General features: G+C 61.5%; 101 protein-coding genes, 1 tRNA gene and 1 pseudogene (1 of these 103 running past the window's edge). 38 read left to right on the top strand and 65 right to left on the bottom strand.

The window, feature by feature from the left end:
* Together EIC84_RS11380 and EIC84_RS11375 are read left to right on the top strand one after the other, a co-directional pair.
* Positions 1-251 (top strand): annotated as a pseudogene (locus tag EIC84_RS11380) (4-hydroxy-2-oxovalerate aldolase); the annotation flags it as partial.
* Positions 252-269: 18 nt separating this feature from the next.
* The gene (locus EIC84_RS11375; RefSeq protein ID WP_003071317.1) at positions 270-1,133 is read left to right on the top strand and encodes an alpha/beta fold hydrolase; all 864 of its coding nucleotides are present in this window, start codon (positions 270-272) and stop codon (positions 1,131-1,133) included.
* Between the two features lie 311 nt (positions 1,134-1,444).
* Here the strand turns inward: EIC84_RS11375 and EIC84_RS11370 are convergent, their stop codons facing one another.
* Positions 1,445-2,410, bottom strand: a complete 966-nt coding sequence (locus EIC84_RS11370) for a LysR family transcriptional regulator (protein WP_003071315.1) — start codon at positions 2,408-2,410, stop codon at positions 1,445-1,447.
* 127 nt (positions 2,411-2,537) lie between these two features.
* On the opposite strand from EIC84_RS11370, the gene EIC84_RS11365 reads away from it, so the two are divergent.
* The 3 genes from EIC84_RS11365 to EIC84_RS11355 all read left to right on the top strand — a co-directional run bounded on the left by EIC84_RS11365 (position 2,538) and on the right by EIC84_RS11355 (position 6,465).
* Positions 2,538-4,112 carry an MFS transporter gene (locus tag EIC84_RS11365; protein ID WP_003071314.1) on the top strand — a complete coding sequence of 525 codons (1,575 nt, stop codon included), beginning with the start codon at positions 2,538-2,540 and terminating at the stop codon, positions 4,110-4,112.
* 538 nt (positions 4,113-4,650) lie between these two features.
* Positions 4,651-5,637, top strand: a complete 987-nt coding sequence (locus tag EIC84_RS11360) for a 3-hydroxyacyl-CoA dehydrogenase family protein (protein ID WP_050789022.1) — start codon at positions 4,651-4,653, stop codon at positions 5,635-5,637.
* 12 nt (positions 5,638-5,649) lie between these two features.
* Positions 5,650-6,465: a 3-keto-5-aminohexanoate cleavage protein gene (locus tag EIC84_RS11355; RefSeq protein WP_003071309.1), complete on the top strand. Its 816-nt coding sequence runs from the start codon at positions 5,650-5,652 to the stop codon at positions 6,463-6,465.
* An 8-nt stretch (positions 6,466-6,473) separates the two neighbouring features.
* Here EIC84_RS11355 and EIC84_RS11350 read toward each other — a convergent pair whose 3' ends face one another.
* A complete protein-coding gene (locus EIC84_RS11350; protein ID WP_237704526.1) occupies positions 6,474-7,106 on the bottom strand; it encodes a GntR family transcriptional regulator in 633 nt (210 codons plus the stop codon).
* A gap of 60 nt (positions 7,107-7,166) precedes the next feature.
* Positions 7,167-8,924 carry an IlvD/Edd family dehydratase gene (locus EIC84_RS11345; protein WP_003071307.1) on the bottom strand — a complete coding sequence of 586 codons (1,758 nt, stop codon included), beginning with the start codon at positions 8,922-8,924 and terminating at the stop codon, positions 7,167-7,169.
* Positions 8,925-9,035: 111 nt separating this feature from the next.
* Between EIC84_RS11345 and EIC84_RS11340 the strand changes: the two genes are divergently transcribed.
* From EIC84_RS11340 to EIC84_RS11290, 11 genes are all read left to right on the top strand, one after another.
* Complete coding sequence (locus EIC84_RS11340) at positions 9,036-10,049, top strand: tripartite tricarboxylate transporter substrate binding protein (RefSeq protein ID WP_003071306.1); 1,014 nt, start codon at positions 9,036-9,038, stop codon at positions 10,047-10,049.
* Positions 10,050-10,099: 50 nt separating this feature from the next.
* Entirely contained in the window at positions 10,100-11,020 is a 921-nt protein-coding gene (locus EIC84_RS11335) for a LysR family transcriptional regulator (RefSeq protein WP_034363581.1), read from the top strand.
* Positions 11,021-11,196: 176 nt separating this feature from the next.
* Entirely contained in the window at positions 11,197-12,141 is a 945-nt protein-coding gene (gene rpoH / locus EIC84_RS11330; protein WP_003071304.1) for an RNA polymerase sigma factor RpoH, read from the top strand.
* Positions 12,142-12,283: 142 nt separating this feature from the next.
* Positions 12,284-13,282 (top strand): tripartite tricarboxylate transporter substrate binding protein, encoded by a 999-nt coding sequence (locus EIC84_RS11325; protein WP_003071303.1) that lies wholly within the window; start codon positions 12,284-12,286, stop codon positions 13,280-13,282.
* A 249-nt stretch (positions 13,283-13,531) separates the two neighbouring features.
* Complete coding sequence (locus EIC84_RS11320; RefSeq protein WP_003071302.1) at positions 13,532-14,275, top strand: sterol desaturase family protein; 744 nt, start codon at positions 13,532-13,534, stop codon at positions 14,273-14,275.
* Positions 14,276-15,208: a fatty acid desaturase gene (locus EIC84_RS11315; RefSeq protein WP_034363578.1), complete on the top strand. Its 933-nt coding sequence runs from the start codon at positions 14,276-14,278 to the stop codon at positions 15,206-15,208.
* A gap of 17 nt (positions 15,209-15,225) precedes the next feature.
* Positions 15,226-17,160, top strand: a complete 1,935-nt coding sequence (locus EIC84_RS11310) for a StlD/DarB family beta-ketosynthase (protein ID WP_003071300.1) — start codon at positions 15,226-15,228, stop codon at positions 17,158-17,160.
* Between the two features lie 31 nt (positions 17,161-17,191).
* A complete protein-coding gene (locus EIC84_RS11305) occupies positions 17,192-18,130 on the top strand; it encodes a hypothetical protein (protein WP_003071299.1) in 939 nt (312 codons plus the stop codon).
* Positions 18,131-18,133: 3 nt separating this feature from the next.
* Complete coding sequence (locus EIC84_RS11300) at positions 18,134-18,775, top strand: DUF4375 domain-containing protein (RefSeq protein ID WP_003071298.1); 642 nt, start codon at positions 18,134-18,136, stop codon at positions 18,773-18,775.
* On the top strand, positions 18,772-19,362 hold the full coding sequence (locus EIC84_RS11295) for an immunity 22 family protein (protein WP_003071297.1): 591 nt from the start codon (positions 18,772-18,774) through the stop codon (positions 19,360-19,362). Before EIC84_RS11300 ends, EIC84_RS11295 begins: the two co-directional genes overlap by 4 nt.
* A gap of 29 nt (positions 19,363-19,391) precedes the next feature.
* Entirely contained in the window at positions 19,392-20,555 is a 1,164-nt protein-coding gene (locus tag EIC84_RS11290; protein ID WP_003071296.1) for a hypothetical protein, read from the top strand.
* A gap of 5 nt (positions 20,556-20,560) precedes the next feature.
* Here EIC84_RS11290 and EIC84_RS11285 read toward each other — a convergent pair whose 3' ends face one another.
* The 5 genes from EIC84_RS11285 to EIC84_RS11265 form a co-directional block, all read right to left on the bottom strand.
* The gene (locus EIC84_RS11285; RefSeq protein WP_003071294.1) at positions 20,561-22,336 is read right to left on the bottom strand and encodes a bifunctional diguanylate cyclase/phosphodiesterase; all 1,776 of its coding nucleotides are present in this window, start codon (positions 22,334-22,336) and stop codon (positions 20,561-20,563) included.
* 226 nt (positions 22,337-22,562) lie between these two features.
* Positions 22,563-23,177 (bottom strand): SCO family protein, encoded by a 615-nt coding sequence (locus tag EIC84_RS11280; protein ID WP_034363575.1) that lies wholly within the window; start codon positions 23,175-23,177, stop codon positions 22,563-22,565.
* Between the two features lie 6 nt (positions 23,178-23,183).
* On the bottom strand, positions 23,184-24,107 hold the full coding sequence (gene cyoE / locus EIC84_RS11275) for a heme o synthase (protein ID WP_003071289.1): 924 nt from the start codon (positions 24,105-24,107) through the stop codon (positions 23,184-23,186).
* 75 nt (positions 24,108-24,182) lie between these two features.
* Entirely contained in the window at positions 24,183-24,932 is a 750-nt protein-coding gene (locus EIC84_RS11270; protein ID WP_003071287.1) for a hypothetical protein, read from the bottom strand.
* Positions 24,868-25,680 carry an SURF1 family protein gene (locus tag EIC84_RS11265; RefSeq protein WP_003071285.1) on the bottom strand — a complete coding sequence of 271 codons (813 nt, stop codon included), beginning with the start codon at positions 25,678-25,680 and terminating at the stop codon, positions 24,868-24,870. The genes EIC84_RS11270 and EIC84_RS11265 overlap by 65 nt, the downstream gene beginning before the upstream one ends.
* A 14-nt stretch (positions 25,681-25,694) precedes the next feature.
* On the opposite strand from EIC84_RS11265, the gene EIC84_RS11260 reads away from it, so the two are divergent.
* Positions 25,695-25,937 (top strand): twin transmembrane helix small protein, encoded by a 243-nt coding sequence (locus tag EIC84_RS11260; protein WP_003071283.1) that lies wholly within the window; start codon positions 25,695-25,697, stop codon positions 25,935-25,937.
* Between the two features lie 131 nt (positions 25,938-26,068).
* On the opposite strand, the gene EIC84_RS11255 is transcribed toward EIC84_RS11260, so the two are convergent.
* The 7 genes from EIC84_RS11255 to EIC84_RS11230 form a co-directional block, all read right to left on the bottom strand.
* Positions 26,069-26,950 (bottom strand): cytochrome c oxidase subunit 3, encoded by an 882-nt coding sequence (locus EIC84_RS11255; RefSeq protein ID WP_003071278.1) that lies wholly within the window; start codon positions 26,948-26,950, stop codon positions 26,069-26,071.
* An 88-nt stretch (positions 26,951-27,038) separates the two neighbouring features.
* The gene (locus EIC84_RS11250) at positions 27,039-27,236 is read right to left on the bottom strand and encodes a DUF2970 domain-containing protein (protein ID WP_003071276.1); all 198 of its coding nucleotides are present in this window, start codon (positions 27,234-27,236) and stop codon (positions 27,039-27,041) included.
* Positions 27,233-27,847, bottom strand: a complete 615-nt coding sequence (locus EIC84_RS11245; RefSeq protein WP_034353987.1) for a cytochrome c oxidase assembly protein — start codon at positions 27,845-27,847, stop codon at positions 27,233-27,235. The genes EIC84_RS11250 and EIC84_RS11245 overlap by 4 nt, the downstream gene beginning before the upstream one ends.
* A 34-nt stretch (positions 27,848-27,881) precedes the next feature.
* Positions 27,882-27,992 carry a cytochrome oxidase small assembly protein gene (locus tag EIC84_RS26325; protein ID WP_003071272.1) on the bottom strand — a complete coding sequence of 37 codons (111 nt, stop codon included), beginning with the start codon at positions 27,990-27,992 and terminating at the stop codon, positions 27,882-27,884.
* A 10-nt stretch (positions 27,993-28,002) separates the two neighbouring features.
* Positions 28,003-29,646: a cytochrome c oxidase subunit I gene (gene ctaD / locus EIC84_RS11240; protein ID WP_003071270.1), complete on the bottom strand. Its 1,644-nt coding sequence runs from the start codon at positions 29,644-29,646 to the stop codon at positions 28,003-28,005.
* A 34-nt stretch (positions 29,647-29,680) separates the two neighbouring features.
* Positions 29,681-31,255, bottom strand: a complete 1,575-nt coding sequence (gene coxB / locus EIC84_RS11235; RefSeq protein ID WP_034363573.1) for a cytochrome c oxidase subunit II — start codon at positions 31,253-31,255, stop codon at positions 29,681-29,683.
* A 580-nt stretch (positions 31,256-31,835) separates the two neighbouring features.
* A complete protein-coding gene (locus EIC84_RS11230) occupies positions 31,836-32,744 on the bottom strand; it encodes a class I SAM-dependent methyltransferase (protein WP_041744309.1) in 909 nt (302 codons plus the stop codon).
* 86 nt (positions 32,745-32,830) lie between these two features.
* Here EIC84_RS11230 and EIC84_RS11225 point away from each other — a divergent pair, with 86 nt between their 5' ends.
* From EIC84_RS11225 to EIC84_RS11215, 3 genes are all read left to right on the top strand, one after another.
* Entirely contained in the window at positions 32,831-33,571 is a 741-nt protein-coding gene (locus EIC84_RS11225; protein ID WP_034363610.1) for a ComF family protein, read from the top strand.
* Positions 33,572-33,641: 70 nt separating this feature from the next.
* Positions 33,642-34,136, top strand: coding sequence for a tRNA (uridine(34)/cytosine(34)/5-carboxymethylaminomethyluridine(34)-2'-O)-methyltransferase TrmL (gene trmL / locus EIC84_RS11220; RefSeq protein WP_003071265.1), 495 nt, complete (start codon positions 33,642-33,644; stop codon positions 34,134-34,136).
* A gap of 87 nt (positions 34,137-34,223) precedes the next feature.
* Positions 34,224-34,598: a DUF4148 domain-containing protein gene (locus tag EIC84_RS11215; protein ID WP_003071263.1), complete on the top strand. Its 375-nt coding sequence runs from the start codon at positions 34,224-34,226 to the stop codon at positions 34,596-34,598.
* A 103-nt stretch (positions 34,599-34,701) separates the two neighbouring features.
* Here the strand turns inward: EIC84_RS11215 and EIC84_RS11210 are convergent, their stop codons facing one another.
* Positions 34,702-35,166, bottom strand: coding sequence for a MaoC family dehydratase (locus tag EIC84_RS11210; RefSeq protein WP_003071260.1), 465 nt, complete (start codon positions 35,164-35,166; stop codon positions 34,702-34,704).
* 132 nt (positions 35,167-35,298) lie between these two features.
* Entirely contained in the window at positions 35,299-35,931 is a 633-nt protein-coding gene (locus tag EIC84_RS11205; protein ID WP_003071257.1) for a LysE family transporter, read from the bottom strand.
* Positions 35,932-36,135: 204 nt separating this feature from the next.
* Here EIC84_RS11205 and kefC point away from each other — a divergent pair, with 204 nt between their 5' ends.
* Together kefC and EIC84_RS11195 are read left to right on the top strand one after the other, a co-directional pair.
* On the top strand, positions 36,136-38,028 hold the full coding sequence (gene kefC / locus EIC84_RS11200) for a glutathione-regulated potassium-efflux system protein KefC (protein WP_003071254.1): 1,893 nt from the start codon (positions 36,136-36,138) through the stop codon (positions 38,026-38,028).
* 16 nt (positions 38,029-38,044) lie between these two features.
* On the top strand, positions 38,045-38,497 hold the full coding sequence (locus EIC84_RS11195; protein WP_034353992.1) for a DUF1841 family protein: 453 nt from the start codon (positions 38,045-38,047) through the stop codon (positions 38,495-38,497).
* A gap of 155 nt (positions 38,498-38,652) precedes the next feature.
* On the opposite strand, the gene EIC84_RS11190 is transcribed toward EIC84_RS11195, so the two are convergent.
* Positions 38,653-39,315, bottom strand: coding sequence for a cytochrome c (locus tag EIC84_RS11190; RefSeq protein WP_034363567.1), 663 nt, complete (start codon positions 39,313-39,315; stop codon positions 38,653-38,655).
* A gap of 116 nt (positions 39,316-39,431) precedes the next feature.
* Here EIC84_RS11190 and EIC84_RS11185 point away from each other — a divergent pair, with 116 nt between their 5' ends.
* The 7 genes from EIC84_RS11185 (at position 39,432) to EIC84_RS11155 (ending at position 48,829) form a co-directional block, all read left to right on the top strand.
* Positions 39,432-40,274, top strand: coding sequence for a MoxR family ATPase (locus EIC84_RS11185; RefSeq protein ID WP_003071243.1), 843 nt, complete (start codon positions 39,432-39,434; stop codon positions 40,272-40,274).
* 30 nt (positions 40,275-40,304) lie between these two features.
* Entirely contained in the window at positions 40,305-40,526 is a 222-nt protein-coding gene (locus EIC84_RS11180; protein WP_003071240.1) for a hypothetical protein, read from the top strand.
* Between the two features lie 11 nt (positions 40,527-40,537).
* Complete coding sequence (locus EIC84_RS11175) at positions 40,538-41,140, top strand: GNAT family N-acetyltransferase (RefSeq protein ID WP_003071238.1); 603 nt, start codon at positions 40,538-40,540, stop codon at positions 41,138-41,140.
* A gap of 18 nt (positions 41,141-41,158) precedes the next feature.
* On the top strand, positions 41,159-42,346 hold the full coding sequence (locus tag EIC84_RS11170; protein ID WP_003071236.1) for a VWA domain-containing protein: 1,188 nt from the start codon (positions 41,159-41,161) through the stop codon (positions 42,344-42,346).
* 121 nt (positions 42,347-42,467) lie between these two features.
* Entirely contained in the window at positions 42,468-44,258 is a 1,791-nt protein-coding gene (locus EIC84_RS11165; protein WP_003071232.1) for an autotransporter assembly complex family protein, read from the top strand.
* 2 nt (positions 44,259-44,260) lie between these two features.
* The gene (locus tag EIC84_RS11160) at positions 44,261-48,496 is read left to right on the top strand and encodes a translocation/assembly module TamB domain-containing protein (RefSeq protein ID WP_003071230.1); all 4,236 of its coding nucleotides are present in this window, start codon (positions 44,261-44,263) and stop codon (positions 48,494-48,496) included.
* A 57-nt stretch (positions 48,497-48,553) separates the two neighbouring features.
* Entirely contained in the window at positions 48,554-48,829 is a 276-nt protein-coding gene (locus EIC84_RS11155; protein ID WP_003071227.1) for a hypothetical protein, read from the top strand.
* Positions 48,830-48,874: 45 nt separating this feature from the next.
* On the opposite strand, the gene EIC84_RS11150 is transcribed toward EIC84_RS11155, so the two are convergent.
* The gene (locus tag EIC84_RS11150) at positions 48,875-49,150 is read right to left on the bottom strand and encodes a metal/formaldehyde-sensitive transcriptional repressor (protein WP_003071225.1); all 276 of its coding nucleotides are present in this window, start codon (positions 49,148-49,150) and stop codon (positions 48,875-48,877) included.
* A 71-nt stretch (positions 49,151-49,221) separates the two neighbouring features.
* Here EIC84_RS11150 and dmeF point away from each other — a divergent pair, with 71 nt between their 5' ends.
* Positions 49,222-50,175 (top strand): CDF family Co(II)/Ni(II) efflux transporter DmeF, encoded by a 954-nt coding sequence (gene dmeF / locus EIC84_RS11145; RefSeq protein WP_134737312.1) that lies wholly within the window; start codon positions 49,222-49,224, stop codon positions 50,173-50,175.
* Positions 50,176-50,226: 51 nt separating this feature from the next.
* A tRNA-Arg gene (locus EIC84_RS11140) sits at positions 50,227-50,301 on the top strand.
* Positions 50,302-50,652: 351 nt separating this feature from the next.
* On the opposite strand, the gene EIC84_RS11135 is transcribed toward EIC84_RS11140, so the two are convergent.
* From EIC84_RS11135 to EIC84_RS11120, 4 genes are all read right to left on the bottom strand, one after another.
* On the bottom strand, positions 50,653-51,273 hold the full coding sequence (locus EIC84_RS11135) for a YdeI family protein (protein ID WP_003071219.1): 621 nt from the start codon (positions 51,271-51,273) through the stop codon (positions 50,653-50,655).
* A gap of 152 nt (positions 51,274-51,425) precedes the next feature.
* Positions 51,426-52,781, bottom strand: coding sequence for a chromate efflux transporter (gene chrA / locus EIC84_RS11130; RefSeq protein WP_034363559.1), 1,356 nt, complete (start codon positions 52,779-52,781; stop codon positions 51,426-51,428).
* A 339-nt stretch (positions 52,782-53,120) separates the two neighbouring features.
* Complete coding sequence (locus tag EIC84_RS11125) at positions 53,121-54,404, bottom strand: hypothetical protein (RefSeq protein WP_003071211.1); 1,284 nt, start codon at positions 54,402-54,404, stop codon at positions 53,121-53,123.
* 77 nt (positions 54,405-54,481) lie between these two features.
* Positions 54,482-55,480, bottom strand: a complete 999-nt coding sequence (locus EIC84_RS11120; RefSeq protein WP_003071208.1) for a tripartite tricarboxylate transporter substrate binding protein — start codon at positions 55,478-55,480, stop codon at positions 54,482-54,484.
* A gap of 169 nt (positions 55,481-55,649) precedes the next feature.
* Here EIC84_RS11120 and EIC84_RS11115 point away from each other — a divergent pair, with 169 nt between their 5' ends.
* Positions 55,650-56,540, top strand: coding sequence for a LysR family transcriptional regulator (locus EIC84_RS11115; RefSeq protein WP_034363555.1), 891 nt, complete (start codon positions 55,650-55,652; stop codon positions 56,538-56,540).
* Between the two features lie 140 nt (positions 56,541-56,680).
* On the opposite strand, the gene EIC84_RS11110 is transcribed toward EIC84_RS11115, so the two are convergent.
* From EIC84_RS11110 to arsC, 9 genes are all read right to left on the bottom strand, one after another.
* A complete protein-coding gene (locus EIC84_RS11110; RefSeq protein WP_003071202.1) occupies positions 56,681-56,986 on the bottom strand; it encodes an MliC family protein in 306 nt (101 codons plus the stop codon).
* Positions 56,987-57,178: 192 nt separating this feature from the next.
* A complete protein-coding gene (locus tag EIC84_RS11105; protein ID WP_034363607.1) occupies positions 57,179-58,648 on the bottom strand; it encodes a GGDEF domain-containing protein in 1,470 nt (489 codons plus the stop codon).
* Between the two features lie 120 nt (positions 58,649-58,768).
* Positions 58,769-59,791, bottom strand: coding sequence for a sensor domain-containing diguanylate cyclase (locus tag EIC84_RS11100; protein WP_012839715.1), 1,023 nt, complete (start codon positions 59,789-59,791; stop codon positions 58,769-58,771).
* A gap of 156 nt (positions 59,792-59,947) precedes the next feature.
* A complete protein-coding gene (locus EIC84_RS11095; protein WP_003071194.1) occupies positions 59,948-61,315 on the bottom strand; it encodes an ATP-binding protein in 1,368 nt (455 codons plus the stop codon).
* Positions 61,312-61,971 carry a response regulator transcription factor gene (locus EIC84_RS11090; protein WP_034363552.1) on the bottom strand — a complete coding sequence of 220 codons (660 nt, stop codon included), beginning with the start codon at positions 61,969-61,971 and terminating at the stop codon, positions 61,312-61,314. Before EIC84_RS11090 ends, EIC84_RS11095 begins: the two co-directional genes overlap by 4 nt.
* Positions 61,972-62,117: 146 nt before the next feature.
* Positions 62,118-62,522 (bottom strand): hypothetical protein, encoded by a 405-nt coding sequence (locus EIC84_RS11085; protein WP_012839717.1) that lies wholly within the window; start codon positions 62,520-62,522, stop codon positions 62,118-62,120.
* Positions 62,523-62,607: 85 nt separating this feature from the next.
* Positions 62,608-64,161: an ATP-binding cassette domain-containing protein gene (locus EIC84_RS11080; protein ID WP_003071189.1), complete on the bottom strand. Its 1,554-nt coding sequence runs from the start codon at positions 64,159-64,161 to the stop codon at positions 62,608-62,610.
* A gap of 282 nt (positions 64,162-64,443) precedes the next feature.
* Entirely contained in the window at positions 64,444-65,985 is a 1,542-nt protein-coding gene (locus tag EIC84_RS11075; protein ID WP_034363604.1) for a Do family serine endopeptidase, read from the bottom strand.
* A 171-nt stretch (positions 65,986-66,156) separates the two neighbouring features.
* On the bottom strand, positions 66,157-66,537 hold the full coding sequence (gene arsC / locus EIC84_RS11070; RefSeq protein WP_046461788.1) for an arsenate reductase (glutaredoxin): 381 nt from the start codon (positions 66,535-66,537) through the stop codon (positions 66,157-66,159).
* A 133-nt stretch (positions 66,538-66,670) separates the two neighbouring features.
* Between arsC and EIC84_RS11065 the strand changes: the two genes are divergently transcribed.
* Positions 66,671-67,681 (top strand): tripartite tricarboxylate transporter substrate binding protein, encoded by a 1,011-nt coding sequence (locus EIC84_RS11065; RefSeq protein WP_003071183.1) that lies wholly within the window; start codon positions 66,671-66,673, stop codon positions 67,679-67,681.
* Between the two features lie 18 nt (positions 67,682-67,699).
* Here EIC84_RS11065 and EIC84_RS11060 read toward each other — a convergent pair whose 3' ends face one another.
* The 9 genes from EIC84_RS11060 to EIC84_RS11015 form a co-directional block, all read right to left on the bottom strand.
* Positions 67,700-69,055: a uracil-xanthine permease family protein gene (locus tag EIC84_RS11060; protein ID WP_003071182.1), complete on the bottom strand. Its 1,356-nt coding sequence runs from the start codon at positions 69,053-69,055 to the stop codon at positions 67,700-67,702.
* A 286-nt stretch (positions 69,056-69,341) separates the two neighbouring features.
* Positions 69,342-70,730, bottom strand: a complete 1,389-nt coding sequence (locus tag EIC84_RS11055) for an 8-oxoguanine deaminase (protein ID WP_003071180.1) — start codon at positions 70,728-70,730, stop codon at positions 69,342-69,344.
* 103 nt (positions 70,731-70,833) lie between these two features.
* The gene (locus tag EIC84_RS11050) at positions 70,834-71,742 is read right to left on the bottom strand and encodes a LysR family transcriptional regulator (protein ID WP_034363549.1); all 909 of its coding nucleotides are present in this window, start codon (positions 71,740-71,742) and stop codon (positions 70,834-70,836) included.
* Between the two features lie 50 nt (positions 71,743-71,792).
* Positions 71,793-72,554, bottom strand: coding sequence for a 1-acyl-sn-glycerol-3-phosphate acyltransferase (locus EIC84_RS11045; protein WP_003071175.1), 762 nt, complete (start codon positions 72,552-72,554; stop codon positions 71,793-71,795).
* Positions 72,555-72,755: 201 nt separating this feature from the next.
* Complete coding sequence (locus EIC84_RS11040; protein ID WP_003071174.1) at positions 72,756-74,048, bottom strand: dihydroorotase; 1,293 nt, start codon at positions 74,046-74,048, stop codon at positions 72,756-72,758.
* Between the two features lie 207 nt (positions 74,049-74,255).
* Positions 74,256-75,218: an aspartate carbamoyltransferase catalytic subunit gene (locus EIC84_RS11030; RefSeq protein WP_003051536.1), complete on the bottom strand. Its 963-nt coding sequence runs from the start codon at positions 75,216-75,218 to the stop codon at positions 74,256-74,258.
* A gap of 2 nt (positions 75,219-75,220) precedes the next feature.
* Positions 75,221-75,751: a bifunctional pyr operon transcriptional regulator/uracil phosphoribosyltransferase PyrR gene (gene pyrR, locus EIC84_RS11025; protein WP_003071172.1), complete on the bottom strand. Its 531-nt coding sequence runs from the start codon at positions 75,749-75,751 to the stop codon at positions 75,221-75,223.
* Positions 75,748-76,260, bottom strand: coding sequence for a Holliday junction resolvase RuvX (ruvX, locus tag EIC84_RS11020; protein ID WP_003071170.1), 513 nt, complete (start codon positions 76,258-76,260; stop codon positions 75,748-75,750). Before ruvX ends, pyrR begins: the two co-directional genes overlap by 4 nt.
* Positions 76,257-76,856 carry a YqgE/AlgH family protein gene (locus EIC84_RS11015; RefSeq protein ID WP_003071169.1) on the bottom strand — a complete coding sequence of 200 codons (600 nt, stop codon included), beginning with the start codon at positions 76,854-76,856 and terminating at the stop codon, positions 76,257-76,259. Before EIC84_RS11015 ends, ruvX begins: the two co-directional genes overlap by 4 nt.
* 22 nt (positions 76,857-76,878) lie before the next feature.
* Here EIC84_RS11015 and EIC84_RS11010 point away from each other — a divergent pair, with 22 nt between their 5' ends.
* The gene (locus tag EIC84_RS11010) at positions 76,879-78,369 is read left to right on the top strand and encodes a deoxyribodipyrimidine photo-lyase (protein ID WP_034363547.1); all 1,491 of its coding nucleotides are present in this window, start codon (positions 76,879-76,881) and stop codon (positions 78,367-78,369) included.
* 181 nt (positions 78,370-78,550) lie between these two features.
* On the opposite strand, the gene EIC84_RS11005 is transcribed toward EIC84_RS11010, so the two are convergent.
* From EIC84_RS11005 to EIC84_RS10980, 6 genes are read right to left on the bottom strand one after another with little or no spacing between them, the layout of a single operon-like run.
* Positions 78,551-85,147 carry an Hpt domain-containing protein gene (locus EIC84_RS11005; protein WP_034363544.1) on the bottom strand — a complete coding sequence of 2,199 codons (6,597 nt, stop codon included), beginning with the start codon at positions 85,145-85,147 and terminating at the stop codon, positions 78,551-78,553.
* 59 nt (positions 85,148-85,206) lie between these two features.
* On the bottom strand, positions 85,207-87,450 hold the full coding sequence (locus tag EIC84_RS11000; protein WP_003071163.1) for a methyl-accepting chemotaxis protein: 2,244 nt from the start codon (positions 87,448-87,450) through the stop codon (positions 85,207-85,209).
* A 19-nt stretch (positions 87,451-87,469) separates the two neighbouring features.
* Positions 87,470-87,997 carry a chemotaxis protein CheW gene (locus EIC84_RS10995; protein WP_003071161.1) on the bottom strand — a complete coding sequence of 176 codons (528 nt, stop codon included), beginning with the start codon at positions 87,995-87,997 and terminating at the stop codon, positions 87,470-87,472.
* 15 nt (positions 87,998-88,012) lie between these two features.
* A complete protein-coding gene (locus EIC84_RS10990) occupies positions 88,013-88,375 on the bottom strand; it encodes a PleD family two-component system response regulator (protein ID WP_003071159.1) in 363 nt (120 codons plus the stop codon).
* Entirely contained in the window at positions 88,375-88,779 is a 405-nt protein-coding gene (locus tag EIC84_RS10985; protein ID WP_003071158.1) for a PleD family two-component system response regulator, read from the bottom strand. Before EIC84_RS10985 ends, EIC84_RS10990 begins: the two co-directional genes overlap by 1 nt.
* Before the next feature lie 50 nt (positions 88,780-88,829).
* Entirely contained in the window at positions 88,830-88,982 is a 153-nt protein-coding gene (locus EIC84_RS10980; protein WP_034399566.1) for a rubredoxin, read from the bottom strand.
* A 115-nt stretch (positions 88,983-89,097) separates the two neighbouring features.
* Here EIC84_RS10980 and EIC84_RS10975 point away from each other — a divergent pair, with 115 nt between their 5' ends.
* The 3 genes from EIC84_RS10975 to EIC84_RS10965 all read left to right on the top strand — a co-directional run bounded on the left by EIC84_RS10975 (position 89,098) and on the right by EIC84_RS10965 (position 93,289).
* Entirely contained in the window at positions 89,098-90,066 is a 969-nt protein-coding gene (locus tag EIC84_RS10975; protein WP_003071153.1) for a bifunctional hydroxymethylpyrimidine kinase/phosphomethylpyrimidine kinase, read from the top strand.
* Complete coding sequence (hemL, locus tag EIC84_RS10970; RefSeq protein ID WP_003071150.1) at positions 90,050-91,354, top strand: glutamate-1-semialdehyde 2,1-aminomutase; 1,305 nt, start codon at positions 90,050-90,052, stop codon at positions 91,352-91,354. Before EIC84_RS10975 ends, hemL begins: the two co-directional genes overlap by 17 nt.
* Before the next feature lie 162 nt (positions 91,355-91,516).
* Positions 91,517-93,289, top strand: a complete 1,773-nt coding sequence (locus EIC84_RS10965) for an alkaline phosphatase (protein ID WP_034363598.1) — start codon at positions 91,517-91,519, stop codon at positions 93,287-93,289.
* Positions 93,290-93,323: 34 nt separating this feature from the next.
* Here EIC84_RS10965 and EIC84_RS10960 read toward each other — a convergent pair whose 3' ends face one another.
* The 8 genes from EIC84_RS10960 to EIC84_RS10925 all read right to left on the bottom strand — a co-directional run bounded on the left by EIC84_RS10960 (position 93,324) and on the right by EIC84_RS10925 (position 101,367).
* Complete coding sequence (locus EIC84_RS10960) at positions 93,324-93,959, bottom strand: DNA-3-methyladenine glycosylase I (RefSeq protein ID WP_003071146.1); 636 nt, start codon at positions 93,957-93,959, stop codon at positions 93,324-93,326.
* A 136-nt stretch (positions 93,960-94,095) separates the two neighbouring features.
* Positions 94,096-95,580, bottom strand: a complete 1,485-nt coding sequence (locus EIC84_RS10955; RefSeq protein ID WP_003071145.1) for an amino acid permease — start codon at positions 95,578-95,580, stop codon at positions 94,096-94,098.
* A 560-nt stretch (positions 95,581-96,140) separates the two neighbouring features.
* Positions 96,141-96,836 carry a hypothetical protein gene (locus EIC84_RS10950; RefSeq protein WP_237704525.1) on the bottom strand — a complete coding sequence of 232 codons (696 nt, stop codon included), beginning with the start codon at positions 96,834-96,836 and terminating at the stop codon, positions 96,141-96,143.
* Positions 96,837-96,949: 113 nt separating this feature from the next.
* Positions 96,950-97,402: a c-type cytochrome gene (locus tag EIC84_RS10945; protein WP_003071141.1), complete on the bottom strand. Its 453-nt coding sequence runs from the start codon at positions 97,400-97,402 to the stop codon at positions 96,950-96,952.
* Positions 97,403-97,578: 176 nt separating this feature from the next.
* Entirely contained in the window at positions 97,579-99,177 is a 1,599-nt protein-coding gene (gene purH, locus EIC84_RS10940) for a bifunctional phosphoribosylaminoimidazolecarboxamide formyltransferase/IMP cyclohydrolase (protein ID WP_003071138.1), read from the bottom strand.
* Between the two features lie 87 nt (positions 99,178-99,264).
* Positions 99,265-99,498 (bottom strand): Fis family transcriptional regulator, encoded by a 234-nt coding sequence (locus EIC84_RS10935; RefSeq protein WP_003071135.1) that lies wholly within the window; start codon positions 99,496-99,498, stop codon positions 99,265-99,267.
* Positions 99,495-100,559, bottom strand: coding sequence for a tRNA dihydrouridine synthase DusB (gene dusB / locus EIC84_RS10930; protein ID WP_003071134.1), 1,065 nt, complete (start codon positions 100,557-100,559; stop codon positions 99,495-99,497). The genes EIC84_RS10935 and dusB overlap by 4 nt, the downstream gene beginning before the upstream one ends.
* 154 nt (positions 100,560-100,713) lie before the next feature.
* Positions 100,714-101,367: a M15 family metallopeptidase gene (locus EIC84_RS10925; protein WP_003071132.1), complete on the bottom strand. Its 654-nt coding sequence runs from the start codon at positions 101,365-101,367 to the stop codon at positions 100,714-100,716.
* A gap of 290 nt (positions 101,368-101,657) precedes the next feature.
* Here EIC84_RS10925 and EIC84_RS10920 point away from each other — a divergent pair, with 290 nt between their 5' ends.
* The gene (locus EIC84_RS10920) at positions 101,658-102,179 is read left to right on the top strand and encodes a YqaA family protein (RefSeq protein ID WP_042437679.1); all 522 of its coding nucleotides are present in this window, start codon (positions 101,658-101,660) and stop codon (positions 102,177-102,179) included.
* Position 102,180: 1 nt separating this feature from the next.
* Here the strand turns inward: EIC84_RS10920 and EIC84_RS10915 are convergent, their stop codons facing one another.
* From EIC84_RS10915 to EIC84_RS10870, 10 genes are all read right to left on the bottom strand, one after another.
* Complete coding sequence (locus EIC84_RS10915) at positions 102,181-103,548, bottom strand: carbohydrate porin (protein WP_237704524.1); 1,368 nt, start codon at positions 103,546-103,548, stop codon at positions 102,181-102,183.
* Positions 103,549-103,791: 243 nt separating this feature from the next.
* Positions 103,792-104,412, bottom strand: coding sequence for a response regulator transcription factor (locus EIC84_RS10910; protein ID WP_003071126.1), 621 nt, complete (start codon positions 104,410-104,412; stop codon positions 103,792-103,794).
* The gene (locus EIC84_RS10905; RefSeq protein WP_003071124.1) at positions 104,405-105,505 is read right to left on the bottom strand and encodes a sensor histidine kinase; all 1,101 of its coding nucleotides are present in this window, start codon (positions 105,503-105,505) and stop codon (positions 104,405-104,407) included. The genes EIC84_RS10910 and EIC84_RS10905 overlap by 8 nt, the downstream gene beginning before the upstream one ends.
* Positions 105,506-105,594: 89 nt before the next feature.
* A complete protein-coding gene (locus EIC84_RS10900) occupies positions 105,595-106,920 on the bottom strand; it encodes a TolC family protein (protein ID WP_003071121.1) in 1,326 nt (441 codons plus the stop codon).
* A gap of 38 nt (positions 106,921-106,958) precedes the next feature.
* Positions 106,959-110,129 (bottom strand): efflux RND transporter permease subunit, encoded by a 3,171-nt coding sequence (locus EIC84_RS10895; RefSeq protein ID WP_003071119.1) that lies wholly within the window; start codon positions 110,127-110,129, stop codon positions 106,959-106,961.
* Positions 110,126-111,271, bottom strand: a complete 1,146-nt coding sequence (locus EIC84_RS10890) for an efflux RND transporter periplasmic adaptor subunit (RefSeq protein ID WP_003071117.1) — start codon at positions 111,269-111,271, stop codon at positions 110,126-110,128. Before EIC84_RS10890 ends, EIC84_RS10895 begins: the two co-directional genes overlap by 4 nt.
* 424 nt (positions 111,272-111,695) lie before the next feature.
* The gene (locus EIC84_RS10885) at positions 111,696-112,700 is read right to left on the bottom strand and encodes a tripartite tricarboxylate transporter substrate binding protein (RefSeq protein WP_003071115.1); all 1,005 of its coding nucleotides are present in this window, start codon (positions 112,698-112,700) and stop codon (positions 111,696-111,698) included.
* 141 nt (positions 112,701-112,841) lie between these two features.
* Positions 112,842-113,711, bottom strand: coding sequence for a carboxylating nicotinate-nucleotide diphosphorylase (nadC, locus tag EIC84_RS10880; protein ID WP_034363541.1), 870 nt, complete (start codon positions 113,709-113,711; stop codon positions 112,842-112,844).
* A 150-nt stretch (positions 113,712-113,861) separates the two neighbouring features.
* Positions 113,862-114,800, bottom strand: coding sequence for a hypothetical protein (locus tag EIC84_RS10875; protein ID WP_003071111.1), 939 nt, complete (start codon positions 114,798-114,800; stop codon positions 113,862-113,864).
* 46 nt (positions 114,801-114,846) lie between these two features.
* Positions 114,847-115,225, bottom strand: the final stretch of a protein-coding gene (locus EIC84_RS10870; RefSeq protein WP_003071107.1) for a GGDEF domain-containing protein. It continues 1,010 nt past the right edge of the window; the window shows 379 of its 1,389 coding nt (coding positions 1,011-1,389); its start codon lies beyond the right edge, outside the window; the stop codon is at positions 114,847-114,849.

The raw sequence follows: 115,225 nt of genomic DNA, 5'->3' as shown, positions 1-115,225 counted from the left end.
ACCGTCCGGTGCGCGTGGACCGCGAGACGCTGGCACTGGGTTACGCAGGCGTTTACAGCTCGTTCCTGCGTCACGCTGAAGTGGCTGCCGCCAAATACGGACTCAAGGCCGTGGATATCTTGGTGGAACTGGGCAAGCGCCGCATGGTCGGGGGGCAGGAAGACATGATTGTTGACGTAGCGCTGGACCTGCTCAAGCGACAGGAGCACGAGCTTACACATCAACCCCCCACTGTGAGCGAAGCTGCTTAAGCGCTAAGGAGATATGAGATGTCCGCTATATCCATTACTGAAGAATCCACAAGCCGTTTCATCACCATCACCGAGAACGGCCAACCCCTGCAACTGCACTACAACGACGTCGGCCAGAGCGGGCAAGTCGTAGTCATGCTGCACGGCTCGGGCCCAGGCGCCAGCGGCTGGGCCAACTTCCACCGCAATATCGAACCGCTGGTGGATGCGGGATACCGTGTCATTTTGCTGGACTGCCCCGGCTGGAGCAAAAGCGACACCATTGTCAGCACAGGCTCGCGTTCCGATCTGAACGCACGCTGTCTTAAGGCGGTGCTGGACGCGCTGAACATCGCCAAGGTTCACATCATCGGCAACTCCATGGGCGGTCATAGCGCCGTGGGCTTTGCGCTGGCCAATCCCGAAATGGTGGACAAGCTCATCCTCATGGGCGGCGGCACCGGCGGACCCAGCGCCATCGTGCCAATGCCCGCAGAAGGCATCAAGCTCATCGGTGCGCTGTACCGCGACCCCACGGTGGAGAACCTCAAGCGCATGATGAATGTGTTTGTGTACGACAGCAGCAGCCTGACCGAAGAGCTGTATCAGCAGCGTCTGGCCAATATCCTGGCCCGCCGCGATCACCTCGAAAACTTCGTCAAGAGCGCCCAGATCAACCCGAAGCAGTTCAGCGACTACGGCGCACGCCTGCATGAAATCAAGGCCAGGACCTTGATCATCTGGGGCCGTGACGACCGCTTTGTGCCATTGGACATCGGCCTGCGCCTGCTATGGGGCATTCCCAACTCGGAATTCCACGTGTTCAGTCAGTGCGGCCATTGGGCACAGTGGGAGCACGCCGAAGTCTTCAACAATATGGTTCAAGACTTTCTCGCTCGCTGACCGGTCAGTGAGCCAGCAAGAAGTGGAAGCAAGCCATTGAGATGAATGCCATGCATGGACAACATGCTCAATGGCTTTTTTGGGATGCAGAGCAGGCAGCGGCCCAACCATCCCTGCCTCCAGCAGACTCCGCCGCCGATTGAGCGCAGCTGGATGCGACAGCCTGGTTGTCAAACGGATATTGGCATCAATCAAGCGAAATTCCGCGTCTCGTCGCGAGGACCATTTCGAAGCATTTCACTCACTGTGATCCTTCTGCAACTCAAACATATCCGCCCGGGTCATGCTCCGCTAGTGGGAAAATTCAGCCCTTACCGAGAGCGGATTGAATTGTCATTTTTTGCCACCGCATCCTCAGGATTCAGCAAAGCCGGAATCTCGGCCACCAGCGCGTCAATGGCCACCCGCAACTTGCAACGCAATTGCCGTGCCTGTGGCCAGAGTGCATGGATCTCGTAAGAGCGGGCTCGATAAGCGGGCAAGATGTGTACCAGCTCGCCACGCTTAGCATAGCTGCTCAGCAGCCAGCAGGGGACCCAGGCAATGCCATAGCCCGCCACAGCAGCAGCGGCAATGGCCTGTATATCGTCCATGCTGATCTGGGTGCGCACCTGCAGGCGGTAGTCCAAGCTGCCGTCTCGCCCAGCAACTGGCGAAACATTCCACGGAGCGACAACACCCGAGTGCGAGTAACTGATGACCGCATGACCATCGAGCTCTTCCAGTTTGCCGGGCGTGCCGTGGCGTGCCAGATAGGCCGGGGAAGCTCCGATGCTGATGTGCTGTGTGCCCAGCAGGCGCGCAGACAAAGTGCCGCTGTCTTGCATCGGGCCTATGCGTATGGCCAGGTCAAACCCCTCCTCGATCAGATCGACTGTACGGTCGCCAAACGACAGATCGATGCTCAGCTGCGGATACAGACGCGTCAGATTCAGCAGTATTGGCGCCACGCACAGCTGCCCAAAGCCTTCTGGCACGCTGACCCGCAGGCGCCCGATGGGCTCCATGCGGCCACTGTCCAGATCCGCCTCGGCTGCATCCAGCTCCTTGAGTGCACGGGTGCAGCGCTCGTAGTAGATCTGTCCTTCCGCAGTCAGGGTCTGGGTACGCGTATTGCGCTGCAGTAGCCGCGAGCCCAGACGTGCCTCCAGCCTGGCAACGGCCTTTCCCACGGCAGAGCGCGTCACGCCAAGCCGCTTGGCAGCAGCAGTGAAGCCGCCCGCTTCCACCACCAGCACAAAGGTGGAGACTCCTTCCAGAGGGTCTTGCACAGTCATGTCAATTGGATCCTTCAACTCCCCAATGATGGGAAATAAGTGCGTAAATTTAAGAATTTTATTCCCATAGACTCGCGTTGAACGTTCTGCGCCAGAACGCCGTTTCCCTTTTCTGGAGTGCGCAACCATGTCCTCGAATGATGTTGATCTCTTGAACACCAGCAGCCTGGAGCCTGCACCGACCCGGCGCAATCGCATTGCGCTGCTATCGGTCTGTCTGGCCGCACTGATGTTCAGCCTTGAAATATCCAGCGTGCCTGTCATCTTGCCCACGCTGGAGTCCGTTCTGCACAGTGACTTCAAAGACATTCAGTGGATCATGAATGCCTACACCATCGCCTGCGTCTCGGTGCTCATGGCCACCGGGACACTGGCGGACCGGTTTGGCCGCAAGCGGATCTTTCTGATCTCCATAGCCCTCTTTGCGTTTTCATCGCTGCTGTGCGGCCTGGCATGGAACACACCGATGCTGATTGCCAGCCGCGTGTTCCAGGGGGCCAGCGGCGGCGCCATGCTGATCTGCCTGGTAGCCGTCCTCTCGCATCAATTTCCGCAAGGCGCCGAGCGCAGCCGCGCCTTCAGCACCTGGGGAGTCATGCTCGGCATAGGCTTGGGCTTCGGCCCGCTGATTGGCGGCATGATCGTCGCCCTATCGGACTGGCGCTGGGTATTCTGGGTACACGTGCTGATTGCCACGCTGACCTTCTTTCTGGCCGCCATCGCCGTGCAGGAATCGCATGACCCAAAGGCCGGCGCGCTGGATCTTGCGGGCATCGTCACTCTGTCCCTCGCGGTGTTCGGCCTGGCCTTCTTTGTGACGCAGGGCTCCGATACCGGTTTTGGCAGCATGTCTGCGCTGGCCGCCATGGCTGTGGGTCTGCTGAGTTTTGCAACCTTTGTGTGGGTGGAACTGCGTGCCCAGAATCCCATGTTCGACTTCTCCGTCTTTCGGGTGCGCAATTTCTCCGGTGCGCTGATGGGCTCCATGGGCATGAACTTCAGCTTCTGGGCGTTCATCATCTACTTGCCCATCTATTTTCAAAGTGCGTTAGGTCAGGATGTCACGGCCGCCGGCGTCTCGCTGCTAGCCTACACCCTTCCCACGCTGGTGTTCCCGGTGGTTGGAGAACGCATCGCCATGCGCTATGGCCCGCGTATCGCCATTCCGCTGGGGTTATTCGCCATCGGCCTTGGATTCATGCTGATGCTCGCTGGCAGCCAGCTCGCCCACAGCCACTGGCTTTACGTGCTGCCGGGCTGCATGATTGCCGGTGCAGGGCTGGGTATCACCAACACCCCGGTGACAAATACCACCACGGCAGCGGTCTCCAGCACACGCGCCGGCATGGCGTCCGGCATCGACATGAGTGCCCGCATGATTACGCTGTCGATCAATATCGCGCTGATGGGTTTCCTGCTGGTGCATGGCGTACAGCAGCACCTGCAAACCGCATTGCGCGACCCTGTCGATGCTGCAGCGCTGCGCGAGATGGCCAACGGCATTGCCTCTGGCAACCTGCAAGCCCTGTACGCCCAACAGGCAGGCGCTGGCGCCGTCACTTCGCCACAGGCACTGACAGACATTGCCCGCGAGGCATTGGTGCACAGCTTTGGCGGCGTAATGCTCTATGCGGCCATCGCCGTGTGGCTGCTGGCACTGGGCAGCTTTGTGATCTTTTCGGGTCGCAGGGCAGCCCGCTGACTTTGATGGCGCTCCATGCACATGGGCAAGAATCGGCTCGCTGATCTGCAACTTGGCAGCCTGCATTTCCATGGGCATCGATTTCCTTCCTGCATAGCAAGCTGCTGGCCTCGACAAGCTCGCCGACATTGGCGGCCGTGTCACGTACTGTGTGCACCAGGCCAGTATCAGCACCCATGCGGAAGTACCACTGCTTGCCTCTCCAGCTCTGGTGCATCTCTCTACCATGCACCTTGTTTCTAATTTTGGTGAATGTCAGTGCAGCACTCCAGGTAGCGTCCACGCTGGTGCCAGTGAGCGGAATAGCGGCCCAATGCGTTGCCGTGGCAAATTCATAGCACGCTCCAAGTCGATCAAAGACTGCCGTACTTTTGCACCGCCTGCGATTTGCTGAATCGTGTCGACGGTTCCTCACGGATAGAAGAGGCACATCGCAATATATTTAAAAATCAGGATATTTATCCCAATAAATTTGTTTAACAAATTTATCGAAACCATCCAGACTCCCTTCAAGACTCATAGAACTTGGAGATATCTGTTGGAGCAAAAGACTTTCAGTGCGCCTGGGCACTTTTTCCGCCCCTCGCGGTCACATGTTGTTGTTATTGGCGGCGGGACTATGGGAGCCGATGTCGCGGTCGTCCTTTGCCGAGGAGCTTGCAAAACGACTGTTGTCGAGCCCGATGCCGACCGGGCTGCCAAAGTCCCTGGGCTGGTCCATCACGGCTTGACCCAACTGGATGCGGCGCAGCAGCTTGCCCACCTGTCCGTCGTCTCGTCATTGGACGACCTCGACTGGAGCTCTGTGGATCTTGTGATCGAATGCATCCCGGAGCGCCTGGACATCAAGCAAGCGCTTTTCAAGCAACTCGAGCAGCGCGCCCGCAAGAATGCATTGCTGGCCAGCAATAGCTCTAGCTTCCCCATTACAGCCATTGCACAAGGCCTGGCAACGCAGGAACGCATGCTGGGTCTGCATTTCTTCATGCCTGCGCACCTGACGCCTCTTGTCGAAGTGGTGTGCGGCGAGGCATCCCGCATGGAATGCGCAGAGAACCTTCATGCCTTCATGCGCCAGTGCGGCATGGTGCCGGTGCTGGTCAAGAAAGATTTGCCAGGATTTTTGGCGAACCGCCTTCAGCACGCGCTGGCTCGCGAGGCTTTTGCACTGATTGAAGCGGGCATTGCATCGGCCGAGGATGTGGATGCAGCCGTGCGCTTTGGCTTCGGCTTTCGCTTTCTTGCAGCGGGCCCCGTGCTTCAGCGCGACCATGCAGGTCTGGAAGTCCACTGCGCCGCTGGAGCGACTATGTATCCGTCTCTGGCGGACAACAAGGAGCCAAGCCCATGCCTTTCGCGAAGAGTGGCTGAAGGCAAGTTCGGCATGAAGTCCGGTGAAGGATTTTTCAAGTGGACCCCGGAGAGCATCGCGCAAGAGAAACAGCGCTACCAGAAGACGCTGCTGGCAGGTCTCGAACTTCTCAAGAGCGAATTGCCTTCCGTGGGCGACGCTGCCGAGCAATAAGAGGAGCGCATGATGAATACACCTCTGATCATCACCGTTGCCCCCAACGGAGCCTACAAGACCAGGGAGCAGCACCCTGAGGTTCCTCTGACTGCCGCCGATCTGGCAAAGACCGCCAAGGAATGCCTGGACTCCGGGGCGTCCATGATTCATATGCATGTACGCAAGCCTGACGGCAAGCATTTACTCGATGCCCGCGCCTACATTGAAGCCACTGCTGCAGTGCGCAAAGCAGTGGGCCGGGAACTGGTGGTTCAGGTCACCACTGAAGCGGCACAGGTCTACCAGCCATACGAGCAGATGCGGGTCGCCCGCGAAACGGCTCCGGAAGCGATCTCTGTCGGCTTGCGCGAAATACTCAAACCTGAAGTTCCCGAAGCGGATATCCGGTCCTTCTTCACATGGCTCAAGCAGAGCAATGTGATGACCCAGGTCATCCTGTATGACGTGGCGGACGTGCAGGCCTGGCAGCGCCTGCTTGCAAGCGGCGTCATCCCGGCAAACAAATGGTTTCTGCTTTTTGTACTGGGCCGCTACTCCGCCGGTCAGACCTCTTCGCCCATCGATCTGCTGCCGTTCCTGAATGCCCACGACGATGCCCATCCATGGGCGATGTGTGCCTTCGGCCCTCAGGAAAATGCATGCGCGATGGCTGCTGCAAGTCTCGGAGGCCATGCGCGCGTCGGCTTCGAGAACAACCTGTTCCTGAAGAGCGGCGAGCCGGCAGCAAGCAATGCAGCCTTGGTCGCCCAGGTTTGCGAGGGAGCCGCAGCGCTGGGCCGTCCTCTGGCCACGGCTCACGATATTCGAGGCATGTTCCAGAACTGATCAGCACTTCAAGGCAGCAGCGCCTCTTGTGTCTTCAAGTAGTGATCTCTTGGAGGCACAAGATGCTCTGCCGTCAGGCGGATCAGGCGCTCCCTCGACCCCTCCCCCTGCGCCAGCACCGCCAGCAGCTCGTGATGCTCCTTTTGGGATTGCAGCTGACGCTCTCTGGACATCAGCGTTCCAAATCGAATCGCATGCGTTTGGCGCGCGAAGTCTTCGATGGACTGCGACAGAAAAACATTGCCGCATTGAGCAAACAAAAGCCGATGAAACTCCTGGTTGGTTCGAAAAATGCCGCGCGGGTCCTGTTGCTGGATAGCTGCGTCGTGCCCGGCCTGAATGCGCCTGAGCTGCTCCAGGGCATCATGGTCCAGAGGCAGCGCAATTCTGCGCATCGCCTCCAGCTCAAGCAGCTCTCTCATTTCATAGAGATGAATGACTTCCTCCCTGCTGAAAGCCTTCACCATGGAGCCAATGTTGCGCCTGCGCTCAAGCAGGCCAGCACTTTCCAGCTGAGCCAATGCGTCTCGCACCACATGGCGTTTGGCTGCGAACCTTTCCATCAGATCATCTTCGACAAGACGCACTCTGGGAGCCAAGAGGCCCAGAACAATGTCTTCCTCCAATGTCGCGGCAATCACGGATGCACCGTCCTCGGATGGACGGCGCTCCTTGGCAAAAGCGCCCGTCGGCATATGAACTTAACTCCTTGGAATCGAACCCTTGCGCTGCGTCGCGGTCAAGAAATCAAAGTCTGCGCCACGATCGGCCTGCAAAACAGTTTTCTTGAACAGATGCGCGTAACCACGCTCTGCCACAGGAACTTGAACAGGCTTGGCATTCTGACGCATAGCCAGCTCTTCATCGCTGACCAGCCATTCAATACTGCGCTCGCGCACCGACAGGCGAATTCTGTCCCCGGTTTGCACCCAGGCCAATGGTCCGCCAATCGCCGCCTCTGGCGTCACATGCAGGACGATGGTGCCGAAAGCGGTACCGCTCATACGGCCATCGGAAACACGCACCATGTCTTTCACGCCTTGGGCGGCGAGTTTCTTGGGAATGGGCAGGTAACCCGCTTCCGGCATCGCCGCTGCTTTGGGACCGATATTCTTGAGCACCAGCACATCCTCGGCCTGAACATCAAGCTCGGGCGAGTCGATACGAGCGGCCAGATCCTCTGCATTCTCGAAAACAACGGCACGGCCCTCATGCTCCATCAGCTCGGGGTTCGCTGCGGACTGCTTGATGATGGCGCCTGCCGGGGCAAGATTGCCGTGCAGCACAGCAATGCCTCCCTGTGGATACAAGGGGGCATCCAAAGTCTTGACCACATGCTGCTTGAAGCCGGGGCCGGCCGCCTCCAGCTCCTCGCCCAGGGTGCGCCCCGTCACGGTCAGAGCATCCAGGTGCAGCAGGGGCTTGAGCTCTCGAAGCAGGGTATGCATGCCGCCGGCTGCATGAAAGTCCTCCATGTAGTGGTCGCCGGAAGGCTTGAGATCGAGCAACACGGGAGTATTGCGGCTCATGGCGTCCAAAGCCTTGAGATCCAGCTCGTAGCCCAGGCGACCCGCAATCGCGGCCAGATGCACGATGGCATTGGTCGAGCCTCCCATGGCCAACAACACCCGCATGGCATTTTCGAAGGCAGCAGGCGTGAGAATCTTGTCAATGCTCAGTCCAGCACGCGCCATGTACACGGCCACCTCACCGGATCGCTCCGCAATTCGAATGCGGTCGGCAGTAACCGCTGGAGGAGTTGCACTGCCAGGAATGCCAATCCCCAGAGCCTCTGCAATGCAGGCCATCGTGCTGGCAGTGCCCGCCACCGAGCAGGTACCCACGCTGGCGACGAGCTGATTGTTGACGTCGGAAATTTCCTCAGCATCAATTTCTTCGGCACGAAATTTTCCCCAGTAGCGCCGGCAATCGGTGCACGCACCCACTCTTTCGCTTCGATGCGATCCCGTGAGCATGGAGCCAGTAACCAGTTGCACTGCCGGCAGTCCGACCGAAGCAGCTCCCATCAGCTGAGCCGGCACCGTCTTGTCACACCCCCCGATCAACACGACCGCATCCATGGGTTGCGCTCGCAGCATCTCCTCCGTGTCCATGGACATGAGGTTGCGCAGATACATGCTGGTCGGCTGGGAAAAGCTCTCGTGCAGCGAGATGGTCGGGAAGTCCATGGGCAGACCACCGGCCATCAGGATGCCGCGCTTCACTGCCTCAATCAATTGCGGCATGTTTCCGTGACAAGGGTTGTAGGAGCTGCCTGTGTTCGAGATACCGATCACAGGCCTGTCCAGCGCCTTGTCGGTATAGCCCGCTCCCTTGATAAAGGCCTTGCGCAAAAAGAGAGAGAAACCGCGATCACCGTAGTTGGTGAGTCCTTTGGAAATGCCGCTCGAAGCGGCTTCCGGATGAATCGTGGCTTGCTGGCCTGGCTTGTTCGTCATGGGAGGGTTAACCATTGTTGATGCACTGATTATTAATAATATTATTGATTAAAAGAAAAATCGAGCGCTCAAACAAGAAAGCGCATACCTGAAAACCCTAAAGGAGACTTCATGAAACCCACAGAACTCGTTAATCCGGGCATGCGCCGCCGCAAGCTCATTAACCTGGTTGCAACCGCCCTCGTCGCATCTGGTGCATCGGGAGCAGCCTGTGCGCAAACTGACTACCCCACCAAACCCGTGAGGCTGGTAGTTCCCTATGCGCCGGGTGGAGCGACCGATGTCATTGGCCGCGTTCTTGCCAAGCAGCTTTCAGACGCACTCGGGCAGCAGTTCGTCGTCGACAATCGCGCCGGAGCTGGCGGTAGCCTTGGTGCAGGTCAAGTCGCCAAATCACCTGCCGATGGCTACACCTTGCTGATGGGTGCATTCACAAGCCACACCATCAATGCAGCGCTGACGCCTGCTGCGACTCCTTTTGACATCCATAAGAGCTTCTCTCACATCTCGGTCGTAGGTACCGTTCCGCTAGTATTTGTGGTCAACCCCAATGTTCAGGCGAAGTCCGTCAAGGAACTGGTAGTGCTTGCCAAGGCCAGCCCCGGCAGCGTCACGTTTGCATCCGCAGGCAATGGCTCGCCTCAGCATCTCTCGATCGAGATGTTCAAGCGTCAGACACAGGTTGAAGTCGTTCATGTGCCCTACAAAGGCAGCGGACCCGCTCTTTCCGATCTGCTCGGCGGTCAGGTCAATGCCATGATTGACACCGTTCCTGCCGCACAAAGCCAGATCAAGGCAGGCAAGCTCCGGGCCCTGGCCACCACGACCAAAGAACGCGTTGCCTCGATTCCAGACATCGCTACTGTCGTGGAAGCTGGATTTCCAGACATGCAGGTCAGCTCCATGTTTGCACTTTCGGCTCCTGCAGGAACTCCAGGTGCAGTCATTCAGAAGATCAATTCAGCGCTGAAAGTGATTCTGTCCAAGCAGGATGTCAAGGACTCCATGCTCGCCCAGGGCACTATTGCTACCTACAGCACGCCGGACGAGTCGGCCAAGATCATCAACGCCGAATACGCCAAGTGGGCCCGATTGATCAAAGACAGCGACATCAAGGCTGAATAAGCGAAGATAACGGAGCTCCAGGACGCTGCAGCTCCGCTACCTATACTCTGGTGGTGGAAGCCAACCTATCAACCAAAGACCTGAGAGCGGTAGTAGCCCTGAGCCAGACCAAGAGCTTTGGTCAAGCCGCCCTCCTGGTTCACCTCTCCCAATCTGCGCTGTCGGCCCTGATTGCGCGTGTAGAAGCCCAGATCGGAGCAAGACTGTTTGAGCGCACCACTCGCGCTGTCGAGCTGACCGATGCGGGGCATGTTTTTATTGCCCATGCCCAGGAGATCTTGCGAGATACGCAGCGAGCTCTACAGGCCGTGACGGACACCGTCCAGCTCAGAACGGGATCGGTGACGGTTGCCGCACTCCCCTCTTTGGCCGCCTCGCTGCTGCCAAAGGTCTTTGCCGAATTCACGCGGATTCATCCCGGGGTACGCTTGTCCTTGCTTGATACCTTATCTGGCCCTGCGTTTGATCTCGTTCGTGATGGCAAGGTCGACTTTGCACTCACTGCAGCAGATCCCAAGCAAGAAGACCTCGCCTATGAGCAATTGATGGAGGACCAGTTCTTTCTCATCTGTCCCGATGACCACCCTCTATCCAAGCAGGCAGGTCCCGTCGCGATCGAGAACACCTTGGACTATCCGCATGTCTCCATGCCCAGTTCTGCCAGCGTCCGGCAGTACATTGATGCGGATCTGCACTCAAAAGGGCTTTATTTCGCTCCTGTCTTTGAAGTTGACCATATTGCAACCATCGGAGCCCTGGTCAGTGCTGGTCTGGGCATCAGCGCACTGCCTGAAACAGCCGTATCGCTGTTGCAAGCTGGCCACCTTGTGCAGATTCCTTTGTCGCCCCCTGGAATTCAACGCCCCTTGGGCATGGTGATGCGCCGCCACGCACCTCGAAGCTCGGCGGCCAAGGCATTGGAGGCGTTAATCAGAGCGAGCCTGCACAACCTGGCCTCTCATTCAAGCTAGAGCACTGCTGCAGATTCCGCAAAAGAGAGAGGTCGAAGGGAATGTAAAAAATTCTCCACGAATCGACACGAGCCGCCTGAACCGTCAAAAACCAACAAAAGCTGTGGGAACTTTGTCTTTAGCACTCTCTCTAACGGAGTGCTAATATGAAGATCATGGAAGAAAGGAAACCTGCAATGAAAACTGCCTCCGGCTCCATTGCTACTGCCTTGGCGCCCGCGAACCCCTGGGCGCTGGTACCTCCGCTGGGCAACCTGGATGCCTATATCTCGGCGGTCAATCGTATGCCAATGCTCACCCTTGAGGAAGAGCAGGACTACGCTCGCAAGCTCAAAGAACACAATGATCTGGACGCCGCCGGGCGTCTGGTGATGTCCCACCTGCGTCTGGTCGTCTCCATCTCGCGCCAGTACCTGGGCTATGGTCTGCCTCACGGCGACCTGATTCAGGAAGGCAATGTGGGCCTGATGAAGGCTGTCAAACGATTCGACCCCGATCAGGGCGTGCGTCTGGTCAGCTACGCCATGCACTGGATCAAGGCGGAAATCCACGAGTACATTCTGAAGAACTGGCGCATGGTCAAGGTCGCCACGACCAAGGCCCAACGCAAGCTGTTCTTCAATCTGCGCTCGATGAAGCATGACCTGAAGTCCGATGCTGCCATGGCGGACGAAGAGCTGGCCCTGCGCGAGACGCTGACCTCGAACGAAATTGACGCGGTTGCTGCCAAGCTCAACGTCAAGCGCGAGGAAGTCATCGAGATGGAAACCCGTCTGGCCGGCGGCGATGTGCTGCTGGATCCTTCTCCCAGCGACGACGGAGAGCAGGCCTTCGGCCCCATCGCCTACCTGGCTGATGCCAGCCACGAGCCTACCGCCATGCTTGAATCGCGTCAGCGCGATCATCTGGCGACCGATGGTCTGGTCATGGCCCTGGAGGGACTGGATGACCGCAGCCGCCGCATCGTTGAAGAGCGCTGGCTCAAGGTCAATGACGACGGCTCTGGCGGCATGACGCTGCATGAGCTGGCTGCCGAATACGGTGTGAGCGCCGAGCGCATTCGCCAAATTGAGGTAGCTGCCATGAAAAAGATGAAAAAAGCGCTGGCCGAGTTTGCGTAAACGCCAACTTGCGCTCCAAGCCTTTAAAAGGCTGAAATGCTGAACCTCAAACCCGGATAATTTCCGGGTTTTTTATTTTTCGGCATTGATGCATGTTCTCATGCACACCGATCGCCTATCAAGAATTCAAAAGAGACCTGCCATGCCTATTCGCACTTCGCACATCTTGAAGAACCTGTCCCGCCGCAACCTGGTTGCGGCAGGAGTCGCCATGGTGGCGACAGCAATGGCTCCGGCCGTCCTGGCAGCCGACAACTGGCCCGACAAGCCCCTTCATCTGATCGTGGGCTTCCCCGCAGGCTCCTCGCCCGACCTGACAGCCCGTGCATTGGCCGAGCCATTGGAGAAGAAGCTGGGTCAGACCATCATCGTGGAAAACCGCGTGGGAGCCGGCGGCAATATCGCCGGCGAATATGTCGCCAAGGCTGATGGCTACACCTTCAGCGTGATGATCAACGGCAATATGACCATTGCCAAGATGCTCAACCCTGCCGTGCGCTATGACCCCATCAAGGACCTGCAGCCCGTGAGCCTGATCGGCGTGGCTCCGCTGGTACTGGTGGCCCCTGCGTCGGCCCCACAAGGCAAGGCCTTTATGGAAGCGGCCGCCAAGGCTGGCGACAAATGGAGCTATGGCTCGCCCGGTGTCGGTACCGTGGGCCATCTGGGCATGGAACTGCTCAAGAGCCGCTCGGCCATCAAGGCCGTGCACGTGCCCTATACCGGCTATCCTCAAGTGTTCAACGGCATTCAGGGCGGCGATTTGAAGCTGTCCATGCTCCCTCCGGCACTGGCCATGGCACAGATTCAGGCCGGCAAGCTGCACGGCATTGGCGTAACCTCTGCAGCACGCAGCCCGCTGGCTCCCGGCCTTCCCAGCCTCAAAGAGCTCGGCGTCAACAACTTTGATCTGGAAATCTGGAACGCCGTGGCTGCGCCCAGGTCCATGCCCAAGGCCCATGTGGACAAACTGGCGGCTGCCGTCAGCGAGATCGTGCGTACGCCCGAGATGCGCCAGAAGCTGTCCATGCAAGGCTGGCAAGCCGTGGGCAGCTCGCCCGAAGGCCTGAGCAACCGCATCCAGCAGGATGTGAAGGCGCTGGGCACCATCATTCGCGAGCAGGGCATCACGGCGCAGTAAACACGCCCCCTGAGCCGCTTTGCGGCTTCCCCCGAGGGGGGACGACAGCCTCACTGCGCGGCGGCGCTTGCTCGCTGTCACGCAGATGACGTGCGCCAGTTTTCCTCCATCCCACACGCTGAAGCGACTGCGGGTATCAACGAGAGCTACTGCGGCGTCCTTTATCATGCGCCCGACAGGCATGGGTTTACGCTATGCCGTCGGGCGCATTGTTGTATCTGGGGCAGCGCCACCGCTTTTGGAGCCTTCATGGACGCTGGTACCTGGTTCACGCAGCTCAATGCCTGGCAAGTCATGGCATTGGGCCTGGTTTTTTTCGGGCTTATTTATCTTCTGGGCGGCCTGCTCATGGGCGCTCTGACGGCATCTCTTGCCCGTGCCGGTATTGGTAGGCCACTGGATATACGTCCGCTCAAGCCCGACCAGTTGCAACGTGAATGGCGCCAGTCCTTTCATTCCATACTGATCTTCGGCATAGGCATGATCGTCCCCTGGGGCTTTCTGCAACTGGGCTGGGCCCAGCTCTCGCCCACAGCCAGTGCTGGACGCATCGTTGTGGAGATCTTTGCGCTGCTGATCTGGAACGATGTGCACTTCTGGATCAACCACCGCCTGCTGCACACGCGCCGCCTGGTGCGCTATCACGGCGACCATCATCGCTCCGTGGTGACCACGCCCTGGTCCACCTACAGCTTTCACCCCATCGAGGCGCTGATGCTGGGCAACATCATCTTGCTGCCCATGCTGGTGCATGACTTCTACTTCTGGTCGCTGGCCTCGGTGCCGGTGCTGAGTCTGATCCTGAATCTGATCGGCCACTCCAACTACGATTTTTTCCCCTCAGTCTCAGATACCCATCCACTGGCCGCCAGCCGCCGTCACCATCTGCACCACGCGCGCCCGGCAGGCAACTATGGCTTTGCGCTGGCCTTCATGGACCAGATCATGCGCACGCGGGTCGCAGACAACACCCCCAAAAGCTCCAGTCACTGAATGAGCAGGCACCCAGGCCAGCGCCGGTATCCAGTCCTGCGCCACTGGCGGGACTGGCAATCCGTCTTCTACATGATTCTGCTGCCGCTGCTCGTGTGGTGGCAGTGGAGGCATGGCTTCAGCTTCATTCTCTACAGCATCGAGCTGTTTCTGACATTGGGAGTAGGCGTGATTCATCACAACCACACCCATGTGCGCATGTGGTGGGGGCGCTGGACCAACCGCTTCACCGATTACTGGCTGACCCTGCTTCAAGGCCACCCCACCTTTGTGTTCTGGCCCGCCCATGTGGCCAATCACCACCGCTTTCGCCACGGACCGCGCGATCTGGCACGCACCTACCGGCCAGAATGGGGCGGCGATACCAATCATCTGTGGGGCTATCTGATGCACCCGGTGCAGGCGGCTTTCGTGCTGTATCCGCTGTTCTTTCGCTGGCTGAACAATCTGCACCGTCACTGGCCTGGCGCCTTTCGCTACTGCATGGGGCAATACACGCTGTGGCTGGGAAGCTGGAGCTTCTTTCTCTGGCTGGACTGGCAAAAGGCGTTGATCTTCATCATTCTTCCCCAGTTGCACGGCCTGCACTGGCTGCTGGCTACCAACTATCTGCAGCATGCCCACGCCGATGGAAGGCCGATGACCAGAGCGCAGCGCAATACTCCAGGTATCGAGCTGAACTACGCGCGCAACTTTGAAGGCCTGGTCAACCCCCTGCTTTTTAATATTGGCCTGCACACCGCGCACCATGAATGCCCGCATGCCCACTGGTCCGAACTGAGCGGGCTGCATGAGCACATTTACCGCCAACGGGTCACACCTGCATTGAACGAAGGTGGCCTGCTGCCTTATATGGGACGCGTGTTTGTATTGGGTCTGGTCTGGCCCGCGGCAAGAACCCAGCCGCAGATGCCGCCCGACGCTGTGAAGTAAAAACCTGTTGAGGATCTATGCCTGTTGCCTATTCCAAGGTCTATCTGCAATCTGCCGGCATGTTTCTGCCTGGTGCCCCGGTGGACAACGCTGGCATGGATGCGTTTGTAGCACCGCTGAACCGCATCTCCGAGCGCATCAAGCGCCGCATCCTGGCCGAAAACGGCATCCAGACCCGCCACTACGCCATTGATGGCGAAGGCCAGACGGTGTTCAGCAACGCCCGCATGGCTGCCGGCGCCATCGAGGAGACCCTGGCCCTGGCCGGCAAAAAGCTCGGCGATGTCGGCTTTCTGTCCAGTGGCTCCTCGGGGGGCGATGCGCTGATGCCCGGCTTTGCCAGCATGATTCAGGGCGAAATGGCCGCCCCGCCCATGGAAACGCTTTCCGTGCATGGGGTCTGCGCCGCCAGTGTGGGGGCCATGCAAGCCGCAGCCATGGCCGTGGAGAGCGGCGCCCATGCACTGGCCCTGTCGGTGGCCAGCGAAATGCCCTCGCGCCTTTTCAAGCGCTCGCGCTTTGCAGCCCAGGGCTATGACACCGATTTCGACGCCCACTTTCTGCGCTGGATGCTGTCCGACGGCGCGGGCGCCGTGTTGCTGGGCGGCCCCAAGGCCCTGCCCCAGGCCAACGGACTGCGCCTCAAGCTCAAGTGGACGCACCAGCGCAGCTTTGCCGGCGACTACCCCGTGTGCATGCAGCTTGGCATGACGGCCGATCGCGGCAAAAGCCATCTGGACTTCCCTGCCTGGAGCGATGCCGAGGCCGCAGGCGCTCTGGCACTGCGCCAGGACATTCGCCTGCTGCCACATCTGTTCGATGTCTGCATTCACGAATATGCAGCCCTGGCCCACCAGGGCTGGGTGCCCGAGCGCGGCATAGACCACTTTCTCTGCCACTATTCGTCGGAGCGCTTCATTCCCGTGGTCGACGAGCTGCTGGGCAAGGCCCAGCTCAGCATTCCACGCGAGCGCTGGTGGAGCAATCTGGCCTGGCGCGGCAACACGGGTGCAGCCTCCATCTTCATCATGCTGTCGGAGTTTCTGCAAAAGCAGGGCCAGAGCCTGAAAGCAGGCGACACCGTACTCTGCTTCATCCCCGAGTCGGGCCGCTTCACCGCAGGCTACATGCTATGGGAAGTAGAGCTGGATGCGATTACCGAGCAAGCTCCAGAGGCCAGTTTCCCGTGGAAATCTGCACAGTCAGCGGCGCTGCCGGATGATGCTCTTCCCGATGTATCCACCATCGCCGCTCCCCATGACCCGGCCGCTGCGCCATCGCAGCTGGCGCCACTGCTAACCGAGCTCGCCAGCATCTGGCAGGACTACCGCAGCAATGTCTGGCGCACGCCCCTGCTCCAGCGCATGCGCACACGCCAGTTGCAGATCACCGACTATCTGCGCTGGATGAGCCACTGGATTCCCCAGGTGCGCGAAGGCAGTCTGTGGATGCGCGAAGGCGCGGCCTCGCTGACCGGTGACTACGCCACGCTGGCCTCGCTGATCGACCTGCATGCAGGTGAGGAGCAGAACGACTTCAAGATTCTGCACAGCGACTATCTGAAGGCCGGCGGCACCGAGACCGACATCAACCGCCTGCGCCGCAACCCCGGCGGCGAAGCGCTCAATGCCTATCTGCACAGCCTGGCTGCCACGCCCAACCCGATCGGCCTGCTGGGCGCCATCTACATCATCGAAGGCACGGGCCAGCGCATCGTTCCGAGCCTGCTGCCCCTGCTACGCCAGAGCCTGCCGCTGCCGCCCGATGCCTTCCGCTTTCTCGAATACCACGGTGCCAACGACGAGAACCACCTGGAGCGCTGGCTGCTGGCCGTGCAGATGGCGCTGGAGCTGGACAGTGAAGGCACGGCCCAGCAGGCCATACTGCAGACCGCACGCAACACGGCCGCCATGTACCTGATGCAGTTCCAACATGTGCTGGCCGAGCGATAACTAGAAGCAGCAAAAAGCACCGGGAGGATTCATGAAGAACGAGTTCAACGACCATGTCTGGGACGAGCGCGACCCCAGCCCCTGGCTGGCGCTCTACCTCGACCAGAGCACACCTTTGCCCGATGACGTCAAAGCCGCCTGGCTGCGCGACTGCAGCAGCAGCTCGCGCCAGTTCTTTCTGCCGGCCATGCGGCCGCTGGCGCGGCTGTCCATGATCGTCATTCAGGCGCTGAAGATCTTTCTGCCCAAGCGCTGGTCGCACTCCATGCTGCTGCACCGCCTGCTGGCCTTCGGCATGAAGAAGTTTCTCTCGCCAGAGGCCAACTGGCTCATCATGCGCCACTTTCATCTGGGCTCCCAGGTACTGGCCTTCGTCGCCGCCAATGCCCCGACCAAGGTCAGCACCGCGCCCTTGATGCCCATGGAAATCGACGATGTGAAGGACGAGCTGTTTCTCAAGCACGACCTCAACCTCTTCAACTTCGTGATTCGCCTGAACAAGGCACTGCGTGAGAACGGGCAGGAACTGGTACCCGTGGCCGAGCCCGATTTTTCCATGATCCGCGAGCCCGATCTCAGGCTCGAAGACATGCCGCGCGGGCGCTTCAACGTCATCGACCTGCAAAGCGCCATCGAGCTGTACACGCCCATCTACCAGCTGCTGCTGACCGACAACGACTTCTGGCGCGCCAGCAACTCGCTGCAGCTCGACGAAACCGTTGCCATTTACTGCGCCAAGATCCTGGCCTCGCCAGAGCATCTGGTGCTGCTCAACAACAAGCATCCCATGGTGCCGCTGTCCACCCTGTATGCGGCCTACCGCCTGGTGCTGCACGGCCTGTCCACCGAGATGCTGCACTCGCTGCTGACACGCATGGCCAACGGCGAGCACCCCATTCCCGCGCGCGAGCTAGCCAAGATGCACCGGGCCGCCGAGACGGTGATGGATCAGACCGCCGCACAAAGCTGAACCATGGACCCACAGAGCAACCGCATCACAGGCGTTCGCATCGACGAGCAGACCATCTGGCTGGCACTAGCAGATGGACGTGAACTGGCCGAGCCCATCAAACGACATATCCGCCTCGAAAAAGCCACACCCGAGCAACGCCTGGCATGGGTGCTGAGCGACGAGGATCACGGTCTGAACTGGCCGGCGCTGTGGCAGCCATCTCCCGAAGGCATGGTCAGCGTCTGGGACCTGGATCAGGACAGTCTCTACAACCAGGCTATGGGCGCGCTGCTCGCCGCCCAATGGGACATCACCCGGATATCTCCGGTCCAGCGTGAACTGGTGGCTCTGTGGCGCATGGAAGCCGATATCAACAACGGCGGCTTTCTGCAGTTTCTGGGCAACTGGGGAGTGGAGAACCATCAGCTCACCCTGCAGGCTCTGCAGGCCATAGGCGCTCCCCTCACGCATCAATGTCTGCAAGACATGTTTGCGGTACTCAAGCGCTTCGAGGAGACGTCAGAAAATGTGGACTTCTCCGATCTGCCTGCACTGCTGACGGACGCCGAGCATGAGCAGTTGCAGGAACTGGAAGAAGCCTTCTGGGACTACCCGGAGCCTTTGAACAAGCTGGTGGTCATGCACTACGGACCCGTCCAATGAAGTCTGAAAACAAATCCAGCAAGACCTATTCGCTGGCATTTCGCAAAGCCCTGGTGGACGAAGCGCTGAATCGCACACCAGGCGGCGGGTTTCCGGAGCTGGAAAAGCGCCACCACCTCAAGCCCGGCACCCTGTTCGACTGGGTCGATGAGCTGGGCCCGACACCGCCGCCTGCGCCTTTTTCTGCACTGCATTTCTGGATAGGCAATACGCCGCTGGGCGAGCCGGAATTTGCCCGCTACTTTGAACATGCAGACAGTTACTGGGATCTGGAAGTCGAAGACATCGAGGGCAGCAGCGAAGATGTCACGGGTTGCGCTTTCTGCCAGGACCTGGGCAGAAAATTTCTGTTCGACGAAGACCTGCTGCTGGTGATCTGGCTGCCCGAGCCGGTCCCTGTCGCCACCATAGTGGGGCAAAGCACACTGGACTCCGACGCATCACTCGCGCTCATCGTGCAGGCCTGCGAGACCCAAGACATTCACACGGCCAACGCCATGTTTGTCTATGCCGACCCCTGCGAGACGATCACCGATCCAGACAAGCTCTACAACGGACTGAGCTACATGGGTCTTTTTGACGACTGACGCAGCTCAGGCGCTTTTTCATCTTCTTCATGCAAGACTTGATTGCCCAGATTTCGCAGCAATGGCTGCAGCTTCCGGATTGCCAGGCCGAACACAAGGACGCTGCCAGAACACGCATCAGCAGCAGCGCAGCAGCCGGCTCCATGGATGTCGAATTCTTTGTGCACCACGGTGGCAACGGCGCTTTCTCGGCCACCAGATATGAGGAGGCCATGCAGTTGGGCGCCGAGCACAGGCTGCATGCCTGGATCACGCTGCGCGATGCTGCCGGTGAAGTCATACACCATGAAGTCAGCTGCAACCCCGGGCGCTTTGCACAGCTGCTGCATGAGTGGCGCACAGCGCCTGATGCAGCGCCGGCACAGGTCACCATCCAGGCCATGGCCCGCAGTCCATATACCGACGAGACTGAAGCCTGTGTACCTGCGATGGATCAGGATCTGAACCTCGGCATGCTGGACACGCTTGCCGATGCCGGGCCGGCGCTCGAACAGCTGCAGGCCGATGTGGCGGCCATCGACCCCGTGCGCCTGCTTCAATCCTGGCCACGCGATGGTCGCGGACGACTTGCGGCGCGCACCACCGCCATACTCGCGGCCTATGGCCCCGCCACACGCAAGCGCCAGCCCTGCCTGATGGTTCGATCGGTGATGCAGTCAAAAATGCCCGGCTGGCAATTGCTTCTATCGTCCGAGTTTCTCTACAACTGCCGCCATCAATGGAGCGATGCCCGCTGGCTGTGGTCGTCAGCAGACGCCCCCAAGGACTCCGCGCTGGAGCGCAAGGCACGCCGGCTGATGGCGCAGGGCAAGATCAGCGAGGCCTGCGCACTGTATGGCATCGAGCTGCACGAACGCGTGCGAAGACTGGCCGAAGGTCAGTCATTCCAGCGCTTCTCGCCCGTACCAGAGCCTTGGGTGCAAGAGCTGCAAGCGGCGCTTCTGCAATTGGCACCATGGCGTCTCGCAGCGGGGCTGCAACGCATACAGGAACATCTGACTCAGGCCAACCGCAAGGCGCCCAAGCCCGGCAGCTGGGAGCGCAAGCTGTTCTGGTTTTCGGGCCAGCGCCAACAGGCGCGCTGGGGCCCCGGAGTGCGCTTCAACGAAGATGGCAAGCCGGAGCTGGACCTGATCGTCACCGCATCCAACGAGCATTTTCCCGAGCCTGACTGGAAGCAGCAGCCACACTAATCCCGTCAAACCACTGCCAGCCAGTCCCGCACCTGCTCGGCGGGCATGGCGCGCGAATGCAGCCAACCCTGGAAAAACTCGCAGCCGATGTCGCGCAGCAGCTGCAGCTGATCGAGTTCTTCGACACCTTCGGCCACCACCTCCAGATCCAGTGCATGGGCCATATGCACAATGCCGCCCATCAACCTGTCACGGCAGGGCGAGGGAAACAGGAACTCCCGCCCCAGCTTGACGCGCTGCAGCGGCAGATATTGAAGATAGGCCAATGACGAATGGCCGGTGCCGAAATCATCCAGCGCAATCGTCACTCCCAGCCGAGCCAGCCCCTGCAGCACTTCGCTCCCCTGAGCGGGATTGATCATGGCCTGGGATTCGGTCACTTCCAGCTCCAGCCATTGCGGCGGGACCTGATAGCGCTGCAGACAGCTGCTGACCTGCTCGACCAGATTCACCTGCCGCAGTTGATAGGCAGAAAGATTGACCGCTACCCGCAACGGCGTACCGGCCTTGAGCCACAAAGCGATCTGCTTGCAGGCTGCGTCGAGCACATAGTTGCCCAGAGCCACGATCTGGCCCGAGGCCTCGGCCACCGGAATAAAGCGCGCCGGACTGACATTGCCCAGCAAGGGATCATGCCAGCGCAGCAAGGCCTCCACAGCCACCACAGCGGCGCTCTCGACCTTGACCTGAGGCTGGTAGTGCAGTTGCAAGCCACCATAGCTGAGCGCCATGCGCAAGCGCTCGGCCAGTTGCACGCGTTCGGCCATTTCCTTGCCCATGGCGGGTTCGAAAAACACCGCATGGCCGCGCCCCTGGCCCTTGGCGCTGTACATGGCCATATCGGCAAAGCGCATCAGGTCGTCGCCAGTCTGCGCATCGTCGGGATAAAGGGCAATGCCCACGCTGGCACCGAAATCCAGCGCCAGCCCGTCATGCTTGAAGGGGATGGAGAGCGCCGCCAGTATCTGCTCGCTCCAGAAACGGGCCCGGGCCGCATTCTCACCCACCAGCAGCACCATGAATTCGTCGCCACCCAGGCGTGCCAGCACGCCCTCGCTGCGCAGCTGGGACTTCAGCCGCCTGGCGACCTCCCGCAGCAGTTGATCGCCTGCTGCATGGCCGTAGCCGTCATTGATGGCCTTGAAGTTGTCGAGATCAAGTTGCAGCAGGGCCAGTGCTTCGCCGTCGGCTTGCGCGAGCTTGAGTTGCTCCTGCAGCTCCTGGCCGAATTGCCAGCGATTATTGAGTCCGGTCAGGGTGTCCTTGGTGGCCTGAAACTTCAGGCGTTGCTGCATCTGATGCAACTCCGTCACATCGCGCACAAAGGCTATGGCCAGACCTTTGTCGTCATCGCCAAAATAGCCAAGAGCAATGTCCACCGGCACGGCATTGCCCTGCTTGCGCTGCAGCCACAGCACGCCACCCAGCCCCATGGGCCGGCGCGATGGCTGGGCGAAGTAGCTGCGCAGGTAATGGCCATGCCCGGCCTGAAACTCGGGCGGCAGCAGCGTGTCCAGCGCCTGCCCTTCGAGCTCGCCGCGCCCGTAGCCTGAAATGGCCTGCATGGCGGCATTGGCCGTCACGATGTTCCCGTCACGATCCACGAGCAAAATGCCGTCCGGAGCGGCATCCAGCGCCTGCTGCTCACGCCGGCTCAGCATGGCGGAAAGACTCACCCCCTCCTGCCAGGCCGACATGGCCAGTCGCAGCCGGCGCTGACAGTCCGCCAGCGCTGGTTCAGACACCGGTTTGAGCATTGAAGAAAAAGGGCACTCGGCCATACACAGACTCCAGATATCCACTCTGGCGTCCCTGCGTGCAGCCACTCCCCATGCTGCATCAACGGCCTGCATGCCCAACTCTAGAAAAGTCGGATCGAGCCTTGCCAAGTGTTTGAAGTCGCTCACTATGCGCGCGACATCGCACGCTCTCCTTGCGCTATATCAAACACCAACATGTAACAATAATTTTCAGAATTCGAGACCAATGCTGCTGGTCGCGACAGCTTCAGCCCAGCAGTGCCTTCACGTCCTGAGTCAGCAACTGCGGCCCCGCGCCGTAGCGCTCGTACACGCGCAACCGGCCCTGGGGATCGAAAAGATAGGTACCGGCCGAATGATCGAGGGTGTAAGTTCCGTCAACCTTGCCTGGCACCTTCTTGAAGAAAATCTTGAAATCCTTGGCCACGGCAGCAATCTCGTCGGCCGTACCGCTGAGCCCTACAAAGCTCTCGTCGAAGTTGGCCAGATAGGCCTTGAGCACCTCAGGCGTATCACGCTCGGGATCCAGAGACACAAACACGGCCTGCAGCTTGTCGCCATCGGTGCCCAGCGCCTGCTTGACTTCAAGCAACTCCTGCAGCGTGGTGGGGCAGACATCAGGACACTGGGTGTAACCGAAGAACACGGCCACCACCTTGCCCGAGAAGTCCTTGAGGCTGCGCTTTTTTCCGTGGACATCGGTGAGCGGAATGTCCTTGGCGTAGTCTGCGCCCGTCACATCCACGCCCTGAAACTTGGGCTTGCTATCGTCCTTGCAGCCAGTCAATGTCAATGTGGCCGCACCGGCCAGTGTTGCGGCGCCTAAAGCGCCGAGTACGCGCAGCGCAGCTCGTTTATCCATGGTCGATCAGGCTAGGTAGTGATCCACCAGCAGCGCAGCAAACAGCAGGCTCAGATGGATCAGGGAAAAGCGGAAGGTCTTGCGTGCCAGCGCATCCGAGTAGTTGCGCAGCAGTGCCCAACCATAACCGCAAAAGCCCAACCCCAGAATCACTGCGGCAAAAAGGTAGAGATAGCCACTCATGCCCACCACAAAAGGCAGCAGACAGCCGGCAAACAGCACCAGGGTATAGAGAAACACCTGCAGCCGCGTGAAGGCATTGCCATGCGTGACCGGCAGCATGGGCAGACCGGCGCGGCGGTAATCCTCCACTCGGTACAGCGCCAGCGCCCAGAAATGCGGCGGCGTCCAGAGAAAGATGATGAGAAAAAGCAGCAGGGCTTCATGCCCAACCTGCCCCGTCATCGCCGCCCAGCCCAGAACGGGCGGCATGGCACCCGATGCCCCGCCGATGACGATGTTCTGCGGCGTCAGGGGTTTGAGCACCAGCGTGTAGATCACGGCGTAGCCGATGAAGGTGGCCAGCGTCAGCCATAGCGTGAGCGCATTCACGGCCAGCAGCAAGATGGCGGAACCTGCTGCGCACAGCAAGGCCGAAAACAGCAGGGCCTGGGAATGCGAGAGCTCGCCGCGCGCCGTGGGCCGCCAGGCCGTGCGCTTCATGCGCGCATCGATGCTGCGCTCGACCAGGCAGTTGAAGGCCGCTGCCGCTGCCGCAACCAGCCAGATGCCCGCGCAGGCCGCCAGCATGCGGCCCCAATCCTGCCAGCCGGGAACGCCCGGCACGGCCAGCACCATGCCGATGAAGGCGCAAAAGACGATGAGCTGCACCACCTTGGGCTTGGTCAGCGCGTAGTACTGCACCCAGCGCGAAGCAGCCGCTCCTGCAGCCGGAACAGCGCCGTTCAAATCCGAGATTTCTGCCTGCATGCGGCCCTCCTCGCTGACTGTGATTCAGATGGCTGGCAGTGCCTTGCGAAAGCAGGCTAAAGCCGGTTTCAACACCTATTTCTGTGCTGCATCGACCGTAGCCCGCCCGGCCTCGTCCCATGAGGCAGAGGCGCGCAGCAGCCGCTCCAGATCGCGCCTGGCCTTGCCGGCCGTGGCTTTATCCATGCTTGCTGGAAAGCGCATCATCCAATGACCCTGCGGATCGACCACATACAGATGCTCGTCCAGTGCATGCCCGACCTCGGGCTTGAGCCAGTTGCCGATGACTGCAGCGGGCACACGTACCGTTATGGCTTGCTCGACAGCCGGCAGGATTTTTTCAGGCACAGGCTGCTGGTCGCTGATGAGCCAGACCCAGTCCAGCCGGTCTTTTTCACGGCCCAGGGTTTCACGCAGCTGGCGCTGCAGATAGAGATGATCCTGACAGCGTTGCCCGCAGTCCCCGGCACTGGTGCTGAGCAGCAACCACTGGCCCTTGAGGCTGCTCAGATTTACGCTGCGTCCGTCCAGCGTATTGGCCTGTACCTCGGGCAGACCGGGCTGCTCGGCAATCAGCTCACCATAGCTGCGCTGCTGCGAAGGACGCAACACGTAGTAGGTGAAGTAGGAGGCCAGCACCGGGGCCGCACAGACCAGCAGCACGGCCAGCATCTTCCAGCGACCGCTGCGCGCCAGCTGCTCCTGCTGTGTGCGGCTTTGTGCGGGATCGGGCAGGCCGTGGACCGCAAAGCTCAGCGGTTCATCCCTCGGGCTGCGCTGCGCGGCGGCCGGGGTAAAAGCGTCGGACGAGTTGAAACCAGACATAGAGCAACACCACCAAGACACTGAGTCCGAACCACTGAAAAGCATAGCCGTAGTGCTTTTGCACACCGGCATTGATCTGCGGCCAGTCGCGCAGCAAGCCTTCGCTGGCGCTGCCGCTTTGCACCACGCTCAGCGCCAGCAGCGGCAAGCCGCTTTGCTGCGCCCACAGGGCAATGTCTGCATTCTGTCGGATGCGCGACTTTTGCTCATCAGGGTCTGCCCCGCCATGGGCCGCTTCCAGCTCCATCAGCCTGGACGGCGGTGCCTCCAGCCTGCCCTCGATGCTGACCAGGCCTGCAGGCGTCTGCACCTCGGGCAGGAGCGCGCGGTCCATGAAGTTGCGTGGTGCCCAGCCACGCTGCACGACGACGACCCTGTGCCCGTGAGGCGCACTCAGTCTGAAAGGCGTGAGCACATAGAAGCCGGCTCGACCCTGCATCTGCCGGTTGTCCAGAAACACGGTCTGCTCGGCCAGCCACTGGCCCTGCAGTTGCACGGGTCGATGCAGCAGCGTCGCCTGTTGCGCTTGGCCGATGGATTCGGATGCCAGCGGCACTTCTGCTGCCAGTTGTGCGTTATGCCAGGGCTCCAGCACCTGTTGGCGCGTGATGGCATCAAAGATGGCCTGCTTCTGCGCTGCCCGGCCCAGTTGCCAAAAGCCCAGCGATGCTGTGGCGGCCACGCAGATCAAGGCCGCCGCAGAAATCAGTAGAAACCGCCAGAGGTCTGGAAATCGGGAAATGCGCACCAGATAATCCGTTCATGAAATTCGTGATCATTCTCGCCTTTCTCGCCATTTTGGCGAGTCTCGGCAGTGCGCTGTTCTTCATGATGCGCAGGGGCGACGACAGCGAAAGCTCGGAGGCCGACGACGCCGAGCGCAGCCGCAAGATGTTTCGCGCCCTGGCCCTGCGTGTGGCTTTGTCGGTTGCGCTGTTTCTCTGCGTTCTGATGGCGGCCAAGCTGGGATGGATACAGCCCACGGGCTGGCAGCCCGGGCAATAGACCACTTTGAGTCGCGCAGGATAACGCTCCTAAAACAAAAGCGCCTTGCGCCTTCCACTCATCGAATTCAGCATTGTTTAATGCTGAAACTGATGTTGGTCATGCGCAAGACGCTTCTATTTTTGAATGTCTTACATCCAGTACACGAGGATGTAGAGAAAGACCCAGACCACGTCCACAAAGTGCCAGTACCAGGCAGCCCCCTCAAAGCCGAAGTGGTGCTTGTCGGTAAAGTCCCCCTTCATCAGGCGTATGGTGATGAAGAACAGCATCAGCATGCCCACCAGCACGTGGAAGCCGTGAAAGCCCGTCAGCATGTAGAAGGTGGAGCCGAAAACGCCCGAGTTGAGCTTGAGGTTGTAGTCGTTGTAGAGATGGTGGTATTCGTAGCCCTGCACGCAGAGGAAGACGAAACCCAGAATCACCGTCATCCACATGAAGCTGATGCAGCGCGCGCGGTTGTTGACCTGCAGCGCATGGTGGGCGATGGTCAGCGTCACGCCCGAGCTCAGCAGCAGCGCCGTGTTGATGGTGGGCAGCCAGAACGGGCCCACGGTCTTGAAAGGCTCGACAATATTCGCGGGCGACGCCGTGGCACCGGGGGCAACGCTGGGCCACACGGACTGAAAGTTGGGCCACAGCAGCTCGTTGGCCAGGCTGCCCAGCGCCGGCACCGAGTGCGCGCGAGCCCACCACAGCGCAGTGAAGAAGGCGCCGAAGAACATCACCTCCGAGAAGATGAACCAGCTCATGCTCCAGCGGTAGGACAGATCGATCTTGCGGCTGTTGAGCCCGGCCTCGCTTTCGCGCGCTGCATCGCGGAACCAGACGAACAGCACGGCCAGCCACCAGACCAGACCGACGAACAGGGAATACATTCCCCATTCGTGACCATTGATCCAGGTGCCTGCGCCCAGAATCACAAAGAACAGACCGATGGCCGCCATCACGGGATGGCTGGATTCGGCTGGCACATAGTAGTAAGGGGTTGCGCCCTGCGGGGTTGCACTCATCACTCGGCTCCTGACTCTGTTGATCGTTGTTTTGACCGACGCTCCACTATCACTTGCACTGCATTCGCCACACCTGTTTCGGCCAAGGCTAAACGACCAGGTTGACGATCCATATCAACGCTAATACCAAGGCAAAAATCGCTACCAGCCCCACGGCAATCACATGCAGCGGCGTGATGCTGGCGAAATCCTTTTCGTACTCCTTACCCTTGCGCACGCCCAGCATGGCCCACGCGACGGCCACGATGCTGCGCCAGAATCCGGTCTTCTTGACGTCCTGAGTCATGAACTGCCTCCGGGCGTGACGACTGCCGCCGTGCTGGCATCGGGCGCTGCGGGGGTCTTGCCGCCCACCTCGAAGAAGGTGTAGGACAGCGTGATGGTCTTCACATCCTTGGAGATGCGCGGATCGATGACGAAGGCCACCGGCCACTCACGCTTCTCGCCGGGCTCCAGCGTGTACTGCGAAAAGCAGAAGCACTCCAGCTTGTTGAAGAAGGCCGTGGCCTGGCGCGGTGCATAGCTGGGGATGGCCTGGGCGGCCATGCGCCGGTTCTGCACGTTCTGGAACTCATACATCACCGTGGCCAGCTCGCCGGGGTGAACCTGCACCGAACGCATGGCCGGCTTGAAGTCCCAGGGACCGCGAGCATTGGCATCGAACTCCACGGTGATGGTGCGGCTGGTGTCGATCTGGCTGTTGGGCGGAAGCTTCACGTCGCGGCCCGCCACGCCGGCGCCGGGCACCTGCTTTTCGGACAGCGACAGGATGTTGATGCCCGTCAGCTCGCAGATATGCTTGTAGATGGGAATGAGCACATAGCCAAACGCAAACATGCCCAGGGCAACGATCGCCAGCTTGCCCACCATCTTCGCGTTTTCCTTGGCTATGCTCACCTCAAGCTCCTCCACTCGTTGCCATCGGGCTGCTTCAATGCAGCCAGGCCATCTTCACCACAAATCCGATAAAGAACACGACAGCCGTGGAGGCCAGGATCAGCCCCAGCCTCAGGTTGTTCTTGCGTTGCTCCTGGGTCGTCATACGCGCCTCCTCAGGCTATCACCTTCGTCGCGGTTTCATCGAGCTTGGGAGGCGTCTCGAAGGTGTGGAACGGCGCCGGAGAAGGCACTTCCCATTCCAGACCCTCGGCCGCTTCCCAGGGTTTTTGCGGTGCCTTCTCGCCATGGCCGCGCATGGCGGGCCAGACGACGAACAGGAAGAAGTACACCTGCATCAGACCGAAGCCAAAGCCGCCGATGGAGGCAATCATGTTGAAGTCGGCGAACTGCATGGGGTAGTCGGCATAGCGACGCGGCATGCCAGCCAGACCCAGGAAGTGCATGGGGAAGAAGGTGATGTTGAAGAAGATCAGCGAGCCCCAGAAATGGATGCGGCCACGCGTCTCGGAATACATCACGCCCGTCCACTTGGGCGACCAGTAGTAATAGCCTGCAAACATGGAGAACAGCGAACCGGCCACCAGCACATAGTGGAAGTGGGCCACCACGTAATAGGTGTCCTGCAGCTGGATATCGATGGGCGCCATGGACAGTATCAGTCCCGTGAAGCCCCCCATGGTGAACACGAAGATGAAGCCCACCGCGAACAGCATCGGGGTTTCAAAGCTCATGGAGCCGCGCCACATGGTGGCCGTCCAGTTGAACACCTTCACGGCCGTGGGCACGGAGATCAGCATGGTCGCGTACATGAAGAACAGCTGACCCGTGACCGGCATGCCCGTGGTGAACATATGGTGGGCCCAGACGATGAAGGACAGGATGGCAATCGCCGCCACGGCATAGACCATGGAAGTGTAGCCAAACAGCTTCTTGCGGCTGAAGGCGGGCACGATCTGGCTGACGATGCCGAAGGCCGGCAAGATCATGATGTAGACCTCGGGGTGACCGAAGAACCAGAAGATGTGCTGGTACATCACCGGATCGCCGCCGCCCGCAGGATTGAAGAAGCTGGTGCCGAAGTGGCGGTCGGTCAGCGTCATGGTGATGGCGCCGGCCAGCACGGGCATCACGGCGATCAGCAGGTAGGCGGTGATCAGCCAGGTCCAGGCAAACAGCGGCATCTTCATCAGCGTCATGCCGGGCGCGCGCATGTTCAGGATGGTGACGATGATGTTGATCGCGCCCATGATGGAGCTGGCACCCATGATGTGCATGGCAAAGATGCTGGTGTCCATGGACGGACCCATCTGCAGCGTCAGCGGGGCATACAGGGTCCAGCCGGCCGCCGGCGCACCGCCGGGCATGAAGAACGAGCCCACCAGCATGATGCCGGCAGGAATCAGCAGCCAGAAGCTGAAGTTGTTCATGCGCGCAAACGCCATGTCGGACGCACCGATCTGCAGCGGCAGCATCCAGTTCGCGAAGCCCACGAAGGCCGGCATGATGGCGCCGAACACCATGATCAGGCCGTGCATGGTGGTGAGCTGGTTGAACAGCTCGGGGTTGACGATCTGCAGGCCGGGCTCGAACAGCTCGGCACGGATCAGCATGGCCAGAATGCCTCCCACCATCAGCATGGTGAAGGAGAACAGCAGGTACATCGTGCCGATGTCCTTGTGGTTGGTGGCAAACAGCCAGCGGCGCCAGCCCGAGGGCATGGCGTGGTGATGGTCGTCGTGCCCATGGTCGTGACCATGGCCCTCATGGGTGTGGACGGGAGGAACTACGGCGCTCATATTCTTTTCTCCAATCGGTCTCTATACCCGGGGCTTACTTCGCGGCCGTGATGTCAACACGGCGTGCCTGCTGGTCCGCGCCTGCCGCAGCCGTGATGGTTTCGGGCTTGCGCAGCTCGATGCGGTCACCGGCAATGCCGCTGTCCTCCAGCAGCTTGGCCACGGCCTTGGCTCGCTCCTTGGCCAGCTCCGCGTTCTTGTCGGCGTTGCCGGTGGAGTCCACAAAGCCCGACAGAGCAATCTTGCCGTCCTTGTGGGCACTCCAGTACTCGGCCGCCTTCTTCACCGCAGCCTGGGCCTTGTCGTCCAGCACGCTCTTGCCGGTCTCGAAAAAGACTTGATAAGGGCCGGCGTCGCTGGCCTCAGCGGCTGCGCCTTGCGCAGGGGCGGCGGAGTCAGCAGCAGGAGCTGCGGGTGCAGCACTGCCTCCGCCTTCAGGAAACTTGCCGCCACGCGCAGCCACGAACTGAGCGGGCTGCACCAGCTGGCCGGTCTGGTTGCTCCAATGGTTCTTGGCAAAGGTCACCACTGCGGCCAGTTCGGTGTCGCTCAGCTGCTTCCAGGCCGGCATGGCACCGTTGGCGCGACCTTCGAGCACGGCGTGCATCATGTCGGCCGTGGGGCCCAGGACCACGGAACTGCCGTCCAGCGGCTTGATGGGACCGGCTCCCTTGCCATTGGCCTGGTGGCAGGCAGCGCAGTTGGCGGCATAGACTTTTTCGCCACGTGCCACCAGATCGGCCAGCACCCAGACCTTGTTCGGATCATCGGCCTTGGCGGCCAGCTTCTTCTTCTCTCCGGCCACCCAGGCGGTGTAGGCTTCGGCAGACAGCACCTTCACATGGATGGGCATGTAGGCATGCTCCTTGCCGCACAACTCGGCACACTGGCCGTAGTAATCGCCGGTCTTCTCGGCCTTGAACCAGGTATCGCGCACGAAGCCCGGAATCGCATCCTGCTTGATGCCAAAGGCCGGCACCATGAAGGAGTGGATCACATCGTTGGCCGTGGTGATGATGCGCACCTTCTTGCCCACCGGCACGACCAGTGGGTTGTCGACCCTGAGCAGGTAATCGTTGGGCGCATTGCTCACATCGCCGCTGTTGGACATCTGGCGCTGGGCATTGTCCAGCGTGGAAACAAAGCCCAGGCCTTCGCCCTCGCCGCTCAGATAGTCATAACCCCATTTCCACTGATAGCCGGTGGCCTTGATCGTGAGGTCGGCATTGGTCGTGTCCTTCTGTGCCACCAGCACCTTGGTGGCGGGCAGCGCCATCAGAATCACGATGATGAAGGGAGCAACCGTCCAGGCCACCTCCACCTTGACCGATTCATGAAAGTTCGCAGCCTTGGCACCCTGGGATTTGCGGTGCTTCCAGATGGAGTAGAACATCACCCCGAACACCGCGATAAAGATCACCGTGCAGATGATGAGCATCATCCAGTGCAGCCAGTGCTGCTCCACGGCAATGCGTGTCACAGGCGGATGCAGATTGAGCTGGTTGACGGCAGGGCCTCCCGGCAGATCCTGCGCCGCATAGGCCATGGAACTACCCCACGCCGCCAAGGCCAAACTCCAGGGAACCAGCTTGGTGGAAATGTTTTTCATCGTTTTCACTTACCTCTAAGCCTCAGTTGTCCACTCGCTCACACCGCTTCGTGCCGCTGCCGGCCAGAAGGCTGTGACACTCACACTACCTCGCGAACTTCAACGCAGCATGCCCCAGAATTTGATAGCACTGTCTGCGCGCATTCACTAATGCATGTACCGGAAACCCATGCCAATCGACCTTGCGTAGGCAGGCCTGACCGGACTTGAAACTCGTACTGGCAAGCGCATCTCACGGCAAGTGCCGGAGATGGCTGAAACTGGCCTGGCAGCCAAGACAGAAGGGAAGAAGATGGGACGTCCCTGCACCGCGACAACCGCCGGGCACAGGGATGCGTCAGCGCAGCAAAAGGCTGGCTTGTGGTGATGATGAAATGCGAAAACCGGCCGCTGTCGAACCCGCTGGCCAGTCCCCTTGGCAAAGCGAAACACCCGATATCTCCCCTGGCGGCTTGGGCCGCACTGTCTGGTTTCCTTCAGGCAGGAGAGAAGCCCAAAGGATTGCTGCTATCCATGAAATAACTAGGGGAAATTGTAGGCAGCTTTGTGTCGAATCAATGACCGGAAAACGACAGATGTGCTATCGCAAACCCGTGTTGCGGGGCTGCTTGAGCATGGCCTTCATGTCTTCCAGCGACACGGCGCTGTTGGCTTCCAGACGCAGTTTGGGCTGCGGTTTGTAGGCGTGGCCATAAACGATCTCGAAGGTCAGCGAGAGCTGTCCATCGGGCTGCTTGTCGGCCCAGCGCTCCGCCATTTTCTGCAGCAGCCCGGCCTTCCAGCCACGGCCGCGCAGACCGGCAAAACGCCCGGGGTGCAGATTGCGGCCCAGTTCGCGCAGTTCCTGCAACAGACGCTGCGGCGTGGCAAAGGTCAGGGTGATGCGCTCCATATCCATCACCGGCTCGGCAAAGCCGGAATGCACCAGCATGTCGCCCCAGTCATGCATATCGGTAAACGTATGACCTGCCGGCCCCCAGCCCAGTTCGGCGTAGAGCCGATGCAGCTGCTGCACCGTATCCGGCCCGAGGCAGGAGAACATGACATAGCCGTCGACCTTGAGTGCCTTGTGCCAGCGCTCGATCAGGGTCTGCGGATCGGCTGCCGTATGCAGCAGCATATTGGCCCAGAGCATGTCCATGCTGGCATCTGCGGGCGCCCCCATCTGCACGGCAGCCCCCTTCCAGCGCGAAAGCTGCCACCAGCGGCTGCCGAGCTTGTCCTGGGCCACGGCCTCGCGGCGGGCTACGGGTTCATAGATCGTGCATTCGGCCTGCGGATAGCGCTCGCGCAGCAGTTGGTGAGCCTGCATGCCGCCGCGAACCGGCTCCCAGTGACACCATTGCTCAGGCGGCTTCACGATCCAGTCCAGGCGCTGCTGCATGCGACTGGCCACCTCTTCGTGCAACCAGGGGGATTCGGCCGGAGCGGCCATTTGCCAATGGTTTGCAGCTGCAGAATCAATTGTTGGAGGCAGGACGTGGGACATGGGCGGACAGAAGCAGGCAGAGAGTCGAGCGAGCCGCTCACCAACTGCCGGAGTAAAGATCAATGCGGCGCGAGTATATTGATTCCATGCCCGACCTTCATGTGACATGGCTTTCACACCTGCGCCGCCAGCAGCAGCGTTGGCTGGATGCCTTGCCCAGCCAGTGCGCAATCTGTGGACGCTGGCCGGGGCCGCGTATCTGCCGCGACTGCCATGCACGCTGGGCCCAGCACAAGCACCGCTGCCACAGCTGTGCCCTGCCGCTGCCGGCTCTGGTCAGCCTCTGCGGCAACTGCCTCAAGCAACCACCCCGACTCAAGCGCTGCACCGCCGCGCTGGACTATGCCTACCCATGGCAAAACCTCATCACACGCTACAAATTTCAGGCCGACCTGGGGTTGGTGCGCAGTCTGGGCAGGCTGATGGCCGGTCACCCCGAAGTCAGGGAGCAGTTACGGGCCTGCGATGCCTTGCTGCCCATGCCGGCCTCCGCACAGCGCGTGCGCGAGCGCGGCTTTGACCACAGCCTGCTGCTGGCACGCTCCCTCTCTGAGCAATACGACAGGCCTTTGCCCTTGCTGAGCGAGGCTGTGCAACGCCAACACCTGGAGCTGCCCCAACATGCCTCCAGCCGGGAACAAAGACTGCGCCAGCTGCGCGGCATTTTCAGCCTCGCCCCGGCTCGACAGGCTCTGGTGAAAGGGCGGGAGATTTTGCTGCTCGACGACGTGATGACCACCGGTGCCACGCTGGATGCACTGGCAGGCTGCCTGCTGTCGGCCGGCGCGGCATCGGTCAGCGCCGTCGTGCTGGCACGCACGCCTTGACCCATATTCGCCAGTCTGGAACTGCGAAGGCGGCAGCGTGGGTCAAAGCCGGGCTGCACAATAGCGCCCCATGTTTCATATCGTTCTTGTGGCGCCCGAGATCCCTCCCAACACGGGCAATGTCATCCGTCTGGCCGCCAATACGGGTTGCAGCCTGCATCTGATCGAGCCGCTGGGCTTTTCCATGGAAGACCGGCATATGCGCCGCGCCGGACTGGACTATCACGAGTACGCCAATGTAGCCCGCCACGCCAGTTGGGACGCCCTCCTCGAAACCTGTCAGCCGCAGCGCGAGCGTATGTTCGCCATGACCACGCATAGCAGCAGCCCGGCGCATGCCATGGAATTCAAAGCTGGCGACTGGCTGGTCTTTGGCTCTGAAAGCAAGGGCCTGCCACCCGAGGTGCGCGCCCAGTTCCCCAACGAGCAGCGACTGCGCCTGCCCATGCTGGCATCTCAGCGCAGCCTGAACCTATCCAATGCCGTGGCCGTAACGGTGTTCGAAGCCTGGCGTCAGCAGGGCTTCGCGGGTGCTGCCCTTGCAGAGCCCAAGACGGCTCTTTAAGTTCCCGCTTATTGTCTCTATTTTCAGAACAATAAGTTGCGAAACAAGGGGTTTTTCTCGCAATTAGATCGTCCTAAAGTACGACTCATGGACTTGCAGCCGACCGACGATATCCGTCAGGACTGCAGGCCCGATGTACCCAAAGGACGAATCATGAAATACGCCAACCGCCTCGCCATCGTTGCCACCCTGGCCATGTCCGCCGCCGCTGCACAGGCCGCAGGCTTTGACTTCACCGGCGATCACTACCCTCCCGAAGTTGCATCACAGTCCACCCTGACCCGTGCCCAGGTCAAGGCCCAGGTGCAGGACGCCATGGCCAGGGGTCAGCTGCAGCCCGTTGGCGATGCCTATCTGCCTCTGTCCCAGCAACAGCAATCCAGCAACCTCAGCCGTGAGCAAGTGCGCCAGGAAACCATTGCCGCTGGCAAGGCCGGTTTGCTGGACAACTATGGCGAATGACGGCTTCTGCGCAGCACCCTGCTGTGCAAGGTGCTGCTCAATAACAAAGCCCCAAGGCCGATGCCAAGGGGCTTTTTTCATGGCTTGAAAATTACGCCGCGAATCAGGCCGCAGCACCAAAGCTGCGCGCCAGCGACTCGGCCACGCACACAGGCTTGTCGCTGCCCTCGCGCTCCACCGTCACCAGCCAGGTCATCTGGATGCCGGCCGGCTCGATGCGCTCCGCCGCCTGCAATGTCATGCGGGCCCGCAAGCGGCTGTTGACGGGAACCGGGGCCATGAAGCGCACACGGTTGAGCCCGTAGTTCACTCCCATCTTGGCGCCTTCGATCTTGAAAGTGCCTTCGAAAAACTGAGGCAGCAGGGACAGCGTGAGAAAGCCATGGGCAATCGGTGCGCCGAACGGCCCCTGGGCTGCGCGCTCGGGATCGGTATGAATCCATTGCTGATCGCCCGTGGCATCGGCAAACATTTGAATCTGGGCCTGTGTGATGGTGATCCAGTCGCTGACGGCGACTTCCTGCCCAATCGAGGCCAGCACTTCGGAGTAGGAGCGAAAGGTTTTCATGCCCCCAATGTAGAAGCCCCCTGCCCTGCGCCATGTCTGACGCGGGACAAGGGGCTTACCCTAGATTATTCGATCAAATATGCCGCTGGCTCAATCTATTCATACGCTTGCAGCTATGTTTTTTAAAGCGGATCAGGCTTCACCGGAGCGCTGCACAAAGAACAGCCCCGTGCCCACCGCCATCAGCAGGCCGCCGAACACGCGGTTCTGGTTGCGCATGGCGCGTGCGCTGCGCATCAGGCCGCGCAAGGCGCTGGCGCCTGCGGCATAGCTGTGCATCACCGTGGTATCCACGGCCAGCATGGTCACGGCCAGAATCGCCAGTTGAGGGGCCAGAGGACGGCTGGTGGTCATGAACTGGGGCAGCACCGCCACCATGAAGATGATGCCCTTGGGATTGGTGGCATTGGTCAAAAAGCCCGTCAGTACGCGCTTTTTGAGACTGGCCTCGGGCACGGCCTCTTGCGTTGCCAGCGGCGAGCCACCGGAGCGCCACTGGCTGATGCCCAGATAGATGAGATAGCCGGCGCCCACGATCTTGACGGCATTGAAGGCCCATTCGGATGCCATGAGCAGCGAGCCCACGCCGGCCCCGGCTATCAGCAAGATGAGCAGCAACCCGAGCTGCAGACCCATGATGGTGGCGCTGGTCTTGCGCACGCCGTAGGACAGACCATGACTCATGGACAGCACGGCCCCCGAGCCCGGCGAGACCGCAATGATCCAGGAGGCCACAAAAAAAGCAAACCAGGTGTGCAGATCCATACTCACTCCAAACGCCGATCTAAAGCGCCAGTCACAAAGCGCTTATCTTAAAAGTTGCGCGGTCAACTTGCAGACGCATGGTTGACCAGGCGCTATAAGCAGCAGGTAATCATTCGTCCCATTTTTCTTTCTGTCAAAAATCTGACGCCTGACTGCGGGTGCCAAAATGGAATCTCTCTAGGGTTAACACCACATAACATTCCCATGGAACACGGCTCTCCCATCTGGCTGACTTACGGCTTCATCTATCTTACGGCGGCAGTTCTAGCCGTCCCCATCGCCAGAGCCCTGGGCCTGGGAGCCATCATCGGCTACCTGGGCGCCGGCATTGCCATGGGCCCCTGGGGTTTTGGTCTGGTGCGCAATGTGGACGACATCCTGCACTTTGCCGAATTTGGCGTGGTGCTGATGCTGTTCGTGATCGGACTTGAGCTGCAGCCCAAGCGCCTCTGGGAGCTGCGGCGACCGATCTTCGGCTGGGGCATGGCACAAATGGCGGTCTGCACCGGCATTCTGTTTCTGGCCGCATGGGCCTTTGGTCTGTCCTGGCGCGTCAGCCTGATTGCGGGCATGGGCCTAGCCCTGTCGTCCACCGCTGTCTGCCTGCAGATCATGGCCGAGCGCAATCTGATGCGTACTCCCAGCGGACAGGCCGCTTTCTCCATCCTGTTGTTCCAGGACGTGGCGGCCATCCCCATCCTGGCGCTGATTCCGATTCTCGGCGCTTACAAGGCCGCTCATGCCAGCCACGGCGACAGCCATGTCTGGCTGGCCATTCTCAAGACCGTGGGTACGATTGGCGCCGTCATCATCGGAGGCCGATTACTGCTGCAACCGCTGCTGCGCTGGATTGCGCGCAGCAAGACCCCCGAGATATTCACCGCCACTTCCTTGTTGTTGGTCGTAGGCATTGCCATGCTGATGACACAGGTGGGCCTGTCCATGGCGCTGGGCGCCTTCCTGGCCGGCGTGCTGCTGGCCGACAGCGAATACCGCAGCGAGCTGGAAACCAATATCGAGCCGTTCAAAGGGCTGCTGCTGGGCCTGTTCTTCATGGCCGTGGGCATGAGCATTGACTTTGGCGTCATCCTCCAGTCTCCCTGGGCCATGGCCGCCATGGTGACGGGCTTTATTGCACTGAAGGCAGTGATGATCTTCGGCTTGGCCAAATTCATGCAGATTCCCTGGCGCGAACGCCCGGTGTTCACGCTGATGCTGGCACAAGGCGGGGAATTCGCCTTTGTGGTGTTCCAGACAGCCGCGCAGTACAAGGTGTTTCGCCACAGCGTCTCGTCCATGCTGGTCGCAGCGGTGGCGCTGTCCATGCTGCTGGGCCCGCTGCTGCTGGTGCTGCTGGACAAACTGCTGCTGCGCCGCTTTTCCACCATCAAGGATGAGGAATGCGGCTCCGACAAGGCCAAAGAGATCTCCGAGCCTCAGGACTCGCCCATCATCATTGCCGGCTTCGGCCGCTACGGCCAGATCGTGGCTCGCGTGTTGCTGGCCCAGGGCATACGCCCGACCATCCTGGACCATAGCGTGGAAATGCTGGAGGCCGCGCAGATCTATGGCCACCGGGTGTTTTACGGCGATGCCACTCGCATGGATCTGCTGCGCATTGCAGGCGCAGCCAAGGCTCATGTGCTGGTGATTGCCGTCGACACTCCCGAGCAGTCCCTCAAGATAGCCAGCCAGGTACGCAAGCATTTCCCCAACCTGGAGATCGTGGCCCGCACCCGGGATCTCAATCACTGGTTCCAACTGCGCGACCTGGGTGTGGAGCATGCCCAGCGTGAAGTGTTCGAGTCCAGCCTGATCTCGGCCCAGTCGGTGCTGGAGCTGTTAGGTCAGAGTCCGGCCGAGGCCAAACGCATCACGGCACGCTTCAGAGAGCACAATCTGGCACTGGCCGAGCGCATGTACCCGCATTACAAGGACAAGAACCAGCTGATTGCGGTGGCCAAGCAGGGCCGCCAGCAACTGGTGGAGCAAATGGCCAAGGAACGTGCCGATCTCCTGGCTGGCAACGCCGAGGCAGAGGATACGCCCCAGGCCAGCGAGCAAGACCACAGTCCGGCTGATGCCCGACAGCCGTGATACGCTGCGCGCCATCATGTTCAACCCCAGTCAAGCCGACGTAAGGCGATTTTTTTGCGGTGTGCGCGCCAAGATGATCAGCGGCGCGCCCATGGAGGCCATCGAGACACTGGCCAGCCTGTGGATAGACGAGCACCCCGAGTATTTCGATGAGCTCTCCGACATGGATGCCGCCGTGGCGCGCAACTATGACTCAGAGCCCGAGCGCACCAACCCGTTTCTGCATCTGTCCATGCATCTGTCCATCAGCGAGCAGTGCAGCGTGGACTCGCCACGCGGCATCCGCCAGGCGGTTGAGTTGCTGGCCAAGAAGCGTGATCTGCATGACGCCCATCACGCCGCCATGGAATGCCTGGGCCAGATGCTCTGGGAAAGCCAGCGCTCGGGACGCCCGCCCGATGGCGAAGCCTATGTCGCCGGAGTGCAGCGTCTGGCCACCACCGACGGCAGTTTTAAAAGTACCCCCTGATGCGCTGCGCAGCCTCCGGTGGGAGATGACACACTCGCGGCAGGATGGCTCCAGCTCTGCCCCCCAAGCCCTGGGGACCGGCCCCCTGAGCTGCATCCCGTTGAGAAAAAGCAAAAGCCCGTCTTCACGGGCTTTTGCTTTTTCTGAAACAAGGTCTATTTCTGGCCCAAGCGGAAGTGCGGCTGCGCCACCACCTGCATCTCGCTGTCCAGGCTACCGATGTACTTGGCGAGCTGCTGCAGCTCGTCGTTCTTGAACTGCTTGGCAATGCCGGCCATCACGCCATTGCTGCGCCCGATGAGCGGATTGCCATCGGTTTTATATGACTGCAAGGCGCGGAAAACATAGTCCGAATACTGCCCTGCCACCTTGGGATAGGACGGGTCAATCGGCTTTGAAAAGCCTTCACCGTGACAGGAGAAGCAGGCGCCTTTTTGCAGCAGCGCCGTGACAGCAGGGTTCGCCTCCTTGGCCTTGCCGTCCTTGGCCTTGCCATGACCTGCATAGAAGGCCGCCACATCGGCCATGTCCTGCTCGCTCAGCGAGTCGGCAATGCCACGCATGGTGGGGTGTTTTCGTTCGCCTTTCTTATAGGCATTCAGGGCCGAGACGATATAGGCCTCGTTCTGCCCGCCGATCATCGGCACCTTGTAAACCTCAGGGAAGCTGGCCTGATAACCGGTGATGCCATGACAGCCTATGCACATGGCGATCTTGCCTTCGCCAGCCTTTGCATCGCCCTTGACAGCCTGGGCGTTTGCCGCGCCGGTCACTGATGCGACAACTACTGCCAATACCGTGGTCCAAGTTTTTATCATTTTGCGCGCACAATCCTTCAAGAGTTCAGACGGGTGCTCAAATGCCTTGCTGCAGTGCAAACGATTATGGCAGTGAGAATTTCGCACGCTTATCAATACTTACGCTGATACCGCCCATGAAGTTTCAAGGTTCCGACAAATACGTGGCCACGCAAGATCTGATGCTGGCCGTCAACGCTGCCGCTACCCTGCAGCGCCCTCTGCTCATCAAGGGCGAGCCCGGCACGGGCAAGACCATGCTGGCCGAGGAAGTGGCCCAGGCGCTGGACATGCCGCTGTTGCAGTGGCATATCAAGTCCACCACCAAAGCCCAGCAAGGCCTGTATGAGTACGACGCCGTGAGCCGCCTGCGCGATTCGCAGCTGGGAGACGAGCGCGTCAAGGACATTCACAACTACATCGTCAAGGGCGTGCTCTGGCAGGCCTTCACGGCGGAGCGCCCCGTGGCCCTGCTGATCGACGAGATCGACAAGGCTGACATCGAGTTCCCCAACGACTTGCTGCGCGAAATCGATCGCATGGAGTTCTATTGCTACGAGACGCACGAGATGATCCGCGCCAAACACCGCCCCCTGGTGTTCATCACCTCGAACAACGAAAAAGAGCTGCCTGACGCATTTTTGCGCCGCTGCTTCTTCCACTACATCAAGTTCCCCGATGCCGACACCATGCGCCAGATCGTGAACGTGCATTTTCCCAAGCTGCAGGGTGAGTTGCTGAATGCCGCCATGAAGGTCTTCTACGATGTGCGCAATCTGCCCGGCCTCAAGAAAAAGCCTTCGACCAGCGAGCTGATCGACTGGCTCAAGCTGCTGGTCGCCGAGGAAATTCCTGCATCGGCCCTGCAATCCGAGGAAGGCAAGGTCAGCGTACCTCCCCTGGTTGGCGCGCTGCTCAAGAACGAACAGGATATGAGCCTGTTTGAAAAGCTGGTCTTCATGAATCAGCGCAACCGCTAACCGTCCTTAAGAACCGAGGAGACACAGCCCATGAGCACCGCACAACAACTGCTGCTGGAAGGCGGCTCCGACGCCATCGGCTTTGTGGGCGGCGCCCTGCTGGGCTGGGGCCTGTCCCATGTGCTGGGCCTTGACCTGTTTGCCCAGGGCTATGGTGCGGGCAGCATTGCCGCCATTGCCATGGTGGGGCTGGGCGGAGGCCTGGGGCTCAAGCTGGCCCGACTCTGGCGCAGCAAGCGCAATCCACTTTGAGTGAGCAAGCCATGACTTTTGTAGAACCTGTGACCTTGCGCGACCGCGGTGTGCGACTGGAGCCGCTGGATCTGAGCCATGAGCCTGGACTGGCAGCGGCCGCTGCCGATGGAGAGCTGTGGAAGATTCGAGTGACTTCCGTGCCCGAGCCTGGCGAGGTGCGCAGCTATATCGAGGCCGCGCTGCTGGGCCGCGACCAGGGCCACCGCTTTGCGTTCGCCGTGCTCGACGATGCCAGCGGCAAGGTGCTGGGCACGACCAGTTATCACGACATCGTGCCGGCCATTCGCCGTGTGGAGATTGGCTACACCTGGTATGCCAAAAGCGTGCAGCGCACTCATGTCAACACTTCGGCCAAGCTGCTGCTGCTGGCCCATGCCTTCGGTACGCTGGGCTGCCATGTGGTGGGCTGGCGCACGGACAACTTCAACTTCGCCAGCCAGCGCGCCATCGAGCGCCTAGGTGCCAAGAAAGATGGCGTGATTCGCGGCCATGCGCTGCGCCGCGACGGCACGATTCGCGACACCGTGATGTACAGCATGCGCAGCGGCGAATGGCCTGAAGCCCGTGCACAACTGCTCTATCTTCTGGAGCAGCATGCACCCGCTACATAAGCGCTGGAGACATTTTTCATGCTGATCGACTTCTTCTACACCCTGCGTGCCGCCAAACTGCCTGTGTCGGTCAAGGAGTTTCTGGCCCTGCTGGAGGCACTGGACGCGGGCATCATCGGCCCCAAGAGCGAGGATCGCTGGAGCCTGGACGATTTCTATCACCTGGGCCGAACCATTCTGGTCAAGGACGAGAAGCACTACGACAAGTACGACCGCGCTTTTTCCGCCTATTTCAAGGGGGTTGAGATGCTGGCCGACTTGACCAAGGAAATTCCGCAGGACTGGTTGCAAAAGCTTCTGGAGCGCGAGCTCAGCCCCGAGGACAAGGCCAAGATCGAAGCCATGGGCTGGGACGAGCTGATGGAGACGCTCAAGAAGCGCCTGGAGGAGCAAAAGGAGCGCCACGAGGGCGGTAACAAATGGATAGGGACGGGCGGCACCAGCCCCTTCGGCCACGGCGGCTACAACCCGGCTGGCATACGCATTGGCGGGCCGGGCCGCAACAAGAGTGCCGTCAAGGTCTGGGAGCAGCGAGCCTACCGCGACTATGACGATACCCAGGAACTGGGCACGCGCAATATCAAGGTCGCGCTGCGCCGCCTGCGCAAGTTTGCGCGCCAGGGCAGCGAACTGGAACTGGATCTGCCGGACACCATCCGCTCCACGGCAGCCAATGCGGGTTATCTCGACATCAAGATGATTCCCGAGCGGCATAACAATGTGAAAGTGCTGCTGCTCATGGACGTGGGCGGCACCATGGACGAGCATATCCAGCGCGTGGAGGAGCTTTTCTCGGCCGTGAAGAGCGAACTCAAGCATCTGGAGTTCTATTACTTCCACAACTGTGTCTACGACTTCATGTGGAAGAACAACCGCCGCCGTTTTGCCGAGAAATTCCCGACCTGGGACATCATTCGCAAGTACAACAAGGACTACAAGCTGATCTTTGTCGGCGATGCGACCATGAGCCCCTATGAAATCCTGCAGCCCGGCGGCTCGGTCGAGTACATGAACGAGGAACCCGGTGCCGAGTGGCTGCAGCGCCTGACGAACGCCTTCCCGCACTTTGCCTGGATCAACCCCGAACCTCAGGGCGTATGGCAGTACCGCCAGAGCATCAGCATCATCCAGCAGTTGATGGGGGACCGCATGTACCCTTTGTCGCTCAAAGGCTTGGAAGACGCCATGCGCATGCTGTCAAAATAGGGGCATGCCCCAGACCTTGCCCTTGAAAAAGCCGGCCTTGAGGCCGGCTTTGCTTTTGGGAGCCGCCTTGCTCCTCAGCGGCTGCAGCCTGCTTTCCCCCAAAGACAAAGAAGCCGAAGCCATGGGCATCGACACCAGTGGTCCCCCCGCCTTCACGCTGGAAGTCGATGCCCCAAAACAAGTCCGTGCGCTGCTGGAGCAGCATCTTGAACTCAAGCGTTTTCGCCACCAGCCCGATCTGCAGCGCCGCGAGCTGACGCGCCTGCTGGGCGCGACCGATGCCAACGTACGCGAGCTGATAGGCACCTTGGGCTATTTCAGCCCCACGGTGACCGTGGAGCTGACCGATACCCCCGAGGAAGAAGCACCGCGCAAAGTGGTGGTCAAGGTCGATCCGGGCCCGCCCACCATCATTGAAAAATCCGAGGTGCGCTTTACCGGCGTCAATGCCAGCGACGAGCTGGGAACCTCGCAGCGCCTGCAGATCGAGGAAACCTGGCCGCTGCAGGCTGGCGAGCAATTCTCGCAATCGGCCTGGAGCAGCGCCAAGAGCGGTGGTCTCAAGGAGCTGCAAAAGCGCCGTTATCCGCTGGCCCGCATAGATACCAGTCTCGCCGATGTGGACGCCGACACCAACAAGGCCCAGGTGAGCGTGAGTTACGACCCCGGCCCGGCCTATACATTCGGTCCGCTGCAGATCGATGGTGCCGAGCGCTACGACCCGGTGCGCACGGCCCGTATTGCGCGCCTTCCGGAAGGAAGGGAATATGACTTGCAAAGCATGCTCGATGCGCAGCAGCGCCTGGTCAGCAGCGGCTATTACGACTCGGTATTTCTTTCGCTGGCCGATTCGCCACAACAGGCCGCTACCGAAGCTGAGCGCGACGAGCAGCGCAAGAATCAGGGTGCAGCCATCACCTCGCCCGTGATTGCCAAGGTGCGCGAGGCCAAGCTGCAGAAATGGGTGTTCGGTGTGGGTCTGAGTACGGACACCGGACCTCGTCTGTCCATCGATCACACTTACAACAAGGTTCCTGGTCTGAACTGGCGCGCCGTCAGCAAGCTGCAGCTGGACAAGAAGAACCCGCTGATTTCCACTCAGTTGGTCGGCCTTCCTGGTGAAGACCTCTGGCGCTGGTTTGCCAGCGGCAAGCTAGAGCGTGCACCTGCTGGCGACTTCTACACCAACAGTGCGCAGATGCGCTTTGGCCGCTCCAAGGCAGAAGACCGCATAGAGCGCAATTTGTACCTGCAGTACGACTACGCCAAGACCCAGGGAGCAGGTGCTCCGCCCGGCGCCTCCTCGCTGCTGGCCAACTATGGCTGGACGGCCCGCTATTTCGACAACAACCTACTGCCTACCTCGGGCTTCGGTCTGGCCCTGGAAGCCGGTGCCGGCACCACGCTGACACCGCAGCGTTCGCCGTTCGGGCGCCTCACGGGCCGCTGGCTCAGCCTGATCCCGCTGGGCGAGCGCGATGAGGAAACCAGGCGCCACAGCCGTCTGCAGATCAAGGCCGGAGTCGGCGCCGTCATGGCCAAGAAAGATGTGGATCTGCCCACCACCATCATGTTTCTGACCGGCGGTGACAACACGGTGCGCGGCTATGGCTATCAGTCGATTGGCGCACGCACCGACAACGGCCGCGTGATTGCGGGTCGCTATCTGGCCATGGGCAGCGTGGAATGGCAGCGGCCCATCACCATCAAGGGCAATACGCAGGACTTCGAGCACGCCGTTTTCATCGATGCCGGCACCGTGGGCGATGACATCAACCGCCTCTACACCCGCGTCGGTTTTGGCACCGGCATTCGCTGGAAAAGCCCGGTCGGCCCAATTCAAGCAGATCTCGCCTGGGGCGCACAGGAGCAGCAGCTGCGCCTGCACCTGCGTCTGGGCTTCACGTTTTAAGCATGGCAGAACAAAACACCTCCCCTCCCGCCAAGGCCTCCTCTTCGCCTCTCAAACGCCGCCGCTGGCTACGCGCGCTGGTCTGGACCTTTGCAGCGACCCTGCTCGCCCTGGTGCTTGCGCTTGGCAGCCTGCTGTGGTGGATTGGCAGGGACGACTCGCTCAACCAGACGCTGCAGCGTGTGGCCGGCTGGATGCCCGCAGACCAGTCCCTGGTCGCCAAAGAGGTCACGGGCAGTGTCAAGAACGGCGGCCGTATCGGCTGGCTGCAATGGCAAAGCCCGACCATGAAGGTCGAGGTCAGGGAAGCTCAGATCGGCTGGCAGTTCAGGCCTTTGCTGTTGTCCCGTACGCTCAAGCTGGGCGAAATCCATATCGCAGAGTTGCGCATTGCCAGCACCCCCGACCCCGACCAACCCGCCAGTGAACCACTGCAGTCGCTGACCCTGCCGGTGAAAATAGAGCTGCCCTTCAGGATCGATCAGATCATCTGGCAAGGCCCGCCTGAGGCCGTGGTTCAGGACCTCCACGGCCGCTATGAATACACGGGCACAGACCATGAACTCAAGGTCAGCAGCCTGCGCTTTGCCCAGGGTGCCTATCAGGCCCAGCTGAAGCTGCAGGGCGCGGCCCCCATGGCCTTGCAAGCAGAAGCAACAGGCGATGTGCAAGTGCCCAATCCGCTGGACAAAAGCGCTGACGCCCTCAACACCATAGCCGTGCAGGCCAAGGTGACGGCCGAAGGCACGTTGGCCACCGAAGCGGCCAGGCTGGCAATCAAGGCCAATGCCAGCGCTGAAGCATCGACCCCTGACCCGGTAACTCAAGACCCGCAGGCAACCGAGCCGAAGCGGGAGAAGAGCGGGAGGCCGTCCGAAGCAGCAACGGCAGAGGTGGGCACCATGCAGGCCGATGTGGAGGCCAGCATCATGCCCTGGCGCAGCCAGCCGCTGCTGGCAGCCAAGGCCAGACTCCACAATCTCGATGTCTCGGCCTTCTGGCCTCAAGGGCCACGCACCCTGTTGACCGGCCAATTGCAGGCTGGCCCCAACGAAACGGTAGCTCCAGCTACGAACCTGGAGGCTCAGCCCTGGAACCTGAACACCCGTTTCAGCAACGCACTGCCCGGCCCCTGGGACAAGCAGCGCCTGCCCGTGACCGAGCTGACAGCCCGAATCGATTTCGATGGCCAGCAATGGCAGGTGGATGACTCCCGTATCCAGATCGGCAAGGGCCATATCGCACTCGGCGGTCAGTTCACTCCGAGTACCCGGTTGTTCGAAGGCCTGGCCACGGTGGAACAGCTCAACCCGGCCGATCTCTACAGCACGCTGGAAGCCTCGCCCTTGCAGGGCCGGATCAGTGCCAAGGCCGTACAGGCCGATGTCGACAGCAGCGATCCAGCAGCCAGCAAGATAGTGTTTGACGCCAGCCTGCAGGCGGCCGGCGGCAAGCGCGACAGCCGGGCACTGCGCATTCAGACCTTGGCTGCCAGCGGCCAGTGGCAGGCTCCGCTGCTGCAGTTGGAAAAGCTGCAGCTACAAGCCCTGCAGGCCAGCGTCGATGCCAGGTCCGTGGAGTTCAATACCGAAACTCAGCAGGCCAAGGCTCAACTCAAGGCCGTTGCTCCCGGTGCGCAACTGAGCATCGAAGGGCAGATGGGCCCCGCCAGCGGCGCTGTCCAAAGCCAGCTGCAGCTCGGCTCCATGAGCACGCTCACGCAATGGCTGCGCAAGCTGCCGGGCGTCAAGGACCCACTGAGCGGTGCGCAGCTTGATGGCAGCGCAGATTTGCAACTGGCCCTGAAGGGCGGTTGGGAAAACCTGCTCAAGCGCATGAGCGCCGCCCATGGCGCGGCCATTCCCGCCAGTGGCTTGCAGATTCAGGCCAAGCTGCGAGCCGAGAAAATTCGCTATCTGCCCGCCGGCACTGCAGCCGAGCAGAGCGCCGTCCTGCCTGCGCTGGCATTGAGCATTGACGGCAGCCCTGAAAATGCCAGGGTCGGTCTGACCGCGCAGGCCCAGCAGGCTGGCAAGAGCATACAGCTCGACACTACTTTGCAGGCCGGCCTCACAGGCGGCAAGGCCATGGCACCGCCGGACTGGCAGGCCAGTCTGGAAAAGCTGCAGGCCCAGTTCACACCCGACAAGAACAAGCCCGGCCCCTGGGTCGTGCAGCTTCAGCCCGGTGCCCCCGTCCAGATCCAACAGCGCACCAGCGGCAGCACGGTGCTGAGCACCGCCTATCAGTTCAGCGCCGGCAAGTTGCAGATTACGCCTCCAAAACTGAGCCTCAGGCGTACCAGCAGCGAGCCACTGCCTCCCGCCCAGCTGACATGGGAGGCGAGTTCCGTCACCCGTGCCGGCAGCGGCCAATGGGGTGTGCGCAGCGCAGGGCAGGCCCTTGGAATTCCGCTGGCCTGGGTCGATGCCTTCAGCCTGGGCGATGACGATCCGCCACTGGAAGCCGCTGGGATTTCCGGCGACTTGAGCTTCAACGCGCGCTGGAACCTGGACACTCTGGGCAAGGATCTCAAGGCCGATCTCACGGTCGAGCGCGCCGCAGGCGATCTGCGGCTGGCGGTGGACGATGGCTCCAGCACCACCGTCATCCAGACTACCGGCCCCACCGCCACACGCGCCGGCGGCACGCGCACGCGCCAGATCGGCGGCGCAGGCATGCGCTCGCGCATCAAGGACATGCGCCTCAACGTGCAGGCCCAGGGCAGCCAGGTCAACGCCAAACTGCTTTGGGACAGCGAGCGCGCAGGCAAGCTCAACGCCGACCTGCGCACCCAGCTCAGCTACCAGCAAGACGGCTGGACGCTACCCGCCACAGCGCCTCTGTCCGGTCAGCTGCACGCCAATATGCCAGATATGGGGCTGTGGTCATTGTTTGCGCCACCAGGCTGGCGCATTCAGGGCAGCTTGGCGGCGGATGCCAGCATCAGCGGCACCTTGCAGGACCCAAAGTGGCAGGGCGATATCAAGGCCGATGGGCTCAACATCGTGTCCTTGCTCGATGGCGTGGACCTGCGCGACGGCATTCTGCGCGCCAAGCTGCAAGGCACCAGACTGGACATCACCGAACTGCGCCTCAAGGGCGGCAAGGGCAGCCAGGCGCGCATTTTGGGCTATAGCGGCAATCTGACCCGAGCTCCTGAAGACGGTGGCCAGCTTACCGGCTCGGGCTATGCCCAGTTCACACCATCGGGTACGGGGGCTGAATCGGGCCTGAGCATGAATCTGCAGGCCAAGGCCAGCAAGCTGCAAGTCCTGGTGCGTGCCGACCGTCAGGTCAGCGTCTCCGGCGATCTGCAGGCCCGGCTGGAGCAAGGCCAGTTCACGCTGCGCGGCGACCTGACGGTCGACAGAGCCTCCATCATCCTGCCCGAGGAATCCGCGCCATCGCTGGACAAGGATGTGGTGGTGCGCTCGGCGGCATCGCGCAAGGCCGAAGAGGAGGAGCGCCGGCGTAGCGAACAACAGGCCCGCAAGGAGCAGGCCCGCGCCACGCCACGCAAGGTGCCAGACATTCTCGTCAAGCTCGACATGGGACGTGACTTTGCGCTGCAAGGCTTTGGCATAACCACGCGACTGCTGGGTCAGCTTGAAGTGCGAGGCGCCAGCTACATCGGCGGCCCGCCCAGCGTGACCGGAGAAATCCGTACCGAGCAAGGCCGCTACCGCGCCTGGGGACAGTCGCTGAATGTGGAAACCGGGCTGATCCGCTTCAATGGCCCCTACAACAACCCCTCGCTGGACATACTGGCGCTGCGCCCGAATATTGCCGTCAAGGCCGGTGTGCAGGTGCTGGGCACGGCCAGTGCGCCACGCGTGCTGCTGTACTCGGACCCTGCCCTGCCCGACGCGGAAAAGCTCTCCTGGGTAGTCATGGGCCGCGACCCTGCCTCCGGCGGGGCCAGCAGCGCCCTGCTTCAGCAGGCCGCCATGGCCTTGCTGGCTGGCGGCAACAGTTCCAGCGGCAAGATTGCGGGCAGCCTGGGGCTCGATGAAGTCGGTTTCAAGGGAGGCGGGGACGGTACGGATGCAGCAGGCGCTGCGCTGACCATGGGCAAGCGCATCTCGGACAAGCTCTACCTGACCTACGAGCAGAGCCTGTCGGGAGCCATGGGCATTATCTATATCTTCTACGACCTGTCGCGCAGCGTCACCTTGCGCGCCCAGACCGGCATGACCAGCGCCATGGATATCGTCTATACCGTTCGCAAGGACTAAGCATGAGAACTGCCTTCATCCCATTTCTGGCATGCGATAGAAGCCATCAATTCTGCTATGCCACGCAACCGCACTGCGCTTGAGCAAGCCGCGGGCAAGCTGATACTCCGCATCCAGCAGGAATGGATGCTGGAGCTGGGCGAGCCCGCGGCCGCAGACAGCGAGCAGGTCATGAACCGCGCTCATGACCTGCTGCAGGCCGCATCGGCCCGCCGGCCTGGCCTCGGGCTGCAGCAGCAGTCGATCGAAGAATTTCTGGGCAGGCAATGGCTGCACGGCCATCCTGGCGTGCAGCCATTCGTCAATGATCTGGCGGCGCTGGTGCAGCCCTGATCCACCGCTTCATCCATGCAGGCCGCCCACGCCTGCAGCCCGGCCCTATTTGACGTAGGAACGCAGCACCTTTACGACCAGCTCCAGGTCCTGTTCACGCTGCTCGGCCGTCGCGGCCTCGGCGCCCAGATGCTCGCGCACATGGCCTTCTAGCAGCTCCAGCATCAAACCATTGACGGCCCCGCGCACAGCCGCCAGTTGCTGCAGCACCACGGCACATTCCTGCCCCTCTTCCAGAGCCCGCTCCAGTGCCTGCGTCTGCCCCTTGATGCGGCGAATGCGCGCGAGCAACGGTTTTTGATTCGAAACGGTATGCGACATATGCAGGAATTGTAGTCCTCCTGCCGGCATGGAAAATATACTGGGGTAGAGTATATAAAAACAAGCCAATCATGACCGCATACACCGCCTCCCCCCTTACCCGGCAACACTCCCACAACTTTGACCAAGGCAATCCGCTGGGCGAAAAAAATGCCAAGCTGGCCATGCTGCTGACGCTGGCCATGATGGTGCTGGAAATCACCGCCGGCTATTACTTCAATTCCATGGCCCTGCTGGCAGACGGCTGGCATATGAGTTCACATGCGCTGGCGTTGGGCCTGTCCGTCAGCGCCTATGCCGCTGCGCGAAAGCTGGCCAATGACAGACGTTTCAGCTTCGGTACCTGGAAGATAGAAATCCTGGCAGGCTACACCAGCGCCATCTGCCTGCTGCTGGTTGCAGGCCTGATGGCTTTTGAATCCATACAACGCCTGCTCTCGCCTGCCGCCATTCACTATCAGCAAGCCATAGGCGTGGCAACTCTTGGCCTGCTGGTCAACCTGGTCTGTGCCTGGCTGCTCAAGGACGGACACCACCATCACCACGGCCATGAGTCTCACCACGATCATCACCATGGACACGACCATGCGCATGGCGACCTGAACCTGCGCTCCGCCTATCTGCACGTAATTGCAGACGCAGCCACATCAGTCATGGCCATCGCAGCGTTGCTGGGCGGCATGCTCCTGGGCTTTGCCTGGCTGGATTCGGTCATGGGCCTGGCCGGCTCCGTGATGGTGGCAATGTGGGCCTTGGGCTTGCTGCGCGATAGCAGCCGCGTGTTGCTCGATGCCGAAATGGATGCCCCCGTCGTGCAAGAGGTACGTGATGCCATCGCGCAAGGTCCGCAACCCGTCACCATCACAGACCTGCATGTCTGGCGCGTGGGCAAGAACCACCATGCCTGCATCATCGCAGTCGAGGGCGCTGCCACGGTCACACCCGACTACATCCGCCGGTTGCTGTCGGTACACGAAGAACTCACCCACGTCTCTGTCGAAGTCAACAGTACAGAGCTGACATAAATAAGTCGGTTGGAATCCACAGGCTCGCAACACGGGTAGAATCCAGCGTCCCTCCCCGTAGTTCAATGGATAGAACGGTCGCCTCCTAAGCGACAGATACAGGTTCGATTCCTGTCGGGGGGACCAAATTCAAGGCCGCGAAGGTGCATAACCTTCCGGCCTTTTTCTTTTTCCCCTCTGTAGACCTCAATTTGAAGTGCGCCGAAGTCCACAGGAATGTGCCGCAATAAGAGGACTTCTGGGGACACATTTGAGGGTACATTTTTAGAAATTGGGGGTGCATTTCAGATGCCCCCAGTTTTGCCCCCTGGCTTCGTCCCCCCTCGTCACCCAACCCTTGCCCCCGTCGGCGTGAATATCGACCAGCCCTTCTCTGGCGCTGGCATATGAGTCATGCTTTTCGTCGCAGGCAACCAGACAGCATCAGGAACGCAGGCCGCTCAATGCAGAATGCCCATACGCATGCGAGCTTCGTAATCAAGCCTTGGCACTCGGCTTGAAGAGATGGATGGTTTCGCCGCGGGCAAGCATCTCCACCAACTGAGCGATGCGTCTGGCGCGCGTCTCGGCCCTCGCAGCTGTCTGGATACGCCACAGTATCGCGTAGCGATTGGAGGCATTGATACTTGCAAAGAAGGTCTTGGCCGCCGGCTCGGCCTCCAGTGCAGCCTGCAAATCCTCGGGCACCGTGGACGTACGCGCACTGTCGTAGGCCCGCGCCCAGCGCCCGTCAGCCTTGGCCGCCTCTATCTGAGCCTGACCCGGGGCCTGCATGCGGCCCGCTTCAATGAGTGCCTGTACCTTGTTGACATTGATTCTCGACCAGACACTTCGCGCGCGCCTCGGCGTGAAGCGCTGAAGATAGTGTTGATCGTCAAGACTTTTCTTCTGCCCATCGATCCAGCCCCAACACAGCGCAATCTCCACCGCTTCGGGGTAGGTGACACTGGGCTCATTGGAGCCTCGCTTGGCGATCTTGAGCCAAAGGCCTTCAGAAGTAGCGTGATTCTTCTTCAGCCAGGCCTCGAAGGCGTTGGCGCTCTTGAACAGGGTTGGTGCAAGTTCAAGCGGGATGATGGATTTGACAGTAGGCATCATCTGGACCTATGCGGCATTAACATCAGCGCGATTCGTGGCATAGAGGCAGGAACCTGGTTGATGGTGGGGTAAGACAAGTTTAACCAGAGCTCCCAACTTATGGCAGTCGCAAAATGCCCCATGACTCGCCCCCAGACCAGGGGCTTGAGCGATCACCACAACTGCGCAAGCAATCCTGTCAGCCCTGCCGCCATAATGACGTAGATGACATTGATCTTGAAGCGGAGCAACGCGATGCCTGCTGCCAGACCAATGGCAATCGACGGCCACTCTATGTGTCCTGCGAAGCCGTGGGGCCAAACTACATGGTAGGCAAAGAAGACCGCCAGATTCAGGATGACACCCACGACCGCAGCGGTGATTCCGACCAATGGCGCAGTGAATTTCAGATTGCCGTGGGTGGACTCGATAAAGGGACCACCCAGGAAAATGAAAAAGAACGACGGCAGAAAAGTGAAGAAGGTCACGATCACTGCAGCGACGACTCCAGCGAGCAGCAGCGAATCCACACCGAAGATCGCTTTTGTCCAGCCGCCCACAAAAGCCACAAAGGACACCACCATGATGAGAGGGCCCGGAGTGGTCTCCCCCAAAGCGAGACCATCGATCATTTGTGTTGCAGTCAACCAATGGAAGTTCTCCACCGCGCCTTGGTAAACATAGGGAAGCACCGCATATGCGCCACCAAAAGTCATCAGCGCAGCCTTGGTGAAGAACCATCCCATTTGTACCAGCGGCGATTCCAGACCAAACGCCGTGGCGAGCACGCCCATTGCGATGCCCCACAGCGTCAGGCAGACCAGCGACACCCTCCAGAATCCTCGCCAGGAAAATTGTGCATGCGGCGGAGTTGGAGTGTCGTCATCGATCAATGCGGCCCCGACTGGCTGACGCGCATTGCTTTTTTCATGGCTGGAGCCACCAAAGGCCTCGGGTCGCAATTTGCCACCGATGAAACCGATGGCTGCAGCCGCAATGACGATGAGCGGAAACGGAACATTGAGCGCGAAAATGGCGACAAACGCAGCAGCCGCAATGCCCCAATGCCAGCTGCTCTTGAGCGACCTGGAGCCCACTCGGTAGGCTGCCTGTGCCACAAGCGCCGTCACAGCAGGCTTGATGCCATAGAAAATGCCCGCAATGACCGGCATGTCCCCGTGGGCCATATACAGCCAGGCCAGAGCCATGATGATGAACAGCGATGGCAGGACAAAAAGAACCCCTGCCAAAATGCCACCCCATGTCCGGTGCAGCAGCCATCCCAGATACGTTGCAAGCTGTTGAGCCTCGGGCCCCGGCAGCAACATGCAGTAGTTAAGGGCGTGGAGAAATCGCTTCTCGGAAATCCATCGACGGCGGTCTACAAGCTCCTCATGCATGAGTGCAATCTGACCTGCGGGACCGCCAAAGCTGATGAATCCAAGCTTCAACCAGAAGCGCAGCGCTTCTGAAAGCGAAAGAGAGGCTGGCGCAACCGGGTCGGTAGGCCTGGGTAAAGCGGTGTCCATAAAAGCTCCATAGAGAATATCCAGCTCTTGGACGGGACACCGTCTACCCTTGCGGGACGGGAGGCTGCTTTCCCGATACAGGAATTCTAGCCCAGTCGCCTGAGCTCTCATGCACGCCGAAGACAAAGTCTGCAGCTACCGAGAGCAGCGCCAGCACATGGAGCAGAGCCGTACTTGCTGTGCACCACAAGGACATGCATCTCAGCCCTCAACGCCCAGAGCTCCTTCGCGGCAGCTCACTCGCGCAGACGAAGGCATCGAGCGCCGGAATTTTCCCTCTTGAAGCACGCCGCAGCTTGGATCACTAGAACCGCATCATCGAGGAGCTGCTTTGAATATTCAGGCCGCTTCCACAATCGACGAGACATCCAGCACATACATCTGGCGCTGGCTCTCATGCACCGAGTCAATGCATACCTGCTTGCCATCACGGCTCCAACGTGGATGCAGGTCACAGCGGTTTTCCTTGCTCAGTTCCGGAGTGGCATAGAAGCTGCCGAGATTGTGGCGCTCGCCAGTCTGCATGTCGAAAAGGAACAGAAAGCGCTCGTGTGTCCTGTCGTCGGGATAGGTGTCACTCAGCATCCAGCGGGTACTCACCGGCGAGAACGTCATATGGCCGTTTTCCACCAGTACATCGCGACCAATCACTTGCACCTCGCCTCCTTCAACGTCGTGATAGAGGTGGTAGTGAATTTCGCCGGCATGTGGCCCCCAGACAATGATGTGCTCGTTGTCCTGCCACAAGGGATGAGAGATCTGGTATTGCGACTTTTCATAGTCAAACGTGCCTACGGCACTGGGGTCGAAGTCGTCAGCCAGCTGCGGCAGCGGATGATCGGAGCACTCCAGCAAGCGCATGTCCGAACCGTCCGGGTTCATGGTGATCAGGCGATGCAGAAAGCAGGTCTCATCCTTCACACGTTCTGTCCATCGATGCAAAAACAGGATGCGCGAAGAAGCCGGGTTGATCTCGATATGGCTGACCCAGTGGATGGCCTTGTCCATCGACGACACATGATGGAATGCCTTGAGTTGCTCATAGCTGACCAACAACCGGGAATCACCTTTCGCCAGCTCCATGCACCAGATGCCGTCATCTGCGGGCGCCAGAGGCAATTCAAAAGGCTGGCCCGGCTCGCTGTAACCAATGGTCTCGTGCGTGATGTACAGGCGCCGGTAGTTGACCGACAGCGCCCAGGCACTGCTGGGTGCAACCACATACACGGGCATGGGCAGAACTCGGCGCTCTTGCGTATCCACATCCACCACCACGGCGCCAAAGCCCGGGTAACGGGCTGACATATCGCCCGTGCGATCGTTATAGATCAGCTTGCGGCCCGGTGCGCCGTCTAGCCACTGCAGCTGGCTGCCCATCTGGAAGTTCCAGGCACCGGTTTCGCCCACTGCGTGAAAGCGGTCACCGTCCTGAGTGTCGAAATAGCCAATCGTGGCCTTGACCTCTGGCGTCAGGTAAATGTCCATCCAGGGCGTTTGCTGGGCTGCCAGCAGGCGATTGCCTTTGTCCCAGTTGGACTTATTGTAATAGCCGAAGAAATGATGAAGGCTGCCGTCACCCACGCGCCGGCAGGGAGCAAAAGAAGAATGAGAAGAGGTCGTCATTGGATATCAAGCAGTAGCGTCGCAGCGACTGGCTGCGACTCGAAAGCGATGCAGGGCATGAAGAAGCCCGGCTCTGGTTAATTCGCCGTAATCTTTCCGGCAGCGATCACCTGGTCCCAACGCTGCTTTTCCTTGGCCACAAAGCTTTGCGCTTCTGCCAGGGTATTGGCCACGGCACTCATCCCTTGATCCTGCAGCCCCTTGCGGAACTCGGGTGTATTGGCCACCTTGCGGATGTCTTCACTGAGCTTGTGCACCAGGGCCTCAGGCACCTTGGAGGACACGGCAACCGTGGTCCACGATGTGGCCACATAGTCCTTCATTCCTGCCTCACCGGTCGTCGGCACATCCGGCAACGCCGCCAGGCGCTCGTTGCCGGTCACCGCCAACGCCTTGAGCTTGCCGCCCTTGACATGAGCCAGCACTGTCGGAGGGTTCTCGAACATCAGCTGGATCTGGCCGCCAAGCAAATCGTTGAGCGCTGCCGAGCTGCCGCGATAGGGGACATGAACAATGGGAGCGCCTGACTGGAGCTTGTACAGCTCTCCCATCATGTGAACCGACGAGCCCACGCCAGCAGAGCCAAAATTGATGCTGCCTGGATCCTTCTTGGCCAGCGCGGTCAGCTCCTGCAGATTCTTGACCGGCAGATTGGGGGTTGCAACCACGACATGAGGCATCTCCGCCAGCACGGTGACAACGCGCAACTCCTTGGCAGGGTCGTAAGGTAGTTTCTTGTAAACCCCGTAAGCAGCATGCAATCCGATGGATCCCACCATCAGCGTGTAGCCGTCCGCCGGCTGATCGGACACATATTTCCCACCTAGATGGCCGCCTGCACCTGGCTTGTTCTCGACCACCACGGCTTGATTCCACATACGACCGAGTCTGTCGGCAAGCATACGGGCCTGCACGTCCGAGCTGCCACCCGCAGTGAACGGCACGATGATGCGAATTTGACGAGCAGGATTGGGATATGCGGAGCTGCCTTCAGCCCAGGCTGAGCCGACGCTCGCCAACGTTGCGGCAGCCAGCACTCCCAGACACAGAGAGCGACGAGCGCTAATGCAAACCATCTAATGACTCCTTGGATTGATTGATGCGCCCTCAATTCCTGAAAACGCATGCACTTATTCGTATGGAAGTCAGTGTAGAAAGCCCCACCTACTCGGAAAAATTCATTTTTCAAACTCATCTATACGCAGCCGGTATACCCTTCCCTCTCAGCATCCACCCGATTGCGCCATGCCACGCCCTTTGAGTTTTAAAGAAATTGAAGCATTTCGTGCCGTGATGCAAACCGGCACCACGACCGCAGCTGCCCAGCTGCTGCACACCACCCAGCCGTCCATCAGCCGCCTGCTGGCTCAGATGCAGACGGGCGCGGACCTGAAGCTGTTTGATATGCACAAAGGGCGGCTGCGCCCGACTGCAGAGGCACGGGAGCTTTTTTCGACGGTGCAGCAACATTTCGTAGGTCTGGACCGCATTGAGCGCGACCTTCAGGGGTTGCGGCAGTTCGGTGCAGGCACTTTGCGCATAGGCTGCACCCCGGCACTGGGACTGTCCATCGTTCCTGCTGCCCTGCACAATTTTCTGCTGCACTACCCGGGCACACACATCAGCCTGCAGACGCTAGGCACCACACATCTTCGGGAAGGACTGCTGCACGGCCAGTTTGACCTGGTGGTCAGTACCATGGCCATTGGCTCCCCTGAACTCAACGCAAGCGTTCTGCATCAGACCCAGGCAGTCTGCGTCATGCATCCAGACCATCCGCTGGCACAGCACAGCAGCCTGCATGTCCGGGACCTGGAAAACCAGCTGCTGCTGACCTTGAATTCGGACGACAACATCTACCTGCAACTGCAGCGAACCATGCTTGAGCATGATGTCCGCCCCGGCTCAACTGTCGAGACCACTTACTCTTCCACTATCTGCTGTCTCGCAGCGCAAGGTACAGGCTTGGGCGTGGTGAACCCCTACGTGGCGGCAACATTTGCGTCAAGCCTCTGCATCAAACCGTTCCTGCCCGAGTGCTCAGTAGAAGTGGTGCTGGCACTGCCCAGTCATTCGGCACCTTCGGAACGCACGCAATGCTTCGTCGAGGAGTTGCAAAAACAGCTGGAACCATAACCCTGCGGCAAAGGCCAAGCACTCAAGAAAACTCCACTGTCAGATGACGGCGAACGCCAAATGCGCCTCAAGGGTCTGCGCCCGCAACCGAGCACATGCGCATGGATGCGGTGGAATTCCGGCGATAGTCAGAGGGCCTCTTACCGGGCCTTGCATTGAATCGGCACCATGCGGCCGACCTCTACCGTCAGATCCAGTCCTTTTCCTCGGATGGTATTGGGCCCGTTGCTGTAAACAAATCCGGAGCCGCTTGGCTGCTGTGGAAGCTCTATGTCTTGACCGCCACGTATCAAGACTGCTTTGCTGTTGGCAGGCGAGAAACGCACCGAAATGGATTCTCCGTTTGCACAGGTGAATGCAACTTCACGGTCTGCATCTTGAGATGGCGCAGAACTGCAGGCACTGACGGCGATTGCGGCGAACATGGCAAGCCCGATGACTTTCATAGACTTCTCCCGTGATATTTCAAGGCAAGACTCAAGCAGCCATGAAGAACTCTTGTGTCTGGTGGCACTTCCAACACTTGGCAGATCACCTTTGTCTCTCTCGACAGATTGGGGCGTCCCAACCCACTGTAGGCTCCCGCCAGCGGGTCAGACCGCAACGCGAAGTGGAAATTGATTGACGCATATCCGAGCTCAGGCTGAGCTCACACGCCTGTCGCGCTCCTTGTCCCGGTAAAGGCGTGCTTTTTCAGCATACATGGCCTTGTCCGCCCCTTGAACAATGCTTTCTATCGGCGTGCCTTCCTGGCCACAGGCATGCCCCATGGAAACCTGGATGCTGTGACCAGGATAGAACTGATTGTTCAGCTCCAGCAAGGACAAGATGCGCTCCTGCAATGCCACGGCACCGCGCTCATCGGTTCCCGGCAAAAGGACGACAAACTCATCGCCGCCGATGCGGGCGGCGCAGGCCGGCGCATCCACTGCCTTGGAGAGAACTTCCCCCATGCGCCTGAGCATGGCATCCCCTGCAGTATGACCATGCTCGTCGTTGACAACCTTGAGTCCATTCATATCTATGGCAAGCATAGACAAGGGCCAGGGCCCTTTGCGCGACAGCCTGTTGAGCTCTTCGGTATAGAAAGCGCGGTTGCGCAGCTGGGTCAATACATCATGCTTGCCCAGATATTCAAGATAAGCCTCAGCCTTCTTGCGAGCGGTGATATCCACGAGCGACAGCAGAACCAAGCCCCATTTTTCCGCATGGCTGCTCATGATGGCGAACTCCATATGAATATGGAGCACATCGCCAGCCAGCCCGTAGTTCACCACTTCCCGCTGCTGCACCAGCTTACCCTCCCAAAGGTCTATCAGTTGCTCGGCAAACGAATCGTACATTTCGCCCCTGAAGACCTTGGACAGATTCTGCAGCAGTTGCTGCTTGCTCTCGGCACCGAACATTTGCAACGTCTGGCGATTGACATCGAGCACCTGGATTTCCTGCATGCAGCGGGTGACGAATTCCGGATGCACTTTCAGAAAAGTCCGGAAATCGGTGATTCCGCGCGCTCTCACATCGTCCATCAGGCGCTTGACCACGCTGAAGTCCTCGACCCACAGTGACACCGGAGAGTACTCGAACAAGTCTCTGGCGTATTGCTCGCTGCGCTGCAGCTTCACCGTGCTCTGCACCTCCGCCGTCACATCCTCCAGGGAGACCAGCACCCGGCTCCAGCTTTGCTCGTAGCCCGGCAGCACACGCGCCCTCACCTGCACATCGAGCCGCCGTCCATCCAGGGCATAGTTGACCGAACGGGTCTCGAAACTGAGCACCCCCTCCCAGAGAGCGACCAGTTCGTTCATGATGCTGTCGAGCATGTCGCCGCGAAAGACCTCACTGAGCCGGTTCTTCAGGGTTTCCTCATCTTCGGCCTTGAACAGGTCCAGCGTGTACTGATTGACTCGCAGCACCTTGTAGGACTGACTGCAAAGCCTGAGCCGCTCCGGATCCTCTTTGAGAAAGCTGAGCAGATCGCTCACCCCCTGCGCCCGCCATTGATCGAAAATCTGTTTCAGGCCACTGTAATCCTCCATCCAGAGCGATACCGGTGCCAGGTTGAACATATCCTCGAAGTCCAGACCTTCTGCGAGCGAATTTTTCACAAACGATACCTCCGCCAACGATTATTACCGAGACTTCAAGCCTGCACTCAGCCCTCTTTTGCAAGAGTCGATCGACTGTCTCGCCGCAATGAAAAAGACTCCCTGCGGAGTCTTTTCAGGTCAGATCACCTCAGGCAGTCTCTGCCTTGCGGCTTTCACCTTGTACATTGCGGCATCGGCTTTCTGCAAAGCATCATCCACATCGGTGTCATCGGGCATCAAGCAGACCATTCCCACGCTGGCTCCTGCGTACTCGATCTCACGACCGTCGGCCAATTGCAAGCTGGCGACAGAGGCTTTGCTCAATCGCAGCTGCATCTCCCTGATCACGGCCTCAGCGTCTTCATCCAGCAAAGGCCCCGCGCCAACCATGACGAATTCATCGCCACCGAAACGAGCCAGCATGTCACTGCTGCGCAGTCCTGATCGCAGTTGTTCGGCCATGGCACGCAGCAATGCATCCCCAGCCTCATGACCGAACTGGTCATTGATCTGCTTGAATCGGTCAAGATCCACAAAGCCCACCAGCACCCATTCACGGGTGCGACGGCAATGAGCAATGAGTCGGTTGAGTTCCTCGGTCACGCAGCGGCGATTGGGCAATCCAGTCAGGGAATCGAGCATGGCCAACGAAGCCAGCTCCTCGTTGGCATGCTGCAGCGATCTCACCAGTTGCTCGCGCTCGGCAAAGCCTGCAATGATCTTGGCAAACAGGCGCAGCAGATCCTCGGCCTCCGCGGCCAGCGCGACGGAATGGTCGCTGGCTGCACACAGAGTGCCGAACAGCGCACCATTGGAAAAACGCACGGGCGTGCTCACATAAGTCTGGATACCCAGCTGACGCGCTGCATCCGAGTCGCCCCAGCACTCGCCAACATTGTCAGTAAAGGTACGCCCTTCGTCGAGCGACCGCTTGCACAAGGTGTCGTGCCAGGGCACCTCCAGCCCTTCGGGGATCTTCATTCCTCCCGTATTGAGGGAGTACAGGACATTCTGAATACCGCGTGCCTCATCCACGGTGGTGAGATAGGCCGACTCCAGATCAGTCACTTCCACCATGATTTCCAGAAGAGGTCGCGTGAAGCTGGGCAGATTCTGAGATGCGGAGACGGTCTGGGAAAGGCGTTGAATAATTGATGGCATGGTGCAATTTGGGGGTACGGCCGCACGACGAGTGCGGCAGCTCAAGCAAAGCCTAAAGCCTAGGCATCATCACTTTCATTCGGCTGAGACTATCGTTCAATCATGCAATGAAAGCCAGATCCCAACGCCTGTATTTTCAAGCAATCGATTGTCAGACTAGGACTGAGGCCACAGGACCCTGACACGCAGACCGCCCAGTTGCGGCGACTCGTCAAGCCACAGCTGGGCGCCGCTGCTTTGCGCAATGCTTTGCGCAATGGCCAGCCCCAGGCCACTGCCGCCGGCCATGCCACCAGCCCCCTGACCGCGAACAAAGCGCTGCAGGACGCGTTGGCGCTCGGCCGGTGCAATGCCTGGACCCGAATCTTCCACCACCAGTGCATGTCCGTGCTCGTCCTGCAACCAGCCCACATCAACCCGCCCCCCGGCGGGCACGTATTTGATGGCGTTGTCCAGCAGATTGCGCAGCAGCACCGCCAGTGCCTCTGCGTCTGCGGCCACGCTGAATGCGGACTGCTGCTGCGGGTCTTCACTAAGACCCATGTCCAGCCCCTTGGCCTGGGCAGCCGGCGCGGCATCAGCCAGAGCCTGCTCGACCAGCACGCGCAAGTCAGCCAGCGGTGCATCTTCAGTCTGCGGCCTGGCTTCCTGCCTGGCCAATGCAAGCAACTGCTCCACCAGTCGCCTGGCGCGCTCGATTCCTTGCGCCAGACGGGCCTGCGCCGACTCGCGCTCGGAGCTGTCCGTTGCTTTGCGCAGCAGCTGCAATTGCAGCTGCAACGCGGCCAGCGGCGAGCGCAGTTCATGCGCAGCATCTGCCACGAAATTCTGCTGTGCCTCAAAAGCCTGCCGTACGCGCTGCAGCAGGCTGTTGAGCTCCTCTACCAGCGGGCGCATCTCATCCGGCAGATCATGCTCCGCCACGGGTGCCAGATCCTGAGGCTGACGCAAGGCCAACTCCCTGCGCACCCGCTGCACGGGAGTCAGTGAAAGGCGAATCACCCACCACACGGCCAGCGCCAGCAGCGGCAACAGCAGCACCACAGGCAACAAGCTGCGCCAGGCGGCTTCACGCGCGAGGATCTGACGCACGCGCATGTCCTGTGCAATCTGAATCACCTGAGATCGTGTCTGCAGTGAAAACACACGATAGGTCGTGCCACGCGCAGGCACATCGGCAAAGCCCAGCACTGCCATCTGGGGCAAGGCATCCCCCAGAGCCGACTCGAAAATTCTCAGTCCCTCATTGGTCCAGACCTGGACGATGAACTCGTTGTTTTCATCTTCGGGAGGCGTTCCCTGCGGTCTGCCTTTGGCATCGACCGGCAGACCCGCCCGCAGTGCAAACGCCGTCTGCTGCATCTGGTAGTCGAACAGGGTATCGGTCTGCGCCAGTGCATTGCGATAGGCAAACACCCCTTGCAGCACGGCCACCAGCAAAATCGCCATGCCAATGAAAAGCAACAGACGCCCGCCCAGCGAGCCGGGCAGTTTCAACCGCTGCAATGCTTGGTTTTCGCTCATGGCCTGGGCACCATATAGCCAAGACCGCGCACATTGAGCACTGCGGCAGCGCCGAGCTTTTTACGCAACCCGTGGATATAGACCTCCACCGCATTGCTGCTGACCTCATCGCCCCAGCCATAGAGTTTGTCTTCGATTTGCTGACGTGACAGCGTGGCCCCCGGCCTTGCCAGCAACGCCTGCAGCACTGCCCATTCACGACCAGACAGAGTGACCGGCTGGCCATTCACGCTGGCCTCGCGAGTATTGGGGTTCAGCATGACGCCGCCATGTTCGTACACCGCATCCAGATGCCCTGCCGCACGCCGCGTTAGCGCGCGAATGCGGGCCAGCAGCTCATCCATGTCATAGGGTTTGATGACATAGTCATCGGCCCCGGCGTCCAGCCCCGCAATGCGGTCATGCACGGCATCCCTGGCGGTCGCCACCAGCACCGGCGTGGCATCCTTGCGCGCACGCAACTGGCGCAGCACCTGCAAGCCATCAAGCTTGGGCAAGCCCAAGTCGAGCAGCACCAGATCGTACTGGTGGCCATGCAAGGCTGTATCGGCCTGGGCGCCATCCTGAACCCAGTCCACCACATAGCCTTCACCGCGCAGCAGCGCCAGCACGGCCTGGCCGATCATGGTGTCATCTTCAACGAGCAGTAAACGCATGGAGCAAGGATAGCGCCGCTACAGCGGGAATGCCCAGCACCAGAAACAAAGGATGCATCGCACGCAGACTGCATGCCCGCAAGGCGGCAAGCGAGGCAGCTCCACCCCAAGCGGGCAAGCCGCCACCTCACATGAAGGGCCGCCGGTTACACCGCAGCTTCGATGCCCGGCATCGCCATACGTGCCTTGGTCAATGCCATGCCCAGGTTGGCGGTACGGCGGCAGACAAAGACTGCCACATAGTCGGGCACTGCCTTGCTACGCAGAAAGACGTGAATCAGGTTGTCACTGTTGACGATGATTTCCTGAAAATAGTGGTGACCATCATCGCTGAGGCCGCGCGAACGCTTGAACATGGTCTCGATCATGGAGACATTGGGGCCGTTGAACAGGTCGGCCGTAGCAGCCGCCACCAGATCAATCACCTCACGCGGATGGGAATCCACGGTACGGATCGACAGCAACATGCCCGAAGCAGCATCCACATAACCAGCGGCCAAGCACTCGGGGACCGAAGCCACGGCCTGCGTCAACACGGTATCCAAACTCATTACGCTCTCACTTTCCTATTGCTAATCTTTCGCGTCATGGCCGTTTGCAGTCCGCAGCGCCCATGCTTTGGTGGTCTTGAAAACATCACGCCATCTTTTGCAGCAATGCGTTTTCGAATTCATAAAGAAGCGCTTCCTGCGCCTCGGATTGCACATACTGAGCATCAATCAATCGCACACGGCGCAGCGCTTCTTCGGCAGTCAGGCCCTCGCGCACCAGCCAGGCGGCAAGCACGGTTCCGGTACGGCCCAATCCTGCAAGGCAGTGCACGGCAAGCACCTCTCCACGGCGCAGGGCGACCGACATGCGTGCCAGCAGCATCTGCATCTGTGCCACTGTCGGTGGCTCGTGGTCATAGACCGGTAGGTGAAAGTTCTTGAGCCCATTGCGGGCCAAGGCATCCTGCGGGAAGTCCTTTTCCGTCAGCGTGATCAGCATGGTGATACCGCAACGATTCAGGGCCTTGAGGTCGGCGTCCATGTCATGGACCACACCTGGCCAGGGCGTACCTGCCAGCCTTCCTGGCACCAGCCAGGAAAATCCGTTCGGGCCGCGGCTGGCTGGCATGGCATTTTCAGCAGCCAGCAGTGGCTGCATTTCCATCAGCACAGCCGCATTCACGATGCGAGGCTGGTAGCGGGTTGCAGAGGACAGGCCAGATGCCGCAACCGCTGCCGCTTGCGACAGTGCAGGTGCAGAGACCGACGTTGGCACAGGCAGCACGGGTTCCAATTTGAAGGGAGCAACGGCCTCACTCACTGCTGCCGAAGATGCCAGCAGGTCGGAAAATTCGGCAATGGCCGCCAAGGCTGCGACAGGCAAGGGAGGTGGCGGCAATACATCGTCGGCCAGCTCATTCAAAGGGGTACCCGGCATGGGGACAGCGCAGCTTCCGGTACGCAGGAATTGCTGACCGGCAGCACTGAGCGGCCGCAGAGTGAACACCGCCATTGCTGCAGCTTCCTGAATATGACCACCTGCGAGCAACAACATCTGCTGGGCAGCAGCCTGGGCATGCTGCTGATGGTGCGTGACGAGCAGCACACTGCACTGCTGGCCGATCTGCTTGATCAAGTCCAGCAACAAAAATGCCTCATAGCCTTCCAGGTCGGCCGTGGGCTCATCCACCATCAACACCGCAGGCCGGGCCCAGGCCTCGCGCAGAATGGCTACGGCGCGTTGCTGCACCGCGCTCAACAGCATGGTGGACTTATCCAGAGCCTGGGCCAGCTCGGCAAAGCCATAGTGCTGCAGCTGTGCAGTCACCCACCGACGCCACTCCAGTGGCGCACGGTGCTCGGTCCGACGTGCTTTCTCGATCAGAGCATCCAGGGTACTGGCGCGCATAAGCCGGGCATGCTGCTGTACCAGGCGCGGCAAGGCCTGCGCGCCGTCGACGCTCAAAGGCATGTGCAATGGCTGAGCGGCATAGACCACCTGCCCCCAGCTGCGAAAACGCGGATTGACCGCGTTCAGTCCGGCCAGCGTGCGCAGCAGCGTGGATTTTCCTGTACCCGCAGGACCCAGCAATGCAGTTACGCCTGATTGCGGAAGTGTGAAATCCACTTCGGCCAAAACCACGCGTGGACCATATGAAGCGCCCAGGCCTTGCACCTGCAGACTGTGTTGCTGATCCAAAAAATCCTCCCCTCGCAGCGCCTGCTCCGAGGGCCGTCACGATGTATTTGCGGTCACGCCGAATCGCCACCGCACGGCGTCAAAAAGACGAATGAATGCTTTGGCCCGGCAGTCTATGGCATTACATCTCTAGAAACTCGTTACCTCTTGAAACATGACAACATCATGTGGAAATCCACCAAATATTCATTTATTCAGATATTTTTTGTTTTTAATCAATAAAAACAGAGAAGAAAAACCGCACCCCTAAGGATGCGGTCTTTCATACGGCAAGGGATCAACTCAACCCAGGCGCACCGGCACAAAGATTTTGTTGCCATCGCGCCAGATCAGCACGGCCACGGTCTTGTCCGCTTTGGCTACTGCGGCCCGCACCTCATCGATATTTCCGGCAGGTGCGCCATTGATGGACAGCAGCACGTCTCCCTGGCTGATACCTGCTGCTGCTGCCGGACCGCTGGCCTGAGCCACCAGCAGGCCGGAGTCCACACCAATCTGCTTTTTTTCCTCAGGCTGCAGGGGGCGCAAAGCCAGCCCCAGCTTTCCCTTGTCAGTGTCCGGAGAGGACTTGGCCACCTTCGCAGCCTTGTCACTGGCATCGCCAAGGGTCGCACTCAGAGTCTTGGATTCACCCTTGCGCCAGACTTCCAGCGTCACCTTCTGCCCCGGCAAGGCCTGGCCGATAAAGGCCGGCAGATCGCCCGAACCAACAACGGGTTTGCCATCCACCTTGCGCACCACATCGCCTGGTTCCAGTCCGGCCTTGGCAGCAGGGCCATTCTTTTCGACACTGGCCACCAATGCACCTTCGGGCCTATCCAGCTTGAAGGAATCGGCAAAGGCCTGATTGACCTCCTGCACACTCACACCCAGCTTGGCATGCTGGGCCTTGCCCGTTGCCTGAATCTGCTGTTGCACACGGGTTGCCAGTTCGATGGGAATCGCAAACGACACCCCTTGATACCCGCCCGAGCGGGTGTAGATCTGGCTGTTGATGCCCACGACCTCGCCCTGTGCGTTGAACAGCGGGCCACCAGAGTTTCCGGGGTTGATCGCCACATCCGTCTGCAGGAAGGGAACAAAGGAATCATCGGGAAGAGAACGCCCCTTGGCACTCACCACGCCAGCCGTCACGCTGTTCTCAAAGCCGAAGGGCGAGCCGATCGCCAGCACCCAGTCGCCCACACGCAGCTGGCTGGTCTGGCCCAGCTTGACCGTGGGCAGCCCGGCAGCGTCAATCTTGAGTACCGCCACATCGGTCTTGGGATCGGCTCCCAGCACCTTGGCCCTGAACTCGCGACGGTCGTTGAGCTTGACCGTCACTTCCTTGGCGCCATGCACCACATGGGCATTGGTCAGAATCACGCCGTCGCTGGAGACGATAAAGCCCGAGCCTTGGCCGCGCATGGGTGTATCGGGCTGCTGCGCACGTGGTCCCATGCCCTGCCCGCCCGGCATTCCAGGAAAGCCGAACTGGCGGAAGAATTCAAGGAAGGGGTCATCGGGGCTGATGCCCTGACCCTGTTGCTGACGTTCGCTGGTCTGGTCGCCTTCATCGTCGCTCATGGCGCGAGAGGAGCCCACCACGCTGATATTGACCACGGCCGCGCCGTTGCGCGCCGTGATATCTGCAAAATTGGGAGCATTTACCGCAGGCAGGTTAAGGGCTGCGGGTTGCGCAACCGCCGCAGATTGCGTCACCTGCGCCTGGGCTGTGCTGCGGGTTCCCACCAGGCCGGCGCCGGTGGCGCCCAGTGCGCCGATCGCACCAGCGGCCACCAGGGCCATGACCAATCGGCGGGGTGTGGAGAGAATTGTGTTCATGGTCATCCTTTCAAAAAAGCACCGGATCGGTGTCGTTGAAGGGAAGTTTGAACGTCCACACTTAGGCGAGACTTAGACGCTTGCGGTATTCACCAATGCGCCTGAACCAGAAGCTGCGTGCATCGGCAGCTCAAGGAGTTCAGGCCATTTTCAATCTGCAACCCACCTCGCTCAGATCAGCTCCAGCACCAGCTCCGGCGGGCGACAAAGCTTGGCCCCCTTGGGAGTGACCACAATGGGTCGATTGAGCAGCACCGGATGCGCAGCCACGGCCTGAATCAGCTGGACATCACTGACCGCTGCGTTGTCCAGACCCAGTTCCTTGAACTGAGCTTCCTTGGTACGCAGCAAGTCACGCACCGAAACGCCCAGGTGTGCCACCAGCTCTGCCAACTCTGGCGCCGTCAGCGGCGTGGCGATGTAATCGACGATATTGGGCTCGATACCATGCTCGCGCAGCAGCGCCAGCGCGCCGCGCGAATTGCTGCAGCGGCTGTTGTGAAAAATGGTGATGTCAGGGCGATTCACGGGGGTGTCTGTACTTGTAGTCATGACTGCAGTGTAGCGAGCCTGTACCTGTCCAAGGCTTGGCAGGCAGTCACTGCATAGCAGCTATGCCGGCTGCGCCAGAGCCAGGCAGAGCGCCATCTCATAGACTGTCTGCAAAACATCATGAGGAGACAATATGCCCGCTTTCACCGCACGTGAACCCTTCACTCTGAACCGTCGCCAATGGAGCCAATGGGCTGCGGCCACCACCTTGGGCAGTCTGACCGGTACGGCTCTGGCACAGGACTCGAAGTACCCCAGCAAGGCCATACGCATGGTCATTCCGTTCACGCCCGGCGGCTCCGCCGACATTCTGGGTCGCGCCATAGGTCATGAGCTGACGACCGCCTGGGGCCAGAGCGTGGTGCCGGAAAACGTCGCCGGCGCAGGCGGCAGCATTGGCGCGGACCGCGTGGCAAAGGCCAGTGCCGATGGCTACACACTGCTCATGGGTCATGTCGGCACGCTGGCCGTTACACCAACGCTCTACCCCAAGCTGCCTTACGACCCTATCAAGAGCTTTACGCCTCTGGCCTGGGTGGCCCGTGTGCCCAACGTGCTGGTCGTGCATCCATCGCTGCCGGTCAATGATCTGGCATCGTTCATCAGCTACGCCAAGGCCAACCCGGGCGCAGTGAATTTCAGCTCGGGGGGCAACGGCAGTGCCGCGCATATGACCATGGCCTATCTGAGCCTGCAAGCCGGGCTGAAGATGCAGCATGTGCCCTACAAGGGCACGGCACCGGCCGTCAATGACCTGGTGGCAGGTCAGGTTCAGGCCTTGTTCACCGGCATCCCTGCCGTGCTGGCCCAAATTCGCTCCGGCCAGATCAAGGCCATCGCCGTTTCATCACCTCAGCGCATCCCTGCACTACCCAATGTGCCTACCGTGGCCGAAGCAGGCTTGCCCGGCTTTGAGGCCGACCAATGGTATGGCGTGGTCGGTCCTGCCAATATGCCCGCCGACGTGGTCGCCAGGATCAATCAGCAGATCAATGCCTCGCTCCGAAGCCCCGCCATCCTCGAGCGTCTGCAAAGCGAAGGCGCCCAGCCCATGCCCAGCACGCCCAAGGTCTTTGCCGACCTCATCGTCAAGGACCTCGCGCGCTGGCGCAAGGTCATCATCGACAGCAAGATGACGCTTTAAGCGCCCAGGGCCTGCGCTTCAGGCTGCGGCGGAACTGGTTGCAACCGGGGCTGCCGTTGCGGACTCCAGCTCTTCCTCGTGGGCATCGAACTCACGCCCCGGCAGCAGCAGATTCAGGCCCACGGCCACCAGCGCCCCCACGGTAATACCCGAGCCGAACACCTCGCGCACAAAGGCAGGCATCTTGGAGAGCAGATCGGGGCGCACCGTCACGGCCAGACCGCAGCCCAGCGAGACTGCAATGATCAGGCCGCTGCGACGCGTCTGCTCTGCGCCGCTGAGCATGCGGATGCCCGCCAGGATGATCATGGCAAACATCATCAGGCCCGCACCGCCGAGCACTGGCTGAGGAATCGTCACGACCAGCGCTCCCAGCACCGGAAACAAACCGGCCAGCAACAGCATCACGCCGGTCAGCATCACCACATGGCGGCTGGCCACGCCGGTGAGCGAAACCACGCCCACGTTCTGCGCGAAAGTGGAGACAGGAGGACTCGACATCAAGGCGGCAAAGGCCGAACCCACGCCGTCGCAGAGCATGCCGCTGGACAGGCGCTTGCCACGGATCGGCGTCTGTGTTGCCGCCCCCAGGGCCATGAAAGTACCCGTGGTCTCGACAATGGTCACGAGAAAGGCGATGGACATGGCAACGATGCCCGATACCGGAAAGCTCATGCCGAAATGCAGCGGCTGGGGAATCGCGAAGATCGGCGCCTCACGCACCTGGGTGAAATCGATCAAGCCCAGGGCCAGGCACAGCAGATAGCCGCAGGCAATGCCCAGAACCACGGCCGATGCCGAGATCACGCCCTTGCCCCATTGCACAAAGCCAATCACCAGCGCCAGCACAAAGCCCGCAATCGCCAGATTGCCCACGGCGCCATAGCTGCCGCTGCCCACACCGCCTGCGGCCCAGTCCACGGCGACGGGCGTGAGCGACAGCCCGATCATGGTCACAACCACGCTGGTCACGGTATGCGGAAAGAAGCGACGGATCACAGGCATGAAGAAGCTGCCGACGATCATCACCAGCGAGCCCACGAGCGAAGAGCCCAGGATGCCGGGCACACCATGCTCCAGTCCCACGCTGATGCCCGCGCCGACAAAGGCAAAGCTGGTACCCATCACGCAGGGCAGGCGTATGCCGACAGGTCCCACGCCACGGCACTGGATGATGGTGACGATGCCCGAGCCCAGCAGCGCCGCATTGACCAGGGCCACGATCTGGTCGGCCGGCAGCTTGAGCGCGCCACCGAACACCAGCGGCACGGCGATGATGCCGCCCAGAGCGGCGAGCAGATGCTGCAGCGAAAGCAGCGTGGTGGTGATGAGGCTGGGCGGACGGTCTTCCACCCCGTAAAGCAGCTTTTCCATGGTCTTGTCTCCTGTTTTTTAGGTATGCAATCGCCGGGGAATAGGCTTCCCCGCGAAGGCCACAAGACTAAGCACGCAACCGGGAGCTCTCATATGCCGTTGCCGATACAGCCCATGCGCGGCGCCGTATAGCGTGTCCAGCATCGAGAAAGAATTTCTGGCACTCCAAGTCACCTGACACCAGTCCCGAGCCCACTTTTCTTCCAGTGCCACAAAGGCTTGGAATCTCTCTCACACCGATGTCCGGCCATCGCAATGGACCCACGATGGCCGTCACCGAAAAGTCTCAATGCCCTGCGGCAGCTCGCTCGAACAGGCTGCGCGCAAGATGGCGGTGCTGGCCCAGAACCACGGGCAGGTCGGCGGTCAGCAGACGCCCGTCCTCGACCACCACACGCCCGTTGATGACGCTGCTGGACACATTGGCCGGCGTACAGAACACCAGCGCTGCCACGGGGTCGTGGCCGGCACCCGCATAGCCGACGTCTTCCATGTCGAAGGCCACGAAGTCGGCAGACATGCCGGGAGCCAGTGCGCCAATGTCATCGCGGTTGAGTACGCGCGCACCGCCCAGCGTGGCGATCTCCAGCGCCTCTCGGGCACTCATGGCCGCCGGGCCGTAGCCCACGCGCTGCAGCAGCATGGCCTGGCGCGCCTCGCCCAGCATGTGGGCACCGTCGTTCGATGCGCTGCCGTCCACCCCCAGGGCCACGGACACGCCGGCATCGCGCATGCTGCGGATGGGTGCGATGCCCGATGCCAGGCGCATGTTGGAGCATGGACAGTGCGCCACACCGGTGCCGGTGCGCGCAAACAGCGCAATGCCTTCGGGATCGAGCTTGACGCAATGCGCATGCCAGACGTCGCGCCCCACCCAGCCCAGGTCCTCGGCGTATTGCGCCGGGGTCAGGCCGAACTTCTCGCGCGAGAAGGCCACGTCGTTGTCGTTCTCGGCCAGATGGGTGTGCAGCGAGACACCGTGCGCACGCGCAAGCACCGCCGATTCGCGCATCAGATCACGCGTCACCGAGAACGGCGAACATGGGGCCAGAACCACGCGCAGCATGGAGTGGCGCGAGCCGTCGTGGTATTGCTGGATCAGGCGCAGGCTGTCGCGCAAGATGGCCTCTTCCTCCTCCACAACCACATCGGGTGGCAGGCCGCCCTTGCTGCGGCCCAGGCTCATGGAGCCGCGCGCGGCGTGAAAGCGCATGCCCATCTGCTGCGCAGCCGCAATGGAATCGTCCAGGCGCGAGCCATTGGGAAACAGGTACAGGTGGTCGCTGGTGGTGGTGCAACCCGACAGCATGAGCTCGGCCATGGCGGTCTGAGTCGAGACATGGATCATCTCGGGCGTCAGATGCGACCACAACATGTAGAGGTTCTGCAGCCACGAGAACAGCTCGGCATCCTGGGCGGCCGGCACGGCACGCGTCAGGCTCTGGTACATGTGATGGTGGGTGTTGACCAGGCCCGGCGTCACGACCTTGCCGCGCATGTCCAGCACGCGCGCCTGGCCCTCGTCGGCCATGCGGCGGTATTGCGCCGGCAGCTCGGCCGTTGCACCCACCCACAGCAGGGCCGGGCCGTCCGCCACCAGCGCACCGTCCTTGATCTCGCGGCGTTGCGCATCCATGGTGACCAGTACGTCGGCATTCAGGGCAATCAGGGTCATGGGTTTCTTCCTCTCTAAACAAGAAGCGCAAGTCTAGAGAGGCACCCAAGCGCGCGATAGCGCTGAATTCAGCCAAGCATGTCCACAAAATGTGGACAGTGAATCAGTGTTTTCTGGCGTAGAGCCGCGCCAGCGCGGATTCGATGCTTGCCGCCATGAGCTCGGCAGCGGCACTCAGCTCCGCGCCCTTGCGCACGAACAGCATCAGGGTCTGGCGCTGCAGATGCGCATCGCGCAGAGGCACGAAGCTCAGCGAGCCGCGATCCAGCTCCTCCAGTACATCCAGAGCGTTGAGCAAGGCAATGCCCTCGCCCAGCATGACCAGGCGCTGTATCAAGGCCATGGAGGTGGACTCGGCCACCGGCGTCACCTCGATGGCACTGCGCGCGAAGGCTTCGTTGAGCAGACTGCGTATGGTCAGGGCCGGTGCCGGCAGAATCAGCGGATGACCCACGCATTCGCTGAGCAGCAGCGACGAATGCTGGGCCAGCGGGTGCTTGACCGGCAGGACGGCTCCGATCTGCCATTCGCTGGCCGCCAGCATGCGCAAACCGGGTCTGGGCGTGAGATCGTAGGCAAGGCCCAGGTCGACCTCTCCGGCCTCCACGGCAGACACAATGGCCTGCGTGGGCAAGTCGATGACACGCACGACCATCCCCGGGTGGCTGCTGCGAAAGTCATGCACCAGCGATGGCAGCAAGGAGCCCGCCAGGCCCGACGTCGCCGCCACAGTGATCTCGCCACGCCGCATGCCCTTGAGGTCGGCAATGCGCTCGCGCAGCGCTGCATGTTCGCGCAAGGTGCTTCGCACATGGGTCAGCACCATCTCACCCAGAGGCGTCAGACGCAGGCGGTTGTGGATGCGGTCGAACAGCGGCGCTCCCAGCTCGGCCTCCAGATCGAGAATCTGCCGGTTCACGGCCGTGGGAGCCACATGCAGGTGCTCGGCCGCCTTGCGGATGGAGCCGCGGCGAACCACTTCATCGAGATAGCGCAAAACTCTGGCGTGCATGCGCGCAGCCTACAGGGTTTGACTGGGCGCGCAAAGCGCCGGCACAGCGCCTAGTTCTGGCGCAGCCTGTCCACCTCGGTGTGCAAGTCCTTGGCCCAGGCGCGGCGGTCGCGCCCTTGTGCGCTCTGCGCCTCGCCATAGTGCACCACGGCAATCAGCTGCTCCGAACAAAGCACGCGCCAGATGGAGCCCAGCAAGGTCTCATCCCCGACATAGGTTGCGGCATAGCTGGTGCTGCCTGTCTTGCCATCGACAAAGCGCAGCCCCACGGGCTGTACCGGCGCATCGCATTGCACGGCGGCTTCGAGCAAATTGGAGTGAAACGAGAGCAGGCTGCGTCCATCGCCCGTCGTTCCTTCGGGAAAGACGGCAAGGATTTCGCCGCGCTTGAAGGCCTCTTCCATGGCACCTACCATGCGCACCGCATCGCGGCGCGAGCTGCGCTGGATGTAGAGCGTGCCTGCAGCCGTCGCCAGCGTGCCGATGATGGGCCAGCCCTTGACGTCGGATTTGGAGATGAAGCGGCAATGGCGCGCCGCGTGCAGCAGCGGAATATCGAGCCAGGAGATATGGTTGCTGACCATGAGTACCGGCCCTTTGGCTGGCGGCAGGCCCTTGACCTGCAGTTGCACCCCGGCCCGCAGCAGCAGCGTTGCAGCCCAGGCCTGCACATGCTCGTGCTGCTGCAGGTAGTGCAGCTGCGGAAAGCGAAACGCAACGATCCAGGCGCCCTTGGCCACATGGGCCAGCAGACGCAGTCCGCGCCATACCGCACGCGAGCCGGTTTTGATTTTGTGCAAGCCGTTTGCCATGATTCTCAAACAGTGTAGCGGCTCGTTGTGACTCAGTTGCTGCAACTTGAAACCGGCAAGCGCCTAAGACTGGCGCAATGCAAAGTCAGAGGCACCTAGGAAGCGCCGCCGCGCACCGAGGGTGTCGTCCCCCTCCCGATGCAACGCATCGAGAGAGGGGGAAGCGGCGGGGCCGCCTAGGCAAAGCCGCTCAGGGGGAGCCTATCGTTGATAGGCGACAGCGCCGTCAACGATAGTCGTTACCACGCGCGCAGGCAGCTCATAGCCGTTGAATGGCGTGCTCTTGCCCTGGCTTTGCAGCGCCTTGGGATCGACCGTCCACTCCGCCTCGGGGTCGACGATGCACAGATCTGCCACGCCGCCCACCTTGAGCTGCCCCAGCAGGGACTGCTGCTCGCCCAGGGCGCTCCCCAGCACGGCCACGGGAGCCGAAGTCACGACAGCCAGTGCGCGGTTCAGCGGCACCTTGTAGTCGCGGCTCCACTTCACGGCAATGGACAGCAGCAGCTCCACGCCGGTCGCACCGGGTTCGGCTTCGGCAAAGGGCAGCACCTTGGCGTCTTCGTCCACCGGGCAGTGATCGGAAACCAGCGCATCGATGGTGCCGTCCGCGAGTGCTGCAGATAGCGCATCGCGGTCGCGCTGCTGGCGCAGCACGGGCACCACACGGGCACAGCTGTCGAAGTAGCCGATGTCGTTCTCGGTCAGCAGCAGCGAGTTGATGGACACGTCGGCGGTCACGTTCAGGCCTTCGGCCTTGGCTCGGCGCACCAGCTCCACGCCGGCGGCGCTGGAGATGCGGCACAGGTGAACCCGGGTCTGCGAGCCACGGATCAGCTCGAAGATGGTGTGCAGCGCAATCGTCTCTGCCGCCACGGACACCCCGGCCAGACCCATGCGGGTGGCCAGCGCGCCGCTGGCGGCCACGCCCCTGCCCAGATCCTTGTCCTGCGGGCGCAGCCACACGGCATAGCCAAAGGTGTTGGCATAGCTCAGCGCACGGCTCAGCGTGGTGATGCTGGACAGCGGCACATCCGCCTGGCCGAAGGCCACGCAACCGGACTCGGTCAGCTCGGCCATCTCGGTCAGCGTTTCACCCTTGAGTCCCACGGTCAGCGCGCCCATGGGAAACAGACGCGACTTGTGCTGCTTCTCGGCACGGAACTTGAGCATTTCCACCAGACCCTGCTCGTCGAGCACGGGTTCGGTATCGGGCGGGCAGACCAGGCTGGTCACGCCACCGGCCACGGCAGCCGCCATCTCGGACTGCAACATGCCTTCATGCTCGTGACCGGGCTCGCGCAGGCGCACGGCCAGGTCCACCAGACCGGGCAGCAACCACTGGCCGGAGGCGTCGATTTCACGCTCGGCCACAAAACCTTCGGGCACCGTGCCGATGGCGGCGATCACGCTGCCATCGATGGCGATATCGGCCTGCTGGTCGAAACCTCGTGCCGGGTCCATCACCCGGCCATTGCGAATCAGAATCTTCATGGTTTGGCACCAAATTGGCTTCCAGCCCTTGCCACACAAGCGCTAGCAGCTATAAAAACATCTCTAAAAATCGTCACCACCAGCAACTGCAGTTTGCTTCGTCGACCTTCGCACGGGACACCGAGCTAGGGCCGCCCCGACGCGAAGGTGTCGTCCCCCTCCCGCATCGCGAGAGAGGGGGAAGCCGCGCAGCGGCTCAGGGGGTGTTCAAGCCTCATTCCCCGCGACGATCGACATGACCGCCATGCGCACGGCGATACCGAAGGTCACCTGCGACAGGATCACGGCCTGCGGGCCATCCACCACGGCGGAGTCGATCTCCACGCCGCGGTTGATGGGGCCGGGGTGCATGACGATGGCATCGGGCTTGGCCAGTTCCAGGCGCTTTTCGGTCAGGCCGAAGCTCTTGAAGTATTCCTGGCTCGAAGGCAGCAGCGCGCCACTCATGCGCTCGTTCTGCAGACGCAGCATGATGATGACGTCGCAGTCCTTGATGCCCTCCTCCAGATTGTGGAAGACGCGCACACCCATGCTGGCCATGTCCGAGGGCACCAGGGTACGCGGTCCGACCACGCGCACCTCGGCAGCTCCGAGCGTGGTCAGGGCGTGGATGTCCGAGCGCGCCACGCGCGAGTGCAGCACGTCGCCCACGATGGCCACGCGCAGATTGGAGAAATCCTGCTTGTAGTGGCGGATGGTGTACATGTCCAGCAGACCCTGGGTGGGGTGGGCATGGCGGCCGTCGCCGGCATTGACCACATGCACATGGGGTGCCACATGTTTGGCGATCAGATAGGGAGCGCCCGACTCGCTGTGGCGCACGACAAAGATGTCGGCCGCCATGGCCGAGAGGTTGTCGATGGTGTCCAGCAGGGTCTCGCCCTTGCTGGCCGAGCTGCGCGCGATGTCCAGGTTGAAGACGTCGGCCGACAGGCGCTTGGCCGCAATCTCGAAGGTGGTGCGGGTGCGCGTGCTGTTCTCGAAGAACAGATTGAACACGCTCTTGCCGCGCAGCAGAGGCACCTTCTTGACTTCACGGTCGTTGACGCTGACGAAGTTGCTGGCCGTGTCGAGAATCTGGGTCAGGATGTCCTTGGACAGGCCTTCGGTGGAGAGCAGGTGGATCAGCTCGCCGTTCTTGTTGAGTTGGGGGTTGCGCTTGTACAGCACGATCAGGCCTCTTGAATGCGGAAGTGGAAAACACCGCCCTCGTCGCGCGCCAGCGCCAGGGAACGGTCGGCCGGCAGCGCCACGCGCGCTGCGGCAAAGTCGGCCTGGATGGGCAGCTCGCGCCCTCCCCGGTCCACCAGGACGGCCAGTCGCACGCTGGCGGGACGGCCGTAGTCATAGAGTTCGTTGAGCACGGCACGCACGGTGCGGCCGGTGTAGAGCACATCGTCGAGCACCAGCACATCGGCGCCGTTCACATCGAAGGCGATCTGGGTCTGGGCGCTGGAAGCCATGCCGCGCTGGGCAAAATCGTCGCGGTGCAGCGAGGAAGACAGCACGCTGGGCTTGCCTTTGAGGTTCAGATCCTTGTGCAGGCGCTCGACCAGCCAGGCGCCGCCCGAGGTGATGCCCGCCAGACGGGTATTGGGGCCCATGATGCGCTGCACGCCGCGCAGCAGCTCGCTATACAGGGCTTCGGCGTCCAGGATCAGGCTGCCTTGTCCCGGCTGGTTTCCTGCAATGGTTTCACTCATGGGAGACTCCTCAAAAACTGTTCAAGAATGATGCAGGCCGAAGCCGCGTCGGCGTCGCGTGCGCCACCCGCCAGGGCTTCAGTCGTGCTGTAGCGTTCGTCCACCTCGTACACCGGCAGCTTGAAGCGACTTCTGAGCTGGCGGCCGAATTTCAGGGCCCGGGCCGTGTTCTCGTGTGCCGCGCCATCGGGGTGGTAGGGCACGCCTATCACCAGGGCGTTGGGCTGCCACTCGCGGATCAGCTTTTCCACCGCGGCCAGGCGTGCATCCGCCGCTTCGGCCTTGATGGTGGGCAGCGGGTTGGCGCCGCCCAGCACGCGGTTGCCCGAGGCGCAACCCGTGCGCTTGATGCCGAAGTCAAAGCCCAGGAACTGCTGGAAATAGGCCGGAACCTCCGGCTTTTGCGGTGCGGGCGCTGCTGCAGGCCTAGCAGCCGCATTTTCGGCCGAGGAAAAAGTCGAGGAAAAGGCCGCATCGGCGGCCTTGTTGGAAGAGGAAATATCGTTCATGCGCGACCCGACTCTGGGGACAACATCCAGCGCTGCAGACCCAGCAGGCCCAGAGCGCGGTCATAGCGCTCGTCCACCGGGGTGCTGAAGATCACCTCGGGGTCGGCTTCCACGGTCAGCCAGGCGTTTTCGCCGATTTCGGATTCGAGCTGGCCTTCATCCCAGGAGGAATAGCCCAGCGTGACCAGCACGCGCCTGGGGCCGGCACCGTCCGACAGGGCTTCGAGCACATCCTTGGACGTGGTCATTTCCAGACCGCCTGGAATGGTCATGGTCGAGGCATAGGCCGATTCGTTCTCGGGTGCGCCTTCGATGACCATGGGCTCATGCAGCACAAAGCCGCGATCGGTCTGCACCGGGCCACCGGTAAAGACCTGCTGGTCGCGCAAATCATCGCGCTTGAGACCCAAATCCACTTTTTGCAGCAGGCCTTGCAGGCTGAGCTTGGAGGGCTTGTTGATAATCAGACCGAGCGCGCCACGCTCGCTATGCTCGCACAGGTAGACAACGCTGCGCGAAAACGACTCATCTTCCAGGCCGGGCATGGCAATCAGGAAGTGGTGCGTCAAGTTGATAGGCGCAGATTCTGCAGACATGCAGCGATTTTAATGGCGATCCATGACTCCTTCTTACCCTGTGGGCTTGATCTGGCTGCGGCGCGACCTGCGTCTGGCCGATAACGCGGCCCTTTATCATGCATTGCAGCAATGTGAAAAGCTGTATTGCGTCTTTGTCTTCGACGACAGCATTCTTGCCACCCTGCCCCACGCTGACCGCCGTGTGGAGTTCATCTGCCAGAGTCTGGCCGAGCTGGATGCCGCCCTGCGCGAGACCGCGGGACGTCCGCAGACAGGGCTGATCACGCGGCGCGGTCTGCCCCAGGACATCATCCCGGCCCTGGCCCGGCAGCTGGGCGCGGGCGCCGTCTTCTGCAACGACGACGACGAGCCTGCGGCCATCGCCCGCGACGCCCAGGTGGCGCGCAGCCTCAAGAGCCAGGGGCAGTTGCTGCTGCGCTTCAAGGACCACCGCATCTTTGCGCGCGACGAGGTGCTGACCCAGAGCCTGTCGCCATTTTCGGTCTTCACGCCCTACAAGAACGCCTGGCTGCGAAAGATCACACCGTTCTATCTCTCAGCCTACCCCAGCGAGCGCGATCTGGCGAGCAAGCTGGCCGATCTGCCGGACAGCGAGCGCCGCCCGATTCCCACGGCTGCGGATCTGGGCTTTGCCCCGGACACGCTGGCCGGCCTGCGCCTGCCCACCGGCGTCAGCGGCGCGCGCCAGTTGCTGGCCGATTTTCTGCCGCGCCTGCCGCAGTACAAGACGGCACGCGACTTTCCGGCCCTCAAGGGGCCCAGCTATCTCAGCGTCCATCTGCGCTTTGGCACCGTGTCGATACGCGAGCTGGCCCGCCTCGCCCATGAGGCGGCCCACAACGAGGACTGGTCTGCCGCGGCACGCGAAGGGGCTGCCACCTGGCTCAGCGAGCTGATCTGGCGCGACTTCTACTTCCAGATCCTGGCCCACCAGCCTTATGTGGTTGAGCGCAGCTTCAAGCCGGCGTATGACGCCATCGAATGGGAGACGGGAGCCGAGGCCGACCCCCTCTTTGCCGCCTGGTGCGAAGGCCGCACCGGCTACCCGCTGGTCGATGCCGCCATGCGCCAGCTCAATTCCAGCGGCTATATGCACAACCGGCTGCGCATGGTCACGGCCAGCTTTCTGGTCAAGGACCTGGGCCTGGACTGGCGCCGGGGCGAAGCCTATTTCGCCGAAAAGCTCAATGACTTCGATCTGGCGGCCAATAACGGCGGCTGGCAATGGGCGGCCTCCACGGGCTGCGATGCCCAGCCCTGGTTCCGCATCTTCAACCCGGTGACCCAGAGCGAGAAGTTCGATCCGGACGGCAAGTTCATAGCGCGTTATGTGCCTGAAGTGGCTCAGCTGCCCAGCAAACTACGGCATGCCCCCTGGCTGGCCAAGCCGCTGGAACTGGCCGAAGCAGGCATCGCACTGGGGCGCGACTATCCCTTGCCCGTCGTGGATCATGCGGCAGCGCGGGAGAAAACCCTGGCGCGCTACGGAATCCTCAAGAAAGAAGCTTGAGCTTTCCTGGCTCCAGGCCCTGCGGAGCTCCACATCCGTGGTGTACTCGGCTGCCAGCCGTCCAATAGGCTGTCACTCAAAAAAGAAGCGGCTTGCGCACGGCCTTCATGTATTTCAGATCAATATCAATCTGAAATGCAATCCGGATCAGCGCAAGCCGCTCTGTTATGAGGAGCAGACCTTATTCGACTGTCACTCCCGACTCCTCGGCCGCAAACCCGCCGAGCGGGCTGCGCTCAGGCGCGGGGCCGCTGCGCTGCAAGGCGTAATGCTGGATCAGACCCAGCAGTTCCTCATCGGAATAGGGCTTGCCCAGGTAGTGATTGGCTCCCAGGTCACGGGCCATTTCGCGATGCTTCTGGGCAATGCGCGAAGTGATCATGACCACCGGCATGCCTTCGAGCGTCTGATCGGCGCGGATATTGCGCAACAGATCGAAGCCGTCCATGCGCGGCATTTCGATGTCCGACAGCACCAGGGTCGGGCGCTCGTCCTGCAGACGCTCCATGGCTTGCAGGCCGTCAGCGGCCAGCGTGACGCGGTAGCCTTCGCGCTGCAGCAGACGCTGGGTGACGCGGCGTACGGTGATGGAGTCATCCACCACCAGCACCAACGGCACCGTGGTCTGCGCAGCTTCGGCGCCCAGCAGATCGGCACCGCCTGAGAGAGCCTGCAGTTCGCCATCGGCTGCGGCCTGCTCGGCCCTGGCCAGCATGGCTCGCACCTGCTCGCCATGGACGTTGGCCAGCGCCACCGGGTTGTAGATCTGCACCACGGCCCCCGAGGGCAGCACGGACATGCCGGTAAGACCGGGCAGACGCGACAACTGCGGACCCAGGTTCTTGATCACCACTTCCTGGTTGCCCAGCACTTCGTCCACATGCAGCGCCACACGCTGCGAGGCACTGCGAGCTATCACCACGGGGCGCGTGCGACCGAGGTTTTCTTCGCTGCGCAGCGAGGTTTGCCACAGCGCGCCGGCCCAATAGAAGGGCATGACTTCGCTGCCGTCCTGGAACTCCTGCTTGCGGTAGCTCTCCTCCAGCACATCGACGGGCACGCGACGCACGATTTCCACCAGGTTAGCGGGCACGCCCATGGACACGGCGCCCATGCGCAGCATCACCACCTGGGTCACGGCCGTGGTCAACGGCACAACCAGCCGGAAGGCGCTGCCACGGCCTGGCTCGGTATGGGTTTCGATACGACCGCCCAGAGCATTCACTTCGGAACGCACCACATCCATGCCGATGCCGCGGCCGGCAACACCCGTCACCTCGGCGGCCGTGCTGAAACCCGGCTCGAAAATCAGGCGCCCCGCGTCTTCCAGCGTCATGGGACGCTCGTCGTTCCAGAGCTTGAGGCTGATGGCCTTGGCGCGAATCCGCTCCAGGTCCAGACCGGCCCCGTCGTCCTCCACGGACAGCGCCACGTCGTTGCGCTCCTGACTCAGCACGATCTCGATGGTGCCGACAGCCGGCTTGCCCAGCTCCTGGCGCCGCTCGGGCGATTCGATGCCATGAGCCACGCAGTTGCGCAGCAGATGCTCGAAGGCCGGCATCATGCGCTCCAGCATGCCTCGGTCCATTTCGATGGTGCCGCCCAGGATGTTCAGGCGCACCTGCTTGCCCATTTCCTTGGACGTCTGGCGCACCACGGCGTACAGACGCTCGGCAAAGGAGTCGAACTCCACCATGCGCGTGCGCAGCAGATCTCGCTGCAGATCACGTGCCTGCCGGCCCTGAGCAACCAGATCGTCTTCGGCAGCGGCCAGATCCCGCTGCAGATTGCGCTGCACGGTCGCCACGTCGTTGACCGACTCGGCCATCATGCGCGTGAGTTCCTGCACGCGGGTGAAACGGTCGAACTCCAGCGGATCGAAACCGGCTGCTGTGTCCTTGGACAGGGCCAGACGCGACTGCATCTGGCTTTCGGCCTGCACCTCGATGTCGCGCAACTGCGTGCGCAGGCGCTCCAGGTTGCCCGTCAAGTCATTGAGCGCCGAACGCGCCTGCGACAGCCGCGCATCGACACGCGAGCGGGCAATCAGCACTTCACCGGTCTGGGAAATCAAGCGGTCCAGCAACTGCGCCCGCACACGCACGGTCTGCTGCGATGCAGGACGCGGCACCACCGGGGCCGGCAGCTCAATGGCCTGCGCAGGCTCTGCGGCAGTCTTTTCTCCGGCTTGAGCCTCCGCTGCTGCCTGCTCTACATCAGACTCTGCCGCGCTCAGATGCAGAGGCGCCTGAGCAAGAAGATCGTCCAGTTGCGCCAGTGGCTGCTCGGACTCCTGCTCACCGGCCATGCGCAGCACATCGAAGCTGGCTTGCAAAGCGTCAAAGCTGCTCAGCAGCGGCTCGATCGCTTCAGCTGCGGGACGCTCCTGGTCAATACGTTCCACCGCCGACTCCAGGCGGTGGGCCATCTCACCCATGCGCATGGCACCCGCCAGGCGGGCACTGCCCTTGATGGTGTGCAAAGCGCGCAGGGCTTCGTTGCGAGCCTCATCCAGCGTCGGGCGCCCATGCCAGCGGCGCAGTGCAGCACCGAGCTTGGGCAGCAGGTCGATGGCCTCTTCCTCGAAAATGGGAAACAGGTCGGCATCGACCTGATCGAGCACATCGATATCGTCTTCGTCGTCACCGGCATGCACCGCCAGCGCGATGGCTTCATCGATGCGGCGCTGCAGCTCGGCCTCATGCTCCACGCTGCCCGCGGCAGGGACCATGGAATACGGTGCCTGATCCGCGGCTTTCACCACGGCATCCAGCAACGGGTCGGCTGCCGATGCTCCCACGTCTTCCTCGGCCACACCCTTGGGTCCATCACCCGCAAGCTCGGGCAAGGCCCCATCCTGCGAAAGCTCGGCAGCAAAGTCCAGTGGCAAGTCCTTGGGATCTGCAGGCGGCTGCAGCGCCTGCACCTCGGGCCACTCTGCCTCATCCAGCTCGGCCAGATCGGACAGCTCGAGATCGGCAGTTTCAGCTGCTGCACCGGCATCGATCGGAGTATTCAGGATTTCACGCAGTGCGTCTTCGACAGCGGGTAAAGCGTCCTTGAGGAAGCCTGCCGCAAACTGATGCAGCAAGCGGCGCACTTCATCGGATGCGGTCACGCATTGCTGAATCTGCAGCGCGCCGGCATAGCTCTGAGGCTGCAGATGCAGCAGTGCATGCTCGAGCAAACGCGCCAGCTCCGACAAGGCCTTGAAGCCCACGGTGCCGGAGCTGCCTGCCAGGGAATGCGCCAGCGCGATCGCGTCGTCGGGAATGACGGCAGCCGGCTCTTGCGACCACTGCTGCAACACCTCACCCAGTCGCTCTGACCACTCGTCTGCTTCGTTGAGATAGACGTTGTACAGCGCTGCACTGATGCGCAGCCCGTCTATATTGCGATAGCTGTCGTCTGTCTCACCTGTCTGTTCGGTCTGTTCGAGCACCTGCTCAACCGCAGAGACTTCGGGCTCCGGCAGTTGAGCGGGTTCTTCGGCCATGACTGGCTCGGGCACGCCATCCAGCAAGGCTTCAATGGCCTCCAGCTCGATCGCAGCCTCTGCAGACGGCAGCTCGAGCGCCATCTCCACAGCGGCCGGCACCCCGGTAGCTGCGTCCATGGCGGGGGGCTCCACGGCAGTCTGCATGTCTATGGCAGCCTGCTCGCTTTCACGCATGGCCGCTTCGAAGGCGGCAAACTCCAGCTCCTGCACCTCTTCTGCCGCGGTGATTTCCTGCAGCGAAGGCTGAACCTCCTCGGCGCCCTCTATCCACTCGGGCTCTGCCGCCGACTCCAGAGCAGGCAATGCGGACGCTTCAAGCGCATCAGGTGCCTGAAGCTGATGCAGCAGGTCGTCTGGAATATCCAGTTCCGGCAAGGCAAAGTCGGCTGCTGCCGCCTCCAGCTCAGCCACCGGCTCCTGATCTGGCTGCGCAGACAGCTCTTCTTGCGGGAACTCCAGCTCCGGCATCGCAAATACGGGCTCTGCGGCCACGGTCTGTGGCTCCAGTGGCCACTGCAGCTCGGCGATCGGCTCGGGCGCTACAGGCAACTCCAGCACGGGTGCATCCGCAGCAGCGGCCGCCTCGGTCGACTCCAGGCCCTGGGGGCGCTCGCCGCGACGCGGAACCAGGGCCACCTCGGCACGCTCGCCCTGCAGACGCATGGCGTCTGCAGCGGCACGGAAGGCCGTGGCCGACCAGTTCTGCGCCTGCTGGTTCTCTATATCCTGTGCCCAGACGGCAAAGGCCTTCAGGGCATCCTGAGCCAGCTGCTGCATGGCCTGCGGCATGGGTCGCTGCTCTGCCAGCCATGCATTGAGCATCTGCTCCATGGCCCAGCCGGCTTCACCAAACTCATCCAGCCCCACCATGCGCGAGCTGCCTTTGAGCGTGTGGAACGCACGGCGCAGCGTGGTCTGCTCGCTCAGATTGCCGGGTTCGTCCGCCAAAACCTTGAGGGCCTGCAAGCCGTTATCCACGACTTCGCGGGCTTCCTCCAGGAAGATGGACAGAAGCTCATCGTCGCCGTCCAGATCTACAGTGTTCAATTCGGCTGCCGGCACCGTAGCAGCCGCAGGCACGCCCGCAGGAGCTGCGACTGCCGCTGTCAGATCCCGAGCGACATCCGCCTCGTCAGTTGCCTGCTTGCCCGACTGCATGCCCGCAAACACCTGAGCCATGGCATCGGCCAGGGCATCGGAGCCCACGCCGGCCGACTCTGCCACGGCTGGTGCGGGTGCTGCCTCAAACTCGGGCAAGGCACCTGGCTCGGTCACTGCCCACGGCGGGGTGTCCTCGTCCTCGATGTGCCTGACTTGCAACTGCTCTGGCTTCGCCACAGCAGCGGGAACTGGCCTCACTTCGACAGGCGGTGGCGGTGCGGCGACCGAGGGCTCCACTGCCGGATCAGCAATCACGGCAGCCGAAGCGACTGGAGTCTGTCCAGAAGACGGTACGCCATCCATGGGAATATCCACGGTGGGACGGAAGGCTTCGGGGCCACGACTGCGGCTATGACCCATGACGATGCGCAGTTCGTCCTTTTCCTCGTCATAGACGAACAGCTTGCGCGCCATATTGCGCTGGTAGCTGAGCATGTCGATGAGAAAGCCCATGGCACCGAGGCTGCTGCCCAGCTTCTCGAAGATGCGAGGCTGGTTCTCGACCGTCACCTCGCCGAGCATCAGATGCTCGACGGTGTCACGCATGCGCTGCATGGCGGTCGCGGCCTGCTCGAATCCCAGCACCGACAGCACCCCACGCATTTGCGCCATCTGGCCCGGTACCGAGGCCAGCACCGAGGTGTCCGCGGGATTGCGAAAGAACAGATCCAGCTGCTTCTCAGCCTCGCCAAGGGTGATGCGCAGCTCTCCAACCACCGACCCCATGGTCTGCTGGTCGCTGGCCTGACGGTAGAGCTCCTCCATCCAGATTTCCAGCGGCTCGGACTGCGCGCCATGCAAAGCCGCATCCAGACGCTGGACCAGCACGCTGGACTGGGCGGCCTGTATTTCGTCGTCATGCCCGGCAGTCATGAAGCTGGCCTGCAGATACAGCACCGCGGTCGCCACCTCCATGGCCAGCTCGGCTGGTGGCGGCTCGCCAATGCGCTCCACCGTCTCCGCCACACGAATCAGCGCGCGCGCCAGCCCGTGACTGACTGGCTGCAGCTTGACGAGCGACTCGGACACCAGTCCGAACTGCTCGGCCATGGATCTGATCTTGCTGCGGTCGCCACCCGCTACGGCAGACCATGTCTCTGCGGCGGCCGCAATGCGCTTGCGCGCCTGCACCAGCACCGAGGGATCGAAGCGGCCATAGCGCGCCACGTGGTAGTCCACCACCGGCATCTGCTCCATGGCATAGGCCTCGTGTACGGCCTTCAGACTCTCACCGGCCTGCTCGCGGGGCTTGGCCTGCGCGCAAAAGAACATCAGGTCCTGCAGCAGGCGCGCGGGCGGCAGGCTGTCGCCCTTGGCCATGCTGGCGTACTGCATGAGCACGCGCGAAGCCATGCGCTTGACGTAGATATCGGCAGTGATGAGTCCACGTGCCAGGCCGTCGAAGAAGGCCGCAGCGATTTTCCAGAAACTGCGCGCCGCCACATCTTCGGACTGAGCTGCCGCAAAGCGCCGGCAAAGCTCGCACATCTGGGCTGCCGCCTCGCGGTCGTCGCTCTTGACCATGCGCAGCACCACACCGTCCAGCATGGCACGTGCATGTGGGCCATAGGCCAGCGGCTCCGGCATGGTCCCGGTCCAGCGGGGCTCGCGTGCACGGCGCTCGGCAGGCCATAGGTCAGCCGGGTGGGCCTTGTCATTGCCGGCCAGCACCTGGGTCTCACGGTACTGAGGGAACAGGGCTACAGCCGAGACCTGCTGACCGGCCAGAACGGCCTCCAGAAATTCCATCAGCGCAAAATGTGTGCGCTCCAGCGTGCTCGCCGCTTCCTGCGTGCAGTATTCGGGACGCTGTACAAAGCGGTTGACCGCAGCTTCCATGCTGCGCAGCACCTGAGCCGGGGCGGTGACACCCACCATCTCCAGAGCGCCACAGGCCTGATGCAGCTGCTGGCGTGCAATGCGCAATGCCGATGTATCCAACTCCTCTAGATCAGACAAACGGGCCGCATCCGCATCGCGCATGAAACGGCTCACAGCCTTGGTCGCTGCCTCCAGCGACTTGCGCACTTCATCGAGCACCCAGGCCAGCGGGCCCAGATCCTGCTCTGCAGTTGCAGACATGGCTGTACGTATTGGCGAGTCGTCAACCACTGACATGCTCTAGTTCCTTAACCCTCAAGGGTTGTGCATTTTTATGAGAGAAAGAGCCAGTCAAATCAGGCAATCTTGAATCGGGAAACAGACTGACGCAGCTCTTCAGCCATGTGGGAGAGCTCTCGCACCTGCTGCGCAGTGGTGCGGGTTCCCTCACCGGTTTGCTCGGTCACGGCAAAAATGTGCTGAATGTTTTCCGCCACGCCGTTGGCCATATTGGCTTCACGTGATGTGGAGTTGGAAATCTGCTCGATCAGCTCGGCCAGTCGGCGCGACACGCTGTCGATTTCAGACAGTGCAGTACCTGCAGAGTCGGACAGACGAGCCCCTTCCACCACGCCCTGGGTAGAGCGCTCCATGGCGGCCACCGCATCCTGGGTGTCGGTCTGAATGGCCTTCACCAGCGCGGCAATCTGTCGCGTGGCGTCTGCGGAACGTTCGGCAAGGCGCTGCACTTCTTCCGCCACCACCGAGAAGCCGCGACCTGCTTCACCTGCAGACGCAGCCTGAATGGCGGCGTTCAATGCGAGCACGTTGGTCTGCTCGGTAATGTCCGAAATCAGTTCGGTAATTTCACCGATCTCCTGGGACGACTCACCGAGACGCTTGATTCGCTTGGAGGTATCCTGAATCTGATCGCGGATGGAGTTCATGCCGCCGATGGCGTTCTGCACCGCCTTGAGACCCGAGTCCGCAGCCTGCAGCGATTGACGGGCCACCTGGGCCGATTCCTGTGCCTGAGCCGAGACATTGTTGATACGGCCGGCCATGTCCAGAATCGACTTGCCGGTTTCGCGAATTTCATGCAGCTGCTCGTTCGATGCAGCCAGCAGCTCGGTCGAGGTGACGTCCACCTGCTCGGTGGTCTGGGCCACGCGAGTCACGGTGTTCTGCACCGATCCCACCAGAGCGCGCAGCTCTTCCACCGTGTAGTTCACCGAGTCGGCAATCGCGCCCGTGATGTCCTCGGTCACGGTGGCTTCCTGCGTCAGATCGCCCTCGGCCACCGATTGCAACTCGTTCATCAAACGCAAAATAGCCGCCTGGTTGGCGTCGTTGATGCGCTTGGCTTCCTGCTCCTGCAAACGGGCATCGACCTGGTGACGCTCGGCTTCCTGCTGGCGCGCCCGGCTGTCCAGCAGTTGCACGCGCGAGATGCCGATACCGCTCAGAACCGCGGTCAAAATGGCGATGGCCAGCAGCGCCAGCTGCAGCATGCTGGCCCCGCCCAGCCCCTGCAGCGCCGTCTGCAGCTGCTCCAGCTGCTGACGCAGCGGTTCGCTGTCATTGTTGATGCTGGTCTGCGCTTCCCGGGCCGACACCAACCCTTGCAGATTGCCCAGAATGGCACTGGCCTGGGCACGCGTATCGTCGTACTGCTTGATCAGCGTCTCCAGCTGTTCACGCACCTGAGGATCGCGTGCCGCCGACAGCCGCATTTCAGCGCTGCCGTTGAGCAGGCCTTCGGAGATTTCCTTGAAGGAATTCAAGTCCTTGCCCAGCAGGAAAACGGCTTCGGGACTCACGCCCTCCAGGGTCTGGAATTCGTTGGCAGACTTGGCAATACGCTGAGTCAACATCACCAGCTGACCGGCAGCAGAGATCTCTGCCGCGCCAGCACCTTGCTGCAGCTTCAGCGAAGAAATGGTTTCCGCAGTTTCCAGCAGATCGGAGGACTGGCGGTTGATGGTGCGCAGCGCGTCGCCCACTTGAGTCAGAGTCTTTTGCTGTCCGAGAATCAGCCCGGCGCTCTTTTCCGCTCGCTCCATCAGGGTGCTGATGGAGCTGAGCTCGTCCTGCAAACCGCCACCCAGCGCGTTCACGCCCAGATCGGAATCACCGGCAGCCAGCGCTCGCACGTTGCGCGCCAAAACACCGGCGCTGTCCTTGACGTCGGCAAACGCAGGAGCGGCTCCCGTCATGGCGATGGAGACCGACTTGGCCAGACGTTGCGACTGCATCAATGCCTGGCCGGTCGCCGCCAGTTGCTGGTTGGAGTTGCCTGCTTCGCGCAGCATCCATGCCGACAGAACCACCAGCACCAGCACCGAGCCACCCAGCAAGGTAAACAAGGTGCGCTGATGCTTGGCAGTCGTGGCCGTACCAAGAATAGGCAGGCTCACCAGTTCGTCCGCGCGACCGGCCTCCTCGACGCCGAAGACGGAAGGTGCCCCCTGCACGCTATTGAGCGATCCGTCGTACATATCCTGTACGACCGTGTCTCCCATCATGCCGCTATCACCACTGACGGCAGCCGCGATGGGCTTGCGTCGGAACAACTGATTTATTTTCTGTGCAAAGGACATAGCGCTGTATCCAGGAACCTCAAGCACGAATGCTCAAAAATTTGGCGGTTTGAGACAGGGACTGCAACTTCAGCTCCTGCCAGCGGCGGCCGCTCGCATCGATATGGACGGCTCCGAAGAAACTCGGGGAACGCTCAGGCGCAGGCTCGGCCTTGGAAAACGCGTCTGCGGCACGCAGGCCCAGCAGACGATCGGCCAGCAGGGCCGCGTTGACCTCCAATGCAGGGTTGAAGGCCAGCAGGCTGCAGTCCATCAGTTCCTGCTCATTGCGGACACTTCCATGACCCAGCAATTGAGCCAGGTCCACCACCCCCATCAAAGCACCGCGCAGATTGGCGATGCCCAGAAACCAGGCCTGTGTGTATGGGACGGGCTGAACGCCGGTCCAGGGAAAGATTTCTCCTGCCTGATTCAGCGGCAGCAAATAATCCCGTCCGCCAGCCTGCACTGCCAGCCAGGCAGCAACGCTGACGCCTTCGCTGCGTGCTGCCTGCAGGCGCCCGGCCAGACGGGATTGGAGATCTCGGAGGGCTTCACGGTTCGCCATAAGCAGCGCGGCTCGTTATAGCGCTGCGATCTTGGCTTGGAGCTCGGCGGCATCCACGGGCTTGGTGATATAGCCACGTGCGCCCTGACGCATGCCCCAGACCCGGTCGGTTTCCTGATTCTTGCTGGTGCACATGATGATGGGCACATCGGCATACAGGGGATCGCGAGAAATGGCGCGGGTCAGCTGAAAGCCGTTCTGTCCAGGCATGACCACGTCCATCAGGATCAGGTCGGGTTTGTCTTCGGCCAGGCGCTTCATGGCTTCCTCGCCATTTTCCGCGGTACGCACCTGCATGCCCTGCTTTTGCAAGATATCGCTCAGAGCCATCAGCTCCGTCTTGGAATCGTCAACGACCAGAACTTTTTGAATTGTCATCATGCAGCTCCCACATCTGCAGCTTGCAGCGCGAATTGTTGTACGGCTTGCAGCAATTGATCTTTGGTAAACGGTTTGGTCAGATAGTCCTGGCAGCCCACCATGCGACCGCGAGCCTTGTCGAATACACCGTCCTTGGATGACAGCATCACGACGGGCGTATTGGCAAAGCGAGCATTGCGCTTGATGATGGCGCAGGTCTGATAGCCATCGAGTTTGGGCATCAGAATGTCGCAGAAGATGAGCTGGGGCTGGTAGTCATTGACCTTGGACAGGGCATCGAAGCCATCGTCGGCAAGAAGAACTTCGTGACCACCTTGCTTGAGGAAAATTTCAGCGCTGCGGCGGATGGTGTTGCTGTCATCCACGACCAGAACGCGCAAAGGCGCACCAGATGCTGTCACGGTGAAATTCCTCCCAATTCGGTCGTTGATGGAGTGAGCGACTCTTGCACTCAGATTTCCACCATTTCAAAATCTTCTTTGCGTGCACCGCATTCCGGGCATGTCCAGTTCATGGGCACATCTTCCCAGCGGGTGTTTGGAGCAATTCCATGTTCGGGGCAGCCTTGGGCTTCGTCATAAAGCCAGCCACAGGTCAAACACATCCAGGTTTTAGGGTCAGTCACAGCTTAAAGGGGCTTCACATAGAATGCAACGATTGTATCTAGTCACAACCCCGGCTCCCACCCTTGCATTCCCGGGTGCAAACTGGGGTGCGCCATGGCATTGAACCCCATCTCCTCCACTCCCCCTCGCCGCACCCGCCAGGAAGAAGCGACAGAATCAGCACCCGTCTGCGTGCTGTCTTTCAACAGCAGTGACCCCAGCGGAGCCAGCGGGCTCTCGGCCGACATCGCCACCATCTCCTCCATCGGCGGTCATGCACTGCCCGTGGCCTGCGGCGTCTACGCCAGAGACACGGCCCGCATCTACGAGCACTTTGCACTCGACGATGACGCGGTGACCGAGCAGGCACGCATGGTGCTGGAGGACATTGCCGTCACCGCCATCAAGGTCGGCTTTGTAGGCAGCCCTGCCAACCTGGCCGCCATTGCCACCATCTCATCGGACTACCCCGACATTCCCATCATCAGCTACATGCCGGACCTGTCCTGGTGGGAGGACGACAAGCAGGATCAGTACCTGGATGCGTTCAAGGAGCTTGTCCTGCCTCAAACCTCGGTGTTGGTTGGAAACCACAACACGCTGTGGCGCTGGCTGCTGCCTGAATGGGAAAACAGCCGTGCACCCACGGCGCGCGACATTGCCATGGCCGCCGAGGCACTGGAAGTGCCTTATGTGCTGGTGACCGGCATCCCCCTGCCCGACCAGTTCGTGGACAACGTGCTGACCACGGCCCAGTCCGTATTGGGCAACAGCAAGTACGAGATGTTTGACGCCACGTTCACAGGTGCCGGTGATACGCTGTCCGCGGCGATTACGGCCCTGCTGGCCACCGGCAACGATCTGGGCGCCGCGACGCTGGAGGCACTGGAATACCTGGACCACAGCCTGGATGCAGGTTTTCGCCCCGGCATGGGCCACTATCTGCCCGATCGCCTGTTCTGGGCCCAGCCCACCGAGGACGAGGAGTCCGAAGACGAGCAGGCCGAAGACGCCACCGATGACGAACCCGACTCCAAGCCGATTGAAGGCTTTGTGATTCCCTCTCATGACACAAAACACTGATCTGAATATTGCATTGTTCGAACGCGCCAAGGGCGTGATCCCCGGCGGCGTGAACTCGCCGGTGCGCGCTTTCGCCGCCGTGGGCGGCACGCCGCGCTTCGTGAAGCGCGCCCAGGGCGCCTATTTCTGGGACCAGAATGATCAGCAGTTCACCGACTACATCGGCAGCTGGGGCCCCATGATCCTGGGCCACGGCCACCCCGAAGTGGTCGAGGCCGTGCAGGCCGCCGTGCTCGAAGGCTTCAGCTTCGGCGCCCCCACCGAGCGCGAAGTCGTGCTGGCCGAGAAGATCCGCGCCCTCATGCCCAGCATGGACATGGTGCGCCTGGTCAGCTCCGGCACCGAAGCCGGCATGAGCGCGCTGCGCCTGGCGCGCGGCTACACGGGCCGCAACAAGATCATCAAGTTCAACGGCTGCTACCACGGCCATGCGGATGCCCTGCTGGTCAAGGCCGGCTCGGGTCTGGCCACCTTCGGCGCCTCTTCCTCGGCAGGCGTGCCTGCCGATGTGGCCAAGGACACCATCGTGCTGGAGTACAACGACGTTGCTCAGCTCGAAGAGGCCTTTGCCAAGATGGGCAGCGACATTGCCTGCGTCATCATGGAGCCGATTGCCGGCAATATGAACTTTGTGCGCGCCTCGGTGGACTTCACCCGCCGCATCTCCGAGCTGACCCGCGAGCATGGCGCGCTGCTGATCTATGACGAAGTCATGACGGGCTTTCGCGTCGCCCTGGGCAGCGCACAAAGCCTGTATGCCAAGGAGATCGAAGGCTTTGCGCCCGACATCACCGTGATGGGCAAGGTCATCGGCGGCGGCATGCCCATGGCGGCCTTCGGTGCCCGCCGCGAGATCATGGAAAAGCTCTCGCCGCTGGGCCCCGTCTACCAGGCCGGCACGCTGTCGGGCAACCCGATTGCCACGGCCTGCGGCCTGAAGACGCTGGAGCTGATCAGCCGCCCCGGCTTCCACGCCGAGCTGCACCTCAAGACCGGCCACCTGATGCAGGGCCTGAAGGCCGAAGCCAATGCCGCCGGCATTCCCTTCAGCGTGGACTGGCAAGGCGGGCTGTTCGGCTTTTATTTCCTGCCCGAGCTGCCCACGCACTACGCCCAGGTCATGAAGACCGACGGCAAGGTCTTCAACAAGTTCTACCATGGCATGCTGGAGCGCGGTCATTACTTTGCCCCGGCGCTGTATGAGGCAGGCTTTGTCAGCGCGGCGCACAGCGACGAAGATATCGACCGCACCATAGAAGCGGCCCGCGAAGTGTTCAAGACACTGTAAATCCCTGCCCGCCCAACAGGCCCTGCAGACCATGTCTGCAGGGCTTTTTCATTGTTGGCGGCGGACTGCGCCTGCGCCGGCTTCAGCCGCAGCGGCTCGGCGTTTCACAGCCACGTCATGGACGCTTGCCACGCTCGCGTTTTTGTCAGCAATGAAAGCACCATGACCGACGAATCCAGCAAGCCGCCGCTGCACAACCTGCTCAAGGGCACCACCGACCAAGCCAGTGAACTGAACCGCCGCCGCTTTGTGCGCCAGATGGCCTGGAGCGCCGGCGCAATGTCCGTGCTGCCGCTCGCGGCCTGCGGCGGCGGCGATGGCAGCCAGACAGAGGTCAAGCCGGCCGACCCCGAAGTCCGCTTCGTCCATGGCCTGGCCAGCGGCGACCCTCTGTCCGACCGCGTGATGCTCTGGACCCGCGTCACCCCGCCCGCCGGCCACCAGGCAGACATTCCCGTGCAATGGGAGCTTGCCAGCGACGCGGCGTTCGCCTCCATCGTGGTGCGTGGCGAGAGCAGCGCCACCGCCGCCAGGGACTTCACGGTCAAGGTCGATGCAGCCGGCCTCAAGCCTGCCACGGTCTATCACTTCCGCTTCCGCGCCCATGGCGTAACTTCGGCGGCAGCACGCACGCGTACCCTGCCCACCGGCTCGGTGGCCCAGGTCAGACTGGCTGTCTTCTCCTGCGCCAACTACCCGGCCGGCTACTTCAATGTATACGCCGATGCGGCCAGGCGCAGCGACTTGGACGCCACGGTACACCTGGGCGACTACATCTATGAATACGCGCGCGGCGGCTATGCCTCGGCCCAGGCCGAGGCCATGGGTCGTCTGGTCAATCCTGCCGGAGAAATTCTCTCGCTGGCCGATTACCGCGAGCGCCATGCCCAGTACAAGAGCGATGCCGACCTGCAGGCCCTGCATGCCGCCGCGCCCATGATTGCCATCTGGGACGACCACGAATTTGCCAACGACACCTGGAATGCGGGAGCCGAGAATCACCAGCCCGGCGAGGGCGACTTCGCCATGCGTAAGGCGGCTGCCATGCAGGCCTACCACGAGTGGATGCCCACGCGCACCGCGAGCGCCGAGCTGATCTACCGCAGCTTCGACTTTGGCGATCTGGTCTCGCTGCACATGCTGGACACCCGCGTGATAGGCCGCGACAAGCAGCTGGACTATGCCGATTTCATGACCTCTGCCGGCATCGACTCGGCGGGCTTCACCACGGCCATGGCCAATCCGTCGCGTCAGCTGCTGGGGCAGACCCAGACACAGTGGCTGCAGCAGCAGATGGCGGCCTCCCGTGCCACCTGGCAGGTACTGGGCCAACAGGTGCTGATGGGGCGCATGAACATTCCCGCTCCCATACTCATGGAGACCATCCAAGCCGGCACGGGCGTATCGGTCTCGCAGTACGCAGCGCTGGTTGCCAAGGCGCAGACCGCGCCAGCCACACTCACGCCTCAGGAGCAGGCCATCCTGGCCCAGCCTTCGATCCCCTACAACCTGGACGCCTGGGATGGCTACCAGGCCGCGCGCGAGACCGTTCTGGGCTCCGCGCGTCAGCTCGGCAAGAAGCTGGTGGTGCTGGCCGGCGACACGCACAACGCCTGGGCCAGCGAGCTGCAGGACATGAACGGCAAGGCCGTGGGCGTGGAGTTTGCGACCTCCTCGGTCAGCTCGCCGGGCTTCGAGGAATACCTGCCGGGCGAAGACCCCGCCGCGCTGGCCGCTGCGCTGCAGCAGCTCATCAAGCCGCTCAAATACTGCGACACCTCGCGCCGCGGCTATATGCTGGTGACGGCCACGGCGGATGCCTGCCGCGCCGACTGGATATATGTGAACACCATCAGCAACCGCCAGTTCACCGCCAGCACCGAAGCCTCCATGAAAGTTCTGGCCAGCGCGCCAGGGCTGCTGGTCAAGGCTTGACCCCCCGGGCCGGCAAGGCGGAACAAACCCGCCCTCAGGGCCGCTGAAAAGCGGCTCTGGCGCGCTCCACTTCAGCTCTGGTGATGCAGCCCGGCGCATGGTCGTTGACCATGCCCATGGCCTGCATCAGCGCATACATGGTGGTCGGCCCGACAAACTTCCAGCCGCGCTTCTTGAGCTCCTTGGACAGGGTTTGCGACTCCGGCGTCTGGGCCTGAATGATCGTGCCTGTCGATGGCACAGCAGGCTGATAGCGCCAGAAGAACGCGGCCAGAGAGCCTTCGGCCTGGACCATTTCGATGGCCCGCTGGGCGTTGTTGATCACGGCTTCGATCTTGCCGCGGTGGCGCACGATACCCGCGTCCTGCAACAGGCGCTGCACATCGGCCTCGCCGAACTGCGCCACGCGATGAAAATCGAAACCCGCAAAGGCCGCGCGAAAGTTCTCGCGCTTGTTGAGAATGGTCAGCCAGCTCAGGCCGGACTGAAAGCCTTCCAGACAGAGTTTCTCGAACAGGCGCTGATCGCTGCCCACCGGAAATCCCCATTCGCGGTCGTGATAGTTCACATAGCCCGGCGTGGCCAGACACCAGCGGCAGCGCTGCTGGCCGTCTTCGGCGGACTGGGTGGGGGAGCGGGTCGGCGTGGTCTCGGTGGGTTCGGTACTCATGCCCAGCACTCTAACCAATGCAAAAGCCCTGCAGAGCGTTCTCTGCAGGGCTTTTTTTGATAGCTTCTTGCGCTTGATATCAAACGATTTCAGATATTAAACATATTGGAATCAATGAATATCAAGCGCTAACAGCTCACTTTTTATCCGTCTGAGCCAGGCGCGAATGGCGCATGCCATAGGCCATATAGATCACAGCACCCAGCGCCATCCAGCCCAGAAAGCGCAGCCAGGTCAGCGTGGTCAGATTCAGCATCAGATAAAAGCACAGCAGGGCTGAGAGCACTGGCAGCACAGGCACAAAAGGCACGCGGTAGCCGGCTCCGGCGTCGGGACGCTTTTTGCGCAGCACCAGCACGCCGATGCTGACCAGCACAAAGGCCGACAGCGTGCCGATGTTGATCATCTCCTCCAGCAGCTCCACCTTGGTAAAGCCTGCCAGCAGCGCCACGATCACGCCCACAGCCAGTTGCAGGCGAACCGGCGTCTTGCGCCTGGCCGATGTCACGCCCCAGCTGCGCGGCAGCAGGCCGTCGCGGCACAAGGCCAGCAACACGCGCGAGCTGCCCATCAGCAGCACCATGACCACGGTGGTCATGCCGATCAGCACGCCGACCGAGATGACCTGCGCCGCCCAGCCGGCGCCCACGGCAATGAATGCAGTGGCCAGCGACGGGTTCTCGGCCCTGGCCAGTGCCGTATAGGGCACCATGCCGGTCAGCGCCAGCGTGACCAGGATGTAGAGCACCGTCACCAGAACCAGCCCGCCGAGAATGCCGCGTGGCAGCGTGCGCTGCGGGTCCTTGACCTCTTCGGCCGAGGTTGCCACCACATCAAAGCCCAGAAAGGCGAAGAACACCAGCGATGCGCCCGAGATCACGCCCAGCCAGCCATACTGGCTGGGCTCGGCACCGAACAGCCAGGCCAGCATGGGCTGCCCCCACAGGTCACCGCTTACGCCATGAGCCACCACGGGCGGCTGTGCACTGGGTACAAAAGGCCTGAAGTTGTCGGTGTTCATGTAGGTGAAGCCGACGACGATCACAAACACGGTGATCGCTAGCTTGATGACGGTGAACAGGTTGTTGACCTTGGCCGAGACCTGGGTGCCTGCGATCAGCAAGGCCGTGAACACGGCCACGATGAAGAACGGCCCCCAGTTCAGCGAGAAGCCGCCGATCTCGACGCTCTGCGCGATCTCCAGCCCTGCCGTGGAGAACACGGCCGACAGATAGATACCCCAGTACTTGGCCAGCACGGCAGCGGCCGAGATCATCTCCAGCAGCAGATTCCAGCCAATGATCCAGGCCAGGCCCTCGCCCAGCGTCAGATAGGTATAGGTATAGGCGCTGCCCGTGACGGGCACGGTGGAGGCGAACTCCGCATAGCACATGATGGCCAGCGCGCAGGTCGCGGCCGCCAGAATGAAGGAGAAAATCACGGCCGGCCCGGCAAAGCTGCCGGCTGCGCGAGCGCCCACCGAGAAAATCCCTGCGCCCACGGCCACGGCCAGGCCCAGAATCATCAGATCGAAAACACCCAGCGTGCGCTGGAGCTGCCGGCCCGGCTCGTCGGAATCGGCCAGCGCCTGTTCAATGGTTTTGGTTTTCAGCCACTGCATGCATATCCCCGGGCTTTGAGAACGTGTTTACGATCTCTACGCAGCCGCGTTGGAGCGCAATCGGGATGAGTTCGAAGCGATGGCTCGCCGCTTGCACCGGGGTGCAAGCAAGAGACAGCGCACAGAAATCGCCCGATTTCGCTCCACCCCTTCGGGACAGTGTCTTTGCGGGCGGTCTGCGGCGTTGCGAATCCTCGCAATAGCACGGCTATTGCTGCGGTATCGCGCCTGGCATCCCATCCCGCAAAGCCACTGTCGCGGCGCGAGGAGATCGTAAACACGTTCTTAGCCACGCTTTTGGCGCGGCGTCTTCGGCCCGGTCCTTTTTGTCAAAAAGGCATCCTAGGGATTTCACCAGTGATGCGCAGATTCCCTGCAGCATCACCAGTCCATCTGCATGTTTTGTGCAGGCCCGGCTGCACACCCATCTCAAAACAGACTAGTCAGGCCCGCGTTTCACGAAGCCTGCACCACGCGCAAAAATCGCGCTGCAGTCCTGCATGCAAGCGAGCACTGACGCAGGATTCAAAAAGACCCGAGGCAGAGCGATCCTGCCCGGCTCAGATGCGTGGAGGCTGTGGCGGCACATCGGCCGGGCGAATCAGCAGGCAAAGCACTGGCACCAGCATCAGCGCAGTGACCACATCCAGCACATGGTGCTGATGCACCAGCATGGTTGAGGCGCAGATGGCAACGCTCCATAGCGCAATCACCAGACACAGTCCCCAGCGACCACGCTGCCATTGCGCCTGGCAGATGGCCAGACAGGTCAGCGCCGTGTAGACGATGTGCAAAGAGGGCAGCAGATTGTGCGGCTTGTCCACCAAGAACATGGTCGCAAAAATGCTGCGATAGGGCTCGAATTCGGGAATCGCGCGCTCGAAGGCCAAATTTGCCGGGAACAGCACGAAGATCAGACCGCAGATCAGCGTACCCAACACCTGGCGCTTGCCCAGCGCCGCCGTGCCGGGCTGCCCCACCAGCCAGAACGGCAGGGCCAGAAACGGGAAAAACGAGAAATAGACAAAGATGAATTCCGGCACCAGCGGAATCATGGCATCCCAGCGCGTGATGAAGTCATAGCGCTGGTCGCGCAGGCTGGCCAGCCAGTTGGCCGTAGGATAGATCGCGTAGGTGGCGATGTTCACCCATATGGCCCAGAAGACAAAGCCACGCTGGCGAGCCGGACCAGCCCCGGATCCGTGGACTGCCTGATCGGCGGGGCGAAGAGCGGGAGCACGCGCGGGTTTTGCCATGAGCGGATTATGAAAGCAAGGCCTGCCACCCTGCGTAGGCTGCAAAGCAAAAAAGGCTAGCAGCGCAAAGCGCTGGCAGCCTTGGAATTCACGCAGGATCTCGGCAACCGGGCCTACTGAGCCACAGCCGATGGCGCCTGAGCCGACAGCACCCAACGGGCCATCTGCAGAGAATCGGCCTCGCTGATCTGCGGGTGGCGCGGCATGATCACATTGCCCCAGACACCCACGCTGCCGCTGCGAATCTTGTCTGCCAGATAGCTCTGGGCATCGGCTTGCGAGCCGTACTTCTGTGCGATCTCCGTAAAGCCCGGGCCCACAAATTTGCGGTCCAGACCATGGCAGCGCATGCAATCTGCGCCCTCCACCAGCTTTCGGGCCGCCGCCAGCTCGGGCTTGGCAGCCACCAGCGCATCCGCCGCCTTCTCGGCCGTGCTGACCCGCATGATGCGCCAGCCGATATTGGCCACGCCCAGTGCCGACGCCAGCATGACCAGCCCGATCAGCCAGCCAATCCAGCGCGGCCTGGGCGGATAGTTTTCTTCGTCGTCGATGGGATCTGTCATACCAAGCACCAGATTCAAAAAAGAATGGCCAGCAAATGCCGGCCACAGAGCACAAAACTGGCGCGCCCTAAAACCAGAGACACCAAGGAAGCGCCGTCGCGCACCGAGGGTGTCGTCCCCCTCCGGCGCTCAGCGCCAGAGAGGGGGAAGGCGCGATAGTGCCTCAGGGGGAGCAATTAGTGCCTGAAGTGGCGCACGCCGGTGAACACCATGGCCACGCCACGCTCGTTGGCCGCATCGATCACTTCCTGATCGCGCATGGAGCCGCCAGGCTGGGCCACGCAGGTGGCACCGGCATCGACCACCACGTCCAGGCCGTCGCGGAAGGGGAAGAAGGCATCCGACGCCACGACGGTGTTCTGCAGCGACAGCTTGGCGGCTTCGGCCTTGATGGAGGCGATGCGGGCCGAATCCAGGCGCGACATCTGACCTGCGCCCACGCCCATGGTCATGCCGTTCTTGCAGAAGACGATGGCATTGGACTTGACGAACTTGGCCACGTTCCAGGCGAACAGCAGGTCCTGAAGCTCTTCGGGGGTAGGCTGCTTGACGGTCACGACCTTGAGGTCGGCCAGCTTGAGCTCATGGTTGTCCGAGGTCTGCAGCAGCAGGCCCGAGCCGATGCGCTTGGACTCGATGGCGTTGCGCCCGTTGTCCCAGTCGGTTGCGCCGCCGGCGGGCAGAGCGATCTTCATCAGGCGCACATTGACCTTGGCCTTGAAGATTTCCAGGGCTTCGGCGCTGAACTCGGGAGCCATCAGCACTTCGACGAACTGCTTGGACACGGCTTCGGCAGCGGCCTTGTCCACAGCGCGGTTGAAGGCGATGATGCCGCCGAAGGCGCTGGTGGGGTCGGTCTGGAAGGCCTTGGAATAGGCTTCGAAGGCGTTGGCACCCACGGCCACGCCGCAGGGGTTGGCGTGCTTGACGATCACGCAGGCAGGGGTGTCAAAGCTCTTGACGCATTCCCAGGCCGCGTCGGCGTCGGCGATATTGTTGTAGCTCAGCTCCTTGCCCTGCAGCTGCACGCCCGTGGCCAGCGAGCCGGGAGCGGGGTACAGATCGCGGTACCAGGCGGCTTGCTGGTGGCTGTTTTCACCGTAGCGCAGATCCTGCACCTTGATGAAATGGCCGTTGGACTGGCCGCCGAACAGGGCGCGCTCGGGCACATATTCTTCGCTGAGCTTTTCGTCTTCGAACTTGACGCTAGACAGATAGTCGCTGATCGCTCCGTCGTACTGGGCAATGCGGTTGAAGGCCGCCACGGACAGCGCAAAACGCAGCTTGTCGGACAGCTTGCCATTCGCCTTGAGTTCGGCCAGCACGGCTTCGTACTGGTCGGCAGCGGTCAGAACGCCCACATCCTTCCAGTTCTTGGCGGCGGAGCGCACCATGGCGGGGCCGCCGATATCGATGTTCTCGATGGCGTCGGCCAGCGTGCAGCCAGCCTTGGCCACGGTGGCTTCAAAGGGGTAGAGGTTCACGACCAGCAGATCGATGGTCTCGATGCCATGTTCCTTCAAAGCAGCCATGTGCTCGGGCAGTTCGCGGCGAGCCAGCAGACCACCGTGCACCATGGGGTGCAAGGTCTTGACGCGGCCGTCCAGCATCTCGGGGAATCGGGTGACTTCGGCGACTTCGGTCACGGGCAGGCCCACGCCTGCCAGCAGCTTGGCGGTGCCACCGGTGGACAGCAGTTGCACACCAAGAGCGTGCAGGGCTTGCGCAAATTCGACGATACCGGTCTTGTCAGAGACGGAGATCAGAGCTTTCATGGGCGTCAATTCAAAGTTTGGATAAAAACAAGCTGCAAGTGCAGATATATCAAGCGCTTGCAGCTATGGATTTGGTAGCTTCGTCGTTCAGAGCAATTCGTGATCGACCAGTTTTTTGCGCAGGGTGTTGCGATTCAGGCCCAGCCATTCGGCGGCGCGCGACTGGTTGTTGTCGGCCTGGCCCATCACCACTTCCAGCAGCGGTTTTTCGACAAGACGAATCACCATGTCGTAGACATTGGCCGGTGTTTCGCCCTCGAGATCGCGGAAATAGCCCTCCAGGCTATCGCGAACGACTTGTTCTAAATTCTGATTGCTCATGCAGCCATTTCTGCCGGTTCGTCCAGCTCGCTGCTTGCTTCAGCAGCGGCCGTGGCCGCCGGGATCCGCTCCATCTGCTGCCCCAGGGCATCCAGATAGTCGGCCACGGCCTGCCATTGCACCGCACAGTCCTCAATAGTGTTGATGTGTTTTCTGAACTCTTCCCCGCCCGGCAGAGCTCGCAGATACCACGCAATATGCTTGCGGGCGCTGCGCACGCCGACTCCCTCGCCATACAGGCTGTAGTGATCTTGCAAATGTTCGAGCAGCAGACGACGCAGCTCGGCCACCAGAGGAGGAGCCAGATGCTCGCCCGTGGCCAGAAAGTGCGCGATCTCGCGAAAGATCCACGGCCTGCCCTGGGCTGCACGGCCGACCATGATGGCGTCCGCCCCCGTATAGGCCAGCACATCGCGGGCCTTTTCAGGGCTGTTGACATCGCCATTGGCCACCACGGGCACTTTGACGGCCTGCTTGACGGCCGCAATCGTGTCGTACTCGGCAAAGCCCTTGTAGCCCTGCTCGCGCGTGCGGCCGTGCACGGTCAGCATCTGGATGCCGACATCTTCAAACTGGCGCGCCAGCAGAACTGCGTTCTTGTGCGTATCGCACCAGCCTGTGCGCATCTTCAGGGTGACGGGCACGTTGTAGGGACGTGCTGCCTCCACCACGGCCTGGGCAATTTCCACGGCCAGCGGCTCGTTCTGCATCAGAGCGGAACCCGCCCATTTGTTGCAGACCTTCTTGGCCGGACAGCCCATGTTGATGTCGATGATCTGCGCGCCGCGCTCGATGTTGTAGATGGCAGCCTCGGCCATCATGGGCGCTTCGGTGCCGGCAATCTGGACCGAGATCGGCCCAGGCTCGCCTTCATGGTTGGCACGGCGACTGGTCTTGAGACTGTTCCACAAGTCCTTGCGGCTGGTCACCATCTCGCTGACCGCATAACCGGCCCCCAGTGCCTTGCACAGCTGACGAAACGGCCGGTCCGTCACACCCGCCATGGGAGCGACAAACAGACGATTTGCCAATGGAATATGACCAATGTGCAGGGCGGGCATGGAGAGAGTTTGGTTTCTGCGGCAGGCAATGTCTGGCACAGACCGGGCGCTGGAAAAGAGGGGGCAATTATACCTGCTCAAATTTTCAGCAAAACCAAACTCCATGCATCACCCTGCGAGGCGAGTCACTATCGGGCAATGCAGCACCGGCGTCTCAGTTTTTACGCACCGGCATATCAAAGTACTGCTCGGGATAGGGCTCGCTGACCAGCGTGTAATGCCACCACTCCTCTGGCAGGTTCTTCCATCCGTTGCGCTGCATCAGGCTGCGCAGCCAGCGGCGGTTGTGCTGCACATCGGGCGATTGCTGGGCATTGTCGGTATGCGACTGCTCGTCAAAGAGATCGAAGGGCGTTCCCATGTCCACTTCGATACCGTCGGCCAGCGGGCCACGCACCAGCTTTCTGGCGCGCTTGGCATCCACCACCAGCAGCGTCATGTCCACGGTGCTGGCACGGCTGTGACCCGATTTCTCGGCGATATAGCCACGCTTGAAGAGCTCGCTCTTGGGCACGCGCGGGTAATACATGTCCTTGTTTTTCTGATCGGCCATATCGCGCCCCCAGCGCACAAAGTCGTCGACGGCCGCCTGGGGTCGGTAACAGTCATAGACCTTCAGAGCCAGCCCCTGTCCAGCCAGTTCCTTTTGAACAGCTGCCAGAGATTCGGCAGCCACGCGGCTGAGCCAGCAAACCCCGGCTTCGTAGCCAGCCACGGGGCGGCCCATGAAGTTGTGCTTGGAGACATAGCGCATGTCCTGCTTGATGCCGGGCGCCAGCGTCGCCAGCGGCACCAGATCGGCAGCCACCGTGACTGCTGATCTGGCATCGGACGGCGCGATGGTCTTTATGTTCGATGCGCAACCAGCTATCAAAAGCAAAACGACCGCCAGGCCTGCGGCCTGACTCGATCGCATCATTTTTTTTAGAGGGCTGAAAGCCATTCCTACTCCCATTGATCTGGCGTTACCGGATAACACCTGTGTACGCATTTGGATAAGAAACCATATATCAACAGCCTGCAACTATGGCCGATGACCGAGAAATGACAGGATGCAAAGTTCAGGGAATTGAGCGACCCGCCTAAACTAGCCGCCCTATGGAAGCGTGGATACATCAGTTGCTGCAATGGCTGGCCCTGCCGGAGCTGGGCCTTAGCACCGTGTTTGTCGTGGCCCTGGTCTCGGCCACCCTGCTGCCGCTGGGTTCTGAGCCCGTGGTGGCCGCACTGGTCTCAGCCAACCCCGATCTGTTCTGGCCCGCCATTGTGGTCGCCACGGCGGGCAACACGCTGGGTGGGGCCATCAGCTGGTGGATGGGACTGGCCGCCAACCAGGCCTGGAACAAGGCCAAAAAGCTGCGCCGACATGGAGAGCCGCCGCCCCAGAACATGCACCACAAGTCACGCTGGAACCGCATCGCCCGTTACTGGCTGCGTAAATACGGCGCCAAGGCCTGCCTGCTGAGCTGGCTGCCCGTCGTCGGCGACCCGCTATGCGCGGTCGCCGGCTGGGTGCGCCTGCCTTTCTGGCCCTGCGTCGCCTATATGGCAGTTGGAAAATTCCTGCGCTATACCTTGATGACGGCAGGCCTGCACCAGATCATCCAGCGGTTTTTCTAGATCAGAACTCGGTGTGCAAACGCACAGCCAGTGCGTTGACGGGCCCACGGTCCGCGTTGTATGCAGGGTTGCGGATATGCTGCCAGTCAAAGCTGATGCTGGATTGTTTGCTGATCCCCACGCTGTAGAACATCTCGAGAATATTCTCGGGCTTGTAGTTCAGACGCCCGTCACCAATGAACGCCCCCACCCCGCCCTCTGCCAGATACTGACGGTGTGTGGACGAGAGGAAATTGCGCGCCACGCCTATGCCCAGCGTATCGTTCGCCCGTCCCCATTTGCGCCCCTGGATCAGCAGACCCGCAGAAAGAGAACGGTCGATTTCCGTGAAGGCATAGATTTCCGTCTTGCCATCGGCCCAGCTGCCACGGGCAAAAAGACCCACGTCATCACTCAGCGCCTGCTCCAGGTTGATGCCGAAGCCTTGCTTGCTTCTGGCACCGTAGCGCGCAACATTCAGATCCGGCACCGCCCCGGTCTGCGCCGCCAGGTTGAGTGCATCGTCATAGCGCGTCATCACGGCGTGGTTGCGAAAGACCAAAGCACGCAACTTGCCCGGCTGGCCCGCCAGCGTGTGCGCGTGGGCTACTTCCAGCTGATCGCCGTAGTGTTTGAAAATTCGATAGTCCAGCGGCTGGCCGTTGGGCTCCTTGGGCTGGATGAAGCGACCGAAGCGCACCTCCCAGTCGTCGTGAAACCACTCCAGCACCGCCCCCCAGCTGTAACCTCTGGCATCTGCGGCATAGTCAAACGCGCCTTGAGTCATCAGCGACCAGTTCATGAACTGCGTGCGCGGATCATGGCTGTAGCGGTTGTCGTCAAAGATATCGATGACCGCCAGATTGCCCACCGTGAGCACAGTACGACGCTTGTCCACCATGCCCGCCAACTGCCTTGCCTCCGACTCCACCGCCTCTTGCTCGCCGCCATGACTCCAGGTCTGGCGCAAGAATGCACGGGCGCGATAGAGCTTCAATCTTGCTCCCGAAGTTTTGGCCAATTCCCCATTGGTAAAGCCACCCAGGCCTGCCAGACCCGACAGAGGAATGCCCTGCGCGCCTTCCAGATCAAGATAGACCTCCCCCCCGGCCCATGGACGGTATCCAAGAGATGCAGTGGTCGTGAAGGAGTAACTGCGCTCGCGCCCCGGCAACAGGCTTTTCTCTCCGGTATAGGGTGCAGAAAAGGACGGCTTGCGCTGCCAGACATAGGTGGCCTGGAACTTGGCATTCCACCTCTCAGGCTCTGTGTTTACCCCACCCGCATCAGCTGCTGACGCTGCTGCAGAGGCTTCTTCACTGCCTGCATGGACTGGCTCTGCACTCTGCTGCGCATGAGCAGGCTGCCCCCATATCATGCACAAGGACATCAAACTGCCCGTGCAAAGCTTGGCGAAACCAATTTTGTTATTGAATGTTCTTTGCTGACGCATTGACCGCTCCTGGCGAACCCGCCATTGTGAACTGGCAAACCCGCACACGCTCCAGAAAATTCGTGCGCAATCTGCACATGGAAACCGACACGAACAATTCTTACGTTCGCCGTACCGGCACCCGCGACGCCTGCTGCGCCCGCGAAGTAACAGTCCGGCAGGCCAACCATGTGGCTGCCATCAGCGGATGCTCAGCTTCTCCAGCATGCGCACCAGCTCGGCAACCGAGCCAGCTTCCATCTTGCGCATGGCTTGAGATCGCCTGACTTTGATGGTGATTTCGCTGACATCCAGCTCTCCCGCGATCTGCTTGTTGAGCATGCCTCGCACCACGCCAATCAACACCGACTGCTCCCCACTGGACAGCGAATTCCAACGCGAACGCAACTCCAGCAACTGCCCATCCTGCGCACGGCGCTGGCGATCAAGGGCAATACCTTGCTGTATGGCATCGAGCAAGTCCTGATCGCGAAACGGCTTGGTCAGAAACTCTATGGCCCCGGTCTTCATGGCCTCCACGCTCATGGGAATATCGCCATGGCCGGTGATGAAGATGGTAGGGAAACGCAGCCCCTGCTCCAGCATCTGGCGCCTGAACTCCATACCGCTCTGGCCCGGCATGCGGATGTCCAGCACCAGACAGGCCGGCCCCTCGGGCGGGCTCAGCTCCAGATGGGCGAGAAAGTCGCGCGTCGCACCGAAGGCGGACACGGCCAGTCCCACGGAGAGAAGCAAATCCTCGATGGCCGCGCGCACCGAGGCGTCGTCATCGATCACATACACGGTTTCGAGCTCAGCCAAGCTTGTGTCCTCCTGATGCGGGATCACCCGAGGCGGCGAGAGCCGCGATGGTCACATGAAACACGGCGCCGCTGTGCCCGTCCTCTCGCTCTGTGGCCCAGATGCGGCCACCGTTGGCCTCGGCCATGTGGCGACTGATGTTCAACCCCAGACCCATGCCCTCACGCTTGGTGCTCCAGAAGGCATCGAACAAATGGCTTTTGGCCAGCGGCGATAGCCCCTCTCCCGCATCGGTGACTGTCAGCACCAGCTGCTGGCCCAAGGCCTGGGTAGCCACGGCAATGCGCCGCTGCACGGCCGGCGTTTCCTGCATGGCGTCCATGGCGTTGAGCAGCAGATTGCCCAGCACCTGCAAAAACTGCACTCGGTCGCACCAGGCCGGCGCCAGACCCGGCGCCAGTTGCAGGTCCATGGCAATGGCGCGCTGGTTCAGGTCCGCGCCCGACAGATTCACCATCTCGCGCACTGCCTCGTTGAGATCGAACTTCTGCTTGCTCGGTGCCTCGCCGCGCGCCATGGAGCGGATACGCGCAATGACCTCGCTGGCGCGCTGCGCATCACCCAGGATGCGCTCCAGCGCCTGACCGGCTTTTTCGAGATTCGGTGGCTGCTGAGCCAGCCAGCGCTGGCTGGCATTGCCGCTGGTGACGATGGCGGCCAGCGGCTGGTTGACCTCATGGGCGATCGAGGCCGTCACCTGTCCCAGGCTGGTGGCCTGAGTGATGCGCAGCAACTGGGTCTGTGCTGCGTGGGCCGCATTCTGGGCGGCCACCATCTTCAGGCCCAGATAGGCTGTGATAACGATGGCCAGGATGCTGATGCCCGTGTTGATGAGTCCGGTTCGGTAGGCGCCAGCCGGCGTCAGCGCAAAGCTGGCCAGGGTGAGCGCTATGCACAGCGCCGTGGTGCCTATCACCAGGCGCGGGCTGAACCAGCGCACCGCCACGAGGATGACGGCCGTGTGGAACACGGCCGCGGCCACCGCATACTCGGTCAGCGTATCCAGCGCGAAGATGGCTGCCATGGTCGCTGCCATGCCGGCCAGGATCAGGGCCCGGCGCAGATGCAGGAAGCGTTGCGGTTTGGCTGTCATGGCATGCAGAGCGGATCTCAGAGCGTGAAAGACCCGTTGATTGTGGCGCAAGATGCGCGCACGCTAGCCCTGCCCGCCTACTCCACTCATCACAGCGCAGGCCGCTGGCCTATGCTCAGTTGCAGATCGACCGTAGCCTTGGCCAGATCAGCATTGGCCTGCAGATAGCCGAGGTAGGCATCATCGGCCGAGCGCTGGGCCGACAGCAGCTCCAGCAATGAAGCCTGGCCGTGACGGTAGGACAGTCGGATGCTCTCGAGCACGCGCTGCGCATCCGCCAGCACATTGCTGCGATAGCGCTCCACATTCTCCTGCGCCGCCGCGAAACGGAAGTAGGCGGAGCGCACATCAGCCTCGGCCTTGTGCTGCGACTGCTGCAGCCCCAGCATGGCCTGGGTCACGATGGCCTCGGCCTGCAACACCTCACCGCGGTTCAGGCGCGAGAACGGGATGGGCACGCTCACCGAGACCGACAACATGCGCGAGCGGTTGTTCGCATCGAAGACATTGCCTTTGGCGTCCACACCCGCAGACGTGGCTGGTATGGCGGTCAATCCCACGGCCAGCGTGGGATTGACCCAACGGTTGGCCTGGGCCAGGCCGGCATTGTCGCGCGCATTGTCCAGCGTGGCCTGGGCCACGCGCACATCGCTGCGCACATGCAGAGCCTGGGTCACCAGGACATCGATGCTCTTGTCGTTCGCAAAGGGCTGGAAATCGCATTGCAGCTCGTCGGTGCCGAAAATCTCCAGGATCTTGCGCCCCAGCGGCACGCTCAGGGCCAGACGTGAGGTCTGGGCATCGGCCCGCGCCTGCGTCACGTCGGCCTGGAACTGGTCGCGCTCCACGCGCGACTGCCGCCACTCTACGGTGCCGACGTCGCCGGCCTTGCGTCGCACCTCGTTGGCCTTGACCACATCGGACAGAGCATTGAGCGTCTGCTCCTTGCGCTCCAGCGCCTGGCGATCGCGGCAGGCCTGTGTGAAGTCCTGGGCAGCATCGGAGAACAGCTGGGTGCGGAATCCCTCGACCTCAGCCTCGGCCAGCCGCACCTGGCTGCGTGCGGCGCGAATGCGAGCCGAGCGCTTGCCGCCGGTCTCCAGCTCCATGCTGAGTTCATAGGTCCGATTCTGCGGGCGCGGCAGGCCGCTATTGACCTGCTCGCGCGCAGCGCCCAGCGAGAGCTGGGGATCGGGTCGTATGCCCGCGATGCCGACGCCAGCCCGGGCCGACACCACGTTCTGCTGCTGTGATTGCAGGTCCAGGCTGTGCTGCTCGACAGCGCTCAGATAGTCGCTGAAGCGCAGCCCGGCGGCGGCAGGCTGCGCCGCGGCCTGGGCCAATGCCGTGCCACCCAGGCCCAGCGTCGCCAGCAGCAGAGCCAGGCGCTTGAGGGAAAGAAAGGGAAATTGCATGGTGCTTCCAAGTTGGTAGGTATCGCGCGGGCCCGGACTCAGGGGGCCATGCGCTCCGCGGCGGCCGATGTCGTCACCGGAGCGGCATCCTCGTCGTCGAGTTCCCCGCGCTCGGCCGCTCGCCGGCGCTTGCGCTCAAGCGCACGCTGGGCACGCAGCTCGATCACGTAATAGAGATTGGGCAGCAGCAGCAGGGTAAGCAAGGTGGCGCTGGCCAGACCACAGACCACCACGGTGGCCAGCGGCCGCTGCACATCACTGCCCAGGCCCGTAGCAAGCATGGCCGGCATGAGACCGAAGGCTGCCACCGTGGCCGTCATCAGCACCGGACGCATACGGCTTGATGCCCCCTCGAGCACGGCATCGCGCAACTCCAGACCGTCCTCGCGACGCAGCCGGTTGATCTGCGAAACCATGAGCACGCCCGACAGCACGGCCACACCGAACAGCGCGATGAAACCCACGGCACTCGAGACATTGAGCGTCATGCCGCGCAGATGCAGTCCGGCAAAGCCGCCGATCATGGCCAGCGGCACCACGCCCAGCACCAGCAGCGGCTGGCGCAGATTGCCGAACTCGCCGAACAGCAGCACCAGCATGATGCCCAGCGTCAGTGGCAGGATGACCAGCAGCCGTGCCTCGGCACGCTGCAGGTTCTCGAACTGGCCGCCCCACTCGATATGGGTCTTCTGGTGGTCGTACTGGAGCTGGGCATCGAGAGCCTCATGCGCATCCTTGAGGAAGCCCGCGAGATCACGGCCGCGCACATTGAGCTTGACCAGAATGTGGCGCTCGCCGCCCTCGCGCACGATCACGCTCTGTCCCACCGTGGTGCTGATGCGCGCCACATCGGCCAACGGCACCTGGGCGCCATTGGCAGCGGCCAGACGCAGCGCGCCTATGGCTTCGGGGTCACTGCGAGTGCCGGGCGCGAAGCGCACCGTCATGTCGTAGCTGCGTTCACCCACGTAGAGCTGGCCTATGGAGGCCCCACCCACACCCGTGGAGATCAGCTGGGCCACATCGGCCGCGTTGATGCCGTAGCGCGCGGCTGCCGCACGGTCCAGGTCTATGCGCAGATTGGGCAGCGGCGGCTCGATGTCCACGGCCACGTCGGCTGCACCGGGCACCTTGGACAGAATGCCCACCATCTCGTCGGCCACGCGCCGGTCCTCGCCCAGGTCCTGGCCGTAGACCTTCACGGTCAGGTCGCTGTGCGCCCCCGAGAGCTTGTCCTGCACGCCGTCGATCATGGGCTGCATGAAGCCCACGGTATAGCCAGGCATCCTCTCGAAGTGCTCAGCCATCTTGGCAATCAGTTGCTGCTTGTTCAGGCCCGACTTCCATTGATCGTAAGGATGCAGGCCCACGCTGGCCTCGATGTGCGAAGGCGTCCAGTAATCGGTGCCGTCGTCGTTGCGTCCAGTCTGGGTCACGACATAGGACACCTCGGGGAACTCCAGCGTGGCCCGACGCAGCTCGTCGGCCATGTCGCGGGCTTTGTCCAGCGTGATGCCGGGAGGCATCTGCACCTGCAGCCAGATCGAGCCCTCGTCCAGATAAGGCAGGAAGTCGCGGCCTATGGTGCCGGCCAGCAGCACCAGCGCCACCATCGCCGCCGCCACGGCCCCTACCAGCCAACGCATCTTCCCCACAGCGTCGCTGAGAAAGCGGTCATAGCGCTCGCCCAGGAAGTAGAGCACGGGGTTGTGGAAGATCTTGCGCGGACGGCGAAAGGCCATCCAGGCCAGGCCCGGCGTGAGCAGCAGCGCCACGGCCAGCGCTCCCACCAGGGCCGCCCCCACGGCACTGGCCATGGGCGAGAACAGCTTGTACTCGATGCGCTCGAAACCGAACAGCGGCAGATAGGCAGCGGCGATCACGCACATGCCGAAGAAGATGGGGCGCGCCACCTGCAGCGTGGCCGAGATGGCATCGCGCGGCGTCAAGGGCTTGTCCTTCTGGGCCTCGCGGCGGCGCAGAATGTTCTCGACCACGACCACAGCACCGTCCACCAAAATACCGAAATCTATGGCTCCCAGCGACAGCAGATTTGCCGGGATCCTGGCGTGATGCATGAAGACGAAGGCCAGCAGCAGCGCCATGGGAATCGTCAGCGCCACGATCAGCGCCGCGCGCGGGCTGCCGAGGAACAGCAGCAGCACCAGGGTCACGACGATCATGCCTTCGGCCAGGGTCTTGCCCACGGTATGCGTGGTGCGCTCGATCAGCGTGGTGCGGTCCAGATAGGGCACGACCTTGACGTCGGGCGGCAGCAGCTTCTCGTTGAGCTCCTTCACTGCGGCATGGATGCCTGCCAGCGCCTTGGAGGGGTTCGCGTCCTTGAGCAGCAGCACGATGCCTTCCAGCGTGTCGGAGTTGTCGTCCTTGCCCAGAATGCCGCGGCGCTCCACATTGCCATAGGTCAGGCGCCCCAGGTCCTTGACCAGAATCGGCGTGCCGTTGTCCGAGGTCTTGACCACCACATTGCCCATGTCGTCGAGCGATCTCAGCAGGCCCACGCCGCGCACCACATAAGAGACTTCGCCACGGTCTATGACGCTGCCGCCGCCGCTGGCGTTGTTGGCATTGAGGGCCTCGATCACCTGGGACAGGGTCAGCCCGTACTGCAGCAGGCGCGCGGGGTCGAGTTCGAGCATGAACTGCGTGGTCAGGCCGCCAAAATTCGTCACGTCCACCACGGACTGTGCTTTCTTGAGGCGCGGAATCACCACCCACTGCTGCAGCTCGGACAACTCGCGCAGGCTGTGTGTGGGGCTTTCCAGCGTATAGCGGTAGACCTCGCCCGTGGGCGAGCTGTAGGGGTCGAGCGCGGCGCGCGCGCCATAGGGAAGATCGACCTCGTCCATGCGCTCCTTGAGGCGCTGGCGCGCCCAGTAGCCATCGACCCCATCCTCGAACACCACGGTGATCAGCGACAGGCCGAACAGACTGCGCGAACGCAGCACATGCATGGCCGGTGTGGCCAGCAGCGCACGCTCCAGCGGAATCGTGATCTGCTGCTCGATTTCCTCGGCCGCCAGACCCGGCACCTGGGTGACGATCTGCGAGGTCACATCGGCGATGTCGGGATAGGCCTCGAGCGGCAGCTGCTTCCAGCTGAACCCGCCATACAGGGCTGCAAAGATGAAGATCAGCCACACCACGCCGCGACGTGCAAAACTGAGATTGACGATGCGCTCGATCATTGCAGCAGCACTCCACCGTTGACGACGATGCGCTCGCCGGCCGCCAGGCCCGAGCGGATCTCCACCTTGCCATCCTGCTGCACGCCGACCTGCACGTCGCGTGGCTCAAAGCGGGCGCCCTTGTCCGTGCGCCCCTTGTCTACGAACACCCGTGAGCTCACATTGCCCTGGAGCAGCGCCGTGGTCGGCACCATGAGGGCGTCACGACCCGGTCCGTCGAAGCTCACGCGCGCAAACATACCCGGGCGCAACCGCCCTGCGCGGTTGTCCACGGCCACGCGCACCTTGACGCTGCGCGTGGCGGCATCAACGATCTCACCCACGTATTGCACACGGCCTTCGAGCTTGAGGTCGGGATAAGCGGTCAGCGCGATATGCGCTTGCTGGCCCACATCCACATGGGCTAGGTCGCGCTCGGGCACGCTGGCGCTGAGCCAGACCTTGCTGAGATCGGCCACGGTCATCACCGAGGCATTCACGTCGTTCCAATAGCCGCCCTGCGAGCCCGCCATTTCCACCACGCGTCCGCTGATCGGCGACTTGATCACATAGCTGCCGCGCGAGCTGGCCTGCACATCGGCACCAAGCTGAGCCAGGCGGTCGCTCGCAGCGCGCGCATCGGCGCTGGCTGCGGCCAGCGCCTGCTGCGCGGCCTCGTAGTCCTTGCGCGCCGCGATCTCGGCATCAAACAGCAGCTTCTGGCGGTCGAACTCCTGACGCGCCAGCAGCAGCGCGGACTGGGCCTTGGCATTGTCCGCCCGAGCGACCGAGATATCGGAGGAGTCCATGGTGATCAAGGCCTCGCCGACCTTGACCGGGTCGCCGAGCTGTCGATGCAGATGCACCAGCCGGCCCGCGACCGGAGGCGTGATCTTGACCATCTTTTCAGGCTCGGCCTCGATATTCGCCGGCGCCGAGATCAGGGTTTGGACCTGCTCCTGGGTGGCCTGTGCCAGCCTCAGCTGCGCCAGCACTGGAGATTGCGACGGCACCACGACCAGATTGCCTTCGCGGTGCAGCGCAGGCCGGCTATCGGCAGCGGCGGCCGGCGTCTGTTTGTCGCCGTTGCAGGCAGCGAGTGCCAGACACAACAGCAGGCAGGCAGGCCCCACGGGACTGCAGGAGTTCAGGGCTTGTTTCATAAGCAGCAAACAATGGCATCGATATGGCCAGGGCAGGTCCCGGCCCAGGATTGATCCTGTCTCGCCCTCGCAACTTCTTGAATACAGAAGCAGCTTTGCAGCAGGACAGAGAAGCGGGAGAGCATGAGGAAGCCGCGCGCCATAGCGCCGTCAAGGAATGGGCATCCAAAGGTAGCTTCTTCATGCGATGGGCGGCAAAGCATGCCGCCGTGGCGCCAGGGTCTGGTGCCCTGATCCCCGCCTTTGATTATCAAACCCGCCAGTCGACAAAGCGAGCCTGCCTTGGGAAGAGAGGCTTGGCTTTTGGTTGGCCACAGCTATACCTTCGTATAGCTAACTTGTCATATGCCTGAAACAGAACAGGCCACCTTTGCAGGTGGCCCGTCAAGAACATGGGCATCCGGCGTCGACCGCTGGCCTGCGCTCAATCAACCGTGAGTCCGAGCTGCGCGGTCACGGCCGCATAGCGCTCGATATCGGCTGCGATGAGCTTGCCGAACTGGGCGGCAGACTCCCCGGCCGGGGTATAGCCCTGCTCGCGCAGCGCCTGCTGCATCTCTGGCTCGGCCAGTATCTGCGTCAGCATCTGGTGCAGACGGGCTATCACAGGCTCCGGCGTGGCAGCCGGCGCCAGCAAGCCATGCCACTGCTCTACGGCAAAACCGGCCAGGCCCTGCTCGGCCATCGTGGGGACATCGGGCAGGGATGCGACGCGGGCCGGCGCCGTGACAGCGATGGCCCGCACGCGGCCTGCATCTATCAGGGGCGCGGCGCTGCTGACTGTGACCACGGCCACAGGTAGCTGTGTTGCGGCTACTGCAGTGATGGCCGGGCCGCAACCCTTGTAAGGCACATGCTGGAGGCTTGCATGGGCGGCCTGAGCCAGCATCTCACCCGCCATATGCTGGGGTGTGCCGTTGCCGCAGGAGGCAAATGGCAAAGGCTGGCCAACGCTCGCTCCGGCCAGCGCATCGTGCAGATTGCGCACGCTGCTTTGGCTGGGAACCACCAGCACCGAAGCGATGCTGCCGACGTTGAACACAGCCTTGAAGTCCCGGCGTGGGTCGAAGTCCAGATGCCGGTAGACGCCGGGATTGATGGCAAACGAGCTGTTGGCCATGAGCAGCGTGGCGCCGTCGGGTGCTGCCTCGGCCACTGCGCTCGCTCCGATATTGCCGCTGGCGCCGGGCCGGTTCTCCACCACGACGGACTGGCCCAAACGCTGCTGCATGGCCGCGCCCAAGCGACGCGCCAGCAGGTCCGTGCCACCGCCTGGCGGAAAGGTCACAACGATGGTGATGGGCTTTTCAAGGCGCACGGCAGCCGCACCCGTGCGTGCCAGCCATAGCCCGGCAGCCGCACTGACCAGCATTGCGGCCGCCAGAATCCAGGCTCCGCGCGCCCTAACAAACTGCTGTGTGATAGGCATAAGCGCTTTTCCTATTGATTTCCAGCGTCCACAAAACTGGCGCAACCCGGGCCAGGGGTGCCAAGCAAGGGCCGCCCCGCAGCAATGGCGCCGTCCCCCTTCCAGGGGGAAGCCGCGCAGCGGCTCAGGGGGTATCTCATTTCAAGCGTCCAAGCCTATATCGAGCACGCGCGCGCTGTGCGTGAGCCAGCCCACGGCAATCTGGTCCACGCCCGTGGCAGCCACGGCAGCTGCGGTTTCGGGGGTAATACGCCCCGAGGCTTCGGTGATGGCCCGGCCCTTGCACATGCCGACCGCAGTGCGCAAATCATCCAGACCCATATTGTCCAGCAGCACTACATCCACGCCCAGTTGCAGCGCCACATCCAGCTGGGCCAGCGTATCCACTTCCAGCTCGATCTTGATCATATGTCCCACGCCGGCACGAGCACGCCCCACAGCCGTGGCGACATCACCGGCCAGCGCAATGTGGTTGTCCTTGATGAGTACGGCGTCGTCCAGGCCAAAACGGTGGTTGCTGCCGCCACCGACACGCACGGCGTACTTCTGCAAGGCTCGCAGGCCCGGCATGGTCTTGCGCGTACAGGTCACTCGGGTGCCGAAGGGCTTGATGGCCTCTGCAATCGAATGCGTGGCGCTGGCCACGCCGCTGAGATGGCAAAGGTAGTTGAGCGCCGTACGCTCGGCCGTGAGAATGGCTCGGCTTTTGCCACGAATGCGGGCGATCTCCATGCCTGGCTGCAGCAGCGTGCCGTCTGCGCAGCGGACGTCAAACTCCATGCGAGCATCCATCAGCACAAAGGCCAGACGAGCCAGATCAAGTCCGGCCAAGATGCCATCCTGCCTGGCCACCAGACGCAACTCGCCCATCGCATCGGCAGGAACAATGGTGTCGGTGGTCAAGTCTGCGGCGCGTCCCAGATCTTCCAGCAAGGCCATGCGTACCAGCGGCTCCAGCATTACATCGGGCAGGGATGGGACGGGCAAGGCTGCAATTTTATTAATGCTCATTTTGAGTATTTTTAGTTCAATAAAAAACGCAAAGACTTCCAGATCGCTTTCAGGCCTTACGCAAACGGACTTATGCTAAGTCTGAGCATTATTTAAGTCAAGCCGCTTCCGCAGTTAAAACAGTCCTCCATCCCAAGAGTGGTTCAGGGGCTAATGACTTCTTGCCAGCGGCAGCTTGTTGCCAGCAATGGCGCGCTCCAGCATTACATTGCGTCGGAAGCGGAACAGCTTGGCCGGGCGGCCCGCACCTACGGCCGTCATCTGGCCTGTTTCCTCAACCAGCGCCTGCTGCTCGATCAGGCGCCGGAAGTTCTGCTTGTGCAAGCCGCGCCCCGCCAATGCCTCCACCGTCTGTTGCAACTGCAGCAGCGAGAATTCCTCGGGCATCAGCTCAAACACCACGGGCCGGTATTTGATCTTGGCGCGCAAACGGGCCATGCCGGTAGCCAGAATGCGGCGGTGATCATTACTCATGGCGGCACCGGGCAGCAATTCGGCCGCGCGTGCTTCATCGCCCTCGCCCCAGGCTTCGGGCACCACACCTGCCTCAAACAGCAGCTCGTAGCGCTGCAGAACCAGCTCCTCGTTCCATTCGTGCTCATCAAGGCCAAAAGTCATTGAAGCTCTTTGCCAGCGTGCGCTTCTAGCTACACTATCTGAAGCAGCTTCGCTCCAGGCATGCAGCGCTGGCGCAATGCGCTCGGCAATCACGCCGGGCATCCCGTCGCGCCAGTCCTCCCAGGGAAAGTAGCGGTACCAGTCCTGCCAGCCCGGCTGTGCGGCACCGACCTCATCCAGTTCCTGAGTCAGCGCCAGATAGCTGATGGAGATGACATGCATGCCCAGCTGCTGCGAGCGCTCCCGGTCTGCGAAGGTGTAGAGCTGCTCCACAAAGCCCAGAGGATGGTGGGTCTGTTTCTCCACCCAGGCACGCAAGCTGGCCTGCAGCGAGCGGTGGTTGCTGGTAAAAGGCCCGGCAGGCAAGGCTCGCCCGGACCCGGTGGTCAGGATACGGGGCTGGCCACCCGTGACGGCAACCAGCACTGCCACCAGATCGGCCTGCACGGAATGCAGTTCGGAATTGTTCAAACCACTCAAAAGCTATGAAGACGAGGACAGGGAGGAATAGCAAATTCTACGGTGAGGCAGCCCCTGCCCACGGCTTATCCGGACTCTTCCCCGAAAAGGTCAAGGAATCGCCCTGCGCCAGCAACTCGGGCGCTTGCACCAAAGGCATGTTCATCGACCCCGTGGCGATGGCCACCTGATTGCGCCCCCTATGCTTGGCCCTGTAGAGCGCCGCATCTGCGCGCTTGAGCAGATCGTCCTCGGTTTCGCCTGGCTCCCAGAGCCCAACCCCTAAAGAAATGGTGAAACGCCCCACCTCGGGATCTGCGCATTCCGCCACGGCACAGCGAATGCGCTCTGCCAATCCTGCGGCCACACCGAGGCTGGCATCCGAGAGGACGATCAGGAACTCCTCCCCGCCCCAGCGCACGGCATGGTCATAGCGA

Source organism: Comamonas sp. A23, assembly GCF_004522605.1.
GTDB classification, from domain to species: domain Bacteria; phylum Pseudomonadota; class Gammaproteobacteria; order Burkholderiales; family Burkholderiaceae_C; genus Comamonas; species Comamonas thiooxydans.
The sequence above is the reverse complement of the archived record's forward strand: the minus strand, read 5'-3'. Positions and strand labels throughout refer to the sequence as shown.

Bases quoted from the DNA above. Each gene is read 5' to 3' on its own strand.
- EIC84_RS11085 (WP_012839717.1), bottom strand. From the start codon at position 62,522: ATGAGTTTGGATACCGTGTTGACGCAGGCCGTGGCTTCGGTCCCCGAG.
- EIC84_RS11230 (WP_041744309.1), bottom strand. From the start codon at position 32,744: ATGTCCCACGTCCTGCCTCCAACAATTGATTCTGCAGCTGCAAACCAT.
- EIC84_RS11215 (WP_003071263.1), top strand. From the start codon at position 34,224: ATGGACTTGCAGCCGACCGACGATATCCGTCAGGACTGCAGGCCCGAT.
- EIC84_RS11095 (WP_003071194.1), bottom strand. From the start codon at position 61,315: ATGAGCGAAAACCAAGCATTGCAGCGGTTGAAACTGCCCGGCTCGCTG.
- dusB (WP_003071134.1), bottom strand. From the start codon at position 100,559: ATGCCCGCCCTGCACATTGGTCATATTCCATTGGCAAATCGTCTGTTT.
- EIC84_RS11115 (WP_034363555.1), top strand. From the start codon at position 55,650: ATGCCACGCCCTTTGAGTTTTAAAGAAATTGAAGCATTTCGTGCCGTG.
- EIC84_RS11195 (WP_034353992.1), top strand. From the start codon at position 38,045: ATGTTCAACCCCAGTCAAGCCGACGTAAGGCGATTTTTTTGCGGTGTG.
- EIC84_RS10885 (WP_003071115.1), bottom strand. From the start codon at position 112,700: ATGCCTATCACACAGCAGTTTGTTAGGGCGCGCGGAGCCTGGATTCTG.
- EIC84_RS11340 (WP_003071306.1), top strand. From the start codon at position 9,036: ATGAAACCCACAGAACTCGTTAATCCGGGCATGCGCCGCCGCAAGCTC.
- EIC84_RS10955 (WP_003071145.1), bottom strand. From the start codon at position 95,580: ATGCAGTGGCTGAAAACCAAAACCATTGAACAGGCGCTGGCCGATTCC.
- EIC84_RS11065 (WP_003071183.1), top strand. From the start codon at position 66,671: ATGCCCGCTTTCACCGCACGTGAACCCTTCACTCTGAACCGTCGCCAA.
- EIC84_RS10950 (WP_237704525.1), bottom strand. From the start codon at position 96,836: ATGGCAAAACCCGCGCGTGCTCCCGCTCTTCGCCCCGCCGATCAGGCA.
- EIC84_RS11320 (WP_003071302.1), top strand. From the start codon at position 13,532: ATGGACGCTGGTACCTGGTTCACGCAGCTCAATGCCTGGCAAGTCATG.
- EIC84_RS11135 (WP_003071219.1), bottom strand. From the start codon at position 51,273: ATGATGCCTACTGTCAAATCCATCATCCCGCTTGAACTTGCACCAACC.
- EIC84_RS11305 (WP_003071299.1), top strand. From the start codon at position 17,192: ATGAAGAACGAGTTCAACGACCATGTCTGGGACGAGCGCGACCCCAGC.
- dmeF (WP_134737312.1), top strand. From the start codon at position 49,222: ATGACCGCATACACCGCCTCCCCCCTTACCCGGCAACACTCCCACAAC.
- EIC84_RS11300 (WP_003071298.1), top strand. From the start codon at position 18,134: ATGGACCCACAGAGCAACCGCATCACAGGCGTTCGCATCGACGAGCAG.
- ruvX (WP_003071170.1), bottom strand. From the start codon at position 76,260: ATGAACGATATTTCCTCTTCCAACAAGGCCGCCGATGCGGCCTTTTCC.
- EIC84_RS11040 (WP_003071174.1), bottom strand. From the start codon at position 74,048: ATGAAGATTCTGATTCGCAATGGCCGGGTGATGGACCCGGCACGAGGT.
- EIC84_RS11210 (WP_003071260.1), bottom strand. From the start codon at position 35,166: ATGAAAACCTTTCGCTCCTACTCCGAAGTGCTGGCCTCGATTGGGCAG.
- EIC84_RS11180 (WP_003071240.1), top strand. From the start codon at position 40,305: ATGAGCACCGCACAACAACTGCTGCTGGAAGGCGGCTCCGACGCCATC.
- EIC84_RS11285 (WP_003071294.1), bottom strand. From the start codon at position 22,336: ATGGCCGAGTGCCCTTTTTCTTCAATGCTCAAACCGGTGTCTGAACCA.
- EIC84_RS11150 (WP_003071225.1), bottom strand. From the start codon at position 49,150: ATGTCGCATACCGTTTCGAATCAAAAACCGTTGCTCGCGCGCATTCGC.
- EIC84_RS11165 (WP_003071232.1), top strand. From the start codon at position 42,468: ATGGGCATCGACACCAGTGGTCCCCCCGCCTTCACGCTGGAAGTCGAT.
- EIC84_RS10900 (WP_003071121.1), bottom strand. From the start codon at position 106,920: ATGCAATTTCCCTTTCTTTCCCTCAAGCGCCTGGCTCTGCTGCTGGCG.
- EIC84_RS11060 (WP_003071182.1), bottom strand. From the start codon at position 69,055: ATGGAAAAGCTGCTTTACGGGGTGGAAGACCGTCCGCCCAGCCTCATC.
- EIC84_RS10965 (WP_034363598.1), top strand. From the start codon at position 91,517: ATGACCGACGAATCCAGCAAGCCGCCGCTGCACAACCTGCTCAAGGGC.
- EIC84_RS11010 (WP_034363547.1), top strand. From the start codon at position 76,879: ATGACTCCTTCTTACCCTGTGGGCTTGATCTGGCTGCGGCGCGACCTG.
- EIC84_RS11225 (WP_034363610.1), top strand. From the start codon at position 32,831: ATGCCCGACCTTCATGTGACATGGCTTTCACACCTGCGCCGCCAGCAG.
- EIC84_RS11100 (WP_012839715.1), bottom strand. From the start codon at position 59,791: ATGCCATCAATTATTCAACGCCTTTCCCAGACCGTCTCCGCATCTCAG.
- EIC84_RS11255 (WP_003071278.1), bottom strand. From the start codon at position 26,950: ATGAGTGCAACCCCGCAGGGCGCAACCCCTTACTACTATGTGCCAGCC.
- chrA (WP_034363559.1), bottom strand. From the start codon at position 52,781: ATGGACACCGCTTTACCCAGGCCTACCGACCCGGTTGCGCCAGCCTCT.
- EIC84_RS11015 (WP_003071169.1), bottom strand. From the start codon at position 76,856: ATGTCTGCAGAATCTGCGCCTATCAACTTGACGCACCACTTCCTGATT.
- rpoH (WP_003071304.1), top strand. From the start codon at position 11,197: ATGAAAACTGCCTCCGGCTCCATTGCTACTGCCTTGGCGCCCGCGAAC.
- EIC84_RS11175 (WP_003071238.1), top strand. From the start codon at position 40,538: ATGACTTTTGTAGAACCTGTGACCTTGCGCGACCGCGGTGTGCGACTG.
- EIC84_RS11000 (WP_003071163.1), bottom strand. From the start codon at position 87,450: ATGTCCTTTGCACAGAAAATAAATCAGTTGTTCCGACGCAAGCCCATC.
- EIC84_RS11120 (WP_003071208.1), bottom strand. From the start codon at position 55,480: ATGGTTTGCATTAGCGCTCGTCGCTCTCTGTGTCTGGGAGTGCTGGCT.
- EIC84_RS11110 (WP_003071202.1), bottom strand. From the start codon at position 56,986: ATGAAAGTCATCGGGCTTGCCATGTTCGCCGCAATCGCCGTCAGTGCC.
- EIC84_RS10895 (WP_003071119.1), bottom strand. From the start codon at position 110,129: ATGATCGAGCGCATCGTCAATCTCAGTTTTGCACGTCGCGGCGTGGTG.
- EIC84_RS11315 (WP_034363578.1), top strand. From the start codon at position 14,276: ATGAGCAGGCACCCAGGCCAGCGCCGGTATCCAGTCCTGCGCCACTGG.
- EIC84_RS11250 (WP_003071276.1), bottom strand. From the start codon at position 27,236: ATGACTCAGGACGTCAAGAAGACCGGATTCTGGCGCAGCATCGTGGCC.
- EIC84_RS11280 (WP_034363575.1), bottom strand. From the start codon at position 23,177: ATGGATAAACGAGCTGCGCTGCGCGTACTCGGCGCTTTAGGCGCCGCA.
- EIC84_RS11325 (WP_003071303.1), top strand. From the start codon at position 12,284: ATGCCTATTCGCACTTCGCACATCTTGAAGAACCTGTCCCGCCGCAAC.
- EIC84_RS10990 (WP_003071159.1), bottom strand. From the start codon at position 88,375: ATGACAATTCAAAAAGTTCTGGTCGTTGACGATTCCAAGACGGAGCTG.
- EIC84_RS11045 (WP_003071175.1), bottom strand. From the start codon at position 72,554: ATGGCAAACGGCTTGCACAAAATCAAAACCGGCTCGCGTGCGGTATGG.
- EIC84_RS11090 (WP_034363552.1), bottom strand. From the start codon at position 61,971: ATGCGTTTACTGCTCGTTGAAGATGACACCATGATCGGCCAGGCCGTG.
- arsC (WP_046461788.1), bottom strand. From the start codon at position 66,537: ATGACTACAAGTACAGACACCCCCGTGAATCGCCCTGACATCACCATT.
- EIC84_RS11345 (WP_003071307.1), bottom strand. From the start codon at position 8,924: ATGACGAACAAGCCAGGCCAGCAAGCCACGATTCATCCGGAAGCCGCT.
- EIC84_RS10945 (WP_003071141.1), bottom strand. From the start codon at position 97,402: ATGACAGATCCCATCGACGACGAAGAAAACTATCCGCCCAGGCCGCGC.
- EIC84_RS11355 (WP_003071309.1), top strand. From the start codon at position 5,650: ATGAATACACCTCTGATCATCACCGTTGCCCCCAACGGAGCCTACAAG.
- coxB (WP_034363573.1), bottom strand. From the start codon at position 31,255: ATGAAAAACATTTCCACCAAGCTGGTTCCCTGGAGTTTGGCCTTGGCG.
- EIC84_RS11270 (WP_003071287.1), bottom strand. From the start codon at position 24,932: ATGTCTGGTTTCAACTCGTCCGACGCTTTTACCCCGGCCGCCGCGCAG.
- cyoE (WP_003071289.1), bottom strand. From the start codon at position 24,107: ATGCAGGCAGAAATCTCGGATTTGAACGGCGCTGTTCCGGCTGCAGGA.
- EIC84_RS10920 (WP_042437679.1), top strand. From the start codon at position 101,658: ATGGAAGCGTGGATACATCAGTTGCTGCAATGGCTGGCCCTGCCGGAG.
- EIC84_RS11375 (WP_003071317.1), top strand. From the start codon at position 270: ATGTCCGCTATATCCATTACTGAAGAATCCACAAGCCGTTTCATCACC.
- EIC84_RS11050 (WP_034363549.1), bottom strand. From the start codon at position 71,742: ATGCACGCCAGAGTTTTGCGCTATCTCGATGAAGTGGTTCGCCGCGGC.
- EIC84_RS11155 (WP_003071227.1), top strand. From the start codon at position 48,554: ATGCCACGCAACCGCACTGCGCTTGAGCAAGCCGCGGGCAAGCTGATA.
- hemL (WP_003071150.1), top strand. From the start codon at position 90,050: ATGACACAAAACACTGATCTGAATATTGCATTGTTCGAACGCGCCAAG.
- EIC84_RS10980 (WP_034399566.1), bottom strand. From the start codon at position 88,982: ATGTGTTTGACCTGTGGCTGGCTTTATGACGAAGCCCAAGGCTGCCCC.
- EIC84_RS11290 (WP_003071296.1), top strand. From the start codon at position 19,392: ATGCAAGACTTGATTGCCCAGATTTCGCAGCAATGGCTGCAGCTTCCG.
- EIC84_RS10995 (WP_003071161.1), bottom strand. From the start codon at position 87,997: ATGGCGAACCGTGAAGCCCTCCGAGATCTCCAATCCCGTCTGGCCGGG.
- pyrR (WP_003071172.1), bottom strand. From the start codon at position 75,751: ATGAGTGAAACCATTGCAGGAAACCAGCCGGGACAAGGCAGCCTGATC.
- EIC84_RS11055 (WP_003071180.1), bottom strand. From the start codon at position 70,730: ATGACCCTGATTGCCCTGAATGCCGACGTACTGGTCACCATGGATGCG.
- EIC84_RS26325 (WP_003071272.1), bottom strand. From the start codon at position 27,992: ATGACGACCCAGGAGCAACGCAAGAACAACCTGAGGCTGGGGCTGATC.
- EIC84_RS10960 (WP_003071146.1), bottom strand. From the start codon at position 93,959: ATGAGTACCGAACCCACCGAGACCACGCCGACCCGCTCCCCCACCCAG.
- EIC84_RS11260 (WP_003071283.1), top strand. From the start codon at position 25,695: ATGAAATTCGTGATCATTCTCGCCTTTCTCGCCATTTTGGCGAGTCTC.
- EIC84_RS10915 (WP_237704524.1), bottom strand. From the start codon at position 103,548: ATGTCCTTGTGCATGATATGGGGGCAGCCTGCTCATGCGCAGCAGAGT.
- EIC84_RS10890 (WP_003071117.1), bottom strand. From the start codon at position 111,271: ATGAAACAAGCCCTGAACTCCTGCAGTCCCGTGGGGCCTGCCTGCCTG.
- EIC84_RS11160 (WP_003071230.1), top strand. From the start codon at position 44,261: ATGGCAGAACAAAACACCTCCCCTCCCGCCAAGGCCTCCTCTTCGCCT.
- EIC84_RS11365 (WP_003071314.1), top strand. From the start codon at position 2,538: ATGTCCTCGAATGATGTTGATCTCTTGAACACCAGCAGCCTGGAGCCT.
- EIC84_RS11190 (WP_034363567.1), bottom strand. From the start codon at position 39,315: ATGATAAAAACTTGGACCACGGTATTGGCAGTAGTTGTCGCATCAGTG.
- EIC84_RS11295 (WP_003071297.1), top strand. From the start codon at position 18,772: ATGAAGTCTGAAAACAAATCCAGCAAGACCTATTCGCTGGCATTTCGC.
- EIC84_RS11205 (WP_003071257.1), bottom strand. From the start codon at position 35,931: ATGGATCTGCACACCTGGTTTGCTTTTTTTGTGGCCTCCTGGATCATT.
- EIC84_RS11125 (WP_003071211.1), bottom strand. From the start codon at position 54,404: ATGACGACCTCTTCTCATTCTTCTTTTGCTCCCTGCCGGCGCGTGGGT.
- EIC84_RS10935 (WP_003071135.1), bottom strand. From the start codon at position 99,498: ATGAGCAATCAGAATTTAGAACAAGTCGTTCGCGATAGCCTGGAGGGC.
- purH (WP_003071138.1), bottom strand. From the start codon at position 99,177: ATGAAAGCTCTGATCTCCGTCTCTGACAAGACCGGTATCGTCGAATTT.
- ctaD (WP_003071270.1), bottom strand. From the start codon at position 29,646: ATGAGCGCCGTAGTTCCTCCCGTCCACACCCATGAGGGCCATGGTCAC.
- EIC84_RS11185 (WP_003071243.1), top strand. From the start codon at position 39,432: ATGAAGTTTCAAGGTTCCGACAAATACGTGGCCACGCAAGATCTGATG.
- EIC84_RS11170 (WP_003071236.1), top strand. From the start codon at position 41,159: ATGCTGATCGACTTCTTCTACACCCTGCGTGCCGCCAAACTGCCTGTG.
- EIC84_RS10905 (WP_003071124.1), bottom strand. From the start codon at position 105,505: ATGACAGCCAAACCGCAACGCTTCCTGCATCTGCGCCGGGCCCTGATC.
- kefC (WP_003071254.1), top strand. From the start codon at position 36,136: ATGGAACACGGCTCTCCCATCTGGCTGACTTACGGCTTCATCTATCTT.
- EIC84_RS11075 (WP_034363604.1), bottom strand. From the start codon at position 65,985: ATGAACACAATTCTCTCCACACCCCGCCGATTGGTCATGGCCCTGGTG.
- EIC84_RS11310 (WP_003071300.1), top strand. From the start codon at position 15,226: ATGCCTGTTGCCTATTCCAAGGTCTATCTGCAATCTGCCGGCATGTTT.
- EIC84_RS11005 (WP_034363544.1), bottom strand. From the start codon at position 85,147: ATGTCAGTGGTTGACGACTCGCCAATACGTACAGCCATGTCTGCAACT.
- trmL (WP_003071265.1), top strand. From the start codon at position 33,642: ATGTTTCATATCGTTCTTGTGGCGCCCGAGATCCCTCCCAACACGGGC.
- nadC (WP_034363541.1), bottom strand. From the start codon at position 113,711: ATGAGCATTAATAAAATTGCAGCCTTGCCCGTCCCATCCCTGCCCGAT.
- EIC84_RS10975 (WP_003071153.1), top strand. From the start codon at position 89,098: ATGGCATTGAACCCCATCTCCTCCACTCCCCCTCGCCGCACCCGCCAG.
- EIC84_RS11370 (WP_003071315.1), bottom strand. From the start codon at position 2,410: ATGACTGTGCAAGACCCTCTGGAAGGAGTCTCCACCTTTGTGCTGGTG.